This is a genomic window from Metallosphaera tengchongensis, from assembly GCF_013343295.1.
Taxonomy (GTDB): Archaea; Thermoproteota; Thermoprotei_A; order Sulfolobales; family Sulfolobaceae; genus Metallosphaera; species Metallosphaera tengchongensis.
In genome coordinates this window covers 645889-757641 of record NZ_CP049074.1, presented here as the reverse complement: position 1 = coordinate 757641, position 111753 = coordinate 645889, and the positions used below count along the sequence as shown (strand labels likewise).

132 protein-coding genes and 2 tRNA genes (2 of these 134 cut by a window edge) are annotated in these 111753 nt (G+C 44.8%); 61 read left to right on the top strand and 73 right to left on the bottom strand.

Going from position 1 to position 111753, the window contains the following annotated elements:
* The 3 genes in view from GWK48_RS04030 to GWK48_RS04020 are tightly spaced (at most 14 nt apart) and all read right to left on the bottom strand, a layout consistent with a single transcriptional unit that may run on beyond the window.
* Positions 1-372, bottom strand: partial view of a sulfite exporter TauE/SafE family protein gene (locus GWK48_RS04030; protein ID WP_174629851.1) — the 5' portion only. Its footprint begins 501 nt before the window's first position; 372 of the gene's 873 nt are visible here — the first part of the coding sequence; the start codon lies at positions 370-372; its stop codon lies off the left edge, out of view.
* A gap of 14 nt (positions 373-386) precedes the next feature.
* Positions 387-962, bottom strand: a complete 576-nt coding sequence (locus GWK48_RS04025; protein WP_174629849.1) for a DedA family protein — start codon at positions 960-962, stop codon at positions 387-389.
* Positions 959-1351 (bottom strand): metal-dependent transcriptional regulator, encoded by a 393-nt coding sequence (locus GWK48_RS04020; protein ID WP_174629847.1) that lies wholly within the window; start codon positions 1349-1351, stop codon positions 959-961. The genes GWK48_RS04025 and GWK48_RS04020 overlap by 4 nt, the downstream gene beginning before the upstream one ends.
* Before the next feature lie 40 nt (positions 1352-1391).
* On the opposite strand from GWK48_RS04020, the gene GWK48_RS04015 reads away from it, so the two are divergent.
* Positions 1392-2915 (top strand): cation:proton antiporter domain-containing protein, encoded by a 1524-nt coding sequence (locus GWK48_RS04015; protein WP_174632527.1) that lies wholly within the window; start codon positions 1392-1394, stop codon positions 2913-2915.
* A gap of 89 nt (positions 2916-3004) precedes the next feature.
* On the opposite strand, the gene GWK48_RS04010 is transcribed toward GWK48_RS04015, so the two are convergent.
* Positions 3005-3101: transfer RNA gene (locus GWK48_RS04010), tRNA-Ser, on the bottom strand.
* A 269-nt stretch (positions 3102-3370) separates the two neighbouring features.
* Between GWK48_RS04010 and GWK48_RS04005 the strand changes: the two genes are divergently transcribed.
* On the top strand, positions 3371-3883 hold the full coding sequence (locus GWK48_RS04005) for an NADH-quinone oxidoreductase subunit B (RefSeq protein ID WP_174629846.1): 513 nt from the start codon (positions 3371-3373) through the stop codon (positions 3881-3883).
* Here the strand turns inward: GWK48_RS04005 and GWK48_RS04000 are convergent.
* From GWK48_RS04000 to GWK48_RS03980, 5 genes are read right to left on the bottom strand one after another with little or no spacing between them, the layout of a single operon-like run.
* A complete protein-coding gene (locus tag GWK48_RS04000) occupies positions 3862-5049 on the bottom strand; it encodes a glycerate 2-kinase (protein ID WP_174629845.1) in 1188 nt (395 codons plus the stop codon). The two genes, GWK48_RS04005 and GWK48_RS04000, sit on opposite strands and share 22 nt — an antisense overlap.
* Positions 4967-6142: an MFS transporter gene (locus GWK48_RS03995; protein WP_174629843.1), complete on the bottom strand. Its 1176-nt coding sequence runs from the start codon at positions 6140-6142 to the stop codon at positions 4967-4969. Before GWK48_RS03995 ends, GWK48_RS04000 begins: the two co-directional genes overlap by 83 nt.
* A complete protein-coding gene (locus GWK48_RS03990) occupies positions 6111-6470 on the bottom strand; it encodes a hypothetical protein (protein WP_174629841.1) in 360 nt (119 codons plus the stop codon). Before GWK48_RS03990 ends, GWK48_RS03995 begins: the two co-directional genes overlap by 32 nt.
* Before the next feature lies 1 nt (position 6471).
* Positions 6472-7101: a metal-dependent transcriptional regulator gene (locus GWK48_RS03985; protein WP_174629839.1), complete on the bottom strand. Its 630-nt coding sequence runs from the start codon at positions 7099-7101 to the stop codon at positions 6472-6474.
* A gap of 11 nt (positions 7102-7112) precedes the next feature.
* Positions 7113-7361 (bottom strand): hypothetical protein, encoded by a 249-nt coding sequence (locus tag GWK48_RS03980; RefSeq protein WP_174632525.1) that lies wholly within the window; start codon positions 7359-7361, stop codon positions 7113-7115.
* A gap of 101 nt (positions 7362-7462) precedes the next feature.
* On the opposite strand from GWK48_RS03980, the gene GWK48_RS03975 reads away from it, so the two are divergent.
* Entirely contained in the window at positions 7463-7888 is a 426-nt protein-coding gene (locus GWK48_RS03975) for a hypothetical protein (RefSeq protein WP_174629837.1), read from the top strand.
* Positions 7864-8265 carry a hypothetical protein gene (locus tag GWK48_RS03970; RefSeq protein ID WP_174629835.1) on the top strand — a complete coding sequence of 134 codons (402 nt, stop codon included), beginning with the start codon at positions 7864-7866 and terminating at the stop codon, positions 8263-8265. Before GWK48_RS03975 ends, GWK48_RS03970 begins: the two co-directional genes overlap by 25 nt.
* A 223-nt stretch (positions 8266-8488) precedes the next feature.
* Here GWK48_RS03970 and GWK48_RS03965 read toward each other — a convergent pair whose 3' ends face one another.
* Genes GWK48_RS03965 through mobB form a run of 3 tightly spaced genes read right to left on the bottom strand, consistent with a single transcriptional unit; the run spans position 8489 to position 10374 of the window.
* Complete coding sequence (locus GWK48_RS03965) at positions 8489-9181, bottom strand: class I SAM-dependent methyltransferase (RefSeq protein WP_174629833.1); 693 nt, start codon at positions 9179-9181, stop codon at positions 8489-8491.
* A 1-nt stretch (position 9182) separates the two neighbouring features.
* Entirely contained in the window at positions 9183-9893 is a 711-nt protein-coding gene (locus GWK48_RS03960; protein WP_174629832.1) for a CBS domain-containing protein, read from the bottom strand.
* A complete protein-coding gene (gene mobB, locus GWK48_RS03955; RefSeq protein ID WP_174629822.1) occupies positions 9886-10374 on the bottom strand; it encodes a molybdopterin-guanine dinucleotide biosynthesis protein B in 489 nt (162 codons plus the stop codon). Before mobB ends, GWK48_RS03960 begins: the two co-directional genes overlap by 8 nt.
* 28 nt (positions 10375-10402) lie before the next feature.
* Here mobB and GWK48_RS03950 point away from each other — a divergent pair, with 28 nt between their 5' ends.
* The 4 genes from GWK48_RS03950 (at position 10403) to GWK48_RS03935 (ending at position 14417) form a co-directional block, all read left to right on the top strand.
* The gene (locus GWK48_RS03950) at positions 10403-11560 is read left to right on the top strand and encodes a molybdopterin molybdotransferase MoeA (RefSeq protein ID WP_174629821.1); all 1158 of its coding nucleotides are present in this window, start codon (positions 10403-10405) and stop codon (positions 11558-11560) included.
* Positions 11541-12143, top strand: a complete 603-nt coding sequence (mobA, locus tag GWK48_RS03945) for a molybdenum cofactor guanylyltransferase (RefSeq protein ID WP_174629819.1) — start codon at positions 11541-11543, stop codon at positions 12141-12143. Before GWK48_RS03950 ends, mobA begins: the two co-directional genes overlap by 20 nt.
* Positions 12144-12546: 403 nt before the next feature.
* The gene (locus tag GWK48_RS03940) at positions 12547-13221 is read left to right on the top strand and encodes a diphthine--ammonia ligase (protein ID WP_174629817.1); all 675 of its coding nucleotides are present in this window, start codon (positions 12547-12549) and stop codon (positions 13219-13221) included.
* Positions 13191-14417, top strand: a complete 1227-nt coding sequence (locus GWK48_RS03935; RefSeq protein WP_174629815.1) for an amidohydrolase — start codon at positions 13191-13193, stop codon at positions 14415-14417. The genes GWK48_RS03940 and GWK48_RS03935 overlap by 31 nt, the downstream gene beginning before the upstream one ends.
* Here the strand turns inward: GWK48_RS03935 and lrs14 are convergent.
* Positions 14400-14798 carry an Lrs14 family HTH-type transcriptional regulator gene (gene lrs14 / locus GWK48_RS03930; protein ID WP_174629813.1) on the bottom strand — a complete coding sequence of 133 codons (399 nt, stop codon included), beginning with the start codon at positions 14796-14798 and terminating at the stop codon, positions 14400-14402. The two genes, GWK48_RS03935 and lrs14, sit on opposite strands and share 18 nt — an antisense overlap.
* Before the next feature lie 246 nt (positions 14799-15044).
* Between lrs14 and GWK48_RS03925 the strand changes: the two genes are divergently transcribed.
* Together GWK48_RS03925 and GWK48_RS03920 are read left to right on the top strand one after the other, a co-directional pair.
* Complete coding sequence (locus GWK48_RS03925; RefSeq protein WP_174629811.1) at positions 15045-15209, top strand: AbrB/MazE/SpoVT family DNA-binding domain-containing protein; 165 nt, start codon at positions 15045-15047, stop codon at positions 15207-15209.
* A gap of 33 nt (positions 15210-15242) precedes the next feature.
* Complete coding sequence (locus tag GWK48_RS03920; protein WP_174629810.1) at positions 15243-16001, top strand: TatD family hydrolase; 759 nt, start codon at positions 15243-15245, stop codon at positions 15999-16001.
* Here GWK48_RS03920 and GWK48_RS03915 read toward each other — a convergent pair.
* Genes GWK48_RS03915 through GWK48_RS03905 form a run of 3 tightly spaced genes read right to left on the bottom strand, consistent with a single transcriptional unit; the run spans position 15965 to position 18997 of the window.
* Positions 15965-16150 (bottom strand): hypothetical protein, encoded by a 186-nt coding sequence (locus tag GWK48_RS03915; protein ID WP_174629808.1) that lies wholly within the window; start codon positions 16148-16150, stop codon positions 15965-15967. The genes GWK48_RS03920 and GWK48_RS03915 overlap by 37 nt on opposite strands.
* A gap of 6 nt (positions 16151-16156) precedes the next feature.
* Entirely contained in the window at positions 16157-17176 is a 1020-nt protein-coding gene (locus GWK48_RS03910) for a cytochrome c oxidase subunit II (RefSeq protein ID WP_174629806.1), read from the bottom strand.
* Between the two features lie 45 nt (positions 17177-17221).
* Entirely contained in the window at positions 17222-18997 is a 1776-nt protein-coding gene (locus GWK48_RS03905; RefSeq protein ID WP_174632523.1) for a cbb3-type cytochrome c oxidase subunit I, read from the bottom strand.
* Between the two features lie 371 nt (positions 18998-19368).
* Between GWK48_RS03905 and GWK48_RS03900 the strand changes: the two genes are divergently transcribed.
* Together GWK48_RS03900 and GWK48_RS03895 are read left to right on the top strand one after the other, a co-directional pair.
* Positions 19369-20427, top strand: coding sequence for an L-threonylcarbamoyladenylate synthase (locus GWK48_RS03900; RefSeq protein WP_174629804.1), 1059 nt, complete (start codon positions 19369-19371; stop codon positions 20425-20427).
* Positions 20408-21091 carry a biotin--[acetyl-CoA-carboxylase] ligase gene (locus GWK48_RS03895; RefSeq protein WP_174629802.1) on the top strand — a complete coding sequence of 228 codons (684 nt, stop codon included), beginning with the start codon at positions 20408-20410 and terminating at the stop codon, positions 21089-21091. The genes GWK48_RS03900 and GWK48_RS03895 overlap by 20 nt, the downstream gene beginning before the upstream one ends.
* Here the strand turns inward: GWK48_RS03895 and GWK48_RS03890 are convergent.
* The 4 genes from GWK48_RS03890 to tldD all read right to left on the bottom strand — a co-directional run bounded on the left by GWK48_RS03890 (position 21071) and on the right by tldD (position 25431).
* Positions 21071-22306: an FAD-dependent oxidoreductase gene (locus GWK48_RS03890; RefSeq protein WP_174629800.1), complete on the bottom strand. Its 1236-nt coding sequence runs from the start codon at positions 22304-22306 to the stop codon at positions 21071-21073. The two genes, GWK48_RS03895 and GWK48_RS03890, sit on opposite strands and share 21 nt — an antisense overlap.
* A 36-nt stretch (positions 22307-22342) precedes the next feature.
* Positions 22343-22768: a universal stress protein gene (locus tag GWK48_RS03885; RefSeq protein ID WP_174632521.1), complete on the bottom strand. Its 426-nt coding sequence runs from the start codon at positions 22766-22768 to the stop codon at positions 22343-22345.
* Positions 22769-22850: 82 nt separating this feature from the next.
* Complete coding sequence (locus tag GWK48_RS03880) at positions 22851-24104, bottom strand: TldD/PmbA family protein (RefSeq protein WP_174629798.1); 1254 nt, start codon at positions 24102-24104, stop codon at positions 22851-22853.
* Positions 24097-25431, bottom strand: coding sequence for a zinc metalloprotease TldD (gene tldD, locus GWK48_RS03875; RefSeq protein ID WP_174632520.1), 1335 nt, complete (start codon positions 25429-25431; stop codon positions 24097-24099). Before tldD ends, GWK48_RS03880 begins: the two co-directional genes overlap by 8 nt.
* A 40-nt stretch (positions 25432-25471) precedes the next feature.
* Here tldD and GWK48_RS03870 point away from each other — a divergent pair, with 40 nt between their 5' ends.
* The 4 genes from GWK48_RS03870 (at position 25472) to cyoE (ending at position 28381) form a co-directional block, all read left to right on the top strand.
* The gene (locus tag GWK48_RS03870; protein ID WP_174629796.1) at positions 25472-25861 is read left to right on the top strand and encodes a CopG family ribbon-helix-helix protein; all 390 of its coding nucleotides are present in this window, start codon (positions 25472-25474) and stop codon (positions 25859-25861) included.
* Positions 25862-26521: a B3/B4 domain-containing protein gene (locus GWK48_RS03865; RefSeq protein WP_174629794.1), complete on the top strand. Its 660-nt coding sequence runs from the start codon at positions 25862-25864 to the stop codon at positions 26519-26521.
* Entirely contained in the window at positions 26518-27456 is a 939-nt protein-coding gene (locus GWK48_RS03860) for a homoserine dehydrogenase (protein ID WP_174629792.1), read from the top strand. The genes GWK48_RS03865 and GWK48_RS03860 overlap by 4 nt, the downstream gene beginning before the upstream one ends.
* Positions 27457-27520: 64 nt before the next feature.
* Complete coding sequence (gene cyoE / locus GWK48_RS03855; protein WP_174629790.1) at positions 27521-28381, top strand: heme o synthase; 861 nt, start codon at positions 27521-27523, stop codon at positions 28379-28381.
* Between the two features lie 220 nt (positions 28382-28601).
* Here cyoE and GWK48_RS03850 read toward each other — a convergent pair whose 3' ends face one another.
* Complete coding sequence (locus GWK48_RS03850; RefSeq protein WP_174629788.1) at positions 28602-29381, bottom strand: enoyl-CoA hydratase/isomerase family protein; 780 nt, start codon at positions 29379-29381, stop codon at positions 28602-28604.
* Positions 29382-29451: 70 nt separating this feature from the next.
* Between GWK48_RS03850 and GWK48_RS03845 the strand changes: the two genes are divergently transcribed.
* Positions 29452-30015, top strand: a complete 564-nt coding sequence (locus GWK48_RS03845) for a hypothetical protein (RefSeq protein WP_174629786.1) — start codon at positions 29452-29454, stop codon at positions 30013-30015.
* 120 nt (positions 30016-30135) lie between these two features.
* Here GWK48_RS03845 and amrS read toward each other — a convergent pair whose 3' ends face one another.
* On the bottom strand, positions 30136-31191 hold the full coding sequence (gene amrS, locus GWK48_RS03840; protein WP_174632518.1) for an AmmeMemoRadiSam system radical SAM enzyme: 1056 nt from the start codon (positions 31189-31191) through the stop codon (positions 30136-30138).
* A 36-nt stretch (positions 31192-31227) separates the two neighbouring features.
* Between amrS and GWK48_RS03835 the strand changes: the two genes are divergently transcribed.
* Entirely contained in the window at positions 31228-31665 is a 438-nt protein-coding gene (locus tag GWK48_RS03835) for a DUF309 domain-containing protein (protein WP_174629784.1), read from the top strand.
* On the opposite strand, the gene GWK48_RS03830 is transcribed toward GWK48_RS03835, so the two are convergent.
* Together GWK48_RS03830 and GWK48_RS03825 are read right to left on the bottom strand one after the other, a co-directional pair.
* A complete protein-coding gene (locus GWK48_RS03830) occupies positions 31594-32091 on the bottom strand; it encodes an adenosine-specific kinase (protein WP_174629782.1) in 498 nt (165 codons plus the stop codon). The genes GWK48_RS03835 and GWK48_RS03830 overlap by 72 nt on opposite strands.
* Before the next feature lie 134 nt (positions 32092-32225).
* On the bottom strand, positions 32226-32609 hold the full coding sequence (locus GWK48_RS03825) for a hypothetical protein (RefSeq protein WP_174629780.1): 384 nt from the start codon (positions 32607-32609) through the stop codon (positions 32226-32228).
* 50 nt (positions 32610-32659) lie between these two features.
* On the opposite strand from GWK48_RS03825, the gene GWK48_RS03820 reads away from it, so the two are divergent.
* Entirely contained in the window at positions 32660-33208 is a 549-nt protein-coding gene (locus GWK48_RS03820) for a VIT1/CCC1 transporter family protein (RefSeq protein WP_246263894.1), read from the top strand.
* Positions 33209-33335: 127 nt separating this feature from the next.
* Here GWK48_RS03820 and GWK48_RS03815 read toward each other — a convergent pair whose 3' ends face one another.
* Positions 33336-33527 (bottom strand): hypothetical protein, encoded by a 192-nt coding sequence (locus GWK48_RS03815; protein WP_174629778.1) that lies wholly within the window; start codon positions 33525-33527, stop codon positions 33336-33338.
* A 41-nt stretch (positions 33528-33568) separates the two neighbouring features.
* Here GWK48_RS03815 and GWK48_RS03810 point away from each other — a divergent pair, with 41 nt between their 5' ends.
* Positions 33569-34114, top strand: coding sequence for a cupin domain-containing protein (locus tag GWK48_RS03810; RefSeq protein ID WP_174629776.1), 546 nt, complete (start codon positions 33569-33571; stop codon positions 34112-34114).
* A gap of 8 nt (positions 34115-34122) precedes the next feature.
* Here GWK48_RS03810 and GWK48_RS03805 read toward each other — a convergent pair whose 3' ends face one another.
* Entirely contained in the window at positions 34123-35067 is a 945-nt protein-coding gene (locus GWK48_RS03805) for a 3-hydroxyacyl-CoA dehydrogenase family protein (RefSeq protein ID WP_174629774.1), read from the bottom strand.
* A 205-nt stretch (positions 35068-35272) separates the two neighbouring features.
* Between GWK48_RS03805 and GWK48_RS03800 the strand changes: the two genes are divergently transcribed.
* Entirely contained in the window at positions 35273-35878 is a 606-nt protein-coding gene (locus tag GWK48_RS03800) for a translin family protein (protein ID WP_174629772.1), read from the top strand.
* An 11-nt stretch (positions 35879-35889) separates the two neighbouring features.
* Here the strand turns inward: GWK48_RS03800 and lysX are convergent, their stop codons facing one another.
* The 15 genes from lysX to GWK48_RS03725 all read right to left on the bottom strand — a co-directional run bounded on the left by lysX (position 35890) and on the right by GWK48_RS03725 (position 53145).
* Positions 35890-36735, bottom strand: coding sequence for a lysine biosynthesis protein LysX (gene lysX, locus GWK48_RS03795; protein WP_174629770.1), 846 nt, complete (start codon positions 36733-36735; stop codon positions 35890-35892).
* The gene (gene carB / locus GWK48_RS03790; protein WP_174629769.1) at positions 36735-39881 is read right to left on the bottom strand and encodes a carbamoyl-phosphate synthase (glutamine-hydrolyzing) large subunit; all 3147 of its coding nucleotides are present in this window, start codon (positions 39879-39881) and stop codon (positions 36735-36737) included. Before carB ends, lysX begins: the two co-directional genes overlap by 1 nt.
* The gene (gene carA / locus GWK48_RS03785; protein WP_174629767.1) at positions 39878-40990 is read right to left on the bottom strand and encodes a glutamine-hydrolyzing carbamoyl-phosphate synthase small subunit; all 1113 of its coding nucleotides are present in this window, start codon (positions 40988-40990) and stop codon (positions 39878-39880) included. The genes carB and carA overlap by 4 nt, the downstream gene beginning before the upstream one ends.
* On the bottom strand, positions 40965-42311 hold the full coding sequence (gene argH, locus GWK48_RS03780) for an argininosuccinate lyase (protein ID WP_174629756.1): 1347 nt from the start codon (positions 42309-42311) through the stop codon (positions 40965-40967). The genes carA and argH overlap by 26 nt, the downstream gene beginning before the upstream one ends.
* Entirely contained in the window at positions 42311-43486 is a 1176-nt protein-coding gene (locus tag GWK48_RS03775; protein WP_174629754.1) for an argininosuccinate synthase, read from the bottom strand. Before GWK48_RS03775 ends, argH begins: the two co-directional genes overlap by 1 nt.
* 99 nt (positions 43487-43585) lie before the next feature.
* Positions 43586-43771: a ribbon-helix-helix domain-containing protein gene (locus tag GWK48_RS03770; RefSeq protein ID WP_174629752.1), complete on the bottom strand. Its 186-nt coding sequence runs from the start codon at positions 43769-43771 to the stop codon at positions 43586-43588.
* Between the two features lie 212 nt (positions 43772-43983).
* Positions 43984-44430 carry a hypothetical protein gene (locus GWK48_RS03765; RefSeq protein ID WP_174632514.1) on the bottom strand — a complete coding sequence of 149 codons (447 nt, stop codon included), beginning with the start codon at positions 44428-44430 and terminating at the stop codon, positions 43984-43986.
* A 54-nt stretch (positions 44431-44484) separates the two neighbouring features.
* On the bottom strand, positions 44485-45456 hold the full coding sequence (purM, locus tag GWK48_RS03760; RefSeq protein ID WP_174632512.1) for a phosphoribosylformylglycinamidine cyclo-ligase: 972 nt from the start codon (positions 45454-45456) through the stop codon (positions 44485-44487).
* Complete coding sequence (gene purD / locus GWK48_RS03755) at positions 45450-46883, bottom strand: phosphoribosylamine--glycine ligase (RefSeq protein WP_174629750.1); 1434 nt, start codon at positions 46881-46883, stop codon at positions 45450-45452. Before purD ends, purM begins: the two co-directional genes overlap by 7 nt.
* Position 46884: 1 nt before the next feature.
* Positions 46885-48087, bottom strand: coding sequence for an amidophosphoribosyltransferase (locus tag GWK48_RS03750; protein ID WP_174629748.1), 1203 nt, complete (start codon positions 48085-48087; stop codon positions 46885-46887).
* Positions 48088-48091: 4 nt separating this feature from the next.
* Complete coding sequence (purF, locus tag GWK48_RS03745; RefSeq protein WP_174629747.1) at positions 48092-49423, bottom strand: amidophosphoribosyltransferase; 1332 nt, start codon at positions 49421-49423, stop codon at positions 48092-48094.
* On the bottom strand, positions 49420-51525 hold the full coding sequence (gene purL / locus GWK48_RS03740; RefSeq protein ID WP_174629745.1) for a phosphoribosylformylglycinamidine synthase subunit PurL: 2106 nt from the start codon (positions 51523-51525) through the stop codon (positions 49420-49422). Before purL ends, purF begins: the two co-directional genes overlap by 4 nt.
* A complete protein-coding gene (gene purQ / locus GWK48_RS03735) occupies positions 51522-52190 on the bottom strand; it encodes a phosphoribosylformylglycinamidine synthase I (protein WP_174629743.1) in 669 nt (222 codons plus the stop codon). The genes purL and purQ overlap by 4 nt, the downstream gene beginning before the upstream one ends.
* On the bottom strand, positions 52171-52440 hold the full coding sequence (locus GWK48_RS03730; RefSeq protein ID WP_174629736.1) for a phosphoribosylformylglycinamidine synthase subunit PurS: 270 nt from the start codon (positions 52438-52440) through the stop codon (positions 52171-52173). The genes purQ and GWK48_RS03730 overlap by 20 nt, the downstream gene beginning before the upstream one ends.
* Positions 52441-53145, bottom strand: a complete 705-nt coding sequence (locus tag GWK48_RS03725; protein WP_174629728.1) for a phosphoribosylaminoimidazolesuccinocarboxamide synthase — start codon at positions 53143-53145, stop codon at positions 52441-52443.
* A gap of 106 nt (positions 53146-53251) precedes the next feature.
* Here GWK48_RS03725 and metG point away from each other — a divergent pair, with 106 nt between their 5' ends.
* The 3 genes from metG to GWK48_RS03710 are packed head-to-tail and all read left to right on the top strand — an operon-like array spanning position 53252 to position 55186.
* Positions 53252-53590: a methionine--tRNA ligase subunit beta gene (gene metG / locus GWK48_RS03720; protein ID WP_174629727.1), complete on the top strand. Its 339-nt coding sequence runs from the start codon at positions 53252-53254 to the stop codon at positions 53588-53590.
* Positions 53584-54573, top strand: coding sequence for an NOG1 family protein (locus tag GWK48_RS03715; protein ID WP_174629723.1), 990 nt, complete (start codon positions 53584-53586; stop codon positions 54571-54573). Before metG ends, GWK48_RS03715 begins: the two co-directional genes overlap by 7 nt.
* Positions 54554-55186, top strand: a complete 633-nt coding sequence (locus GWK48_RS03710; RefSeq protein WP_174629712.1) for a 7-carboxy-7-deazaguanine synthase QueE — start codon at positions 54554-54556, stop codon at positions 55184-55186. Before GWK48_RS03715 ends, GWK48_RS03710 begins: the two co-directional genes overlap by 20 nt.
* Here GWK48_RS03710 and GWK48_RS03705 read toward each other — a convergent pair.
* Complete coding sequence (locus GWK48_RS03705) at positions 55112-55741, bottom strand: tRNA(Phe) 7-((3-amino-3-carboxypropyl)-4-demethylwyosine(37)-N(4))-methyltransferase (RefSeq protein WP_174629709.1); 630 nt, start codon at positions 55739-55741, stop codon at positions 55112-55114. The two genes, GWK48_RS03710 and GWK48_RS03705, sit on opposite strands and share 75 nt — an antisense overlap.
* A 104-nt stretch (positions 55742-55845) precedes the next feature.
* Between GWK48_RS03705 and GWK48_RS03700 the strand changes: the two genes are divergently transcribed.
* From GWK48_RS03700 to GWK48_RS03680, 5 genes are read left to right on the top strand one after another with little or no spacing between them, the layout of a single operon-like run.
* Positions 55846-56229 (top strand): hypothetical protein, encoded by a 384-nt coding sequence (locus GWK48_RS03700; protein ID WP_174629706.1) that lies wholly within the window; start codon positions 55846-55848, stop codon positions 56227-56229.
* The gene (locus GWK48_RS03695) at positions 56219-57568 is read left to right on the top strand and encodes a dihydrolipoyl dehydrogenase family protein (RefSeq protein ID WP_174629704.1); all 1350 of its coding nucleotides are present in this window, start codon (positions 56219-56221) and stop codon (positions 57566-57568) included. The genes GWK48_RS03700 and GWK48_RS03695 overlap by 11 nt, the downstream gene beginning before the upstream one ends.
* A 28-nt stretch (positions 57569-57596) precedes the next feature.
* On the top strand, positions 57597-57926 hold the full coding sequence (locus tag GWK48_RS03690; protein WP_174629702.1) for a winged helix-turn-helix domain-containing protein: 330 nt from the start codon (positions 57597-57599) through the stop codon (positions 57924-57926).
* A 34-nt stretch (positions 57927-57960) separates the two neighbouring features.
* Entirely contained in the window at positions 57961-58452 is a 492-nt protein-coding gene (gene cdvB3 / locus GWK48_RS03685; RefSeq protein WP_174629700.1) for a cell division protein CdvB3, read from the top strand.
* A gap of 30 nt (positions 58453-58482) precedes the next feature.
* Entirely contained in the window at positions 58483-59493 is a 1011-nt protein-coding gene (locus tag GWK48_RS03680; RefSeq protein ID WP_174629698.1) for a phosphate uptake regulator PhoU, read from the top strand.
* A 61-nt stretch (positions 59494-59554) separates the two neighbouring features.
* Here GWK48_RS03680 and GWK48_RS03675 read toward each other — a convergent pair whose 3' ends face one another.
* Positions 59555-60007, bottom strand: coding sequence for a YbhB/YbcL family Raf kinase inhibitor-like protein (locus GWK48_RS03675; RefSeq protein WP_174629696.1), 453 nt, complete (start codon positions 60005-60007; stop codon positions 59555-59557).
* Positions 60008-60183: 176 nt separating this feature from the next.
* Positions 60184-60831, bottom strand: coding sequence for an archaeal proteasome endopeptidase complex subunit beta (gene psmB / locus GWK48_RS03670; RefSeq protein WP_174629694.1), 648 nt, complete (start codon positions 60829-60831; stop codon positions 60184-60186).
* Positions 60832-60967: 136 nt separating this feature from the next.
* On the opposite strand from psmB, the gene GWK48_RS03665 reads away from it, so the two are divergent.
* On the top strand, positions 60968-61369 hold the full coding sequence (locus GWK48_RS03665; RefSeq protein WP_174629692.1) for a winged helix-turn-helix domain-containing protein: 402 nt from the start codon (positions 60968-60970) through the stop codon (positions 61367-61369).
* A 75-nt stretch (positions 61370-61444) separates the two neighbouring features.
* Here GWK48_RS03665 and GWK48_RS03660 read toward each other — a convergent pair whose 3' ends face one another.
* Positions 61445-61756, bottom strand: a complete 312-nt coding sequence (locus GWK48_RS03660; protein ID WP_246263893.1) for a hypothetical protein — start codon at positions 61754-61756, stop codon at positions 61445-61447.
* Between the two features lie 199 nt (positions 61757-61955).
* On the opposite strand from GWK48_RS03660, the gene GWK48_RS03655 reads away from it, so the two are divergent.
* Positions 61956-62375 carry a cobalamin B12-binding domain-containing protein gene (locus GWK48_RS03655; RefSeq protein ID WP_174629690.1) on the top strand — a complete coding sequence of 140 codons (420 nt, stop codon included), beginning with the start codon at positions 61956-61958 and terminating at the stop codon, positions 62373-62375.
* Entirely contained in the window at positions 62365-63309 is a 945-nt protein-coding gene (gene meaB / locus GWK48_RS03650) for a methylmalonyl Co-A mutase-associated GTPase MeaB (protein WP_174629688.1), read from the top strand. The genes GWK48_RS03655 and meaB overlap by 11 nt, the downstream gene beginning before the upstream one ends.
* Here meaB and GWK48_RS03645 read toward each other — a convergent pair whose 3' ends face one another.
* Positions 63310-63951 (bottom strand): DUF2250 domain-containing protein, encoded by a 642-nt coding sequence (locus GWK48_RS03645; protein ID WP_174632508.1) that lies wholly within the window; start codon positions 63949-63951, stop codon positions 63310-63312.
* A 277-nt stretch (positions 63952-64228) separates the two neighbouring features.
* Positions 64229-64810 carry an alpha/beta fold hydrolase gene (locus GWK48_RS03640; protein WP_174629686.1) on the bottom strand — a complete coding sequence of 194 codons (582 nt, stop codon included), beginning with the start codon at positions 64808-64810 and terminating at the stop codon, positions 64229-64231.
* A 147-nt stretch (positions 64811-64957) separates the two neighbouring features.
* Here GWK48_RS03640 and GWK48_RS03635 point away from each other — a divergent pair, with 147 nt between their 5' ends.
* Together GWK48_RS03635 and GWK48_RS03630 are read left to right on the top strand one after the other, a co-directional pair.
* Positions 64958-66187: an NAD(P)/FAD-dependent oxidoreductase gene (locus tag GWK48_RS03635; RefSeq protein ID WP_174629684.1), complete on the top strand. Its 1230-nt coding sequence runs from the start codon at positions 64958-64960 to the stop codon at positions 66185-66187.
* Positions 66188-66192: 5 nt separating this feature from the next.
* Entirely contained in the window at positions 66193-66834 is a 642-nt protein-coding gene (locus GWK48_RS03630; protein ID WP_246263892.1) for a helical membrane plugin domain-containing protein, read from the top strand.
* A gap of 231 nt (positions 66835-67065) precedes the next feature.
* On the opposite strand, the gene GWK48_RS03625 is transcribed toward GWK48_RS03630, so the two are convergent.
* Positions 67066-67875 carry an ATPase gene (locus tag GWK48_RS03625; protein WP_174629682.1) on the bottom strand — a complete coding sequence of 270 codons (810 nt, stop codon included), beginning with the start codon at positions 67873-67875 and terminating at the stop codon, positions 67066-67068.
* 360 nt (positions 67876-68235) lie between these two features.
* On the opposite strand from GWK48_RS03625, the gene GWK48_RS03620 reads away from it, so the two are divergent.
* Positions 68236-68988, top strand: coding sequence for a hypothetical protein (locus GWK48_RS03620; RefSeq protein WP_425487491.1), 753 nt, complete (start codon positions 68236-68238; stop codon positions 68986-68988).
* On the opposite strand, the gene GWK48_RS03615 is transcribed toward GWK48_RS03620, so the two are convergent.
* Both GWK48_RS03615 and GWK48_RS03610 read right to left on the bottom strand, forming a co-directional pair.
* Positions 68970-69054: transfer RNA gene (locus GWK48_RS03615), tRNA-Leu, on the bottom strand. The two genes, GWK48_RS03620 and GWK48_RS03615, sit on opposite strands and share 19 nt — an antisense overlap.
* 33 nt (positions 69055-69087) lie before the next feature.
* The gene (locus GWK48_RS03610; protein WP_174632502.1) at positions 69088-69357 is read right to left on the bottom strand and encodes a stationary phase-response protein; all 270 of its coding nucleotides are present in this window, start codon (positions 69355-69357) and stop codon (positions 69088-69090) included.
* Between the two features lie 56 nt (positions 69358-69413).
* Between GWK48_RS03610 and GWK48_RS03605 the strand changes: the two genes are divergently transcribed.
* The gene (locus tag GWK48_RS03605; RefSeq protein ID WP_174629680.1) at positions 69414-69770 is read left to right on the top strand and encodes an Sjogren's syndrome/scleroderma autoantigen 1 family protein; all 357 of its coding nucleotides are present in this window, start codon (positions 69414-69416) and stop codon (positions 69768-69770) included.
* Here the strand turns inward: GWK48_RS03605 and tmk are convergent.
* Positions 69706-70293, bottom strand: a complete 588-nt coding sequence (tmk, locus tag GWK48_RS03600; RefSeq protein ID WP_174632500.1) for a dTMP kinase — start codon at positions 70291-70293, stop codon at positions 69706-69708. The two genes, GWK48_RS03605 and tmk, sit on opposite strands and share 65 nt — an antisense overlap.
* A 115-nt stretch (positions 70294-70408) precedes the next feature.
* Here tmk and GWK48_RS03595 point away from each other — a divergent pair, with 115 nt between their 5' ends.
* A complete protein-coding gene (locus GWK48_RS03595) occupies positions 70409-71272 on the top strand; it encodes a dihydrodipicolinate synthase family protein (RefSeq protein ID WP_174629678.1) in 864 nt (287 codons plus the stop codon).
* Positions 71273-71365: 93 nt separating this feature from the next.
* Here GWK48_RS03595 and GWK48_RS03590 read toward each other — a convergent pair whose 3' ends face one another.
* From GWK48_RS03590 to GWK48_RS03580, 3 genes are all read right to left on the bottom strand, one after another.
* A complete protein-coding gene (locus GWK48_RS03590) occupies positions 71366-71890 on the bottom strand; it encodes a hypothetical protein (protein ID WP_246263890.1) in 525 nt (174 codons plus the stop codon).
* A gap of 345 nt (positions 71891-72235) precedes the next feature.
* On the bottom strand, positions 72236-73219 hold the full coding sequence (locus GWK48_RS03585) for a Clp1/GlmU family protein (protein WP_174629676.1): 984 nt from the start codon (positions 73217-73219) through the stop codon (positions 72236-72238).
* Complete coding sequence (locus GWK48_RS03580) at positions 73216-73764, bottom strand: hypothetical protein (RefSeq protein ID WP_174629674.1); 549 nt, start codon at positions 73762-73764, stop codon at positions 73216-73218. The genes GWK48_RS03585 and GWK48_RS03580 overlap by 4 nt, the downstream gene beginning before the upstream one ends.
* An 18-nt stretch (positions 73765-73782) precedes the next feature.
* On the opposite strand from GWK48_RS03580, the gene GWK48_RS03575 reads away from it, so the two are divergent.
* From GWK48_RS03575 to GWK48_RS03565, 3 genes are read left to right on the top strand one after another with little or no spacing between them, the layout of a single operon-like run.
* Positions 73783-74313 carry a P-loop NTPase family protein gene (locus GWK48_RS03575; RefSeq protein ID WP_174629672.1) on the top strand — a complete coding sequence of 177 codons (531 nt, stop codon included), beginning with the start codon at positions 73783-73785 and terminating at the stop codon, positions 74311-74313.
* The gene (locus tag GWK48_RS03570; protein WP_174629671.1) at positions 74298-74801 is read left to right on the top strand and encodes a CDP-2,3-bis-(O-geranylgeranyl)-sn-glycerol synthase; all 504 of its coding nucleotides are present in this window, start codon (positions 74298-74300) and stop codon (positions 74799-74801) included. Before GWK48_RS03575 ends, GWK48_RS03570 begins: the two co-directional genes overlap by 16 nt.
* Positions 74802-74808: 7 nt before the next feature.
* A complete protein-coding gene (locus tag GWK48_RS03565; protein ID WP_174629669.1) occupies positions 74809-75141 on the top strand; it encodes a hypothetical protein in 333 nt (110 codons plus the stop codon).
* A gap of 24 nt (positions 75142-75165) precedes the next feature.
* On the opposite strand, the gene GWK48_RS03560 is transcribed toward GWK48_RS03565, so the two are convergent.
* The gene (locus tag GWK48_RS03560; protein ID WP_174629667.1) at positions 75166-75402 is read right to left on the bottom strand and encodes a DUF504 domain-containing protein; all 237 of its coding nucleotides are present in this window, start codon (positions 75400-75402) and stop codon (positions 75166-75168) included.
* Between the two features lie 340 nt (positions 75403-75742).
* Here GWK48_RS03560 and GWK48_RS03555 point away from each other — a divergent pair, with 340 nt between their 5' ends.
* A complete protein-coding gene (locus GWK48_RS03555) occupies positions 75743-75958 on the top strand; it encodes a hypothetical protein (RefSeq protein WP_174629665.1) in 216 nt (71 codons plus the stop codon).
* Here the strand turns inward: GWK48_RS03555 and mcm are convergent.
* The 7 genes from mcm to GWK48_RS03520 form a co-directional block, all read right to left on the bottom strand.
* Positions 75955-78021 carry a minichromosome maintenance protein MCM gene (gene mcm / locus GWK48_RS03550; RefSeq protein WP_174632497.1) on the bottom strand — a complete coding sequence of 689 codons (2067 nt, stop codon included), beginning with the start codon at positions 78019-78021 and terminating at the stop codon, positions 75955-75957. The two genes, GWK48_RS03555 and mcm, sit on opposite strands and share 4 nt — an antisense overlap.
* Positions 77996-78538 carry a DNA replication protein Gins23 gene (gene gins23 / locus GWK48_RS03545; protein ID WP_174629663.1) on the bottom strand — a complete coding sequence of 181 codons (543 nt, stop codon included), beginning with the start codon at positions 78536-78538 and terminating at the stop codon, positions 77996-77998. Before gins23 ends, mcm begins: the two co-directional genes overlap by 26 nt.
* A gap of 215 nt (positions 78539-78753) precedes the next feature.
* Positions 78754-79863 (bottom strand): FAD-dependent oxidoreductase, encoded by a 1110-nt coding sequence (locus GWK48_RS03540; protein WP_174629661.1) that lies wholly within the window; start codon positions 79861-79863, stop codon positions 78754-78756.
* Positions 79854-80489, bottom strand: a complete 636-nt coding sequence (locus tag GWK48_RS03535) for a hypothetical protein (protein ID WP_174629660.1) — start codon at positions 80487-80489, stop codon at positions 79854-79856. The genes GWK48_RS03540 and GWK48_RS03535 overlap by 10 nt, the downstream gene beginning before the upstream one ends.
* Positions 80482-80688 (bottom strand): MoaD/ThiS family protein, encoded by a 207-nt coding sequence (locus GWK48_RS03530; protein WP_174629658.1) that lies wholly within the window; start codon positions 80686-80688, stop codon positions 80482-80484. The genes GWK48_RS03535 and GWK48_RS03530 overlap by 8 nt, the downstream gene beginning before the upstream one ends.
* Positions 80689-80697: 9 nt before the next feature.
* On the bottom strand, positions 80698-82392 hold the full coding sequence (locus GWK48_RS03525) for a glycosyltransferase (protein ID WP_246263889.1): 1695 nt from the start codon (positions 82390-82392) through the stop codon (positions 80698-80700).
* Entirely contained in the window at positions 82379-83725 is a 1347-nt protein-coding gene (locus GWK48_RS03520) for a glycoside hydrolase family 57 protein (RefSeq protein WP_174629656.1), read from the bottom strand. Before GWK48_RS03520 ends, GWK48_RS03525 begins: the two co-directional genes overlap by 14 nt.
* A 34-nt stretch (positions 83726-83759) precedes the next feature.
* Here GWK48_RS03520 and GWK48_RS03515 point away from each other — a divergent pair, with 34 nt between their 5' ends.
* The 3 genes from GWK48_RS03515 (at position 83760) to GWK48_RS03505 (ending at position 89039) form a co-directional block, all read left to right on the top strand.
* On the top strand, positions 83760-85004 hold the full coding sequence (locus GWK48_RS03515; protein ID WP_174629654.1) for a nucleotidyltransferase family protein: 1245 nt from the start codon (positions 83760-83762) through the stop codon (positions 85002-85004).
* Between the two features lie 350 nt (positions 85005-85354).
* Positions 85355-87202: a glycoside hydrolase family 15 protein gene (locus tag GWK48_RS03510; RefSeq protein ID WP_174629653.1), complete on the top strand. Its 1848-nt coding sequence runs from the start codon at positions 85355-85357 to the stop codon at positions 87200-87202.
* 4 nt (positions 87203-87206) lie between these two features.
* On the top strand, positions 87207-89039 hold the full coding sequence (locus GWK48_RS03505) for an amylo-alpha-1,6-glucosidase (RefSeq protein WP_174629651.1): 1833 nt from the start codon (positions 87207-87209) through the stop codon (positions 89037-89039).
* Between the two features lie 109 nt (positions 89040-89148).
* On the opposite strand, the gene GWK48_RS03500 is transcribed toward GWK48_RS03505, so the two are convergent.
* Complete coding sequence (locus GWK48_RS03500) at positions 89149-90567, bottom strand: acyl-CoA synthetase family protein (RefSeq protein ID WP_174629649.1); 1419 nt, start codon at positions 90565-90567, stop codon at positions 89149-89151.
* A 31-nt stretch (positions 90568-90598) separates the two neighbouring features.
* Positions 90599-91771, bottom strand: coding sequence for a 3-hydroxyacyl-CoA dehydrogenase (locus tag GWK48_RS03495; RefSeq protein ID WP_174629648.1), 1173 nt, complete (start codon positions 91769-91771; stop codon positions 90599-90601).
* A gap of 100 nt (positions 91772-91871) precedes the next feature.
* On the opposite strand from GWK48_RS03495, the gene GWK48_RS03490 reads away from it, so the two are divergent.
* The gene (locus GWK48_RS03490) at positions 91872-92954 is read left to right on the top strand and encodes a succinate-semialdehyde dehydrogenase (RefSeq protein ID WP_174629646.1); all 1083 of its coding nucleotides are present in this window, start codon (positions 91872-91874) and stop codon (positions 92952-92954) included.
* A gap of 21 nt (positions 92955-92975) precedes the next feature.
* Here the strand turns inward: GWK48_RS03490 and GWK48_RS03485 are convergent, their stop codons facing one another.
* Entirely contained in the window at positions 92976-93365 is a 390-nt protein-coding gene (locus tag GWK48_RS03485) for a CBS domain-containing protein (protein ID WP_174629644.1), read from the bottom strand.
* A gap of 100 nt (positions 93366-93465) precedes the next feature.
* Here GWK48_RS03485 and GWK48_RS03480 point away from each other — a divergent pair, with 100 nt between their 5' ends.
* The 4 genes from GWK48_RS03480 (at position 93466) to GWK48_RS03465 (ending at position 96990) form a co-directional block, all read left to right on the top strand.
* Positions 93466-94464, top strand: a complete 999-nt coding sequence (locus GWK48_RS03480) for an acryloyl-coenzyme A reductase (protein ID WP_174629642.1) — start codon at positions 93466-93468, stop codon at positions 94462-94464.
* 176 nt (positions 94465-94640) lie between these two features.
* The gene (locus GWK48_RS03475) at positions 94641-95150 is read left to right on the top strand and encodes a DUF1955 domain-containing protein (RefSeq protein ID WP_174629640.1); all 510 of its coding nucleotides are present in this window, start codon (positions 94641-94643) and stop codon (positions 95148-95150) included.
* Positions 95147-96484: a pyruvate kinase gene (gene pyk, locus GWK48_RS03470; protein ID WP_174629638.1), complete on the top strand. Its 1338-nt coding sequence runs from the start codon at positions 95147-95149 to the stop codon at positions 96482-96484. The genes GWK48_RS03475 and pyk overlap by 4 nt, the downstream gene beginning before the upstream one ends.
* A gap of 53 nt (positions 96485-96537) precedes the next feature.
* The gene (locus tag GWK48_RS03465; protein WP_425487485.1) at positions 96538-96990 is read left to right on the top strand and encodes a GNAT family N-acetyltransferase; all 453 of its coding nucleotides are present in this window, start codon (positions 96538-96540) and stop codon (positions 96988-96990) included.
* A gap of 5 nt (positions 96991-96995) precedes the next feature.
* On the opposite strand, the gene GWK48_RS03460 is transcribed toward GWK48_RS03465, so the two are convergent.
* Complete coding sequence (locus GWK48_RS03460; RefSeq protein ID WP_174629636.1) at positions 96996-97346, bottom strand: transcriptional regulator; 351 nt, start codon at positions 97344-97346, stop codon at positions 96996-96998.
* Positions 97347-97671: 325 nt separating this feature from the next.
* On the opposite strand from GWK48_RS03460, the gene GWK48_RS03455 reads away from it, so the two are divergent.
* Genes GWK48_RS03455 through GWK48_RS03445 form a run of 3 tightly spaced genes read left to right on the top strand, consistent with a single transcriptional unit; the run spans position 97672 to position 98755 of the window.
* On the top strand, positions 97672-98139 hold the full coding sequence (locus tag GWK48_RS03455) for a hypothetical protein (RefSeq protein ID WP_174629634.1): 468 nt from the start codon (positions 97672-97674) through the stop codon (positions 98137-98139).
* Positions 98136-98450, top strand: a complete 315-nt coding sequence (locus tag GWK48_RS03450) for a hypothetical protein (protein WP_174629632.1) — start codon at positions 98136-98138, stop codon at positions 98448-98450. Before GWK48_RS03455 ends, GWK48_RS03450 begins: the two co-directional genes overlap by 4 nt.
* 2 nt (positions 98451-98452) lie before the next feature.
* Positions 98453-98755 (top strand): hypothetical protein, encoded by a 303-nt coding sequence (locus GWK48_RS03445; protein WP_174629630.1) that lies wholly within the window; start codon positions 98453-98455, stop codon positions 98753-98755.
* Here the strand turns inward: GWK48_RS03445 and GWK48_RS03440 are convergent.
* Positions 98752-99435 carry a creatininase family protein gene (locus GWK48_RS03440; RefSeq protein ID WP_174629628.1) on the bottom strand — a complete coding sequence of 228 codons (684 nt, stop codon included), beginning with the start codon at positions 99433-99435 and terminating at the stop codon, positions 98752-98754. The genes GWK48_RS03445 and GWK48_RS03440 overlap by 4 nt on opposite strands.
* A 240-nt stretch (positions 99436-99675) precedes the next feature.
* Here GWK48_RS03440 and GWK48_RS03435 point away from each other — a divergent pair, with 240 nt between their 5' ends.
* The gene (locus GWK48_RS03435) at positions 99676-99855 is read left to right on the top strand and encodes a hypothetical protein (RefSeq protein WP_174629626.1); all 180 of its coding nucleotides are present in this window, start codon (positions 99676-99678) and stop codon (positions 99853-99855) included.
* A 3-nt stretch (positions 99856-99858) separates the two neighbouring features.
* Here the strand turns inward: GWK48_RS03435 and GWK48_RS03430 are convergent, their stop codons facing one another.
* The gene (locus GWK48_RS03430; protein WP_174629624.1) at positions 99859-100236 is read right to left on the bottom strand and encodes a RidA family protein; all 378 of its coding nucleotides are present in this window, start codon (positions 100234-100236) and stop codon (positions 99859-99861) included.
* A gap of 105 nt (positions 100237-100341) precedes the next feature.
* On the opposite strand from GWK48_RS03430, the gene GWK48_RS03425 reads away from it, so the two are divergent.
* From GWK48_RS03425 to moaC, 8 genes are all read left to right on the top strand, one after another.
* Positions 100342-100944, top strand: a complete 603-nt coding sequence (locus GWK48_RS03425; protein ID WP_174629622.1) for a hypothetical protein — start codon at positions 100342-100344, stop codon at positions 100942-100944.
* Positions 100941-101408 carry a hypothetical protein gene (locus GWK48_RS03420; RefSeq protein ID WP_174629620.1) on the top strand — a complete coding sequence of 156 codons (468 nt, stop codon included), beginning with the start codon at positions 100941-100943 and terminating at the stop codon, positions 101406-101408. Before GWK48_RS03425 ends, GWK48_RS03420 begins: the two co-directional genes overlap by 4 nt.
* Positions 101409-101537: 129 nt before the next feature.
* Complete coding sequence (locus GWK48_RS03415; RefSeq protein WP_174629618.1) at positions 101538-103523, top strand: acetate--CoA ligase family protein; 1986 nt, start codon at positions 101538-101540, stop codon at positions 103521-103523.
* 496 nt (positions 103524-104019) lie between these two features.
* Positions 104020-105027 (top strand): pyridoxal-phosphate dependent enzyme, encoded by a 1008-nt coding sequence (locus GWK48_RS03410; protein WP_174632491.1) that lies wholly within the window; start codon positions 104020-104022, stop codon positions 105025-105027.
* A gap of 135 nt (positions 105028-105162) precedes the next feature.
* Positions 105163-105672 carry a THUMP domain-containing protein gene (locus tag GWK48_RS03405; protein WP_174629616.1) on the top strand — a complete coding sequence of 170 codons (510 nt, stop codon included), beginning with the start codon at positions 105163-105165 and terminating at the stop codon, positions 105670-105672.
* 31 nt (positions 105673-105703) lie between these two features.
* Positions 105704-106948, top strand: coding sequence for an ORC1-type DNA replication protein (locus GWK48_RS03400; protein WP_174629614.1), 1245 nt, complete (start codon positions 105704-105706; stop codon positions 106946-106948).
* A complete protein-coding gene (locus GWK48_RS03395; protein ID WP_174629612.1) occupies positions 106923-107177 on the top strand; it encodes a helix-turn-helix domain-containing protein in 255 nt (84 codons plus the stop codon). Before GWK48_RS03400 ends, GWK48_RS03395 begins: the two co-directional genes overlap by 26 nt.
* A gap of 11 nt (positions 107178-107188) precedes the next feature.
* The gene (gene moaC, locus GWK48_RS03390) at positions 107189-107614 is read left to right on the top strand and encodes a cyclic pyranopterin monophosphate synthase MoaC (RefSeq protein ID WP_174632489.1); all 426 of its coding nucleotides are present in this window, start codon (positions 107189-107191) and stop codon (positions 107612-107614) included.
* Here moaC and GWK48_RS03385 read toward each other — a convergent pair.
* From GWK48_RS03385 to pyrE, 5 genes are all read right to left on the bottom strand, one after another.
* Positions 107604-108929, bottom strand: coding sequence for a replication factor C large subunit (locus GWK48_RS03385; RefSeq protein WP_174629609.1), 1326 nt, complete (start codon positions 108927-108929; stop codon positions 107604-107606). The two genes, moaC and GWK48_RS03385, sit on opposite strands and share 11 nt — an antisense overlap.
* Positions 108926-109903 (bottom strand): replication factor C small subunit, encoded by a 978-nt coding sequence (locus tag GWK48_RS03380; RefSeq protein WP_174629607.1) that lies wholly within the window; start codon positions 109901-109903, stop codon positions 108926-108928. The genes GWK48_RS03385 and GWK48_RS03380 overlap by 4 nt, the downstream gene beginning before the upstream one ends.
* Before the next feature lie 270 nt (positions 109904-110173).
* Positions 110174-110821 (bottom strand): DUF4329 domain-containing protein, encoded by a 648-nt coding sequence (locus tag GWK48_RS11420; RefSeq protein WP_246263888.1) that lies wholly within the window; start codon positions 110819-110821, stop codon positions 110174-110176.
* A complete protein-coding gene (locus GWK48_RS03370) occupies positions 110787-111437 on the bottom strand; it encodes an orotidine 5'-phosphate decarboxylase / HUMPS family protein (RefSeq protein ID WP_174629604.1) in 651 nt (216 codons plus the stop codon). The genes GWK48_RS11420 and GWK48_RS03370 overlap by 35 nt, the downstream gene beginning before the upstream one ends.
* Positions 111434-111753: the 3' portion of an orotate phosphoribosyltransferase gene (gene pyrE / locus GWK48_RS03365; protein WP_174629602.1), read on the bottom strand. It continues 256 nt past the right edge of the window; the window shows 320 of its 576 coding nt (coding positions 257-576); the start codon falls outside the window, past its right edge; its stop codon occupies positions 111434-111436. The genes GWK48_RS03370 and pyrE overlap by 4 nt, the downstream gene beginning before the upstream one ends.

Sequence of the window (111753 nt, the reverse complement as noted above, 5' to 3'; positions counted from 1 at the left end):
TCCTGGGGTTATGTGACTTAGGTAACTCCCGAAGGTAGCTCCAGCAACGCCAGGTATTGCGAACGTAATTCCTTCCTTCACCTTTACGTTTCCCTTTCTAAAGTGTATATAGCTGTTTATGTAAGCGTTCAGACCGACTGCTAAGGCAGTAGTTCCTAGAGCTACGTGGTCTACGAAATTCACGTACTCCTTGGCTAAGACAGGCGATGACGCGTATTGCGCAGGAATAGTGGCTAAGCCTACAAAATACAGAAGTAAAGGTACAGCTAGGATTGAACCGCCTCCTCCTATTAGACCCAGGCTAAAACCAACAAGAACTCCTGCAACGACAGCCAGAAGGTACTGTAATGGAGAAAGTATTATTTCAATCATATTAGTTCTTCTAGTTAAAACTTTAAAAAGTTTCCTTTAATCAAAATATAGGCTATTACAATTACCGCTATAACAATGGCTAAACCGTACATGTATTTGTCTATGAGATTAATAATGGACTGCCACGTGGGGGCGAAAGCTATTCCAATGTAGACCAGAACGGAATCCCACATGAGATGGCCTAGAAAAGTAAAGACTATAAAGAGTGGTAGTCTCATCTTTGCAAGACCGGCTGGGAAGGATATCAGGGCCCTAAACAGTGGCACGAATCTGAAAAGGAAAACAGACTGGGCTCCATATTTGGAGAACCAGTTGGTTAAGGCGTCCAGCTTCTCATGGGTCAATTTAAAGACGTAACCATACTTTAAGATAAATGCCCTCCCCAATTTAAGGGCAATGTAATAGTCTATTAGAGATCCGATCAAGCTTCCAACAGTACCGACCATGAGACCTAGGTAAGGATCTAGAACCCCTTTAGTGGAATAGTAACCCACTAAAGGCATTATTATTTCGCTGGGGATAGGTAGCGACATCCCCTCCAGGATCATGAGAGCGAAAATGTAAAGGTATGAAGGAGGTACTGAGATCATGGGATATCGAAACCATGTGGACACTTATTAGGTTTTCCCAAATAATCGTACAACCTCTCTATTATTTCGTCAGGCACGTTAAGGTCGAATTGGCTGGAGTAGTCGCACGCTGTAATAGGGTCAATCCCCACTTTAACTAGAAGGGACTCTATAACCCTGTGGGCTCTAACCGCCTTGGAGAGGCTTCTTTTTCCCTCATCTGTGATAAACACGTTATTGTTCTGCTTCAGGATAAGGCCCTTCTTCTCAAGGTGCTTGAGTTCTTCAAAAGCACTTGCAGGGGATACTTCTATCTCTTTCGCAATCTGTGTCAGTTTTCCTGGCTCTCCCTTATCGTTTAGCTTCTTGATGGCATTAAGGTACTCAACTTCCCTCCTGCTTATCTCCATCACTTTTAAAGTGAGATGTTAAAGTAAAAAGTCTTTGTATATGAATCCAGTTATTCAGTCCCTCTTCTACATTGGCATTATGTTGGCTCTAGCGAAGCTCATGGAAGAGGGGTTCTCTAGAATAGGTTTGATACCTTTTGTCGGCGCCATAGTGGTGGGAATAGTGTTAGGAAGAGGGGTTCTGGACTTTATTGGGATTAACAACGTTATCTCGTTCGTAACTTCCCTGGGTATAATTTTCCTCCTATTTCTAGCAGGGACGGAGGAGTTCTCCGACGAATTTAATTTAGATAGAAGAATATTAATATCATCCATTATTCAACTTGTAATACCATTTATAGCAATTTATTTCTATCTGGTTCGAATTGGTCTATCTGAACCGTTTGCAATAGTTTTCCCTTTAATAACCACCAGCGTAGGCCCAATGACCAGGCTTCTTATGGATACGGGGACGTTAACGAGTAGGTTGGGGCGGTTGATGTTCTATCAAGGGACTCTCGTTGAAATAATGTCAGTCATACTGTTTGCTATGATGTTAAAGGTTAGTTCGCCGGTAGAAATTATTAAGCAAAGCCTTGAAATTTTAGTTTTATTTATTGCCATTATATTTATAGGACCTAAATTATCCAGGATGCTGGAGACAATTGAGGGCTTCGTAAAGGTCAGGGAGGTAGAGCTCGCGTTTCTCGTATCACTGATATTGATTATAGGTTACGTAGCGGACTTATTCGGTTTCAACTCAGCAATTGCCGCCCTTTTCCTTGGCTTCCTGCTTAAGGACTACCTAAAGGACAGACCGGACCTAAAAGAAAAGGTCCGCGGATTGACTTATGGATTCTTTGAGCCTCTATTTTTTGTGAGTATAGGTCTGTATTTCGCTCCTATCAATCTATATATCGGTTCTATTGGCTTGATACTGGCTGGACTCATTTTTATGTCAAAATTTTTATCTGGATTAATCTCTTCTTTTATCATTAAAACTGACAGCCTCGCCAACGCTATTGGTATGTCCTCAAAGGGAGGAGTGGATTCGTCTCTCCTAATTTCAGCGTTGGTAGGCGGAGGGATCTCCAGTTTGCAGTACTCTTACTCAGCTTTATCCATCACTCTAGTAGCAATAATAGTGCCTATTTTATTTAAATTGAAGACGAGAGGCATTACAACTATTTATAGTAAACCTAAGTTTAACGAGAGATTAGACAAATTGTCCCAACTACCCAATCCTCTTTTTGCAGAGACCCGTAATACTCTCAGAGACATCATTAAAATGATGACGGAGAGGGGTGCTAGGGCCATAGTTATAGTGGACGAGTTCAAACGGCCAGTAGGAAACATTACAGTTCAGCAGTTATTGGAGATAGATCCTTCACTTTATGATAAGCTTAGAGCCTCAGATGTGGATCTAAATGAGACCGTAATAATGGAAAGCGATAAGAGAGTTGTTGACGCCTTAAGGCGATTCAGGGCCACAGAGACTCCAGTAATAGCCGTGGTTGATAGAGATGGCAAGCTGCTGCAGACCCTATATGAGAGGGAGCTGCTGAGGATACTGAGTAACCTTTAGCCTTTGAGCTTGGCAGAACCCAGGCTGTCTAAATATGTCTTGGTTTAGAGTCAAACAGCTAGCAATTACCATGTTGACAATGAAAGGTACGCCGAGGGCGGGATTTGAACCCGCGCGGGGTTTCCCCCAACGGCTGCCTGCAAATATTAGCAGGCCGCCGCCCTAACCTGGCTAGGCGACCTCGGCAATAGATTAATGGACGCTATTATATATAAAATTTTCATGGAAATCTCCCCGCCTCATGTATCAGGGTAAGCCGTTCTGGATCTACTCAAAGAGTTGAAAATCCAATGTTTATATTCAGTACCCTATAATCAACTTACCGTCCTTGATTGACATTGATAACGAACAATTATTATCAAATAAAATTAGTAAATAAGAAAGTTATTAATGCATTTAAAGAATCCTTGTATAATGCTTATTAATATGTTAAATCGAGTATAGGTTGATCAAAGATGACTGAACAATTGCTTCTAACCGGAAATTTAGACGAAGCGGCAAGAAAGGCAGCTCAGTGGTTGCTGAACAGGAAGCCAATAAGATCTCTGAGGGACTGGGGAGTATCCTTCTCCCTGTGGCCACCCCACTTTACCACCAGCTGTTGCGGCACCGAGTTTGGGGCCTTCGCCGCATCTAGGTTTGACGCCGAAAGGTTCGGCATGTTACCTTTCGCCTCCTCCAGGCAGTCTAACATATTAACAATCGAGGGCACGCTAACTAGGAAGATGGCCAGGGCAGCTAGGATAGTATACGACCAAATGCCTGAACCTAAGTACGTCATAGCTATGGGAGCTTGTATACTGGAGGGAGGAATTTTCTGGAACTCCTACAATACTGTTCTCCCTTCAGATGTGGGGATTCCAGTAGATCTCTACATTCCAGGATGTCCCATCAGGCCAGAGGCCATAGCTAGGGGCCTGTTGATGTTACAAAAGAAGATAAGGAGTCAGGGTGCCATAAGGACATAAACGTTGTTCACGTTAGTCCCTGTAGGTCCAGTTTTGATTATTGCCTCGAATCTCTCCAATAACTCGTAGGAGGAGTGTTCCCTGAGGGCTGTCCTAATCTCCTTCCTTGGGATCGTTATTGATTCGTCCAATACGCAACCTGCGTACTCGCTGTTTCCATCAATCCCGTCCGTAGCCAACGCAATCAACTTGAACCTTTGTTTTTTCACCCATTCTAGAAAAGATAAGCAAACTTCTCCGTTTCTCCCCCCTTTTCTAGGCTTTCCCTCAATTCTCACTTCTGGTTCCCCACCCATTAATATCGTAAATGGCCTCGAGAACGGAATGTCCCTCGTGTTCAGGATTGAAGCCATAAAGGCACCTAAGGACCTTGCGTCTCCCCTCACTTCAGACGAGAGTATGACAGGGTTGGGTACAAAACTGCTTATACCATTTAGTACTTCAGCAACGTCAAGAACTACCAAAGCATAAGAGTTGTTTAATGACTTGGGCGTCTCGCTGAGATACCTTGTTTTTATCCCTATTTCTTGAAGTATTTGATTAGCCTCTTCCATTGACGAGTTATCTGGTACAGTAGGTCCGCTACCTATGGTGGAGAGATCGTCTCCTGGCACGTCACTAACTACAAAAGTAACTATCGGTGCCTTTGACAATTGGGCTAGTCTACCTCCTTTAACCCTAGAGAGATGCTTTCTCACTATATTTATCTCTTGGATGCTAAGGCCGGATTTTACTAGTCTGTCGTTTATCTCCATATACTCCTCTAACGGCGGAATGGGATCCTCCATCAATGCAGACGCCCCACCACTAAGAAGGAAAAACACCACATCATAACTTTCCTCCGTAAGCAGTTCTACCACCCTCTTCCCTGCCCTAATGCTGTCCCTATCAGGGTTTGGATGACCAGCTTCTATTATTTCGCAGTTCCCATGCACAGGCTCTTGATTTCCCTTCGGTCTAACAACTATAGCCTGATAGTCGTTTAGCCTCTTTAGGAAAAAATTAGCCATTTTCACCGATGCTTTTCCCACAGATACGACCAACGGTTTTTTAAAGGAGTGCTGAAATCCCTGGACCTCTACCTTATCCTCCTTTAATCTTACCTTCCTCTCTAGAGCTCTCTCTGGGTCCGCCAGTTCTAGGATTTTTTCTACCAACTCCTCCATTACCGATCATAAGAAAACTCAAGGATAAAAGAAGCAAGCCGAAAATCTCTAAGGGTAGCCTGGTACCGAAGATTTCCACTATGCCCGAGTAGATGAGGGTTATGAGCGCTGAGGACAGAGAAGATACTGTAGTTACGCTACCCCAGACCCTGCCCATTATCTCATTGGGAACCCTTATCCTTAAGTCTGACCTTATTGACACTGTTTCCATGGTGCTCAGGAAACCCCTAACGAAGAGTAGTGGATATATCATTAATAATTGTAGAACGCTTATTCCTATCAGAGTGACGGAAAGGCCCAATAGGGATCCGTAAACAAACAGTCTGATTTTGTCCTCTTTAACCAGTTCCCCCGCAGCTATTGCTCCGAAAATATTACCCAAAGTGGTTAGAAAGCTAATCGTGGACAAGGAGATCTCCTGTGGGGACTGAACGAACACTACGGTATTTAACATGATAGGGGTAACTCCGAGAATGGAAAGTACTAGAGACGGAAGGAGTACGAATGATATCGGGGTCTTGGTTAACTTACTGGGTGATCTTTTCCTGACGGTAATATTTCCAATAAATAGCGACGTGGTTCCCCGCATTAAAGCTACTATGATAAGGTAAGGTACAATCCCTAGGACAGGAAAGAGGGCGCTTAGTGACGCTCCTATTAAGGATGAGACCGAGATAGCCAATGAGTTAAGTGACGTGCCTCCAACCATTTGCCGTTTTTCCAGGATGGACTGCACCAATCCGGCTGAAAGCGGTACGTTTAGAGACGATAGGGCGTTAAACACTAGAAACGATATCACCATCCATTGCGTTCCAAGGATAGGGAACAAGATTACTATGGACTGTAAAAGTCTTATCAAGACAATTGTTTTTCGTCTATCAAGTCTGTCGCTAACGTATCCTGATGGGAACCTAATTAGCGCAGAAACCAGCAAAGTTATGCCAACCACTGCAGAGTAAAAGGAAGCGGAGTTCTGTAGAAAGATATAAGCAGAAACTACACTGAACATAACACCTGAAATGTGAGAGAGTGACGTCGAGACCCAATACAACCTTAGGTTTCTATTCTCCGTGAGGATCTTTATGATTCTCATTTTTCTTCAACTCTTTGTAAAGCTGGGACGCCACTTTCCTCCCTTCCTTTGTTAAATCGTAGTATATTCCCTTAGGCTTAGTACCCATTTCCTTGGCTTTCACCTTCAGCCAGGGCTTAACGGAAGACGTTACCGACCTTTTCAGTGAACCTTGAAATCTGACTAGATAACCTATCTCTTCTAACCTTTTGCACGCCGCCTCTATCTCATCTACGTCGTACTTGGGAGCCCAACCGCTCACACCCATTAGCCTCCTAGCCATATACCAAGGATTGTCAGGTCCGTACTTGTAGATATGGGCAAGGATGAGCTTCATGAGCTCATCCATCTTAACTCACCATAACCTGCTCGGCCAGCGCCCTAGGGATGGTGAATTCTTTGTTGGATATCTTTATTTTTACTAAATCTCCTTGATTCTCTAAAACTGAGATCTTAACCCCAGGCATCAGCCCTATGGTCTCCGCGGACCTTAGAATCCACTCAACCTCTCTAATTATCATGAGAACTACGTAATCCCCTTCCTTGGCGTTAGAGAGCGGCGTCCCCTTTACTCCCTCTCTTCCAGGGATGGGATGTCCATGGGGACACGTCTTTGGGCGACCAGTAATTTGATCTATCTTGTCTAGAACGTCCTCAGGCCATATATGCTCCAATCTATGTGCAAGCTCGTGGGCTCGGATCCAGTCCAAACCGAGGACGTCTGTTAGGAGTCTTTCAGATAACCTGTGTGCCCTAATCAGCCTCACGGCGAGCTTTTTCCCGTCCTCGGTAAGCTTAATTCTCCTGGAGCTCCTATCTATGAAACCTAAAGATTCGAGTCTGTCAAGTGCCTTACTTATGGTACCAGGAGAGATCGAGAATATTTCTATAAGATCAACAACCTTAGCGACTCCCTTACTCTCCTCCAGTTCATAAATTTCCTTAAGGTAATTTTCTAGAGGTTCAGATAACTCTGCCATAGTAACAATACTTAAGTTCTAATCTTAGTCTTTATACTTTCTATAAGCCTAGTCACGGACTCCTCCTTGGCGAAGACCTCAATGTAAGCGTTGAACTTCCCCATCATTCCCTGCTCCTTTAGAAAGGCCTTCACGTTAGATATAACCTCATCAACCGCGGCTGAAATGTGATCGTGAAGCCCTGTTTTGGACAACGAGTCAGGCACTTCTAAACTATCAACCTTTACAACAGCGTAGAACTTCCTACTCTCTCCCGCCATAGATATCGCCAAAATTATTGTTTAAGCTCGACGGTAAAAAGATTGAGGTACGAAAATCGAAATGACAAAAGTATTTAAGGATGATAATAAAAAATTACTCTATGTTTAAGGTTATTTTTAGGGTGGCTAGCGAAAGGAAGGACGCGTCTGGCCTAGGGGATCTACGAAGGGCAGGATTTATCCCCTACATGAGTAAAAGGATCAATAACGAGGAGATTTATGCCACCCTGTACAGATCCGACGATATTGAAGAGTTGAAAGAGTCCATAACTGAAGCTGCCTATTTCCTGAAGAAGAACGGTAGAAGTGGTAGCACCAACTTCGCCACTGTGTTTAAGGTAAATAACGGATATGTTGGTAAGGGTGTAGGCGGTGTGTTAGGAGCTTCCTTGGGTTTAAAATTGGCCGGTATTCCGGGTTTATTCCTAGGTGCCCTGGGAGGTCTCCTCCTAGGAGAGCTATTTGACATAGAGTTAAATGAGAGTTACGTAGGTGTATACTCATGGCCAATGTCGATACAACAGTGAAAAAAAGGTTAGTCAGCATTCTTATAGGTTCCTTAATGTTCTTTTCCTCTGTATATCTCATAGATAAGGTTCCTTTTAATTTATTTCAGATGATAGCCACCTTTAATCCATATATACTCTATTACGTGGGAGTAATTCTAGGAGCTGAGAGAATAATATTTGGGGTAACGAACAACAAGAGGCTCTACTACTTATTAATGGGAGAAGGAGATCTAGCTGCTTACGTAGTATTTAGTATGTTCTTTTTCGGAATATTTATGGGGCTTTACATAGGGATATACGCCCTATTTCTTCAGGGATTGTTGGTAAAGCTAGCTGAGGTGGCAAACGGAGTTTCTTACGTGCTGTTTGCTGTAGCTCTTTGGGCGTTGCCTTGAAAAAGTCTCACGTGGTAAAGCGAAGCTAAGTTGCGGTAAGGACCCTCAAATTTTCGGCCTCCTGAAGTGTCTTCTATGCCTTATATTTCGTTTCCAAGGCCAGCGGAGTTTTAGGGAAGGAAGATCTCCATTAAGAGCAGTAAAAGTCTAAGAGTAATGATTTCACTTATTGAAAAAGGAATGACAAAGCCCGCCTTAAGAGGTTGGATAAGGCCAGATAGTTCTACTGTTTCTGACACTTAAAAATAGTCCAAGGACCCATATGGCTTGAACCGTAAATCCTTAGGTTCAAATTCTCCAGGCTTCCGATATAAAATGATTCAGCCTTTAACTCTAACTTCCACCATTTCGATAGTAAATTCGCCACCGATCCCCTACTTGTTAAGACACCTATGCTACATTTTCCTCCTCTCCTAAGAACTCTAGAGATCTCAGAGAGGGCCTTTGAAGGCTCATCTAGCATATGGATAACGAAAATTGATGAGACACCTGAGAAGCTCTCGTCAGGAAAGGGTAGGGCCTTAGCGTCACCTCTAACAGAAATCACGTTAGGTCTTTTGGCCTTAAGTATTTTGAGGAATTTTCTAGATATGTCGAGGCCATAGCATTCCCGGCAATCTACATAGTCAAATATCTTCCCTGGTCCCGTCCCTACATCTAGGAATTCCCTGGCGTTAGCGTAGTGTGCCGCGTCTTTCAACATTTTTGAGTAGGATGACCTCCCAGTTATTAGAAATCCCAACGGGGCCCAAACACCTTCGTAAAGGGGGGCGACCTTTTCCAGCACATCATTGTTCTTAGGTTCATATCCCAGAAAATCGTACACTCCGTCATCGAACTTGAATTGATGGTTCCTCGGACATTTCAGATCCTTATCAAGGGGTAATCTGTCTAAAGGGCAAACGAAATTTACCATATCAGATTTTCATACTATACATATAAATATGTTTAATAAGATCTTTGAAAGTGATAATATATAAGCCCTCCTTATCGGGTACAACTAGGCTTCCGACCCCTCTTTTGAGCATTAAATCCACACCTTCCCTCAACGTCATTTCCTTGTCTCCCTTAACAATGAAGGGGATCATGACCTGTTTAGCCTCTTCCTGGAGGTTTAGTTTATCTGAAAACCTGTAAACTATGTCTCTAGATGAAAGCATTCCCACTGGTTCATCATCTACCACTGGTAAATGCCTTATTGAGTTCCTTACCATAATTTCAGCTGCGGTTGAAACTCTTGTGAAGCCTTCTATGGTCAAAGCTTTTACCCCTAAAGAGTAGATCTTCTCTTCATTGTTCCACTGATAATCCCTCACAACGTCCTTTTCGGTAATTATCTTCCCGTAGTGAATTACAGAGTCTACAGATCCAGTTATCATACTCCTGGATATCTCAAAGGGGTCGTTGCTCCGAACTGTTATTATCTTCTTCAGTTTAACGTCCCTAAGCCTCTCCTCAACGGATCTCTCTAGGATCTCCCTTAGGGCTTCGTCGACGGTAAAGATGCCGTAGAGCTTACTTTCACAGGTTACTACAATTCTCCTTACGTTATTTCTCTTCATAAAGAAAATGGTATCTAGAACTGTAGAGGAACAATCAAGGGAAATGATATCGGAACCGTTAATCATCGATAACTCTAACCTCTTTTAATCCCCACTTCTTCATAAGGTTATATAATAGCATCTTGGCAATTTTATTATTGTGTTCAGGGAAGGTCTTCAACTTAGGCTCATTACTACACAAGGAGGCCTCCTTAATTATATCGTTGGCTATCTTGACAGCTTCCGATGGGTTTGTGATTAGGTACCTCTTGCCTAAATTTATGTCCTCAAAACCCTCAATTAAAATGACATCCGCTGGCAAATAATTCACGTAACTTAAGTCGTCGCATCCCCAGAAAAGGGCGCAATCATTGCTGTGAAGAACCGTTACATCTGAACCTGAACTCATATATCTAGCTGTGTCCTTATTTTCTGGATTTATTATGTGGTGAGTATGTTTTACAGTAGCCACTACGAGTCCCCTTTCCTTTAGGGCGGAAATAACTTTCTCCAGGACAAGGGTTTTGCCACTGTCCTTCTTTCCAAGTATCTGAAAAGTGCAATTCATATAAACTACAGGGAAAGAAAAGTTATGAATGCTTGTTCCAATCGAGGAAGCCAGATCTCTCATAGAGAAGATGCCCTTTCAGGCAGCTAGGGTGACCGAGTTAACTCCATATCAAGCAATAGGTAAAGTCGTTGCTGAGGATGTGCGTGCCATTGTTGATACTCCTAGCCGTGATGTGTCAGCAATGGATGGGTATGCGTTTAGGTATGACGATTTGCTCAAGTACGGGGCATTGAGGATAGTAGGTGAGCTGTTCCCAAAGTCTGTCAGTCCGCCTAGCCTCAATGAGGGGGAGGCATACTATGTAACCACCGGTTCTCCCATCCCGCTTGGCGCAGATACCGTGGCCAGAGTGGAGTACACTAAGGTCGAGAACGGACTCCTCAGGGTTAACGGCCCTATCTCAAGAGGGAAGGATGTACGGAAAAGGGGAGAAGATGTGAAAAGCGGAGACCTACTGATAGCGAGGGGGACTTTCCTAACCCCGTACCATATCCCCATTCTGGAGCAGCAGAAAATTAAGAGTTTAAAGGTGTTTGACGTTAACTTCTGTGTATTTGGGAACGGAGATGAAATACTCCCTTGGGGTGAGACCGGGGAGGGCATCCCAGACTCAATATCTCCCTTCTTCCTCAAACTTTTAGAAAGGTTTGGTAAGGTCAAATATCAAGGTGTAGCAAGGGACAGCTTGGACGACGTGAAAAAACTTCTCTCAAAGTGCCTGGTTTACGATTATGTTATATCAATAGGTGGATCATCGGTAGGGGAGAAGGATTTCGTAAAGAGGGCCACGTCAGAAATGGGACATCTGATCTTCGAAGGCGTATCTACTAACGTGATAAAAAGGGGGGGATTGGGAGAGATCTTCGGGAAACCTGTGTTGATCCTACCGGGGCAGATCATATCAGCCATAACAGTTTTTCACGAGCATGGTCTTCACGTCCTCTCTAGGATGACTGGGGTAGAGCTCAGGGAGTACGTCCGTGCCAAATTGGGCTTTCGAATAGACGTGGACCATAAAATGGACAGCGTTTATCTGGTAAAACTAGACGGTGGTGACGCTTATCCTCTGCGATGGGGTGTGGGCTTATACAGTGAGCTCGGAAAAGCATCTGGGTTTACCATACTTAAGAGGGGATTAACTTACAAACAGGGTGATGAAGTGATTGTCCAGAGATTTATTTGATGTAATAGTGTTGGCAGGCGGCAGCTCCTCAAGGTTCGGTGCTGATAAGTGTGACTTCGAGATTGACGGTCAAACAATGCTAGACAGAGTGACCTCCAATTTCCTCAATCCTATCATAGTGACTAGTAAGGAGAGGCGCGTCAGTAAGGGTGTGCAGATCTTAGACCCGGATAGGAGAGGCCCACTGGCAGGTGTGGCAAAGGCGATCCAGTTCTTGGAAAAACCTAAAGTTTTCATTACAGGATGCGATTTTCCGTTTCTTAAGCGCTCGCTAGTTGAGCTAATCTGTTCCAAACCAGAGCTAGTTTCCACTACTATAACATGTGGGAAAATCCAACCCCTCTTATCATGCTACTCCACGCAATTTCTAGTCTCGCGTTTAAGGAGCTCCCCTAGCCTTACGGACGTGGTTTACTCTTCCCCGAGCGTTTACGTTGTGGGAACTAGGGAAATCGGTATGGTTGATCCTAGTCTCAAGTCTCTTATTAACGTGAACAGGATAACTGACCTTTATTCTCAACGTTCAAAGCTCTTCTGGCACTCTAGTATATTAAGTAATACTAAAAGTTTTTTTGTTCTCTAGCTAAAGAACAAGATTGCTTGATGAATTGATACCTTAAATTTTGTCAATCTATACCTAGAGAAAATTAAAATATAATCAGGTTGTAATGGTGAAGAATACTAGATTATTTCAGAAAAGAAGGTATCGATTTTAATCAGGATCTAAAATTTTCCAACCAAATTTACGATACTATTTAGCCTTGAGTATATGAATAATCTTTAAAATACTTTACTAGAGACTATTAAATTAGATCCCTAATGGCAAAGGGAAAGGGAAAGAAGGAGCAAGGTCAACAGGGACAGGCTGGAGCCGAACAGAAAAAGAAATGATACACTGAACATCTTAATAAACCTCAAAGTTAATCTTTTTTTATAAATGACTTTTATCAAAACAAAACCTGCCCTTAGAGCCGCGAGGAGGTCAGATGAGTCGTAAGCTATGTTCTCTCTTCTCAGGAGGGAAGGATAGTACGTATGCCATACATTGGGCCTTGTTGCACGGTTTCAAAATGGAGTGCCTTATAACCATTTTACCGGGACGTAGGGACTCATGGATGTTCCAGTACCAGAACGTGAGGTTTACAAAGTATCAGGCTCAGGTCCTTAACATACCTCAAATTTTCGTGGAGTCCTCGGGTGAAAGGGATAAGGAGCTCCAAGATTTAAGGATGGCGCTACGAGAAGGAAGAGACCTGGGAGCTGAGGGAATACTCACCGGTGCCCTACTCTCTGACTACCAAAGGATGAACATTAATCTCATAGCCCACGATCTGGGCCTCAAGACCTATTCCCCCCTTTGGAGAAAGGATCAGGAGAGGTACATGCGAGAGTTAATCCGTTACGGCTTTGAGTTCATCATCACGTCTGCTTCTGCCTACGGTTTTCCGTTTGAACTTGTCGGTAAAGTGGTCACTCAAACTGATGTCGAGAAGATCATCTCAAGGGCTAAGGCTTTTGGTTTCAACCCGGCGTTTGAAGGTGGTGAGGCAGAGACTTTCGTGGTATCTGCACCTCTATTCCAAAGAAGATTAAATGTAGAGGGTGAAATTCATAGGTTAGGTGAATTTGAGTGGGAGTACAGAATAACCCGTATACTTTAAAGCGTTGTGCGTTCGTTCTGGACTCAAGTGGTATAAAGGAGAACGTAAATGTTGTCGTGGAAAGGGGTCTGATAAGGGAAGTGGGAAATAACGAAGACGGCGATGAAGTGGACTGCAGAAATTACGTCCTATTACCTGGTTTAGTAAACTCGCACACTCACGCTTCAATGATTTTCCTTAGGGGCTTCTTCGATGACGGGGAGTTGATGCAATGGTTAGGGGAAATGTGGAGGGAGGAGGAAAAGGTATCTGGAGAGGTAATGAGGATAAGCTCAGAGCTAGCTGTCCTGGAAATGCTTTCCTCAGGTACAACAGCGTTCATCGATATGTACTTTAACCCAGAAGATATCAGGGAGCTGTCCACCAAATACGGAATAAGGAGCATGGCCGGTCCCATTCTCATGAACCATAAATCTGCAGATGAGGTCGTGAAGCAGATGAGGAGTCTAGGTTCAACTCCCCTCTTCTCGCCCTTATTAAATGTCCATAGCCTATACGCAACAGATCTAAAGACTATCAGAGAGCTGAGGGATGCCTTGCGAGGAGACGAGCATCTGCATATTCACCTATCGGAGACTAGAGATGAGGTCTTTCAGATAAAGAGAGAACACGGTTTATTTCCTGTAGAAGTGATCTGGAAAGAGGGACTTATACCCTATGTACACGGCGTGCATCTAGGTTGGGTTACCTCATGGGAATTGAATTATTTAGTCAATTCTAGAGGAGTTACGCATTGCCCTACTTCTAACATGAAACTAGCAACTGGTGGGGCATTTCCCATGCGAGAGGCACTAGATCTTGGGGTAAACGTTACTCTCGGGACTGATGGTGCGGCGAGCAACAATTCCCTCAACATGTTCATTGAAATGAAGAACGCGGTTCTATTGCAGAGGCATAACTACTGGACAACAAGAATATCAGCAAAGGACGTGTTCAAAGCCGCAACGGTTAACGGTTACAAGCTCTTGGGTAAAAAGGGGGGAATGATAGAACCCGGATATGTGGCAGATTTTATCCTAGTAAACAAGAATAGCTTGTATCCCCTAAAGGCTGATAGGGTACTATCACATCTCATTTATAATTCTGACAGGGTTGATGTGGAAAAAGTCATTATAGATGGAAAAATCGTTTTCGAAAAAGGGCTCTTCACAGAAACTGCCAGAAAGCTAGCTGAAAGGTTAAGCCTTTATCTCTAAGGGCTTAAACTCCTTATTCACTAGGTCAGCCATCTTATCAGTGCAGTCCTTAATATCGGTCAGCATCTTGCCCTTTAGCTCATTGTAATCCTTAGCCTTATATAGGTATCTGGGTCTTCCTGCCTTATTACCTGGCTCCTTAATTCTCATGACTAGATTCATTTCCAAAAGCTTGTTCAAGCTTCGGTTTATAGACGCTTTGGACAGCTTTAGCTCGGTTTCAAGCTCTTCCGTACCTCTGGCATCTCCTCTCATCAGTCCCATTAGAACCTGGACGTCGGTCTCCGAGAGCCCGTAACAAAAGGAAAGTATATCTACTAGCCCTGCATCTTTTCCTGATGGTAGTTTTATTCTAGTTCCACTTATCTGACTTTGAGACATTATAACCACAAATAAAGAATGTAATAACGAGCTATATATATTTTTTCCTTATAGCATAAGGATATCATTTCAACAACACGAAAACGGAAAAGGTTTATACAAAATCCCTTCTCTTAGAAGATAATATATTAATGTGAATTCTTCCATTAGACACCAATTTCTCACTTAAACCCTTCATATCATTTAATTACACACTTAGAAAAGATTTATATACTCCGCCTCTAATTAGGTAACTTAGTGACCTAAATGGAAGTAGAGGAGATAGTTAAAGTAAGTAGAAACTATCAAGTGACTATCCCGGCTAAGATAAGGCAGAAGTTCCAGATAAAGGAAGGAGACTTAGTTAAAGTGATTTACGACGAAAAAGAGAACGCTGTAAAGATATCCGTAATGAGCGAGCCCTGGAAGTAATTTTTATTTAGTGTGTCTTTTTTCCTTTGTTTCATGCTTATAGATTCACATGCCCATGTGGATGTAAAAGATTTTGATCCAGATAGAGACCTGGTACTCTCGAAATGTCAGATTACTGTAGTGAACGCTGGTGTCGATCTGAAATCAAATCTCCTCTCTATAGAGATGAGCAAGGTTTACAGAAACGTCATACCCGCTGTTGGCCTTCACCCAGAATATGTAGAGAGGGCAGACCAGGAACTCGAGGAAACTCTGAGGTTAATTGACTTAGTACCCTTAATAAGTGAAGTAGGCCTAGACTTCTTTTGGATTAAGGAAGAGCCCCTTAGGGCTAAACAGATTCAAGTCCTCAACAGATTTATGGAAGTTGGAGAAAAGCAGGGAAAAGCCCTCATAATACATTCGAGGGGTGGACTGAAAAAGATCATGGAAATGGTTTCTAGTTATAAAGTCAGGTTTGCAATTCACGCCTTTGAAGGTAGCGTAAAGGACGCCAAAAGAATTGAGGAGATGGGTGGCTTTATCTCTGTCCCACCAATTCTCGTTAGAGATAAGGGAAGGATGGAAGTGGTCAGGAACGTTAGTGAGGATTCCCTCCTTACGGAGACCGACTCACCTTTTATGGGTCCGGATAGAACTAGGAATGAACCTTGTAACGTTAAGATTACACTTCAACGAATTTCGGAAATAAAGGGAATCAATCTAATTGAATTAGAGGAAAAAATAGAGAATAACTTTAGGAGGCTCCTAGGGCCTTACTCCTTCTCTGGGGCAAACCTGACGAACAGGTAAAACGCGATGAATCCTATGAAGGCCATTATGGTAAAGAGCCCTGTATATGGGGCGGCGGCAGCATGAAGGGATATGTCCACCAGCTCCCAAACTAACAGAAGGATAGCTAAGACGTAACCTATTCCCAATAGTTTGAAGAAGCTCACCATATCTAATCACCCGTTAGTAACGAGGATAGTCCCCCAAGCACCCATGACTAGTCCTTTATCTTGGCCGATGAAATTGTTGGACATTCCATTGGGGTTGTAGTTATTGAAGACCGGAGTCACTATGCCGTAGACGTATGCGGGGGCTGTTGCGTTGAAAGTGAATGTAATAGGAGTACCGTAAGTTATTGGCTTCTGGATCACTGGGGTAATTGTTCCGTTCCACCAAACTGCATATATCCCAACGTTAACGTCAGTCACAGGTGAGGCTTGTCCGGACACTGAGTAGTTGTATAGATAATTGTGGTCGCTGTTAGGGGTAGAAAATATTAAGTTGAGGGTAACCTGATTGCCTGCTTTAACCACTAGTGTAGGACCAGGAACGCTATCGTTAAACAGTCCGTATTTATCTGTCACTAACGTAATGGGTCCGTTAACGTTCAGGATCGGTGGATTGTAAGGATCGCCAACTAAACCGCTAGTTTGTGCCTTAGAGTCTTGTTGAGATAGAGTCAGTATCGAGCTGGATGTGAAGTATCCAGACTGCGGGATTACAAGCAGTTCCCCAGTCTGATAGCTGAACCACGGACCGTTATATTCTCCGTTCAGGAACACGTAAGGACCAGTTAAGTTGGGGACCTTAAGTGCATCATAAGTGACCAGTCCTGGAACTATCTGGTCATCAATCACCTGTCCAGCGTAATCTGGGAAATAGAAATTCTCAGTGACGTCGCTAGAGGTCATTGTAAGGTTAAGCCAATCACCTGGATGAGCTATTATTAAGTTATAGAGGCTTGGAGAACCGTCCTCTAAAGCATTTATAGCACCTGATTCCCTTACTTGAAATACATATTGACTCGAAACGACCCTTGTGTAGATGACGTTTGCCGGATCGTTTTTAATGGGGGAGAGCGAGCTGGGGACTCCGCCAACCAGAAAATCCTGAGGTAGAGTTCCCACTATCACGACTGCAAATAGGACTATTACGAACAATGCCCACGCGAGCTCATATTTCTCTTTTTTATCCATTTATATCACCTCAACTAAAACGCATAAAAATTAAAAAAACTTGTTTCATAAACTTTTAGCACCCTTTAATACTGGATAAGACACAAGGACTATTCCTATCGTTAATAGGATTATCCATAGATACGGCATTTCATTGTAAGTGTTTCCAGACAGTGCTAAGGGGAACATACTAATCACAATAATAAGTGCCCCCAGAACTCCTAGGCTCCATTGGATTCCTAACCCTCTTTTGACCTTGATTTTACTGAAAGTCATGATTTTACTAAATAAAGTTGGGATATTAATATTTTCTTCAGGCCACTCCAGCGCAGCCCCAACAGTTCCAATTAATTGGCCTAATCCAACTCCTTCAAGGTTAGCTGTTCTGCCCTTAACTAAGGTTAGAACCAAATTAAGGAACCACGCCAATGTAGCCAATTGAGCTATTACCGCCCCAACGGTGGATATTAGTTCAGCCGAGACCAGAGTAGGGACTCGTGGGTAAATTTCAGCTCTCCTTACTATGCCCTCAAACCCCTGCAACTCGTAACCAATAACAAAGAGAATAGAACCCAGCACGTAACCTACCCAATGGAACCAAGCCATCTTCCTAGAGAACCATTGCCTCCCAGTCATCATAGGGATCATGAAATATAGAACGGCCATGGCTGCAGGAACTATTGACAACAATATCATAGCATGGAAGTGGGACACAACCCAGTCTGTGTTATGTATTATGGCATCGAAGGCTATGGTGGCGTTTGATATCCCGGTAACTCCAGCTGCTATGGCACCGGTGAAGGACGTTACTGTGAAAGCAGTTATGACATTGAATTTGACCTGGGCACCCTTTACAGTTGCCCAAAGGTTAAGGAAGGTCATCATTGATGGAACTACTACAGCATACGTTAGAACTTCTTGTAAGATTTTAATTGAAACTGGTAGGTTCACCATGTAAAGGTGGTGGATGGGTACGTTGTTCGAGAAGATAAGGTAAAGCAGTGCCGATATTCTTCCCATTCTATCGCTAAACAACGGTTTGTTAGCTAAGGTTGGGATCAGTAGATACAGAGCTCCTATGGCAGGTAACCATGCCATGTACACTACGGCATGTCCGAATATCCAGAAGGCGATTTGGTTAGCTATTGGATCCAGTTGCACTACATTGTAGAAAGCCAGGACGTCCCATACGTCAGCTGCTGTGACTCCTGAGTATCCTATCATGAACAGTAAAGTATTCATCAGGAAGAACACTAGAGGTACTGGAAGCTTTTCCTTAAGCTGTTTTGAAGCAACGTAGTAATGATAAACTATCCAAATACCCGCCAGATAGGTGAAGGCGTCTAACATGATCCAACCGTAGAAGAATAGAGGAGACACTACGTAGTTTGAGTAGTTGGGTAATCCCATGGGAGATATGTAGTACCAATCCGTGGCGCTGAAGTAATTATCATTAAAGGTAGGTGCCACGATTATTGGCCCCTCCATGAACATCATGGAGATGTTGATCAAGATAAAGGAGATGTTTAAGAGCCACTTGGCTCTAGGTTGAATATTAAGTAGTTTAATTGTAAAATAAATGAAAATAGCATAAATAACCTGTTGAGCAAAGCCAAATAAGTCTCTTTCGGCGTGAAGTGTTATACTAGCGAAGTATTCCTGTGGGGTGAACACCAACGTCCCGCTTAATCCCCACGCCGCTTCTTGTATTCTTACCATAAGGGAGTCAATCACACCTAACAAACCCCAGATGACTCCCATAACGAGCATAGCCATAACGATTCTAGTGGTCCAATCTTTGTCTAATTGGAATAACGAGACTACAAATTCCTTTAGTCCCATATTGTTCACAAGGAGTTTTTGTCGTTTCATTCTATATCCTTAACTTTAGATAAATGCGCGATATTGACTTTAACAAAGTTTATACCGTAAAAATCAATTAAATAAATAAAGAAACACTTCTAATCTAATTGAGGGACGTAATGGTATTGTGGTGATAAGTTCCGTATGTCCAAAGAGTTCACTTGAGGTCATCGACTACAGTTTTCTAGGGCTATGTCTCTAGCTGAAAGTAATATCCATCATCATCGCTCAGAGATCACCTCATATATCACCGATCAAACCCTCAGCAAAGAGCGCCTATGCCATCAATTAGCCTCGGAGGTTCCTCATCACTACAAATATATAGCTTAGGTATCTTCATAAAAAGCTATATGATAAGACTCAAGGTTGACCCGCTGAACCCTGAGGCTGATAGTATAAGGAAAGCAGCAGAAGTCATTAAAGCGGGTGGACTGGTAGCCTTTCCTACAGAGACTGTATACGGTCTGGGGGCTGACGCGCTAAACCCAAGGGCTGTAGAGGGAATCTTTAGGGCTAAAAGAAGACCTATGGATAATCCTTTGATAGTCCATATAGCCGACTTTGAACAGTTGGAGGAGGTCGCCAAGGACATAAGCGAAAGTGTAATGGAGATCGCGCAGAAGGTTTGGCCAGGTCCCCTTACCCTCGTATTGAAGAAACGGGACGTAGTTCCCCCTGAGACGACAGGTGGTTTGGACACTGTTGCAGTAAGGATGCCAGCACACCCGATTGCCCTCCAATTAATTAGGGAGAGTGAACTGCCAATAGCCGCTCCTAGCGCTAATTTGGCTACTAGACCCAGTCCAACAACCGCAGATCATGTGGAGGAGGACCTAGATGGATCAGTGGACGTCATTCTGGATGGCGGGGAGACCTTCTTCGGTGTTGAGTCCACAGTAATAAACGTAACGACGACCCCACCTGTCCTGCTACGGCCAGGTCCTTTTACTGTAGAGGAGCTCAGAAACCTTTTTGGAGATGTAATTTTACCTAAGGAGGTCGTGGAGGCTAAAGAGTCAGCTATGGCCTTGGCCCCCGGAATGAAGTACAAGCATTACGCTCCAACCAAGCCACTTTACATCGTGGAGAAGAACTCTATCTTTAGTGATGTAGTTAACCTATTCAGGCAGAGGAGGAAAGCTGTTGCCCTCTGCTCAGCAGAGACTTGTGCTGACCTAGCTCCACCTAAGATCGTGATGGGAACGAAGGAGAACCTCTACACGGTTGCTAAAAATCTCTTCAAATCTTTCAGGGAGCTAGACTCCATGGACGGGGATATAGGTGTGATGGAATCCTTCCCTGAGAGGGGAATAGGCCTCGCAATTATGAATAGAGCTAAAAAGGCGTCGGCGCACAGGGTAATTAGCTCTCTGGAGGATGTAGAAAGGTATGCAAACGATTTATCTTGAAAAAGTAACCTCGACTCAGGACTTTGCTGAAGCTGTAAGCTCAATGTTGGAAGGGGATTTCGTAGTAGTAGCTAGTGAGCAGACAAGGGCTAGGGGAAGGTACGGGAGAAAGTGGTACTCGCCCAAAGGAGGTCTTTGGGTAACCTATGTGCTGAAAAATTTCAACGTGGAGCAGATTGGCGTCTCTACGTTGAGGGTAGCCCTAGCGATAAGGAGAATAGTTTCAAAATATGTGACGGCACAGATAAGATGGCCCAACGACATTGTTGTAAACGGGAAGAAGGTAGCTGGGATCCTTCTAGAGGCTATAAATGAAGGAGATGCTAACACTGGCTTCATAGGCTTTGGTATAAACACTAACGTGACCGAGTTTCCTCAAGACCTATCGGCTACATCATTAAAGCTGGAGTTGGGAAGAGATATCGATAACGATAAGATGTTAGGAGAAATCCTCCATGAAATCAATGAGTACATTATCAAGGGTTATGAAGAGACATTTACCGAATTAAACAAATACCTCTACGTGAAGGATAAACAGGTCAGGCTTATTGGAAAGGATTGGGAGAAAACTTGCAAAGCCTTATTCGTCGACAGATACGGAAGGCTCGTGACAGAATGTGGTATATTTGAGGTGGAGGAAGTTTTAAGGCTCGAGTCTCCTTAACGCTTCCCAGATGCCCTCAAGGTAAGATGGGTGGGGAAACATCAGATCTTTAGCCTGGCTTAACCTCACGTTCAATCTCATTAGTAAAGATACCACAGTAATCATATCTTCGGCCCTCTCACTAAGAGCTACCCCTCCATTGATATAGCCTTCATCGTTTTTGCATATCTTTACGAAGCCTTCGGTAGCTTTTTCCGCGACAGCCCTTACTACTTCAGCCATGGATAACTTTACGCATGTCCCTTCAGTGTTTCCAACGTAAGCTATCTCCGGATGGGTGTATAGTACCTTAGGAACGGCAGTTCCATTATACATACGCCTGTCGCCAGAAGCGTTAGCCCCAGCAGCTATCCCCTTATGTATCGCCTCGTGTGCAGTAAAACTTCCTGTAGCGTCGCCAGATGCGTATACGTTAGGCAGTCCAGTTCTCATGTACTGATCCACTTCAAGCCACTTTCCCTTCATTAGTGTCTCGAACCCTTTAGCCCTGACCTTTCTCCCGAATGTATACACCACCAGATCGTAGTCCACCCTTTCACCGTTAATCTTCAGGTCATTACTATCAATTTGAACGTTAGAGTTGGTAAGTACTTCTAATCCCATTCTCTTCAACATGGAGGTCACTCCACTCCTCAGGTCTTTATCATGACCTGGTAAGAGCAGGTTCTCCCTTTCTACAATAGTCACCTTTTTACCAGCCATGTGTAACAACCATCCGTACTCCACTCCACCCACTCCTCCTCCCACTAGGAGGACGCTCGTGAAGTCTTTGGTTATGTAATGCAGGTCGTCTGAGGAAATTGTTCCAGGTACCTCAGGCTTCTCCATTCCTGGGGCTATCACCGCTGTATCCTGCTCCAAGGTTTGACCGTTTACCTCAACTTTCCCCCCGTTTAGTCTAGCTTCCCCATGGACAACTTCAACTCCTGAGGATTCTAACATATACTCCACCCCTTTGCTTACTCTGTTTACTACTGTCCTCATTCCTTCCTGGAGTTCATGAAAGGATATGTCTACCTTTTTATCATATTTAGAGAGGAAGTAACTAGCCCCCAACGGTGCCATCATTGCCTTAGAAGGAATGCAACCGAAGAGAACGCACGTCCCTCCCAACTTGTCTGACTTCTCCACTAGCGTTACCTTACTCCCTCTCTGGGACGCTGTCAGAGCAGCGTAAAGCCCAGAGGGACCCGAACCTACAACCACAACTTTCATGAGATCATAAAAGCTAAACCTAAAATAAAAAAGGGACTACTTGACTACTAAGACAGGGATCTTAGACTCGTGGATAATTCTCGAAGATACGCTACCTAGGAGCATCCTTTTTATTGTGGATAGGCCTCTACTACCAGTCACTATGAGGTCAACCCCATTCTTAGACGCGTAGTCTAGCACAGCAGACGCAGGGTCTCCCTCCAGTATAATCCCCTCAGCTTTTATCGATCCTTGTTCAGCTACCTTTTTAGCGTACTCTATGTCTGCCCTGGCCTTGGCGTAGAGGGACTCAATTACGTCCGGAGGTACAGGACCTACACCAGCCCCAATAATCACTGAGGTATCTACTACCTCAATGACGTCAAGTTTAGCCTCGTACCTCTTGGCTAGATCCACTGCAACGTCCAAAGCTCTTTTCGAATTTTCCGATCCATCATATGCCAAAAGCATACGTTTAAACATTTTTCTCAAATTGAAATGTGTTAATGCTTCTTTTAAATCTTCCCACGGTTAAATTGTCATAGGAAAACGTTAACTTTGTTAATTAATATGTTACCCTCAATCCCTCAATGGAAAGGTCGGGAGACTCAGTGTTGTCCTCCCTCCTTCTCTTCCCAATTCCACCTTTAACTCCCTTCAATACTGACTTAAGGTCTCCTGATAATATGGCTTCCCTGACTCCCATCTCGTCTCCTCCCTTTATTATCCAAGCTATTGATGCTACAACGCCAAACTCTCCTGTATCCCAGTTGCTCGTGTGAACTCCTTGCACTTGATCCACGACTAGATCGCCCTCCTCTAGGTCGTCTTTTTCTGACGGATCAAACTTGATAGTTGTCACCCCTATGTGAGGAACTGAGGAGAACGATCTCACAGCTGACGCCGTGTTCTTAACGTTACCTCTTCTCGACCAGTACCAGTTGGTCAGAACGTTAGTAAACTTTCCTTTCTCAAAGAGGACAGTAGGTGAGGTTTCCTGCCCCTCCCCGTCAAAGGATCTACTGTAGGGCGATTTGACATCCCTAGGATCATCCACAATGGTTATGGAACCGTAAACTCCATGGAGTTTCAGCGATGTTTTACCCCTGAAAACGTTTTCTCCGTTCACGGAATAGGAAACAAGGGGAGCCACTAATTGTGCGACTGCCTTTACGTTCAGAACAACTTTTGTTGGGGGTTTGTCCAGTTTAACCCTTTGCTTTGTAATTTGGACTTTTCTCGCTATCCTTTCTTTCAACTCCTCAATATCGAGGTCTTTTATATCCCTCGCCTGGGACGATTCATATATCTCAGGGGTAACTAACGATTCATTCCTGAAATTAGCCATTATTCCAGCGTAAACTTCGCCTCTCTCTTCCTCAGCCTCTGTTCCTTCCGTGCTCGCGATGCTGACCTTTACCTTCTCTACGCCGGAATATATTCCAAGAACATTAATTCTTTCCTTGAGTTCCTCTAGGCTCTTCACTAATTCCTTTAAGGCGTTCTCATCCACTCGAGCTGGCTTTATACCGATCAGGGTCGGCTTGCTTCTAGGGGGAGGGGTGTTGTATTCGTCCCTGTCTGACACCCCTAACGCATCAATTGCCTTCTCTAGTAGAGCCTCGCTCACGTTGGATCCAAAGGAGAATCCAACCCTCCCTTCCTTGAAAACCCTCACGCCATATCCCCTATCTCTCAAACTACCTGAGTAATACTGCTTCTCCACCCTGACATTGTACTCCAACCTGTCTACGCCATACACTTCGCAGGTGTAGCCGAGGGCTTTACACCTTTCAATTATCTTGTATATATCACTCAACTCCTCCCACCTTTACCTTAACCTTAATGAAAGGGCCTCCAGTTCCTACAGGAACGCTTTGACCTCCTTTTCCACAGTACCCAGGCCACATGTCAAAGTCCTTTGACACGCCAGTGATTTTTGTGAGCGTCTCGAGCGTGTACCCGGATATTCCCGTGTTCCTCAGCGGTTCTGTGACCTCCCCGTCCTCTATTACGTAACCCTCTTGAATCCCGAACTGGAACGTCCCGTCAGGGCTTGTCTGTCCCCCTAGGGGTGAAACTAGCAGGTAACCATGCTTAACTTCTCTAATGAGCTCGTCCTTACCCCAGTCTCCAGGTAACATGAAAGTGTTTCTCATCCTGATGAGAACTGGGTGTCTGAAATCCTCAGCACGCCCGTTCCCAGTTGGTCTCTGACCCAGGTAGGCTGAATAGTATCTGTCCACAAGGAACTCTGAGACTACCCCAGAGTCAACTATCTTAACGTCTCTAGCCTCTATACCTTCGTCGTCAAACTCGGTGATCCCTTGAGCCATGGGCCCAACAGCTCTCCCAGAGTCAACAACTGTGACGTAATCCTGCGCTATTTTCTTGCCCCTCAGATTTCCTAATATCCCGTTGACAGCGAGGTCAGCTTCAGCCAAATGTCCTAAGGCTTCGTGAGAAAACACGCCTACAACATCTGGAGCTAAAATGACCTCATGCTCCCCTCCCTTGGGGGGTTTCCCTCTGAGCTGGTTTGAAATTCGCCTTTTCAAGGTGTTCAGTATCATCTCGTTTACGTTAAACACTTCCAAGGGATATCCAAGGAAAGTTGAAGTTGAAACCCGGGCTGACGCTATAATGTCGCCCTCCCTAGCGGTGACCCCAACTGAGACGCTCATCAAGCTATAATCCGTCACTATCTCTCGATCCTCGTTACTGTAATACTCCTTATGGAGTTTTAACATATTGAACCTGACGTTAACGTTCTTAGCCCGGGGCTCTGAGGACAGGATTTCTCCCTTTAGCTTCTCCATATCTTGAGCTACTTCCAAGGGGGATTTATTCAAGGGCTTCTCCTGCTTTATCTCTACGCTCTTCTTTACTGGAGGCAGCATGACTATGTTCACCTTCTCGTCACCAAAGGCTGACCTTACGGCTAGGTCTACATTGTCCATGGAGGGATCAGTAAAGTGAGAATACCCCCAGTTTCCGTTCAGCAAAACTCTCAGAGAACCACCCACTTCCCTGCCTAAGGACGACACTTGTCTTTGGCTCTCAGTGACAAGAATGCTTAAGGTTTCCACATCGTACAACCTGAGATCTGCGAAAGTCGCTCCTAAGGACTCGGCCCTCTTAACCATTTCGTGCAAGTTAAAAACCTCCTGTTCCAGTTATTGTTTAATGAACGTTGAAAAGATTAGCGTGGCCATAGACAAGAACCTTCTGAGAAGACTTGAAAATGAAGCAAACAGGATTGGAACTAACAGGTCTAGGATAGTTCAACAGGCCCTAACTGACTATCTAGGGGAGAACGCTCCTCATAACGCAGAAGTTATAGGGATACTGAACCTCGTATACGACGAAGATGCTGGTAACGAAATAATCTCAATACAACACAGATTCGAGTCTGAAGTCATTTCCTCCATGCATATACACGTAAACGATAAGATATGTATGGAGGCAGTAGCGGTTAAAGGTCGAAGGGCAGACCTAGAGCAGTTGGCCAAAGCCTTAAGCGGAGCTAAGGGAGTTAAAAAAGTGAAATTATCCGTGTCTTTGGAGGTGCAATAGTTGAGGATAGAGGTCTCAGAAGCCTGTTCTGGATTGGGCATCTTTGTAGCACATACCGAGGTAGTCGACTTGAAGAATGGAGTAAACAGGTTCGAGGAGGAGCTCAAGGAGTTGGAGATGAGGTATAAGGGCGAAGATGTGGAGAAGCTCAAGGATCTTCCCATCGTGAGAGCTTACAGGGACTTCTACTGGAAGATCGGAATTGACCCCACAAAGGTCAGACCTAGTGGTGAGGCTTTAAGGAGGAGAATAACCAGAGGTAATCCTTTGCCGAGGATAAATGACGTCGTCGATGCTGGTAATGTAGTGAGTGCAGACACTCTGATCTCCATAGGGCTCTACGACCTGAGCAAAGTGGTCGGGGAACCAAGAATAGTTATGAGTAAAGGGGGAGAGGCGTTTCGCGGTATAGGGAATAAGGACGAGGTTTTGAGACCTAACGTCCCCATTATGATGGACGAGAGTGGTCAGGTCATGCACATTTACCCCCATAGGGACTCAGTAGTCACCAGTGTCACCTTATCCACGGAAGAGGTCCTAATAGTTGGTGCCGGAGTCAGGGGGATAGGTGAGGAACTCGTCAAGGACGCTGTTGAAAGGACAACTAAATTATTAAAAAGTCTAGGAGGAAAGGTTGTTCATGAGGTTAGAGTAAATTGAAAGCCCTCATGTTGGGATACGGAAATGTGGGAAAAGCCTTAAACTCCTTGATCAGGGAGCGCTCACCTAAATTGGGGTTGGACATTAAGGTAGAAGGAGTGGTCACTAGGAGAGGTATAATGTTAAACCAAAGGGAGGACTTCCACCCTGATAAGGAGGGTACGGTTCTAGAGGCACTAGATCTAATTAACCCGGACTTAGTGATCGACGTGAGCTCAGCTAATTACGAAGATGGCGAACCGTCTCTCTCCCTCTACCTGGAGTCTTTATCCCGAGGGATTAACGTGGTGACAGCCAACAAAGCTCCCCTTGCGTTGAATTTTTCGAGAATAATGGCAGTTGCTGAGAAGAATGGAGCCAAGGTAGGCTTCCAAGCGACAGTTATGAGCGGTACTCCATCCATAAACCTACTGAGGGCCATGAGAGCTGCAGAGGTGAGAAAGATAAGGGGTATACTAAACGGTACAACTAATTACATCCTAACTAGGATGAACGAAGGGTTGGACTACTTGTCAGCCTTGAAGGAGGCTCAGAGAAGGGGGTACGCCGAGACTGACCCAGAACATGATGTTAATGGTTTCGATGCAGCTGCCAAACTTACAATTTTGGCGAATTTCGCCCTCAAGAAACCAGTGACACTGAAGGACGTCGAGTTCTCAGGAATAAAGGACGTGACCCAGGACAAGGTAAAGGAAGCAGCACGAAAGGGAAAGAAAATTAAGTTGATAGCAAATGCCGGTGAAGGATCATTGAGAGTCATGACTTCTGAAATCTCCCCTGAGGATCCACTTTATCACGTGGACGGAGTTACTAATGCCTTAGATGTACATACAGACGTACAGGAAGTAGTCATTATAGGGCCAGGAGCGGGCCCGCTGAACGCAGCCTTCGGCGTCTTCTCTGATATTGTACTTATGTATAAAGGAACATTTTGATGCCAAAATCTCGAAAACTTATATTTATAAGTCACTAACTTTACATTAAAAAGTGTGAAATAGGTTGGCTCTATCGGTCAGGGCTAGACTAATATATTACGCTAAGCTCAGTAAGCCCAGGATTATTTGGTTGCTCGATCTGGCTGCGCTCTCTGGAGCGTTCCTTTCAGGTAAGCTAATGCCTCTCAATATCCTGGCTGTCCTAGTGGGAGGTACTCTAGCGTCAGCAGGATCGATGATAGTGAACGAGGGAATAGAGATAGATAGGGACAAAGTTATGAGGAGAACTTCAAAGAGACCTACAGTTATGGGTTACGTTTCTAAGAAGGAAGCTATATACGTGGGAATCGCGCTTCTTGTGATGGGCACCTTGGTTGGTCTGCTTGATAACTTGTTAACTTCTTTCTTCATTTTCTTAGGGGGAGCAGTTTACATTCTTATTTACACCGTGTGGCTTAAACCCAGAAGCCCGTGGAACATTGTAATAGGAGGCTTAGCAGGAAGTGCGGCGGCATGGGCAGGTTTCGCATCCACGACATCTTCCTTTACCATATCTTCCCTTCTACTAGGTCTTCTGATATTCATGTGGACTCCAGGACACTTCTGGGCACTGGCCATGAGGTTCAAAGAGGACTATTCTAAGGCAGGAATTCCCATGTTACCGGTCATAATGCCTGAGAACTTTTCGGCGAAGATGATCGCTATTTCCAATGCCCTAATGATACCTTTCGCCTTAGCGCTCTCACTCTATACCGGAATAGTGTACGCTGTGGTAGCTTCTATTCTGTCAGCTTTACAGATGTATTTCAGCGTGAGACTAATAAGGAATCCAACTGGAGAGGAAGCTTGGAGGTCATTTAAGTTCTCTTCACCCTATTTAGCAATCCTTCTGATTCTCGTGATGATTTCAGCTTTCGTTAGGTAGATTACGAATATTTAGTGTTGTACTAGCCATTAACTCCCGTGCCATGTTGCTCGTCTTTTTCTGGCTTTTCAGTGCTTCATAGATTCCATCTTACAAAAGTGAGGAAAGCCTCACTCTTTAGGGCGGGGAGAAGATCCGCATTAATACGAAGAAGGGTTTGGACTAACCTACAGATCAAGTCTAATCTGTTCAGGTGAGAAAAACAGACCATATAAAGACCTCATATGCCTTTGAAGTTAGGTTTCCTCTTCTTTAGGAACGCGTCCACTCCCTCCTTTTTGTCCTCCGTGGAGAAGATTGTGCCCCAACCTAAGCTCTCCATGGAGAGCCCAGTTAGCAGGCTCGAGTCTATGCCCCTGTTCACAATCTCCTTAATTAAGGACAGGGCTACTGGTGATTTCTCTGATATTTTCTCAGCTAACTTTCTAGTCTCTTTCTCTAGGTCAGCGGAAGGATAGACCGAGTTTACTAAGCCATATCTCTCTGCGTCTCTTGCCGGAATCCTGTCCCCGGTCATCATCATTTCTAGGGCTTTTCCTTTCCCAACTATCCTAGTTAACCTTTGAGTACCTCCGTATCCAGGATATATGCCCAAGTTTATTTCAGGTAAACCTAATTGAGCCTCTTCAGATGCTACTCTTATGTCACAAGCTAAAGCTAGCTCAAGACCACCACCCAATGCGTAACCGTTGATCATGGCTATGGTGGGCTTACCGATTGACTCGATGAAGTCCATAACTTCTCTACCTCTCTTGGCGAATTTCCAAGCATTGACTGGTGTCAGCTCTGTAAACTGGGTTATGTCAGCTCCGGCACAGAACGCCTTCCCCTTCCCTGTGATTATGATCACTCTAACGTCATTATCAGAATCAAAATTTTTTACTGCTTGATAAAGCTCTTCAAGCAACTTTAAATTCAAAGCGTTAAGCTTATCTGGTCTATTTAAAATTAGCCACGCTAAAGTTCCTTCTTTTTTTACCTCTATCGTTTCAAATTCCATGGTTGATACGCGTAACTTATAAAAACATGTAGTATTAATGCTTTAATTCCCCAGTGCAGTAATAACTATCATGGTCAGTTTAGAGAGGGGTACAATTCTCCAGTCGCTTACGGTATTGATTCCATGGGCTGGTTCCCCCATATCTACTCTCTTGATAACAAGGAGAATGAGGGACTTTTGGAACTCAGCGCCGTATCTACTCTATGTTACCCCTCTCTCCTTTGCTTCGACAGTCCTTTTCACCTTTGAGTATATGAAACATTTCCTCCTGATAGCTACCGCTTACTCCTTAATTTCGCCAATACTGCTCACCCTTGCATACAGCAGGAAGTTCGACAACATGGAGATAAACGTTAACGAGTATTACATAGAAGTGAAGCTAAAGATTCCCCTTCTACAAGACCAGGTCATAGACCTGAACTCTCTTTTTGAAAAGGTTGTTAACAAGGCCATGAGAAGGGTAAGGAACCCATACTACAATTTCAAGCTGAAATCCCTTAACAACTGTTCCAACCTTAAGGTCTCCCTTACGGAAAATAAAATAATCATGAAAAGGAGGTGCGGCGATATCGTAGTGGAGGTAATAATATCCAACAATGACGTAGCTGATATGAAGCTTTCGATTTCATACTAGTTAAGCTATATGACCTCATTTTATTGAAGGGCTAGGTTTGTTCCACTCATTAATGTCTACTAAATTTTACGGAACTCTACCTTTATTTTTGGGTATAGTCGTTGTCACTTTGTTTCATCTTTAAATGTAAACTTCACGAAACCTCATGTCGAGGTAGTTCTTTGAAAGCTTCCCCTTTATTGGTAGTCGGTAACCGCAACTCTTACATCTCATGTCCTCAGTTAGGTTCCAGGTCGTTATTCTGAACCCTTCCCTCCCTATTGCTACACTTCTGCACTCAGGGCAATAAGTACTCTCAAGGGGGTGTCCTGGTACGTTACCAACGTATGAGTACCTAAACCCAGTCTCCTTAGCCAGTTTCTGATGCTTCTCCAAGGTTTCCACTGGAGTCAAAGGAAGACGATCTAGCTTATAGTCCGGGTGAAACCTCAGGAAATGAATTGGTACGTCTGGCCCCACTATGTCAAAAAGTCTGCCTAGAAACTTTTTAGCCCACTCTAAATTATCTCCTATTTCCGGAACGATTAGGTCAGTTATCTCCACGTGTATACCTCTCTTCATCAGTTCCCTGATGGTCTCAAAGATAGGTTCAGGGCCTGAAGCTCCTGTGTACCTCTTCATGAACTTCTCCTCTCCGTTACCCTTAAAGTCCACGGTTACGGCATCAAGGAAATCTTTTACGTAATCCACTAGCTCGGGTGTCCAATAACCGTTAGTAACCATGGTGTTCAACAGACCGTACTTTTTGGCTATCACACCGGTGTCGTGGGCGAACTCGGCGAAGATAGCCGGTTCGTTATAGGTATATGTTATTCCCTCAACTTCGTAAGCCCTAGCCATTTCTACAATCTCCTCTGGTGATAGGTCTACCCCTTCTGCCCTTCTCCTTTGGCTAATGTCGAAATTTTGACAGTAGGCGCACATCCAATTACATCCAAAGGTCGAGAAGGAGAAGACGCTGGAACCTGGGTAAAAATGTACTAAAGGTTTCTTCTCTATAGGATCAACGTGCGCTGCAGCGACCTTTCCATAAACGTTAAGGTAAAGCTTACCGTTATTTGCCGATCTAATTCCGCAGAACCCCACGTTGTTGTCTCCTAGTAAGCACCTCCTAGCACACGCAACACATCTGACCCTGTTACCTTCGACTCTATATAAAGTAGCTTCCTTCTGCATCAAAATATATACTCTCATCTAAGAAATAAAAGGATGATGGAAAGGTTTCTCCTATTTTATCCAATCAATCAGGAGATTGAAAAGAGACGGGGTAGTAATTATGAGGTCATTGAAATTAGGCAGTGCAAGTTCAAGGAGGTTGACGTCTTAGGAAACGTGGAGGAGGCCATTCATGATATGGGGAAACCGATATTCACAGTAAGGGTAGGTGGAGACGAACCCCCTATTTGGGATCTACTTAACGACTGCAGGTTTTGGGAAGCGCACGAAAAGCTGGAAGGTATATGGAGGCAATCAAAAGACCCTGAGAGAAAGTATCTTCAGGCATTAATCCTGTTGTGCGCCTCCATGATCAAGTATAGGAAAAACCCAAGAGTCTCAGATGAACTTATTGCAAAGGCTCTATCTCTTATATCCGAACTTCCTGAGGATCTCCTTCCTCTCCTTTACGTCAGACTCGGACTCAACGCCTAGGGGAGTCATCCCATCAATGATCCCGATAACTCCTCTACCTTGAGCTGTCTCCGCCACGATAACCTGTAGAGGATTTGCTGTTGCCGCGTGTATCCTAACAACTTCCTCTACCATTTTCACTCTGTTGAGGACGTTAATGGGGAACCCGTTCTTAATATAGATTACGAAAGTGTGGCCAGCACCTATTCTTTTACAATTTTCTATAGCTAACTTGACGAGTTCCTCATCGTTACCATCGTACCTTATCAATCTCTTCCCGCTGGCTTCACTGAAGGCAATACCGAACTTTAAAGAGGGGGACGAAGAGGCAAGGGTTTCATATAAGTCCTCTACCGTCTTTATGAAGTGGGAGTGACCAAGAATAACGTTTGTCCCCTCTGGTATATCTATTTTCACAACTTCCATTTTTAGCTGAGAACCTTCCATAATTAATTGTTAACCGGTCTACTTAAAAACTAAACTCGATCAAATCCCTTTCCCTTTACATGAAACAAAGCATCTTGTCATTAAATCCCACATCTAATGCGGTCTCTCTCTTTTACCTTTGTGGTATCATAAACTCAGCTAACTAGGTAGGCGTAACTTAAGGTAGCTTCAACGTTCTGGTTTAAATCCACGTTGAACGTGTAGTGTAGGCTAGCTACGTCAACCTTGTACTCTCCTGCAGGTAAAACGAAGGTGACAATTCCATTGGCATTGGTGAAGTTTCGGTAAAACTGTCCATTGGGTCCGTAGACCTGAACTATTCCGTCATTTAGGGGTTGCTCTCCACCGAAAGGTCCGTAGTTCATTAGAACTTTCACCTGCAGGGTGTATTCTGAATCACTGGAAGTTCCACTTTTACTTATAACTAGAGTGGTTCTATAGGATGACGCCAAGACCACCCCAGCCATTGTTAACACTAGCACTATCAAGGCTAGGACTAAGAGCAGTTGCTTTCTCATGAAGTGGCAATAAAGAAGACTAATATTTAAGTTGAATCAATATATGGGTCGTGTTGGAGAAGTTTCTTGATGGTTTCAAGTATTCTCTCAGGAACGAAAGGCCAATGCTCAGGAGGTACGTTATCCTTGGCGCTTTTGATGGAGTCCTCCTATCCCTAGGAGTGTTAGTCTCGTCTACACTAGCCGGGGCGCCCGTTAAAATTACGGAAATCTCAGTACTAACCGGACTAGTGGCAATAGGAATATCCTCTGCATGGAACTCGCTTATCGTAGAAGTAAAAGAGAGGAGAATTGAGTATGAAAGACTGGAGAGGCAGATGATGAAGAGATTAAAAGGATCGGTATACGACTATGGGATGAAAGCCACAATTATTCTATCAGTGTTGTCCCACGGTCTCTCACCTTTCCTAGGGTTACTTGCCTTGTTTCTATTGCTTGTCACCAATAGGCTAGTCTATGCCATGGCGGTGTCCTTCGCTGAGCTTTTCCTACTAGGGCTAGCATACGAGGGCTCTAAGTGGGATAAAATAAGGTCGGGGCTATTCATAGCTTTAGGGGGAGTGTTCACAGTAGTACTATCTCTCCTTTTAGGAAAGTAAACCCTAGAAGGTTAAGGTGCCCCTCCATTTTGCCCAGTTCTGCTTGACAAAAAAGGGCAAGGCTCGCCGATTAGACCAAGAGGGGCCAGTAGAGTCTACAGTTTTATAATTCTTATCGTTTGAAGGTTTACAGCCACCAGCCGGTGGAACTCCAACAACCATACCTCGAATACAGGTCTAAGCATGCCTTCTGATCCCCCTTGTTACACTTCTCGCAAAGCTCAGCGTATTCCTTTACTGTCTCCTCATCGCACACTAGCCTACCACATATTTCCACGCAAGTCTCATATCCAGATTTTATAATACATTTCTTATCCATAAAGCATCATCTTTTTATACTTTTTAAACTCTTTAAACTCAATGTCCAAACTTCTAGTAAGAAAGGATCTACAGGACCAGTTGAGGAGTAACGTAGGAGACATGATCAAGCAGATAGAGAGTACAGATTTAAAGGTAGTTGTTTATATGGAGCACACTGAGCAGTCCCCAAGGGTATTGCCAAAGGTCATAAAGTTCAAGCAAGTACTGCCCCTTTTGGCTAAGTTGGCTGACGAGGGACAAGTTGAGGAAGGAGTTGCTAAAGTAATGTTTTACTCCCCCAGCACTGGGAGATCTAGGGGATTAACGCCCAATATGATGGCAGGCTTTCAATACATTAAACCCGGAATGAGCACTAAGCCTCACTCCCACAATATGGCATCCATTTATATAGTGGTGAAAGGGGAGGGGTACTCCGTCATAGACGGTAGAGAGTTTCGATGGGAACAAGGAGACGTGTTCGTCGTCCCTGCAAATTCCGAGCATAGCCACACGAATACAGGTACTGAGGAGGTAATACTATTTGACGTCACAGATTCCGGGTTACTGGAAAATATGGGGATTTTAGAATTTAGAGAAAGTGAATAAATTTTTATCTACTTTTCCCAGACTAGTTTGTACACTTTCAACAGTTTTTCATCTCTCCATTTCGATATCTCTGCGAAGGTCTTACCCTTGATAAATGAGTACTCCTTCATTTGGTTCACCGCTTTTATAACTCCTGTGTAGGGGAACTTATCGTACTTAGCTAGAGTGTGCATCCATTCATTGGCGCCGAAACCGAAACCTCGACTAAAGAAGTATTCCAACCCGCCTTCTCCACCACCAAGGTGATATGTTAGGAAGGGACCCATGAACGCCCAGCGTAAGCCTATGGCGGCAGTCATCACTTTGTCTATATCTTCCACCGTAGCAACACCCTCATCCACAAGATATAGTGCCTCCCTGAAGAGGGCGAAGGCCAACCTGTTACCTATGAATCCCGGTATCTCCTTCTTGAGGGTAACCACTACTCTGTCCAATTTCTCCATAAGGGACTTAGTTCTTTCTACAACCTCTTGGGAGGTCTTCTCTCCTGGGACTACCTCAACCAGAGGGAGTAGATGTGGTGGATTCCAAGGATGAGCTATCACCCCTCTCTCAGGATGTTTCGACATGGCTTTCTGTATCTCCGTCATGAGAAGACCTGAGGTACTGCTGGCTAGAACGACGTCCTTTTCTAAAAGCTGGTCCAGAGTCGAAAAGAGCTTCTTCTTAGCGTCATAGTCCTCAATAATTGCCTCAATGACAAATGAGGAATTACTCACAGCCTGTTGAAGATCCGTTGTTGGTTCAACCCTATTGAGAACCTGAGATACGTCATCATTAATCTGGGAATTGTTTTTCATCACTTGTAAATAATTTCTCAACTTCTCGATTCCTTTGTTTAACGTCTCCTGCTTTTCCGTAAATAAAGAAACCTTATACCCCTTTGACGCAAAGAGTGTAGCCCAACCTACACCTATCACTCCTGCACCTATGATTGATATCTTTTCCGGCATGGAAGTTCATACAGTATAAGCAATATAAATTTATAGTGAGAGATCCAGTATAAGGGTAATAGGTAGTTATAGAACCATAGCTGCATCACGGTGAAGCCCTTAAAGATCTCTTAGCAAATCTTGCTCAAAAAACGAAATAAAGCAGTCAATCCGGTAGAACAGTAAGGATTATAGGACTTGGTAGTTATCTACCTCATGTTGCACCATGTTCTCGGACCAACTGAATGATTACGTAAACTCGATCGAGGATAGACTGAAGGCTAGATTTGAAAGCAGGGAAAAATTGATTCAAGTCTCAAGAGAGGCGATAAGGTACTCCGGAGAGACCATATCCCTTTCCCACAGGGGAAGAAAACAGGAAGCGTTGGAAAAGTACTCCAAGGCTAAGGAAAAGATACAAGAAATAAACTCTATCATACAGAGCTTCCCAGAACTCCTATTCGGTGACGTGGGTACAGCATACCAAGAGATAAGCGAGGCAGCAGTAGTTCTCTCCTTTTACTTTGGAGTTCCGCTAGATTTACCACTTGACCTAGGGATACCAGATATCTACTACGTTACTGGGATTGCTGACGCCATAGGGGAGATGAGGAGAGCGACCTTAGAGACGCTCAGAAAAGGGGATAGCTCTAAGGCGAAGGAAATACTGGATGAGATGGAGAACTTGTACGACATAATATGGAAATTGGAATACCCGAAGTCCCTAGTCCCTGGGCTCAGGCAAAAGATAGACGCCATGAGGAGAGTGTTGGAGGAAACCAGACATGACGTATTCCTGTCCGAAATAGTGGGGAAATTAAATAACACATGAAAGTATAAAAATTAAGAATAACGTGTGACGATATAATCCACCAGTCTGCTGGGGACGTCTATTCCTGTAGCTAGCATGAATCCCTTAAACTCAGGAACGTCATTTAACTCGTTGATAAGATATCCTCTGGATTGATGCTCTAGTACGTCTATGGAAATGAACTCTCCATTAACTATACCAGCAGCCTTCAATGTGATCTCCTTTAACCCCTGATCAATCTCCAGAGGGGAAGGGGTACCCCCTAAAGCCACATTTGCCCTCCACTCATTGGATGGAATGTTTCTGGCGTAACATCCCAAGAGCTCGTTGCCCATCACTATACATCTTATGTCCCTGTTCTTTCCAGTTACGTATTCCTGGACTATGTGAACCTTTAACGCCGAGTTTCCCATCATCTCCCTATGCTCTATTATAGTCTTTCCTTCAAGGATGTCCCTTATAAGGGAGACCATCCTTCCCCAACTCCCTATAGGTGGTTTGTCGATGAGTGGAAAGCTCATCTGTTCATACGCTTTCATTACGGCGTCTGGAGACATGGCAATTATTGACTCAGGTATCTGAATCCCAGCCTTGAATAACTTCGAGTAGGTCAAAATCTTGTCCCCTGCAGTACTTATTACATCGGTGGAATTGATTGTGTGTACACCAGCTCCCTCAAGAACCGCTGCTGCGTATAGAGACCTATACATACTTACCGCCCTTATGATGGCAACGTCATACCTTCCTAGAGCTCTATTGAAGGGAAGAGGCTCTTGCGCTACGTTTAGAACGTCATAGGGCACATTCCTTTCGTTTAATGCTTTGACAAGGAGTTTCTCCTCCTGTCTCACTATGTCCACAACCAGAGCTACCCTCATCATATTCCTCCTCCATACCTTTCAATTTCATAAAAAGTTAGTTCATTTGATACCATTGCTCCGGACACTTCCCTGCCTAACCTTCCGTTAAGGATAAGAGGCACGTTAAAATCAGCAGCTGCCCTTCTTACCTTATAGTCTATTGACTTCAAGTAACCGTTAGTGACTAATAACTCAATTTCCTTTTTGGCCATCATTTCCACCGCTTCATCCCTCGTTGACATCTCAAAGCCAGGTAGGGGCAAAACGTCCAGGGTTATTACGTTTAGTCCCAACTTTTGAAGGTTTCTAGCAGTTTCAGCTAAGTAGTCTTCATTGCCCCTACCGTAAACCAAGGCTGTCCTACCTGGATTAGGTAACCTGTTTGGAGAACTGGAAAGCCAGCTCTTGAGAAGGGCATCGTTGAAAGATACCCCCAGAGACGCTGCCTCACCAGTGCTTCTCATTTCTGGGCCTAGGAAAGGATAGGAGTCCTTGAGTTGAGCCCATGAGAACTGAGCCGACTTAACTGCCCATGATTTACTGGAGGGTTCCACGAACTCCTCCTTTTCAAGTCCTTCCATAATAGCCTTAACAGCCAGTTCCATCAAGTTTACCCCTTTTGCCTTGCTGGAGAAGGGCATGGATCTGCTAGCCCTTAGGTTCATCTCTATGACGTAGGGCAAGTTGTCCTTTATTACGAACTGTAAATTGAATGGCCCCTTCACCCCGATTTCCCTAGCCAAGGTAATGGCAATCTCCTTGAGGTCCTTCGCGACGTTGGTAACATGCCTAGTGGGTATACTCATGGTACTATCTCCGCTGTGCACCCCAGCCTCCTCCACATGCTCCATTGTTATCCCTACCACGCCCTTGCCATCACTTACCCCGTCTATTTCGGCCTCGAACGCGTTTTCAAGGAACTTACTTATGACGACTGGATACTTGGTGGAGACCTTTACCCTAGTTAAAATTTCCCTGAGCTCCTGTTCGCTGTTTACTATGTTCATGGAGGAGCCGCTGAGGACATAGCTTGGTCTTACTAGGATTGGAAAGCCTACCCTATCCAGAAATTTCCTTATTTCCTCCTGATTCTTGGCGGAAATCCAATCTGGCTGTCTTATACCAAGTCTGTCCAATAGGGATGAGAACTTTTCCCTGTCCTCAGCGTGATCGACTGACTTACCTGAAGTCCCGAATAGTTTAACCCCCATCTCCTCGATTGTTTTGGCTATATTGTTACCTATCTGTCCACCGGCGAAGGTAGCCACGTAGGAGTAGTTCTCCTTCTTTACGACGTCAAGGACTCTCTCAGCTGAGATTTCATCGAAGTAGAGCTTCCTTGTAACGTCCCAATCAGTTGATACGGTCTCAGGATTGAAGTTTAGCACAGCAACTTGATTAAAGTACTTTGTTGCCGCCTTCATGAGCTCCACTACTCCCCAGTCAAACTCAACTGACACACCTATTCTGAAACCTCCAGCACCTACAATTAGCAAGCTGTTCCCTGTGGTGTTGAGCTCTATATCGTCCTCGGAACCTACGTAGGTTAAGTAAAGGTAATTGGTTACTGCAGGCCACTCTCCTGCGAGGGTATCTATTAACTTAATCTTTGGAAGAATTCCAGAAGCGTGCCTGATCTTAATTACCTCGTCCTCTCCAACACCAATCTTTTCGGATATCTGCTCGTCACTAAATCCCAATCTCTTCAGGTGTTCTAAGGTTGAAGGATCAAGCGAAGTTGCGTTAAGTTTCTCGTAAGTCTCCACTAGGTTCTGCAGTTTCCTCAGGAAGAACTTGTCCACTCCAGTTGCCTTGTAGACCTCCTCGGTTGTTGCCCCTTCCTTAAACGCCTTAGCTGCCCAGATAGGCCAATAGGGCCTCCTCCTCGTCATTTCCTTAATCGCGTCATCCTTAGACATGGATGACCTATAGTACTTCCCTCCCACAACACCTGGCTCGCCTATATCCAGCATCCTAATGGCTTTCTGGAGGGCCTCTTCAAATGACCTACCTATACTCATCACTTCTCCGACGCTCTTCATCTCAGTACCAAGGCTTGTGTCGACCTCTTCAAATTTCGGAAGATCCCACCTCGGTACCTTAATAACGACATAATCTAGGCTCGGCTCAAAGCAGGCGCAGGTCGCCCCTGACACCTTATTTAAAATCTCCTCAAGGGTATACCCCAAGGAGAGCTTGGCAGATACGTAGGCCAAAGGATAGCCAGTAGCCTTACTGGCAAGTGCGCTGGACCTTGACATTCTAGGATTCGTCTCTATCACGAAATTGGTATAGCCGTTGGGGTCTAGGGCGAACTGGACGTTGCACTCCCCAACTAGGCTTATGGACTCGGCAACCCTCATCGAAAGAGTCCTCATCTCCTGAAACTCCCTATTGTCCAGGGTTTGACATGGGGTTATCACGATGGATTCCCCAGTATGGACTCCCATGGGGTCAAGGTTCTCCACGCATGCTATCACTGCTGAGTTACCCTTGGAGTCTCTCACCACTTCGTACTCTAACTCCTTCCAGTGATGAAGATATTTCTCTACTAGTACCTCTCCAATATAGCTTTGTGATAATGCCCTATCGATACTTTTCTTCAAGGACTCCTTATCCCAGGCCACTGTGGATCCTCTACCTCCCAAGTTAAAGCTTACCCTAACCATTACAGGGTACCCAATTTCCTCAGCCTTCTCCAAAGCTTCTTGGGAACTTTTAGCGGAAAAGCTGGGGGGGACAGGGATTTTTACGTCTATCATTGTCTCCCTGAACTTCTCCCTGCTCAGAGCCTTCTCTATCCCCTCTATGGGGGTGCCTAACACTTTCACCCCATACTTGTCAAGGATCCCCTTTTTGTAGAGATCCACACCCACGTTCAGAGCTGTTTGGCCACCGAAACCTATTGCTATTGCGTCAGGCCTTTCCTGCTCAATGACCTTTTCCACTGCCCACCAAGTTACTGGGATCATGTAGAGCTTGTCCGTCATCCTTTTGCTAGTCTGAACTGTAGCGACGTTGGAGTTTACCAAAACGGTCTCTATTCCTTCCTCCCTGTAAGCCTTCAGGGATTGGGAGCCACTGTAATCAAACTCTGCCGCCTCAGCTATCTTTATAGGTCCTGACCCAACTATCAATACTTTCTTTATTCCCTTGGGACTCATTCCTTAACCACCATCTTCTTGAACTTATCGAAAACCCACGTAATGTCGTTAGGGCCTGGTCTAGCTTCAGGGTGGAACTGAGTAGTTATCACAGGCAACCTCTTGTGAACCAGGCCCTCAACTGTACCGTCGTCTGGGTTAATGAACCAGACCTGGGTATCCGGAGGAATGTCCTCCTTGAATACGCCGTAACCGTGGTTATGGGTAGAGATGTAACACCTTCCACTAGTTACGTCTACCACTGGCTTATTAATTGCCCTGTGTCCAAACTTCATCTTCCTCACCTTTCCCCCTAAGGAGAGCGTAGCTACCTGGTGTCCTAGGCAAATGCCAAGGGTTGGAATCTTGTACTCCAAGACGTTGGAGAAGTTCTCTATGAGCCCCTTGAGAATATTTGGGTTACCTGGACCGTTGCCGAACACTACCCCTTTGGGAGAGTAATTCACGATCTCTTCTGCGGTCGACTTACAAGGTAACCTTACGATAGTGAAACCGCGTTTATAAAGTTCGTCTAGTATACCGTGTTTTATTCCGCAATCTACGACAACGACGAGTCCGCTACTAGTGGTATTAGTGTGGATGATAGGGGACTTGGGCGAGGTGAAAACCGTGAAATCTACTTCATCATATCTTTGCTTAAGGTACTCCTTAGGATTCTCCACTTGCACTCCAGAGGCAATTACCCCCATCATGGAGCCCTGTGATCTAACCTTCTTAACGATCATCCTAGTGTCCACGGAGGAAACTCCAGGGACGCCCTGCTCCTCCATCCATTTATGAAGGCTCTTGCCTGAGTTCCACTTCGACGGATCAGTCTCCTCTGTAACTACTAGCCCCTCGATCTGAATCTGCTCTGACTCAAAGTTCTGTAAGATCCCTCCCCTAAAGTCTGGGGTAGGGATACCGTAGTTCCCCACAAGTGGGTGAGTTATGACGAGGATCTGTCCCCTATAGGAAGGATCGGTCATGGACTCTGGGTACCCATTCATGGCTGTGGTGAACACTACTTCACCTGCCCTCACTCCCTTGGAGCCAAAACCACATCCCTTCAGGAGTGTCCCGTCCTCCATGTAAATTAGTCCTTCAGTTCCCCTCTTGCAGAATGTCATTTTCTATCAGCCTCAATTCCCCTTCTCCTTTGAGAATCTGGTTTTTATATTCTCTTAGAGTGTGAACGTCCCTGTTTATCCTTTCTTTTGCGAAGGAAATACCTTCAGCTATCCTAGAAGGACTAGGGCTCCCCTCAACAGCTTTCCTAGAAATGGACTCATCAATAGTAATTGATGGTTTAAAGCTTCCCTCCCTAACTGTCTTGGAAACTGTGAAATACGCTTCTCTGTATCTAACCCCATGCTCAGTTAGTTTCTCAGCCTCATCTGTTGCCAACATCTCTTTGTCTAGATTTATTGCCTTAAATTTCACTTTGGAGAGAAGATCCTGGAGGACTTTTACTACCCCCTCAATCTCCTCTAAGATGTCCCACATGAGGGGGTTAATCTCCTGCAAGTCCAAATTGTAGCCTGATGGGAGCGACTTATACGAACTAATTATTGACATCAGCTCACCAATCACCTTAGAGATCCTAGCCCTCGAAACCTCCATCGTAACGGCATTCCTCTTCTGTGGCATTAACGAGCTAGTGCTGACGTGAGTGTCTGGAAGTTCAAGCACATTCACGAATTTCGAAGAAAGTAATATCATATCCTCGATCACTCTGCTCATGGCCAATCCTAGGTTTGTCACCTCCATCAGCGCTGAAATCAAGTCTGACCTTGAGGAAGTGGCTGAGATTGTATTGAGTACAATTCCGTTAAATCCCAAGAGCGTGGCCTCTCTCCTCCTATTTAGGTTTACCGAAGTGCCGACTATGGCACCACTTCCTAAAGGTGATTTATTTATTAGGTCAAGAACTTTAAATATGGCCTCCCATCTTGAGGATATCTCCTCCTCTACATATAAGAGGTAATGCCCGAAGGTAGTAGGTTGCGCAGGTTGAAAGTGGGTGAACGCTGGAAAAGCAATTTTGGAGAAAACCTCTGCGTTCTTAACTAGCTGTTCCCTGAACTGGAGCAAGTCTTCAAGCAGGTTGAGAAGTTCAGCCCTCATTTTCAATCTTAAAGCGGTAGCTACGTGATCGTTCCTGCTTCTGCCCATCCCTATTGCCCCACCGGCATCACCTGCGACCTTTATAATGTGATCTTCCAAAGCCTCATGGACATCCTCATATGAAGGGTCAATGGAACTGAACGAGTTCACTCCCTGAAGTAGTTTTTTTGCATCCTCCTTAGAGATGTAGTTGGAGAGGAAAAGCTCAATTATGTGGGCTTTCATTACTTCTTTCACTTCGTTAAGGATCTTCTGGTCCTGAAGGGAGGAGGATGTATAGTAAACTACAGGATCTTCCTTTGATCCCCACTTCCTATAGAGCATTAATCTAACCTCGCTTTCTTTGTTAGGATCGAGTGTAGACCCCATATTTCAATGAACCCTCTCGCCTCCTCATCAGAGGGATACCATCCCTTATTGTACGAGGAGACCTTCTCTGAGTATGGAGAGTACTTAGCTTTTCTCCCCAGAATCGACATTGACTTTCTATCGATCTCCAGTTTTACCTCCCCTGATATCCACTTATTGAGCTCATTCCCTGCTACCTCCAAAGTATCCCTCAAGGGCTCGTACCAAAGACCCTGATATACGAGATCAGCCCAGAGCGAATCTATGTACCTTTTGAACCTAAGTTCCCTAGGTGTCAGGACGCTCTTTTCTAAGTCCCTATGGGCGCCAATTAGGGTGAGTGCAGCTGGAGCCTCGTAAACCTCCCTGGACTTAAACCCGACAACCCTATTTTCCAAGTGTTCAACTCTTCCAAAGCCCCTAGAGCCGACCTCTTGATTCAACCATCTAATTAGTTCTAATGGGTTCATCTTCTCACCGTTCACTCTCACTGGCTCACCCCCTTCAAACTCTATGTTTATCACGAGCTTGTCGTTCTTCCTCACCTTTGTTAGTTCAAAAGCGTCTTCAGGTACCTCTGAGTAAGGGTCAGAAATGATGTCCCCCTCAATGCTCCTACCCCAGAGGTTTTCATCTATACTATACTTGCTACTTTCAGTCTTTATTGGTATACCCCTTTCCTTAGCGTAAGCTATTTCGTCCTCCCTTGTCATTTTCCATATCCTTGCAGGTGCTATAATTTTCACGTCAGATAGCACAGTCTTCAAAGCTAGGTCGAACCTCACCTGGTCATTGCCTTTAGATGTCGATCCGTGGGCTACGTACTCTGTTCCTTCCTTTTTGGCAATCTCAGCTACTTTTTCAGCTATTAGTGGTCTAGCTAGTGCCGTGGCCAACGGATAAACGTCTTCGTACAACCCATTCATTTTGATGTCCTTAAAGGCGAAGTTTTTAGCAAAGTCCATCTTTGCGTCAATAGTGTAGTGTTTCTCGCTTCCAGCAAGATATGCTCTCTCTTGAATTTTCTTGAAGTCGTCTTCCTGACCTACATCAACGCTCACGCTCACAACTTCTGCGTGATACGTTTCCTTCAGCCATCTAATAGCAACGGTTGTGTCTAAACCTCCAGAATATGCGAGAACTATTTTCATCTTCACACTTACGAATCTCTCTCGGTTATAAGTTATGGGGATAATGAAAATTACGTAGTTCTTGATAGAGATAAAGTTAAAGGACTCCTTCAACAATTTTTAAGGTAATCTTTTTTCTCCAATAAAATCCTCAGTTTCCTTCCAGCACTGGTCGTTGTTAAGGCAGAATTTAATAGCGTTGATAATAAATTGGGATCTACTCTCAGCACCGATCAAGGGAAGTAGTTTATCAATCTCAGCTACCATTTCGTCCTTGAGCCTTATGCTTACAGTTTTAATAGTCATGGAAGGTAATACCGAAAACTTAGATATAAACATTACTAATCTGTAGGATTAATTCGAAAGACTGCTGATGTGGATAACGACTCCGAAATAAATGAGAAAGAACGGAGTGTACTTATTGGCGTTGATTTAGACGATTAAAATAAGTCTAAAGGTGTTCTCAATACCAAGGACTCACCCTTTTGGACGGGTGGAGGTGTGAAAACTGAAGTTTCTTAAGAGGCTGTGACCAGAACAGCCTTTTCCTTGTTAGCCCTATATTCTTCCAATCTCTCCATCATCTTCTTTATTGCAAGGGAGAGCTGATCCTTGTGGTACTTCCTCACGTGTTCCTCCGTATCCTCCCTAGCTACCATAGTATTGCAAACTTTGCACGTATAAACTCCGTTATCGTTCCTAACGACGATAGGTTTAATGTCCTTTGCGAGATACTGAAGAATTGGGATAATCTTCTTAGCTCTCATCTCGTTCCCGCTCTTCTCTATGATCCGTTGGGCGTAACCTCGGAGCTGGTGTTTTGAAATGTTGTATTTATGGGCCACAATGGCCGGTCCTTCTCCGTTCACTAGGTATTCCTCTAAGGCATCTAGCAGATAGTCGCCTCCTCCCAATATCTTCAAAGATACATAATTTACAAGAGACTTTATATCAACTGGCTTCATACTTGCCACAGAATCAGCTTTAACATTCAGAGTTTAAAAGGAATTGACAAAATTCTATATATAAAGAACCCTGGACTTATACGTCGTTATTTTGATGGGTCCAGGCTTCTCTCCGACTTTTCCGAGGATCCAGGAAGGACCAAACGGCTTTAAAACGTTCATAACTTCATCAACGTTAGAGTCTCTGGTGAACAGGACCATACCAACACCCATATTGAACACTTGGTGCATTTCCTCGTGAGTGACGCCAGCACTTTCGATTACCTTAAAAATCTCCGGCGGATCCGGTAAGGTCATTTCCATGGAGAGGTTGGTGAGCCTCCTTAACTTTGAAAACGAACCTCCAGTGATGTGCCCTGCACCTTTTATCTTATCCATTACAGATAGGACAGGCCTTACGTAAATCTTGGTTGGAGTGAGTAGTTGATCCTGCCACTCTTCAAAGGAAAGTTTACCTTGATCAATCAGCCTTCTAACCAAGGAATAACCGTTGGAGTGAACTCCGCTACTTCCCAGTCCAATTATTACGTCCCCTCCGGATATGTCGTTACCAACCTTAAGTTCTTCCACGATTCCCATTGCCGTGCAAGCCACGTCAAACCCGTTAACCACGTCCTTCATGATAGCTGTCTCTCCCCCAATTACTTCTGAGTCAGACTCCTTTGCTCCTTCTACGATACCCTCCAAGATCTCTCTTACCAGCTGCTCGTCAGGCGAATCCATGGCAATATAATCTAGAATAGCTAAAGGTCTGGCCCCCACACACAGCAAGTCGTTGACGTTCATGGCTACGCAGTCCTTCCCTATTCCGCGATACTTTCTGGCCTTTCTAGCTAGGAGAGTTTTGGTGCCTACCCCATCCACGTGGAGCGCTATCTTCTTGCCTAAGACGTCTATGACTCCCGAGTAGTGACCGGCCCCTAGGACAGTCCTCCTATAGGTTGACGAAATGAGGGAGGCAATGTCAGAGTGAACTTCCTTTACCTTGTTAAGGTCTACTCCAGACTTGCTATATTCGCTCACCAGAGACCACCGTTGGGTGCCCAGTCTGCGGAGACCCCCAGTGCGTCCCTTTTGATTCTGTTCCTGTATGAGTACCTCACTATCTCAGCCTTCTCTATCTGGTCACGCAAGGACTTCCCTATGTCCCTTCTAAATACCAGCTCCGTGTTTGCACTGATCATTTTTACGCATCCGTCCAACCTATTTGAGGCTTCTTGAAACTCCCCTAGAGATACCAGCTCCAGGGCCCTGGATCCTCTGGTGATCAGTTTCCCTCCCTCATAAGCGATTGAGCCGAAGTATACGTTACAGCCTCTCTCCCTCATTGCTTTGAGATCCAGCTGGATCTCCTTACCTGTGGCTAGATCTCTCCTTAAGGGATAACCTAGAGGAGCTACAGCCTTAACTACTGCTCCTTCTTCCTTGACTGAGAGGGTTGCCTTTGAGAGCTTCTCCTCAGCTGTTAACTGGAGTAAGTAACCGAAGTCAGAATCAATTCTAGGAATGATTGCTGTAGTTTCCGGATCCCCCATCCTCGAATAGAACTCGATCACCGTAGGCCCCCACAACTCGGTGAGCATCATCTGACCTGAGATAAAGCCCTTGTAGCTCTCTCCAGCTTCCGTCCTTATGGCATCTGCAGTCTTTTTTATAATATCCAAAGTTCCTTGGTATTCTTCCTGGTTAATGAAGGGGAGCAGGTGTCCCGGACCTGAGATGGATCCCATGCCTCCAGTTTCCGGACCTATCCCATCCTGATAAGCGTGTTTGTAGTCTTGCGCCAAGGGTAGAGGCAAGAAAGTCTGTCCATCAGTTAGGACGTGAAGAGTGTACTCCGGTCCGTCAACCCTCTCCTCAATAATGATCTTGATCTCGTTCTTTACAAGGGAGCCAATCTCGTTCACGCTTTTGCTCAGGGCCCTTCTTTTCTCCTTTGAGAGGTAGGCCTGTATGTCAGCGACTACCTTAACCCCTTTACCCCCAACCTGCTCGGAGGGTTTAACCGCTACTGAGCCTTGATACTCCAAAATGAACTTTGACGCTTCCTCTATGCTTGAGAAAGCTTTGTACCTTAACCTTCCTTCAATATTGTACTTCCACATGAGAGATCTCATCCAGACCTTTGACCTTTCTATTTCCGCAGCGGCTTTATTGGGCCCCACCACAGGAATACCGTTGGCTCTGAACTCGTCTGCAACCCCATAAAATAGAGGGTCCTCAGGACCTATTACCCCGAAATCCGGATTGAACCTAGATATTGCTCTCTTTACCTCGTCCCTGGAATTAATGTTTCCAGTGACGTAGTCCCCACCAGTCCTTAGGACTGCTTCCCTTATTCCAGGGTTCACATATGATGAGAGAGCGAATACCCTATACCCTTCAGCCGAATTGGCCAACGCCTCAGCCATGGCGTGCTCTCTTGCTCCGTCTCCAACTAGCAACACTTTCATCCTAGATCACCTTTGGATAACTCTTGGTCATACAACCTGTGCATAGGTTATAGTTGGTCACTTTCTTCAAACCGTCTAGCGTGAGCCAATGGATGGAGTCTGCACCCAAAACCCTGGCAATTTGTTCCTCCCCAAGGTTTGCAGCGATGAGCTCTCTTTCCTCTGGGACCTCAACGCCATACGGGCACTTGGACACTAGCTTAGGGCTACCAATCAGAACGTGAACCTCTTTTGCGCCCAGTTTCCTTAGGCTCATTATTGTGTTTTTGAGAGTAGTTCCAGTGACCATGGAGTCGTCTATTAAGACTACCCTTTTCCCGAACACCGCGTCCTTAATTGGATTAAGCTTGAGCTGAACTCCCACTATCTTTAGGAAACTATCTGACGCTAGCATTGTCCTTATGGGGCTTCCAGTCCTGGTGAAACCTAGGTCCATTGGTATCCCGAGCTTTCTAGAATATCCTAGAGCAAAAGGTAAAGCTGTATCCGGCACCCCAATGACCGTGTCTGCATCTATAGGTCTTTCCTCAGCTAACTGTTCCCCTATCTTTACCCTGGTCTCGTAAATGCTCCTCTCGTTGGCGAAGCTGTCGATCCTGGCTTGATAGACGTACTCTATGGAGCAGTAGGCTTTCTTGGGCTCTTTTATCCTTTCAGCCTTTATGTTAAGGCTGTTCACCGTTACCATTTCTCCTGGTTCTATCTCCCTTCTGAAGTCACCTCCTATGACAGACATGGCGACGGGTTCCGACGCTATTATTGCCATATCAAATCCGAAACCACCGAGGCTGAGCGGTCTTATCCCGGTTTCGTCCCTGTACCCTATCATATCTCCGTCCCTAGTTAAGGCAATCAGGGAATAAACTCCCTTCTCCTCCTCCAAAGCCTTTCTTGGATCCTTGGTGAACTTCTTCAAGAACTCCTCGGGATTCCTCAACACTCCGTCAACTGATATGGCCACATCTTCGTTAACTATGGGATATCCATTCCTTGAGCCGGTGTACCCTATCCCTGCCCATCCTTCCATATCAAGCTCCAAGTCCTCAGGTGCCACGTCCTTTGTAGCAAACACTATCTCGTTATTTAGCATTGCTACCCCACTGGACGCGTAACCCCTGTGCTGGAGCCCTACCATGGAGTACTTCAAAAACTTACCTACGTTCCAAACCCTATCGAAGGCTAATATTCCTACTATTCCTGCCATTTTGTCACCTCGAGAAAACCCTCTCCAATTTTGAGAGGTCATACTTACCCTTTAGTGGGTAGACACCAGAGAAGCAAGCTTCGCAGAGGTTCTTCCTCCCGATGGCTCTCTCCATTTCGTCAGTTTCAAGATACTCAACGCTGTCAGCTCCTACCTCACTAGCGATCCTCTTGATGTCCCCCAAGTTGGCCAAAAGCTCGGATCTCCTGGGGAAGTCAATACCCATATAACATGGATACCTTATCATGGGGGAACCAATCCTAACGTGAATTTCTGTAGCGCCTCCGTTTCTCAGGGACGCTATGAGTCTCTTCATGGTATTTCCCCTCACTATGGAGTCGTCAATAAGTACCACCCTTTTACCGCTGACTGCTCGTTCCACAACACCGAACTTCTCCTTGAGTACCTCATTCCTTTTCTCATTAGAGGGCATAATGAAAGACCTCTTTGAGGAGACTGTCCTCACCAAAGCCTCCTCCAGCGGTATACCGCTCTTCCTTGAGAAGCCTAAGGCTATGGGTCTTGACGAGTCTGGAACTGGAACTACAATGTCACCTTTTGCAGGATGCCTCTCTGCCAACAACTCCCCTAGTCTAACCCTGGAGGTATAGACGGAGATCCCGTCTATTACCGAGTCGCTCCTGGAGAAGTAAATGTACTCAAAGGCGCAAGTAGCCGAAGGAAGGTTGTATACGCTCTCCCTTGATATCCCTTTTTCCTTAATTACGACCAACTCTCCAGGATGTACAGACCCAATAACCTTACCTCCCAACTGTTTGATAGCAGAGTCCTCCGATGACACTACCTTGCTCCCGTCAATTTCGCCTACGACTAGGGGGCGAAATCCCCTTGGATCCCTCATGGCTATGAGCTCTTCATCAGATAGAATCAGGAGGGAATAAGCCCCGTCAGCTACGTCCATGAAGGACTTGGCAGCCCTGACCAAGTCACCTTCTCTCTCTAACTCCTTGGAGAGGAAGTTAAGGATAAACTCAGTGTCTGTCGCGAATTCACCAAAATGGAAGTGGTTGGTAATGGTTCCGTTGAAGGATACTGAAATCCTTTCGTTACTTAAGGGCTGAGCCTCCGTGATAGTTGTAGACCCAGTTGTAGAGTACCTTACGTGACCTATCGCCATCTGGGCGTTCCTAAGCTCTTTGGGATCAAGTGCCTCACCCACGAGACCAAGTCCCTTCTTCGTAACAACACTACCTCGCTCTATCCAAGATATCCCAGCGGACTCCTGTCCCCTATGCTGAAGAAGCTTCAATCCCTCGTAGGTAAGCCTCGTTGCGTCCTCCCCAACCACTCCAAAGACTCCGCAATGTTCTTTCATAGAACCTCCTCCAAGAACCTGAAATAGTTGCTAGTAATTTTCTCTGTATTGAATGATTTTTCATCTATAATTAGGTCAGAACCCTGGTATGCCTTTCCTATAACTGAGGCTTGAATTCCCAGCCTTCCCGCCTGATATAGGAACCACTGCGGATCGTCAGTTACCACAAGGAACCTTCCACTACCCTCGGAGAACATTTTGGCTAAAATATCTGAAGTCCCTTGGATAGCTCCGCTGGTTATGGCTACTGTCAAGCCGTTGACTATTAATGGCAAAACAGCGCCGGCAAGACCACCTTTAGACAGGTCCTTGCTCCACTTAACCTTGTCCTCATTGATCCCCTTTATGACGAGTTTGGAAGCCAGCTCGTCCTCCATCAACCTAACCTTCGGTATACTTCCTCTTCCGCCGAATAATCTGCTATAAAGAGTTCCTCGAAGTTCATTCCTTGTTAAACCCAACAAAACTAGTGAGCCCTCTTGAGGCTTTCCTTTTCCTAGCTTCCCTTCCACCAGCCCCGCCATGACCACTAGAGGTGTTGGCTTTATAGGATTCCCTTCCTTGTCCTCATTGTGGAACGATACCTTTCCGCCCACCACTGGAATAGAGAAGAACTTTGAAGCCTCCGAAATGCCCCTCACAGCCTCGATGAAGTCGTGGTAAACCTCTGGCTTTCTTGGATCTCCAAACTGCAAGTGGTCCACCAGGGCTATCCCCCTGGCGCCAACGGTAGCTAAGTTCCTATAAGTTTCGGCGACTATGGCCTTACCGCATTCGTAGCTGTCCTCGCTACATAGGTCTTGGTTCGCATCTCCCTTTAACGCCAGTAACCTCCCATTGGGTAACTCCACAACTGCGCTGTCCCCATCTCCAGGTTTCACAACTGTAGACGTCCCAACCTCATAGTCAAACTGGGAGTATGCCCACTCCTTGCTTACTAGGTCCGGGTGCGTCATTACCCTTACGATGGCTTCCTTTAGTTCCACTGGTCTAGAGTCAGAATTTGATCTTTCCTTCCTCTCTGCGGGCCAGACCACTAGAGGAGGGTTCAACAGTAGATCAGAGGGCAACTGAGCGACCGTCTCACCCTTATAGAGAAACCTTATGGTAGGCTCTGTTGAGATTTCTCCTATCTCGGCGCATGGGTAGTTGAGCTCTTGAAACTTCGAACACACTGCCTCAACTTTCTCTGGCTTAACTGCGAACAGCATCCTTTCCTGAGTCTCTGAGATAATAATCTCCTCAGGTAACAAATCCCTATATCTCAAAGGGACTTTTTCAAGGTTAACTACGGCTCCTAAGCCGTTAGCCATTTCTGTCACTGCCACGGCCAGTCCACCGCCCCCTAGATCTTTAATAGCGCTGACGTCCTTCGCGACCTCAAGCGTAAGGTCAATTATTACCTTCCCTGCAAAGGGGTCAGCGATCTGGACTGCGCCTATTTCATCTAATCCGCTTAGTTTACGGGACGCAAAGGACGCTCCACCCAGACCGTCCAACCCCGTGAAACCCACCAGCACGAGCTTTAGACCGGACTCCTTGACTACGCTAGGAACTATGGAGTCCTTCTTTACTACCCCTACACACGCCACATCCACCAGAGGATTGTCATTGTAAGTTTCGTCGAAGGAAAGCTCCCCACCAACAACTGGTACCCCCACGCTATTACCGTAGAATCCGATACCGGAGATGATGTTTTTGACCAGCCACTTCCCCTTCTGGTCTAACCTCCCGACCCTGATCATATCAAGGAGTGCAATGGGACGGGCACCTTTACTGATAATGTCCCTGAGTATTCCCCCCACTCCAGTTGCTGCGCCGTTGAAAGGGTCAATGGCTGACGGGTGATTATGGCTCTCCACCTTAAGTACTAGAGCCCAACCGTCCCCAACGTCCACAGCACCTGCATCTTGCCAATCTTCCACGCTCATCACTACGTTAGGTCCGGTGCTTGGAAGGCTTCTCAGAAACACCTTTGAGCTCTTATAGGAGCAGTGCTCAGACCAGAGCGCATCTACTAGTTTCCACTCAGCCTCATTGGGTTCCCTATTCAGAACCCTCCTAACCACTTCCATTTCCCTTTGAGAAAGGGTGAGCATCATTTCCCGAACACCTTTAGGATCTCCAGACCGTCTGTGGACCCATCTGGGGAAATTGTAGAGAACGATGCTCTCTCTGGGTGTGGCATAAGCCCAACTACGTTACCAGCGTCGTTGGATATTCCAGCAATGTTAAGTATGGATCCATTTGGGTTTGCCTCTGGTGTCGGTAGTCCGCTTTCATCAACATATTGGAAAAGGGACAGTCTAGACGCAAGTTCTTCGTCGTCCAGGAAATACCTGCCTTCCATGTGGGCTATTGGCATAAACAAAGTCTCCTTGGAGTCTTTTGTAAACTGTGTGTCTCTCCTTCTAACCTTGACCCTGACCCATCTAGTTATGAACCTCAAGTTTAGGTTTGGGAGAAGGGCGCCCTTTAGTATGTTGGACTCCACCAAGATTTGGAAGCCATTGCAGATGCCCAGAACCAACTTTCCCTCATCAGCCATATCCTTAACCCTCTTCATGGCTTCGCTGTTGGCAGCTATAGTTCCAGCTCTAATGTAATCCCCGAAACTGAAGCCTCCAGGGATGACTACCCCACCGTATCTGTCGGGATCAAATTTGTTAAACTGGACTACCTCTACTTCTGCCCCCACTTTCTTCAGGGCTTTGGCGACATCTATCTCGCACGTGGTTCCTGGAAACTTAAGAACTGCCGTCCTCAAGCCTTTCAGCCCTCACTCTGATCTTATGAACTATGGGGTTGTAGAGCCTCTTCTCCTCAGCCAACTTTGCCACAAGCCTTTCAGCTTCCTCCTTAGAGCTAGCATCTACTAAAAGCTCTATGAACTTCCCCACTCTGGCTGAGGATATCCTATTGGGAACTTCAGGATCAAGTACGTATCTCTTTAGAGTCTCCCCTTCTGGATCCCTCACGCCGTCCTTGTTTATCACTATGAGCTCCACCCTGTACACCTACACCACCTGAGTAAGCCTGTTGAAGAACTCAGAGTAGGACGCCTTTACAACCTCCAATGGCTGACCCCTCCTGTATAGATCCTTGTCCAATATCCTCCCGCTTTCAGGGTCCCTTACTCTCATGGAGTCCAAAGAGATCTCGTCCCCTATCATGAGCCTTCCGTTAAACCTTCCGAACTCCAGTTTGAAATCGTACAGGGAAAGCTTCATGTTGGTTACAACCCTTCTCAAAACTTCGTTCACCTTGAACATTATCTGCTCTATCTCCTTCGCCTCCCCTTCTTCCATTAGCTTGAGGTACCTCATGTGATGATAATTCAACAGTGGGTCATGCCTGGCGTCGTCCTTTAAGAAGAACTCTACGATGGGAGGGTCAAAAATTTCCCCCTCATTGATAGGCAACCTCTTTACGATGCTCCCTGTTGCAATATTCCTCAAAACCACCTCTACAGGGATCATCTTTAACTTCTTGGCTATCATAGTTCTGTCGTCCTTCATGCCCACGTAATGTGTAGAAATCCCCTCCCTTTCTAAGAGCCTGAAGATTATTGCTGAGGTCTGCGCGTTCAGAACCCCCTTACCTAAAATTACATCAGCCTTGGCACCGTCCCCGGCCGTCACAGTGTCCTTGAACTTAAGTAAAACGTGGTCCTCGTCTAGAAGGAAGACCTCCTTGGTCTTTCCTTCGCCAATCTTTTCCATAATGTCATTTACGTGATTAGCTTAAAAATTCACTCATTCACGGATTCCTCTTTTACTTGGACAAGTAAACACAGCTATTAAACGTGAAGGATAATGAAGGTAAGTCATGGAAATAACCATAGAGGACTTTCAAAAGCTAGAGATTAAGGTAGGTAAGGTCATTGAAGCTGAAAGGATAGAGGGAACTAGACTTCTCAAGTTGAAGGTGGACTTAGGCTCAGAGACCAGACAGATCGTGTCTGGGATAGCGGAGTACTACACCCCGGACCAAATTCTAAACAAGAACGTTATTGTACTCACCAACCTTAAGCCTAGGATAATAAGGGGTTTTGAAAGTCAAGGGATGATTTTAGCTGCGGGTTGCAAGGAGGACGAGCAAAGGGGAGTTAAGCCTGTTCTGCTTGTCCCTGATGGGGACGCCCCCCAGGGGACCAAAGTATGTTGAATCCCTTTGAGAGGCTATCTCCACTTCCACCGGTGGAGGTTTTGATTGATAGTGTTGCGAACAAGTTGGGGTCAATAAATGGGAAGACTGTGAAGGAGAGGGAGATAAGGAGACTCAAATACTTCCAGGATAGGGTCTCGCTCTACAACGAATTTGTGAAGCGTTTCCCCAGGATAGACCAACTTCACCCGTTTTACCAGACCTCCCTTGAGATAGCCTCCGGTTCTCTTGACAAGGTCAGGATTTGCCTGAGCAAAATAAGTAGAAGCTCCAGCGTAGCCAGGTCGATGTTGGAGAAGTACCAGAGGCTGATAAGGGTCAGTCCTGAGCATAGGGCAAACTCTTTGATGAGAGCGGGGTTTGGAAGGGCGGCCTCAATATTAAGGGAAGCTAAGCAATGCGTGGATTGGATATCCTCCGTGGTTGTTGAGGTTTCTAAGGGGAAAGCCATAGACCCAGATCTCCCCACAGTCATTGTCGCAGGACCTCCAAATGTTGGAAAATCGACTCTGGTCTCCCTAATCTCAAGCGCCAAGCCCGAGGTCGCGAACTACCCCTTCACCACTAAGGAGATCCACGTGGGTCACATGAATTGCGGAGCGAAGGTTCAGGTTATAGATACGCCTGGGATTTTAGATAGACCGGACGTTGAGAGGAACGTCATAGAGAGGAAGGCTATAAACGCCTTGAGGAATTTGAGGGGAGTGGTTGTTTTCCTGTTTGACGTGTCCGAATCTGCTAACTATACGGCTGAGGAGCAACTAAACATATACAGGTCGGTGAGCTCCCTCGATAAGCCTATAATCGTCGCTCTCAATAAGGTAGATAATCCAGATAAAGCATTGAAAGAGAAGATCCTAAATAGCGTGAACGCGTTGGAGATTAGTTGTACCATCGGGCAAGGAATTACCGAGCTGAAGAGGGAGATTTTTAAACTGCTCCGAACAGTTATTCAAGATCCTAGTGCAGTACTGGATTGTTGAAATATTTACTTCAATTCAAGGTGAGGGTTTAGTAATAGGTAGTCCATCCAATTTCGTGAGGTTAGCTGGGTGCAACTTACGCTGCGTCTGGTGCGATACCAAGAACTCTTGGATAAGGGAGGAGGGAAAGCCAATGAGGATGGAGGAGATCCTGAAGTCCCTTAATCCAGCTGTAAGATGGACAACGGTGACGGGAGGGGAACCTCTACTGCAGGACATACTTCCCCTATCCTTGGCTCTAAAGGAGATGGGATACAAGATAGTGGTTGAGACGAATGGGACTGTTAAGCCAAAGGGGGAGTTAAGGAAGGTAGTGGACGTTTTCTCCGTGTCTCCAAAGTTATCCAACTCAGGACATAAGCTCAGGTACGACTTCTCAGACGACTGGGCTACGTATTACAAGTTCGTTGTAGTCAACCCCGCCCGTGAGTTGAGGGAGGTCAAGGACTTCGTTGAGAGTCAGATGATAAACCCAGAGAAGGTCATACTCCAACCTGACGGTAACAGACCTGACTACATTCAGGCTTTAAAGGAATTATCAGACGCTGTCATGGACATGGGTCTCCCCTTCAGGGTTCTCCCCCAACTTCACAGAATCATCTCCTACAGATAGGAGTATAGCGTCCCTCAACTGGTTTTTCTTCTCCTTAGCCTTGGACAGGACTTCATTAGCGAGGTTTTCTAAGTACTCCAACCCCTCGTGACTCGTGTAGTCAATCGCGTGGGCTACTTTGATCCCTGTTCTCAGTTCTACTAGTATGCCTTTGTTGTTTTCGGTCAAGATGCCACTGTGCTTGAACCCTACACTCCTGGCTATCTCCAACACTGTCCACGCTTCCTCATAATCTTGAGTGTAGACGTGGAGAATGGGTCCCTGGACTACTAGCCAGAGCCTCCTTACCTTCCCTTTCTCAATTATCCTTTCTAGCTCACCCTTTGAAATCCCCAGGTGGTTCTTGTAGACAACAGATGAATCTCTCCTGCTCCAGGGATAAAAGGAATCTATGACTGTTATTCTCCCACTACAGCTACTGTAGGTGTAGGATTTATCCCTCCTGAAAAAAGCCATTAAGAGGTCGGATATATCAGGGTCCAGATATCCAATGTCTCTATCTCTGAGGAGCCTTCTGTACGCTTCTTCCTTATAATCTCTCCAAACGCCTCCCAAGAACGTCTCCTTCCATAAGATTAGGGTTGAGCTATAAAAAACAACCCATAACTTGGCAAGGCCAATCTAGAAATTTTTAAGGTAAGTCACAACACCATATGAAGATGAAGGCCTCTGAAGCCCTGGATCTTTACCTGCTAAGCGAGGAGTTTCAAATTGAAATTGATCAGATAGATCCGGAGAGCGTTGCGGATCTCCGTGAGGTTCCCCTGGAGGTAAGAATAGTCCTCAACAAGAACGGGAGGAGAAGGTTAGTAAACTTAGCCTTCCTTAAAATTGCAGGTGAATGTAACCAGGAGTTCGTGAGGGACTATCTAAATCTAGACTTAAGCTTGAGGGACATTTTTGAGAAACACGGAGTTTACACCGAGCTGGAATATGTAGCCTTAAATTGCCTTCAAATGGTAAAAGACGAGGACGCTCAACGTGCCCTCAAGAGGCTGAAAAACTTTATACTCTCTCGCAAGAGTAAACCCCATGGACTTTGATGTAATAGTAGTAGGCGGAGGAGTTGCAGGAGTTTCTGCAGCCTTGAGGGCATCTGAGCTAGGAAAGTCAGTTGCCCTAGTCGAAAAGGACCAAATAGGAGGGGAGTGCATAAATAGGGCGTGCATCCCATCTAAGACCTTAATAGACGCCGTAAAGATGGTCAGGAAGGTCTATTCATCCTCTTGGATTGCCTCCTCTGCTTCCCTCGATTACACGAAGTTAAACGAGAATAAAATGAGGATAATTTCAGCCATCAAGGAAAAGATGGAGAGGAACCTACATAGAAGGGGCGTCAAGGTAGTTAAGGGAGGAGCAAAGATCGTAGGACAAGGTGAGGTTAGGGTTGGGGAGGATATTATTACTGCAGACAGCCTTGTGATTTCCACTGGATCAGTACCGCTTTCTCTTCCCGACTTTCCGCTGAACGGTAAGAACGTCCTTGACCCGTGGACAGCCATGAACATGAAGGAAATTGGGAAAAGGATAATCATTGTAGGAGGAGGGGTTGCAGGCGTAGAGTTGGCTACCCTTTTCAGATCCTTAGGTAGAGAGGTCACAGTACTGGAGCTAATGCCTCAGCTTCTTCCAGGATTTGATAAGGATATAGCCTCAGCTACGAAGAGAAGGTTAGAGGAGAAAGGAATAAGGGTCTACCTTAACGCCAAGTCCAAGATAGTGAGCGCCGAGGGTGAGGTCAAGTTCTCCGTAAATCTTCCCAACTCATCAGAGGAAATTCATGGGGATCTAGCTGTTGTGACCATAGGTAGGAAGGCAAGTACTGAAAACCTCAACCTAAACGAGATGAAGGTGGAGGTGGACCAAAGAGGTTACATCAAAGTTGACGAGAGGGGGAGAACCAGCAACGGGAAGGTCTTCGCTGCAGGTGACGTTGCAGGAGTTCCATTGTCAGCCACAAAGGCGTGGAGACAGGGGACGGTAGTTGGAGACAACTTGGGAGGCAAGGATACTAAAATGCCGAGGTATATCCCCACCTCAATCTTTGCTGATGTGGAGATAGGGATAGTTGGGAGGACCTTAGACGATTTAAAGAAGATGGGTGTGGAGGGTAAGGAGATAACGGTGGAAATGAAGGATATACCCAGGGCCTGGACTCTCAATGAAACAGAAGGGTTCCTAAAACTTGTCATATCTGGGGACAAGATAGAAGGTGCCCATATGATAGGTGAGGGCGCGACAGAGGTGATAAATACTGTAGCCTTAGCGATGGAGTTAGGTGCCTCCCTAAGGCAACTCTACCCTGTGACCTTCTCCCACCCTACAGTGTCGGAGATAGTTAGCGAGGCTATTCAACGTTTAACTTACGGTGAACTATATTAACTATTTTTCCAATGTTATCAGCAAGACAATGGAAAATCAAAGGGAGAGAAAACAAGTAAAGAAACTGTTTACAGTCCTTTTCCTATCTAGCCGAGGAGGCTACACAAGGCTGAGGCTTATGAGCGCCCTGATGGATTCACCAATGAATGCCAACCAGCTAAGCAATATACTCTCCCTTGACTATAAAACAGTTATTCATCATCTTGAAGTTCTGATGGACAACCAGATAGTCGTGAGGGATGGGGACGGTTACGGTGCTCTTTTCAGACCCAGCAAGTTTTTCCTCACTCATAAGGATCTTTTCCGAGAGGTAACCTCTGATGTCAAGTTTACCAAATCGATGAAGAAAGAACCCTAAACACTCTTAAGTTCTATGCCCCAATACTAATCCCATGAAGAAGGACATTAGGAGAGTGCTGATGCAGACTAAGACCGCTAGGGCTAAACTTAGAGTTTGGCAGAACAGGCTAAACCAGAGATCGGAACAGTATAGAAGACTCTCGTTAGCTAACGCCACAAGGTTCTCTACCTTAGCTGAACAGTACGTAAAGGAGTCGGATCAACTTGATAAAATAGTTTCCTTTCTCAATACGTTGGACGTTCTTTTGGAGATGCTAGAAATTAAGTTGGAGACAGTTTCCTATATAGACTATATACCCAGAGACCTATTGAGTGTAGTCGAGGGACTAAAGGAGTTCTCTAGGTTAACTCCAACGTTAGGTACTGAGTTCTCCATTATCATAGATGAGCTTTACACTGGTTTCTACAACTCCGTGGAGGTTCCCAAAGATGTGAGGATCAAGGCAAAAGAAGAGGCTAAAGGCGTAATCGCTCAGGCGGAGAAAATAGCTAAGGGTAAGACTACTGAGGAACTCAGTACTTAAGCTTAAATAATATATAGCTCTATATATATCATGCAGACTAGGATTACTAGAAAAATACAGTTGACAGGGGGTTCCACCTACATCATTTCATTGCCTAAAGTTTGGGTGAAGGAACTATCCTTAAAGCCCGGAGACGAAGTAGAGTTGATACAAGACAACAACTTCAGACTTCTAATTGTCCCGAGGGGGATCCAACAGGAACCTAAGCAGAATAGGGCTATAGTCTCCTGCGAGAACCTTAGACCTACCTTCGCAGTAAGGGAGTTCATTGCGTACTATATGGCAGGATACAATACTGTTTCCTTGGTTTGCCCCAAGATGAAGGCTGAGGAAAGGGGATTAGTTAAGGACACCGTCAGAAAGAGGTTGCTGGGAGCAGAAGTTATAGAAGAAGACGCCGCTAACCTCACCGTTCAGTTCTTGGTGAACGAGAAGGATCTCCCTATCAGTAGGGCTATCAATAGGGCTGCCATCATAACACAAAACATGCTGAAGGATACGATAGACGCATTAAGGGATGGGGACGTGGAAATAGCCAGAGAAGTCCAGGAGAGAGACGACGAAGTGGACAGATTCTACTTCTACGTTGCAAGACAACTAACTTTGAGTATAACCTCGTTCGAAGTATTGGAGGAGGAAGGGTACAACGCGACTCAAATTGTGGACATTTATTCTGCCATAAAGTCCATAGAGAGAATAGCTGACCACGCAAGTAGGATTTCAAGTTTGATACCTGAGATAGGGAACGGGACTCCCCAAGAACTCCTTAACTTCGGTGACACTGTTTTGGAGGTGTATAGGGAATCAGTTAAGGCTTTCATCAACGGCAAGAGGGAGGTAGCAAACAAGATAATCGATAATGACTATGAGCTAGCTGAGAGGCACAGACAGACCATGAGTATCATATTTAAGTTAAACAGCGACCTGAAGCCGTCCCTTCTTCTAGTCACTGACTCCTTTAGAAGGATAAGCAGATATTCCCTTGACTTAGCTGAGACTACCATAAACCTCCTAGCTAAAACTAAGGTTGAGGACAAATAGGAACAAACACTGATTACTTGAAAAAGTCTTTCAATTAAGATATAAAATTGAAAAAACCATCCTAGTCTCTCTTGTACTTCCCCATCAGTCTTCCAACAGCTATTACGTGACCTTCCATCATATCTCTCAAGTCATCAGCAGTCACCTTCTTCCCAGATTTTATTGATAATTCAGTGTTTAGGGCATATACATTGAAGTAGTACCTATGAAAACCGTGTCCCTTTGGAGGGCAAGGTCCATTATAACCAACCCTGTTGAAGTCATTTACTCCCTGGTATCCATAGGAAGTCTTATCCTTCTTTTCTACTCCTTCAGGTATCTCGTTCATTTTTATGTTATACATTACCCAATGGATGAAAGTTCCACCGGGGGCATCTGGATCCTCAACTATTATGGCGTAGGTTATGGCGCTAGGTACTCTCTCCCACTTCAATGGAGGGGAAACGTCCTTTCCCTCGCACGTGTATTGAGCGGGAATAACTTCCTGATCCTTGAATGCAGATGTTACCAGCATAGAAAACTTTAGGATCCTTTCCTATAAAATCTTTCCAGGAGAAATAATATAGAAGGGCCCTCTCTTTCGTGCGCAACGTCCTCGTATATATGATGGCAGATCTTATCGTGATCAGCGCCGTATGTTGAATACAAGGAACTGAACTACATTTGAAATACCTTGTAAAGAAAACTGGTTCACTCTAGCTTATTGGGGTAGATCTCCTTCTCCACGTGCCCATCTTTGGTTATTTTAGTAACTATTACTCCGGTACCTGTGAACGAGTCCCTCTTGATTGCGGAGAGTACCGCCCTAGCAGCTAGATCCATTGCCTCATCTCCGCTCAAAGTTGGTTTGTAACCGTCTTCCAGTACGCCCATAGCTACTGGAGATCCAGACCCAGTCGCTACATACTTTTCTTCAGTCATGTCTCCAAGATAGTCCAAGTTAAACAGGTTTGGCTTGGTGTCGTATCCTCCCATTAAGATCTGAACCAAGTATGGGAAATACTTTGATTGGGACAAAATATTTGTGAGATACGTAGCCAAAGATTTCACCGTTACTGGTCTGGTACCGGAGATTAAGTTGTAGTGATAAACGTTTTTCATGTAATTATAGATGAACTGGAGGTCAGCTACACTCCCCGCCGTTGTGATTCCTATCCTGTCATCTATGTATAGGATCTTTCTAACCATTTTGTTGGCTACGAAGAACCCAGCGCTAGCCCTCCTATCAGCTGCCAGAACCACAGCGTCCTCTGTTACAAGACCAACAGTTGTGGTTCCTTTAAGTATCTTGATGTTGTCTTTTGAGGGTCTACTCTCGAATTTTGGAAAACCTTCCATTGTAATCCATCTATTAATGGAGGAAGGAATATTTGAAACTTTGTTCTGGTAGTTCTAACCATAAAGAGAACACAGAGGAGCTTGTATGTTAGGATAACAAAGAAAAGTTTAAGTAGATAGCTACAAAAAGAACTCAATGGAGAGCTTAACTGGAACTAGGCGTAAGATTTACTATTACCTGATGAAGCAAAATGGTCCAGTTCCTCTTAGAAGAATACAGAGGGAGTTGGACCTGAGCTCTCCATCACTTGTTCTATACCATCTCAAGAAATTGGAGGAAAACGGCCTAGTCAAGGAGACGACTGAAGGTTATGTAGTGACCAAAGTCATTCTAGCTGACTATATCAAAGTGTTCAACGTGTTAGTACCAAGATCAGCCTTCTTGGTGTCCTTCTTGATAGCGTCTCTTGCCCTCCTCTGGATAATCAACCTAATCAATCCTTATGTAGTTTCATTGTTCGCGTCGGTGGTCATTGCTATACCCACGGGGATTTTCATAGTTGATGTTGTAAAGAAATACAACGAAATTAGAGTTTAAGTTCAACAGAGCGATCTCCTTTCCCTTGATGCAAGGAAATGAAACTGGGCAATCTCCTCGTTTCGAATAATTGATCTAGTACTTTATCGTATAATAGAACAAAATTGAGATTATAATAGCATCAATGATAGCCATGGTCAATGAAGGGTAAACATAAATTGGGTTTCTATCATTGCTCCACATCATGAAAGAGAATGAATAGGTAACGTTCTGTGCAACCATGAGAATTGCCAGTGCAGTGAAAATCAGTAAGATTCTTCCACCGAACGTTGACCTTAGTCTAGCGAACTCGGCCAGTATTATGGCCGATAATAGTCCTGCAAAAATTGAAAGTCCTATGGAGATATACCAAATTTCAAACATTGATTCTATCGATATCTTGATCATAAGAGTAGAATAATAAGTGTTTACCCAAATTCCGAAAGTTTGATGAAAGTACGGCGAATCTCGTCCTTAGGGCGGAGAGGAGGTCAGTTCAAATAAGAGTTCGCAATGAAAGTTTTATCAACAAATCTCCTCTTCCCTCTACGTTTCAATCTCTGGGGAAAGTTTAAACTATTTAAACCTGAATACACTATGGACTGACATGGACAAGAGGATTAAGGTAATAGTAGCTAAGCTTGGATTAGACGGTCACGATAGGGGAGCTAAGGTAATCGCAAGAGCGTTAAAGGATGCCGGGATGGAGGTAGTATACACGGGCTTGCGTCAGACCCCCGACCAAATAGTAAGGACGGCAATACAGGAGGATGCTGATGTTATAGGGATAAGTATCCTCAGTGGGGCTCACCTTGAGCTTGTCCCTAGGATAGTTGAAGCCATGAATAGGGCAGGGCTGAAAGACGTAGGGTTAGTAGTAGGCGGTGTGATACCACCGGAGGACGTGCCAAAGCTGAAACAGATGGGCGTAGACGAAGTTTTCCTTCCCGGTTCTAGCCTGAAAGACGTGGTGAATAAGGTTACTTCAGTTGCCACGACTAAGAGAGGTTTAAAGGTTGAGCAGTGAGCTTCTAGAGAGAGCTCTAAAAGGGGATGAGATTTCCATCTCCAAGGTCTTAACTAACATTGAGTACACTACTAATGAGGGGATGGAATACTTAGGGGTGCTAACCCAGCTCTCGGGGAAAGCCCATACAATAGGAATAACGGGCATACCAGGAGCAGGTAAGAGCACTCTGATTTCGGCCCTTATAGAATCCTATGCGTCCTCGGGGCACAGGGTAGGGGTTATAATGATAGACCCTTCCAGCCCCATATCCATGGGCTCGTTTATGGGAAACAGAATAAGGATGCAGGACAAGAGCCTCTTGAGTAACGTGTTCATAAGGAGCATAGCCTCTAGAGGGCATCTGGGAGGTTTTTCCTCAGAGGCTGTGATGCTGATCGAGGCTATGGACGGGTTGGGCTTTGACAGGATAATAGTGGAGACCGTGGGTGCAGGTCAAACTGACACTGACGTAATGGAGAGCACTCATACTGTTGCCGTGCTCGTGATTCCGGGTACGGGAGACGAAATCCAGGCTCTCAAAGCGGGAATAATGGAAATAGGCGACATTTACGTTATTAACAAAGCCGACAAACCTGAAGCTGATGCCGTGTACGACGCGGTTAAGTTCGTAATAGATAGTTCTGAAATTATGTTTAGAGACTCGTGGAGGCCTCAGATCCTAAAGGTTAGCGCACTGAAGAAAACTGGTATTCAAGAGCTAGTCTCCTCATTCGAGAGTCACGCTGAATTCCTGAAGGAGAACGGTCTATTTATGAAAAGAGTTGAGAGGAGGAGGATGAAGATGGTTGAGCTCCTTCTGAGGAGGAAAGTGAACGAGACAATTTCTAAGGTGATAGAGGCTGAATCCAATAACATTACCCAAAAGCTATCTGAAGGTAAGGTGAAGGAACTTATATACCAACTCAGTCAGTCACTAAAGGGAAAGATCTAGTTATTTGGGAACTATCCCCTTTCTCTTCATCTCCCTCACTACAAGCTCTCCAATCCTCGTTGGTCCGTAGTACTTGTGGTGCGTTCTGGTCTCCTTTTTGGGCTTGGATTTTCTCTCTCCAAATTTTATTATCTTTGCATTCTTTTCTTCCAAAAGCCCCATCCTTACTAGAACTTCGAGCTTTTCACCTACCTCTTCCAAGGTACGTTTGGTCAGTTTAGCGTAGGTTAGGGCATGGTCTGCGTTGAGTTCGTCAGCAAGTCTGACTAGATCCCTCGCCAAATCATCCGTCCTGAGGTAATCTATGTAAGCCTCAATTATATCCTTCTCCGTGACGTATCTTAGGAGATGATCGCCATCTCTAGATAAAGTATAGTATGTATGGTGTTTGTGAACTTCGGAGCTTAACTTAAACTTCGCCTCAGTGTTTTTCAAGGTTGCTCCCTTAACCCTCTCTATCAGCCCCAGTTTCTCTAGCTTATCGAGCACTTCCACAACCTCTTGGATCGGGATCTTCGTGTTCAACATTATGGATTTCCCATAGTCAACGTTGGCTTTTTTTAGATGCTGAAGTACCATTAGATAACGTTTATCCTCCACTAGAACCTTAAGGTATCTCTCCAACTCAGGTTCCACAGCTATCACCCATAAATTTCCTCTTAGGTAAAAACCGGTAGATCTTTTCTGAAAATTTCAAGGTTTTCGACCCTAGATTCCCACAAGTGTTCAACTCCACTAGTTATATGTGCAAGGATGCGACGTTCAAGTTTTCGGTCAAGCAGAGTAGCTCTAGGTTCCTGTCCAGGCACAACTGAATTTAGATAGCGCAACCTTACCTCAGAGTAGTTTAACCCAGTTTCTCTCAATCTGGTTCGCCTTTTGTGTACTCCAGTTTTCAGGACGTGCAGTTATTGTCCAATCACCTTAAAGTCTTTAAGAACGATATAACTTCCCTGTTGAAGCCCTCAGGGTCGTCCAAGTAACAGGCATGTTGGTTACCAATTATCTTTAGTTCAGCAGACTTGACTAGCTTAGTAAACTTAACGGCGTTTTCCACAGGAGAAACCGAGTCTTCCTTCCCCCATATTAATAGTATCTTCTTTCCGTTTAGCTTTGACAGCTCCTTCTCTACCTCTGGAATTCCTACAGCTCCAATGAGTATTAAGGCCTTTACTTCCCTTTTCAGGGAATATCTCAGAGCGACCCTGCCAGCCATGGAGGGTCCTAACAGCACTGGATCCCTCACGCCAAGGACACTTATTAGGTCCTCAAGGAAATCGCCAAGGTCGTTCCAAGTTCCCTTTTCTGATTTTCCGTATCCAGGGAAGTCCACAGCCGTGGCTCCTATTCCCTCTTCCTCCAGTCTCCTAAGCGTCCCCACCTGTTCCCAGGTATCAGCTGTAAACCTCGCTCCATGAAGTAACATAACTTCTGAGCCCAATCCGTTGGTCAAAGTCCTTATTTTATGCCCACGGACATTCACGAAGGACTCGATTGCCATGTCCAAATGTGATATTTTGGAAGCTTTAAAGTTTTTGAACTTTTTTACAAATTAAAGTTATATTCATTTTATTAATGCGACAATTAGTTAAATTTTTTTGAAATAAAGTTTTTTAACTTTCATGGGATACACTTAGTTGGATCGACTATGAATAAGGTACTTGTATTAGGAGGAAGGTTCGGAGGTTTAACTGCAGCGTATACTGCAAAGAGGTTACTTGGAAGCAAGGCTGAAGTTAAGTTAATGAACCAGGACAGGCTTACCTACTTTAGACCAGCCCTGCCTCACGTAGCTATCGGGGTCAGGGATGTGGAGGAGCTAAAAATAGACCTGTCTACAGCTCTCCCCGAGAAGGGGATAAACTTTGCCCAGGGGAAGGTTGAGAAGATAGACGCGCAATCAAGGACAGTGTACTACAAAAAACCAGACGGTAGTTTAGGTGAGGAAGAGTACGACTACCTCATGGTTGGCATAGGAGCTCACCTAGGAACCGAGTTGATTAAGGGGTGGGATCAGTTCGGCTACAGCGTATGCGAGCCAGAGTTCGCTGTAAAACTGAGGGACAGGTTGAAGGACTTTAAGGGAGGGCACATTACCATAGGCTCAGGTCCCTTCTACCAGGGAAAGAACCCTAAGCCCAAGGTTCCTGAGAACTTCGTTCCTCAGGCTGACTCAGCATGTGAGGGACCGGTCTTTGAGATGTCACTAATGCTACACGGCTACTTTACTAGGAAAGGGATGTGGGACAAGGTCAAAATTACGGTATACTCCCCAGGAGAGTACTTGTCAGACCTCTCTTCAGCCTCCAGGAAGGCTGTGGCTGAGATTTACAAGGGGTTGGGGATAGAGCTAGTTCATAATTTCAGGTTAAAGGAGCTAAGGGAGAAGGAGATCGTGGACGAAAAGGGAAATAAACTGGAGTCTGACCTAAGCATTCTACTACCACCTTACACTGGAAACCCGGCTTTGAAGGCTTCAACCAAGGACCTTGTAGATGATGGCGGCTTCATTCCTACAGATTTAAACATGCAGTCTATAAAATATGATAACATTTACGCAGTGGGCGACTCCAATTCCCTTACGGTGCCTAAGCTAGGCTACTTAGCTGTTCAAACCGGAAGAGTGGCTGCCCAGCATCTAGCTACTAGGTTGGGGGTAAACACCAAGGTAGAATCTTACTATCCCACTATTGTCTGTGTGGCTGATAACCCGCTGGAAGGGTATGCAGTGTCCGTGAAAGACGATACATGGTATGGAGGTCAAGTCTCTGTAGCTCAGCCAGCTGCTGTCAACCACCTTAAGAAGGAACTCTTCACGAAGTACTTCATGTGGACAAAGGGAGACATGGTGCTGGAAAAATTCCTAGGTAGTTGGTGAACTCAATGGAGAGCATGGAAGGCCAGTTCATCGACAGATTGCTAGCTTCTGACAACTTAATCACTGTTAACAAGGTACTTAACTTGTTAAACACTTTGGATAAGATGGGCATAATAGACGTTCTTAATGGGGCTCTTCAGGACGAGGAGATGATCAGTAAGTTATTGGGCTCAGTTATAAACGACGATACTCTCTCCGTGATAGCCCAATGGGATAACCTGAAGGAGAGCATTAAGGGTTTAATGAGCCTATTAGACCCAGAGACAATCTCCTCACTGAAGGGAGTCCTAGAGATTGTGAAAGACTTGCAAAGTTCGGGGATACTGGATCCCATAAAGGGACTTTTAAAGGACGAGGAGACATTAGGCAAAATAATGTCAGCTTTGGTTAACGACTTCACATTGAACCTCATGGCCAACTGGAATAATATCACAAAGGACTTAAGCTCATTAAATCTAGAGAATTTAAAGTATTACACTGTCTTAGTTAATGAGATAGGTGAAGCCATAAAGTCTGAGACCGTCAAACCTGTGGGTCTAAGTGGCCTCCTGTCTGCCATGAGGGATCCTGAGGTACAGAAGGGGCTTGGCCTTGTTATATCGATTTTGAGGCACATTGGGAAGCACTACAAGAGCGAAAAAAGCTAACTACCTTTATGCTGTTCCTGAACATATCATTTGCAGCGTAACCCAAAAACCTTTAGCAACGTATCCATTTGTGGTAACAGGGATTAGAACTGAAGAGACAAGTTACTCATGAGATTTTCCCCTCATCGAGAAGGGATTCTAGTAATTAAACTAGTTTTTCTTCCAATTCCTTTCTAGACAAGACAGGGATTAAGTCTGCACAGTTCAAGAGGACATGTGAGGCTTTTTCCCTCACCGTCTTTCCATCTCCTTGAGGATATAATCCAAGACTTCATCATTTTTGGAAGTAATTGGCTCCAGAGGAAACCCCTTAGGCTTTATATACTTGAAAGCAGCCTCTGCCTTAATTATCCAAGGTGGGATGGAGTTCAGCTCCAGGAATCTCTTATATTCCGATCCACTGAATACATAGGCCTTTGAAGGTACTACAGTAACAACTACGTCTACCTGCGATGATGAAGGTGACGGTGACGCCGCGTTATTGTAGGACTCAATCATGACATGTTCGTTCTCGTTTAGAACCCTTTGGACGAGAGGGTCAACTAGGTAGCCCGAATCAAGTATTAGGTTCCAAGCTTCATTTTCGGATATTGCCACTGGTTTAAAAGTGGAGATGAGCCTGCCCAAAATTTCCTTTAGAGACTCAGGGACTAAGTTCACGGGTCCTAGAAAATAGGCCGTGGAGTCTTGAGTTCTTAGTCTAAAGAGAACGGGGTACCCTCTCTCCATCATGGAACTGTAAAGCGGGAAGTTCCATTCCAATAAATCTAGATTTATTGGAAAGAGTAGGGCTGAAAAGGGGTTTATCAAACTAATCTCCCTTTTGGTCACATCATAATAGGAAAGTGCATCGTTCCCTACCAAGACATTGAGATCAAGGCTCCTCAATAAGGTTGAGAAGCTATACCAGGCGTTGTGCCCCGCTACGGGTTTCATTGGGACAACGTTAACCCCAACCTCAATTAACCTAGAGAGCAGGGTCAACCCGAACCTGGTCTTCCCGGAGTCGTAGGGAAGTCCTCCATTGATTAGCACTTTCATGTTAAACCCCCTCAATTGAGATTAAGGCTATAGGATAAAATTGCTCTTGATTAACGGGACGTAAATGAACGCATAAAAGGTAGTTCAAAATCGATTGAGGAGCCTTTCCAGAAGTAAGGTTTTAGGTTTTAACCTTCGAGGGTTATAATTGCTGTACCGATTGCATCACGCTACGAGCACTCAACGGAAGTCTTTCTTCGGTTCCTGCTTTCGTCATATGCTCTGTTGGTCCATATACTACATCGTGACCTATACGTACAAATTCAGATTTCAGTTGACGTTCATGTTAGCAAAAAGTTACAAAGATAAAAGATAAAAACTCAAATATCTAAGAACGCTCGCTATTATAGGGTGTAACGCATTCCAGTTGACAGGTCCATTCTTTTAAAGAGAGCCCTCGAGGTAGTGGACTCAGGTAACCAAAGCAATGTCACCTTGAGGTTAATTGGCGGTGCTGCTGTAGCAGCCATAGCTCCTGAAGGTTCCAAGCTCTACCCTAGAACCTATAAGGATGCCGATTACTTTGGTTTGTCGTCTCAAAGGAAGATGATTATCGAACTATTAGAGAAGCTCGGCATGCAACCAGATAAGAGGTTTAACGCGTTGCACGGCTACAACAGGCTCTTGTTTTACGATCCGGTTTTGGGTACTAACGTTGATATATTTCTAGACGAGTTTGTAATGTGTCACAAGCTTGATTTGAGGGGGAGATTGAGTATATATTCTCCTTCAATTCCGCCATCAGATCTACTCCTAACAAAGATGCAGATAATTAATTTAACTGAGAACGATAAAAAAGACATTGCTGCACTGCTCTACGAGTTCAGGGTGACGAATAGAGATTACGATAAGGAGCTCAATGGAGACTATATTGCGGAGCTTCTCTCGGATGACTGGGGTTTCTACAAAACTTTCTCTATAAACTACGGGAGAATGAAAGAGTTTCTGTCCAATGATTTGGGGAAGGTTGCCTCAGATAAGCTTTCAGAATTAATACAGAGGATCGAATCTCACCCTAAGTCAATGAAATGGAAGCTTAGAGCTAAGGTTGGAGAAAAGGTGAAGTGGTACGAGGAGCCAGAGGAGGTTAAACCTGCGGGGGGCGGGATTTGAACCCGCGCAGGACTACTCCAGTAGGGCCTAAGCCTACCCCCTTTGGCCTAGCTCGGGCACCCCCGCACACTACTCACTTAGCAGATTTCTTTTAAAAAACTAGTCTCTTATGGTCTCGAGGATAGATACGACGTTCCATATCGATATTCTGGTTTGGGAAGGCATGTTGGGGTCCTGACTGATCTCGTCAAGAATCGAGGTAGCGTTGGCCGCTCTCACGGCCGGACTCAATGATGGATCTTGGAGATTTCTTATCGCATCGCTTGCAGCCCTACGAATGTTCCTGGGGACACTCGTATCATTTACTACCTTCTGCAGGAGAACTATTGCTTGCTTAATCTTGGCTTCGTTGTCATAAAGAGTCGCCAACATTTTCACCCACTATATTTTTTTAAGTTACCAATTTTAGGTTTATGTAGACTTGTATGTCGTCAGAACAGAGCGTGAAAAAGGCTGCCGAGCTCCTTAAACAAGGTGCGACAATGCTGAGCGAGGCATGCCCCCTATGTAATAGCCCACTCTACAAATTGAGAAACGGAGAGATCGTGTGTCCAGTTCACGGTAGAGTGATATTAGCCAAGGACGAAGAGGAGGAGAGGAAATTCCAACGGGAGTTGCTACTTGACTCCGCAGAGAAGATATTGGTCGAGTCCTTGAATGGCGTCGTAGAGAAGCTTAAAAATGATCCAATGGATTCGGAGGTTATCATGCAGGTAATCAGATACTTAGATTCCTTAGAGAGGTTGAAAAGGATCCGAGAATCAAGTCCAGAGAAGCAGTAACTAACTCCTCCAATGGTCTAGTCCCGTCCAAGACATGAAAGCCCTCCTTCTTAGCTAGCCTCAGATACCTCTCTCTCACTTCCCCGAGAGACCTCAATTTTTCCTCAAAGTTCATCGAATCTCTTTTCCTGCTTAACCTCTCCCATGCTACATCCAGAGGTACGTCCAAAAGGATAGTGAGGTTAGGTCTAGGAAAGACGGAGTTTAAGGAGATCAACCATTCCTCCTGAACGCGTACACCTTGATAGGCAATCGTAGAATAATAATATCTATCAGTGATTATTATCTCAGCGTCCTGTTCCATCATCCACCTTACGTGGATTTCCCTATCTGCTGAGAAGAGAAGAGCTAGGAGTACTTGATCTTTCCAGCCGTACTTTTCCAAAAGGTTCAGAATATCCTGCGTGAAGGGTTCGCTAGTGAGAACCACCTTGTATTTCCTTGAAAGCTTCTCATGGAGAGCCCTAGCTAAAGTAGTCTTCCCAGACCCATCTATTCCCTCTATGGCTATCAGTTTCACTATGTAATCATTGTTGACAAGGGCTTTAACTATATTGCCATATCAAGTTTAGCGTCCAGGTTCAGTGATGCAAACCTTCGCGGTTAGGCTTTAAAGTTCACATTGATCTTCAACCACTATGAAACAAATTATTGTAGCTAATGTGACTCCTTTCGGAGAGAAGGGAGAGGTAGATCTAGAAGCTCTCAAGACCTTATACAATTTTGATAGGACCAAAGGCATGAGAGAATTTTGGGTGATGGGAAGCACTGGGGAATGTAAACTGTTGTCGTATGACGAAAAAATCTCCATAGCCAGGACGTCCATTGAAGCGTTAGGATCAGGTGCCATTCTGGGAGTGAATGAGAACTCCATAGAGAGAACAGTGAAACTTGCTAAGGAATTCGTTGACATGGGAGCGTCTTCTCTTTTCTCTTTACCTCCACTATATCACAGACCGTCAGAATTGGGAGTACTGAAGTTCTACGAGGCGATTTCTAAATTGGGCGTTCCAGTCTACGTTTACAACATACCTGACTACGTTGGTTATACTGTTGGTATAAACGTTACCAAAAAATTAGCCGCTGAGGGCATCATCCAGGGAATGAAGTATACCACCAACAATATGGTATCCTTCTTGGAGTACCTCAAAGTAAAGGAGGATGTTAAGCATTTCAAACTATTTATGGGAACTGAGCATCTGATATTACCGTCCTTAATGTACGGTGGAGACGGGGTTGTCACTGCAGTCGCTAACTTTGCACCTGAGTTAGTAAAGGACATCGTAGATTCATTTGAAAGTGGGAACTGGTCACAGGCTATGGAGTCTCAAAGGAAAGTCTCTAAATTAGCCTTCGTCATCTCGGCCGGAGACTACCCAGCAGGCGTAAAAATTGCCTTGAGGTATAGGGGCGTTTATACTGGAAGGGTCAGGGAACCCCTGCAGGAAAACATTAATATCGAAGGGGACATATATGCGACCCTAAAGGAGTTTGGTCTTTAAGTGATGAAATCGATGTAGGATGAGCAGTGAAGAAATTATTCCCGTCTGACGTCGAGATCCTTTTTGACCCCAGATCAATTAACGTGGGCAAAGCTAGGACACAACAACCTCAACGTATACAGTTCTGCAAGAATCCCATACTGGTATCCAAAGTGTGCCAGGAGGGACGTTCCTCAAGGTCAGCGTCACGTTGAGGTAGACGTTTCCCTGAACTACATTCTCTTGGATCTGATCTACAGAATAGAAGCCGTTATCGCCCACTATATGAACAAACCCGCCTGGCCCTAAGCCTATGGTGAATGTTAAAGTGGAATTAGGTGAGGCGTAGATTTCCCTGGGAGACACATTTAGGGTACTTTCATGGCAGAATATCGTACTATAAAACCCCATGCCTTCCCTCATCGTATCATTCAGGGAAAAGTTATACGTGCCCTCAAATCCCATGGCTGGGTAGAACACTATTTTGTGTTGATTGTCCAATGATATGCCCGTTTCGAGGTCCTCTCTCTGAAACCTATCGTGGAAAGGATAAAATGACATACTCCCTATGAGGATGGAGACATAGGCGAGACTCAATGCCATAACTACACCAGCAACAATCAGTAAGCCCGTTCTCACAAGATACTTCCGCCCGCCAGAAGTTATATACTTATTCCGAATCCGCTCCTGCAAAACACGAAAATAAGTAAAATTTTTATAATGAAGAGCGAAACAAGGCGAGTTCATGACATACCTCCCATTCTAGGGTTAGTGTAGCACATGGGGGATGGGCACTATCGTGTCCCGGTCCCACAGACTTCAGATGTCCAGCCCATCTTTGTTGAGGATAAGTCACTTGTACAGCCAGAAGCTTCCTAGTCTGGGTTAAGGTATGAGTTTGATAAAAACCCTATTCTTTCAACGACAAAATATTACAATTGATGAAAGCCTCGCCTTTTAGGGCTGGGAGGAGTCAGAAGAAAGTCACAATCTAATCTCATTGCCCTCTTCTGTGATAGAGACAAAACCTAAAATGTAGTCATCAAAGCTCTCTAGGGGTGTCATTATCTTCGTGTCTTCAGCTATTCTCATCAGCCCTGCTCCAACTATCTTATCTTCCTTTAAGAGTCCAACTAGAAGTCCGTTGAGCAAATGTGCGGGGTAACAGAAGGGGGATCTCATACCTGTCCTCCTGCCGTCGAGAGAGACTGAAACAAGCGAACTCTTGGAGAAATACCTTTTGTAAAGGGCTTGTCTATTTTTAATCCTAGCTTCCCGTGTCTTCTGCAGATCCAGTGGTACCTTCCTTACCAGAACTATCCTGTCCTGGTATTCCTCAGGCATACGGTTCAACAACTCATTGTCCATTACCAGAATATATTCTGGTTCCAGGATCTCAATCAGCTTGACCTTGTGCTTGAACCCGGACTTGCTTATCCAGCCATCAGTGTCCACTATCAAGTTATTATCCCACGCTAACTTAACCGACAGGTCTAGATGTCTCTGTGGATACCTAGACGGAGAGATGTCTCCAAAAAACTCAGCCTGAGTGAAGTTCAATTCGTTATCAAGCCATAATTTACCTCCTCCAAATTTTGAGATAAATGCTGGGAGAAACAGGCTAGATTGTCCCACATCCAAATCTACAAATGAGAAACCTTCAGCGATGTTGTATATTAGTTTGGAGAGATAAGTTTTGCCTGAATCTGAGCCTCCAATCACTAAAACTCTTCCTCCAGTCTCGGCAACAACTTCAGCAAGACCATCCCAACCTAGCGACTTCACCTTTGCCACCACCTTACAGTCTCCCTCGACCTCTCCCCGATCCTCCGAATGGACTGTGAAGGTAGAGGGACCTTTAATTTCGTACTCTAAGCTCTTCAATCCCAGGATCTGGACGTCTCCCTTTAATACCCTTAACTTACAAGGTCCTCTGAGTATTAGATCTTGATCCCTGCTCACCATCATAAAGTAGACCTAAGAGCTATCTTATAGGCAGCCCTCAAATCCCTATCTCTGATGTCCACGTACGGGCTTCTGCCACTTGTCTTGCTCTCATCCACCATCTTTGCGTATGGAAAAATCTTCCTTAGATACTGGAAAGCCTTTTTTCCTGTCTCATTTCCTGCTCCAACGCCTAGATAGACCCTCTTGTGAGGATAATTCAAGAGCACATCTTCTATGTACTCAGCCACGGCCTCCAACCCGACCTCCCTACTCTCCATGAGCTTGCCATCAGCTATTACCGCAACTGTCAGTCTTTCCTTGTTTGTATCTATCCCGATCAGGAGTTCATCAAACCTCTCCTTCCCCAGACTTTTTAAGTAGATCCTACTGACCGCGTTGGATAGGTTAGACACCCGGTCAAGGACTACATCTCCCATACCGTGATCAGTCACCTTCACGGATTCTTCTCCCTGAGAGATCTCGAAGCCAAGTTCCTTAAGCTTAAGGTAAAGTTGTGAGAAAAGTTTGGGGTTCTCCACCTCAAGGAGTACCTTTTTATTTTTCACAATTTTTAATATTAGACAGTGGGATATAAACATTTATCAATAAGCAGTTTCCTCTTTCAGAGGGGCCGTTTCGTTTCGCTCTTTGGGATGGCAGGTTCAGGGAAAACTGCTTTATCTCTCCAGGTACTGAGAGAGGTTGGGAGAGGGATATATCTGTCCACATCTGGGGTTAGTTATGAAGGTAGAGTTAGAGGGAAATGGGACTCGCTCTTTGTGAACGTAAACAGTCCGTTTGAACTTTTCAGCGCAGTGGTCGAGTCTCCGGGCAAACTACCAAGAATTGTAGTTGTAGATTCCGTAAACAGGTTCTTCAGGATGGACAGAAAGCATAGACCCCTTCTCATGACCCTCAACCTTTTGAAGTCAACCCCAGGAAAAGTCCTGTTGACCTGGGACATGTCCATTAACAATAGGGTCAGTGGACACAAGATTATGCTCTACTACTCTGAAGACGTCTTCAGGACTACAGGGAGATATTTAATCGGAAACAACGTAAAATGCAAATTCAAGATAAAATCAGACGGTGTGGAAGGATGTATTACATCGTGAGTGAGTTACTGCTAGGACTGATCTATTACATACCAGCTTTCGTTGCCAATGGTTCAGGCCCACTGGTGAAGAACGGGACACCCATCGACTTCAGGAGAAATTTCGTGGATGGAAGAAGAATTTTAGGGGATGGCAAGACCTTCGAGGGCCTCTTAATGGCAATTACGTATGGCACTACCGTGGGAGTTGCATTATCCTTCTTCTTCGGATACCCCTGGATTTTAATATCCTTTGGGGAAGCATTGGGTGCAATGGTTGGGGACATGATAGGGGCTTTCATAAAGAGAAGATTAAACATACCAAGAGGTGGAAGGGCTCTCGGTTTGGATCAATTAGACTTTGTTTTAGGTTCTACACTATTTGGGATTCTCACAGGTCTGAGGGTTAGCCTGATTCAGTTTCTATTTGTAGCTCTAATAGCCTTTCTGGCCCACGTTGTAAGTAACGCAATTGCGTTTCGATTAAAAATAAAAAGCGTACCGTGGTAGATAGTTCATGGTAAATTCGCAGAGAACGTTGTCTCAAATTCTTTCTACATATATTACTATTATTCTAATGGTAATATTGCTGGTGGGGATAGCAGGGGTGTTGGCTATTCCTTACTACATATCGCCGATTACCTATTCGCAGGGTGGACCGAGCAATGGGGGTTACCTCGTACTTGGGCTCATTCTGCTTGGTATGATGCTGGCAGGAGTGTACTTTCTTGAGAGAAAACAGGTTGAAATAGGGGCGTTTACCATCATTTTTGCAGTCATGATTTTATCCATACTAATTTGGGAGCTATATGGAGTGTCCAACGTAAACAATATAATCCATAACATATGAGAATATCTCAACCTTTCCATGAGCTTAGGTGGTTTTCTTCGAATATCTATGCCATAAGGTTTCGTCGTTCCTTCTTATCTCCAGAACCCTGTGGAGCGGAATTACGTTCCCATCCTTTAGGTAAAGATAATGTCTATCGACAGCCTCTAGGTCTGTAAAGGGGATCTCGGCTACAACTTTAACCCTATCTCTCACCACTATGGTGAAACTTTTTAAGTCCTCACCAGACCAGATGACCCTATTTATGGCGTCTCTGATCATGAGTTAAGTTCCTATAACCAACTAAAAACTTTCTCGCCATGACTGGAAAGCTTCATGAGCCATGAACTCGCTGGATTAAAAAGTGTTTTTGGTCTGGAGTTCAGAAAAGCCCATAACGAGAAGGAAAAACCATCTCGCAAGAGCATCAGAAGAGATGGTATAGCGTCCTTCTAGATGAGCTAGGGAAAGCCTGCGGAAACGTTATTTGAGTCCTTGGGGAAAAAGAGTCTCTTAACTAATTTAATTCCAGATTCTGGAGATGTTTGAAATTTGTGAAAGGGAGGGAGGCAGTTCTTCTCATGCGTTAACTATATTTAGTCCAGAGAGATTTCGTAATCCCATGGAAACAATAAAGGTAAAGCTTTCCAGTGGAAAAGAAATTAGTATAGATGAAAACGCTGTAGCCATCCTAAACAAATACGCTAGGACGATGCTAACTCTAGAGGAGTTAGCAAGAGAACTTAACTTGGCGAGCTGGGAGGAAGCTTACGAGTTAATAAATTCTGTTCCATCATGGATATTGTGGACCCCCTTGGAGATTTACAAAAGGAGCTAAGTGACTTTCTTATAACACTCAGAACTAACTTCGTAAATTAGACCACTTTTCTTCATATCCCCTATGATCTTCTCAGCGCTCCCCCTTTCGACCCCTTCTCTCTCCGACTCTCTTATTACATCCTTCAACTTAGCGCATCCCTTCTCCGATGAAATCTGGTCTATTATCTCGATTATCTTCACCATTCTCTCTCTAGCGCTCTTGGGTTTCCCCGTCATTATGGTATCAATGTCTAGGGTTCCAGACTCAACGTCTATACCGACCCTCTCCAGGAATATCCTCATTATGTTTATCGCTCTCTCGGCATCGTCCTTCCCTGCTTCCTCCTTTAGGGCCATTCTAGCGTAGGCTTCAGTGATCCTAATAAGGGCCTCCAATTGTCTTGGAGTAATTAGTATGGGCGTGTTGGGATTTTCGCTACTTTTCTTCCTCATTTCGACATAGAAGTCCCCTAGAAGCTTCTTCGCCTCATTATTTAACTTAGGGCTTATGTATTTTCTAGCAAACGCTATATATTTTTTCAAATCTTCCGTAGATATGAAGTTTCTAAGCTGTTTACCTCCGTGCATGTCCAGTATGTGACTTGCGAGGTTCTGATCCTCTGTTCCAGGTTTGTCCACTAGGATGAAAATTAAATCAAATCTGGACAGTATAGTGGGTGGTAGGTCTATATTCTCAGCCACGCCCCTCTCTTGAATATACCTTCCAAACTTGGGATTTCCAGCAGCTATTATGGTCGCTCTGGCGTTGAGTTTGGCAAGTATCCCGGCCTTGGCTATGGATACGGTTTGTTGTTCCATTGCCTCGTGTATGGCTACCCTGTCTTCATCACGCATCTTGTCAATTTCGTCTATTACTGCCACTCCGCCGTCGGCTAGGACTAGGGCTCCAGCTTCTAGGTAATAGTCTCCGCTATTCTTTTCCCTAACTACCGCGGCAGTAAGTCCTGCTGCTGTTGCACCCTTTCCAGTAGTGTATACTGATCGTGGGGAGGTCCTCGCTGCGAACTGCAAAATTTGAGACTTTGCGGTACCTGGATCGCCAATAATAAGTACGTGAATGTCTCCCCTTGTTCTTGTGCCATCTTCCATAATCCTAGATACCCCTCCAAAGAGGGCCAGCGCTATCGCCTCCTTGATCTCCCAATGGTTGTAGATTGAAGGGGCTATGGAAGATATGATCTGCTCCCTCACCCAAGGGTGTTTAGCCATATCCTGGATTTTCTTTTTATCTTCATCAGTTATTTCCACTTCATCAAGGACTTTCTGGGATATTTCTACGCTCATTACTTTCAAGTAGATGTCGAAGATCGATCTGCTACCCTTTCTTAAGAAGGAGTCCTGCTTAATCGTCAAAATTCCGGTAAATCTTACCCTATCCCCTGGTCTAGCTGAGTCCACAAGATCGTCCTCAAATACTGCCTCGAGTTGTCTGGGAATTTGCCCTGGGGGAACCTCCTCCGGTCTCTCCTGTATTATGACCCTTTGCCAGTCAACCAATTCAGCCTTCTGCGGTACTACGTCGAATTGCCCAGGTTTTCCACACACCGGACAAAGGGCAGGCATCTTTATTGTATCTTCCATTTCTTCATTTTCTGGCCACTTGAATTCCTCATTGCACTCAGGGTGCACATGTTTTAACACTATTCTGAAAGCCCTCTCCTTTATTGGGGTCTGTTTGGTGAGAATTCCCTCAACTGCAACTATCTTGTTAATTTCACTGCTTCTAATTTTCCTTAGTTCCACTAACTTGGGAACGTTCACGAGGCGTAGGTGCACCTTCTGGACTTCAGATACGAAACTAGGGTCTGAGCCCTCTATTACTCGAATTATCCTCTCCTCAAGGGTTGGAAGCACGGTAAGGGGATTATTAATGAGCTCTGTAGCCAACTTCTCGTCAAATTGGTACAGGTCGTTAAAATCCACTACAAGGCTCTTCTTCCTAAAGGCTATCATTTCGTTAATCTGTTGGACATACTTCAGGTTTCCACTCTCGTCCCTCCTTGTCCTAAGGAACTCCTCGAATCTCTCAACTATTTCAACCGATTGTGTTTCCACCAATATCACCGTTGATAATTTCTAAGTTCTTCTTAAGCTCTAAAAATATCAAATTCTCCTCTGGGGTCAGCTTGCTTAAAATGGTTTGGTCCCCTACGTTTAGACTGGCTAGCTGTATAATTTTTCTCAGTCTAATCCTCACCACCTCGTTTATCATATAGGAGATTTTGTTGAGACGTTCCACCTCCTGAATACTTTTACCCTTTGTAAGCTCGCTCAAAGTAGCCTTAGCTCTCATGTAGAAGTCCCACGGTAATTGCACGAGTGAACCCGGTACTGTTGAGTTTTGCTTCTCTTGATACAGGTACTTGGATATCTCTTCAATGGAAATCGGGGAGGGAGAGACGTAACCCTCTTGTTCTAAGATTTCAGTGAGCCAGATCGGAATTTCAGCTTGACTACCCTTGATCAATTTGACCTCTTCATGCCCCAGATCAATGGTAATTCCGTCATCGATAACGTCCACCTTTTTTTTCTTAGCTCTCACTAGCCTCTTCAAAGCCTTATACTTAACAGTGAGCAATTTCTCCAGCCTTAACTGATATTCTACTATTCTACTAAATTAAAGGATAGCGGTTCATGCCAGGGAAGCAGATTCCCCTGCCGGTTCCATAACCGCTATCTATACCAGGCCCATAAAACGAGGGACGCTATATGCTGATCTCTCTCGGACTCAATCAAGATTCTCTTATATCCATTTCTTAATCCACATGTTAAGGATCTGAAAAGTGTAGGGCTTCAACTCGGAATTGTTATGTATCTTTCTACTAACCTAGAAAGATAGGGGTGATTCTTCGCTTTTCCTAAGGCCAGTTCAGTTGAATGAAGTCCCATTGCAGGTCCGTAACTCCAACCCAGTCTGCATGCTCCGGTAGCAATAACTATCTTCCCCTTTCTTCCAAGGATAGGAAACCCATCGGGAGAACACGGTCTAAACCCCATACTCTTCTCTATTATTTTATTTATTTTAACGAAATTTGAAACTTTTTCGAGAACAAAGTCTCCTCTCCAGTTGTCGCTGAAGTCGGCTGAGAATCCCCCAGTGACCTTCACGTGATCTGACAATGGGGAGACCGCAACTCCTTCATCTACCGTGACGAAGGCCTTATCGATCTTGGACTCCCCTTGAATCCAATAGCCATATCCCTTAAACGCAGTTAGGGGCATAGGGAAAATTTGGTTCATCCAGATCCCGTTGGATACCACGATCACGTCGCTTTCTTTCCCATCTACTTTGCCTTTTTGCAGATCCAGGGAAGCCCGCTTTTTAATTATCCTCACTTTCCTGAATTCCAACTCATGGAGAATCCTCCTCACGAATTTCTCTGTCTCAATCCTACTTAGTTCAGGGAAGAATATCCCCCCTGCAAACCCAGGGACGTCCACTATCTCGTGCTTGGGGCGAAAAGGGCTAGATCTCTCCTCCTTGGCTCCCTGCTCCAGCTGTTCTTTACTTGTATAGAGCTCCAGCAACCCATCTTCCCTGTAACCAAAGTCGTTTCTTTCACTGGCCATTTCCTTGTAAAACTTTAGAGAAAACTCAGCCATCTCCCTCATGATATTCCAAGCGTCTGGAGGAGGTTCTTTGTTCAGAGACAAGAGTAGCTCCCTTAGCCATAGTTTGTTCACCTGTCTAACCTCTGTGACCCCTCTCCTCATGTACTTTACCATTTTCGCGAGCATAGAAGTTGTGTTGATTTTGTCAAACCTGTAAGGCTCTATGAGCCCAGCGGCATGGACGGAGTAAGATCCAGGGTCAGGATCATATAGGGTTACGTCAGCCTCTTCAGACAAGAAGTAAGCTGACATTAGACCAACTATTCCGCCACCTACAACGCTTACGTCCAACCAAACTCACCCAGAATCTTTTTTGCTCTCCTAGAGGCCAACGAATCTTTCTCGGTCATCTCTACCAAATATTGAAAATTCTGCTTAACCTGTTCCTCGTCCAGTATACCTCTTTCCATCAGGATCCTTACCTTACTCCACGCCAATATTCTGACTCCAACTTTCTTGCTCCTCAAGAATTCTATCAGCCTGGATCCATCATTCCTCTCCACAATGCCCATCTCAATCAAAGTTGGGAGGAGGTTCCATGCCTTCTTTCTAACTGTTGGAAAGTAGCTTCTCAATAACCTCCAAAAGTGTGGAGTTAATTTAGATAATTGACCACTATCCACGAGACCAAGGGATAGAGCCTCCTTGGCGTGTTGCCACGCAGTGAGTTTAATCCTATCCGAGCTGGACGAAAATGCCTTCTCGATACCGGTTACCCCAACGGTTTTGTAGACCTGAAGGTGTTCCCAGGCGGATTCCCTCACCCCCTGTAACGGATACCACAGCAAAGATCTGAAATATAGCCTGTACTTACGCAAATCTTTTCCGCTTTCTATCAATTTCTGGAGTTCATGCCAAGCCTTCGCCCTCCTTTCAGTGTCTGGGCTCTTGAGGTCGCCAAGGTTCAAGCTATCCACCTGATGCAGTTTGAAATACCGTCAGCCTATCTCCGTCCTTTACTACTTCGTCTTCAAGCAATGGAACTCCGTCCCTAAGTACCACGCTGCCCTGAACTGTTAGCCCCAGTTTCTTTACCAACGCTCTCACTGTGAGCTCCTTGTCCAGCTCAATAGTCCTCTCCTTTTTGTCCCTAGGAAGATAAACCAGTACCTTCACTCTATCACCTCACATGTAGGCAGATGCCCTATACTTGGCCATAGTCATTGCCCTAGAGTAGCACTCCATAGCTTGATCTGATATGGCTGACCACCTGAATCTAGAGTCGACCTTCTTTACGGCATTTTCCCTTACTTTATCCCAGGACTTTTCCTTAACATTTGGCGAGATCAAGTTTAGTAACCCGTTCTCTCCTGTTTCACCCATCTTGGAGAGCGCTACAGCATCCACGAGGGCGTTCTTTATGGATTCTATGTTCTCTTTCTCTGCAAGAAGCCCGTTACCCATCTCGTTTGACCTGACGTCGTCCACTATTTCTGTAAGTCCTCCCACGGCAGAAGCGACCACTGGGGTTCCAACAGCCATGGCTTCAATTGCTGTTATTCCAAATGGTTCCCATCGAGAGGGCATGACCGCGACTGAAGCTGCGTAATGCCATAGTTTGAACAGGTTTGGCTCAATGGAGCTTAGGGCAAATATCCTCACGTTGTCCTTCAACTCTGAAGCTCGATCAATTAGATCCTGGAGAAGCCCGTAATCGTCAGACGGGATCCCCAAGATGACTAACCTTGCATCAGGGATCTTCTCAACCACTCCCCGGAACGCTCTTGTTAAAAGGTCCACCCCCTTTTGGTATACGAGCCTACCTGCAAAAAGGACAAGTTGCCCTCTCTCCAAAGGTTCGTAGCTCCAATCATCCCTTATCCCAAGTCTCTGTCTGTTGTTCCACAACATGTTCCCAGTGTTATAGTCGTTAGGGACGAATCTATTATTTCTTATTGAAGAGAATAACGTAGCCCTTAGTTGAGCTCTATTATCTGTACCCATGAATTTGTTAGCGTACTCTCTGACCTGGTTAATGTCCCAATCTGTTCCGTTATAGATAACGCAGGACTTATTTTCAGTGAAGTTACCTGCAAAAGGTATTAAGTCGTAAATGAGGTAACTCCTACTAACTGTGGTAATGAGATCAGCTTCGTAGAAGCCGAACCTCTCTATCTTTCCTTCACACATGTCCCAAAGGCTTGACGTCTGCCTCAACACGTGCTTTGAAATCATCCACACGTAGTGGTTACAGTTAACTAGTCCGGACCACTCCTCTGAAGCGTAATGCCAAGGGGCACCCACCTTGTTCAAGAGATGAACGGTATAAACTAAGGGAACTATTACCCTCCTCTCTTCCAGGCTCATCTTTGCCTTAACTCCAGGGACAACGGCATGCCAGTCGTGGGCATGGATCAGCGAGGGCACGTTTTCCAGTTTCAGGGTAGAGACCAAATGATCCATAGCCCTAGCCAGCAACGCCGACTTCTCCATTGAGTTCTCATACACGTTCCAGGAATCCATTATCCGTCCTGTCTGGTAATCCATACCCTTAACCATTATGATTTCTACACCGTCCATTTCTCCCAGTTCGAACCCTAAGTTGAAAGGGTACACATTACCGTCCATACCTCTCCTCGTCCCACTGACTGAAGTGGGCAGTTCTCTCAGCTTTAGCCTAGATCTGTACATTATGTCCATATGCCTACCGTGAGAGGGCATTATGACCGAGACCTTCACCCCTTTCTTCACCAACGAAGTACTAAGGGCGTAAACTGCCGCACCGAGACCGCCGGACGTCGTTATTCCTTTCATTTCGAAGGCGATCATCCACACGCTTTCCAGGGAGTCCGGTATCCATAACGATTCAATTCTTCTCACTGCCTAACCACTCCTTCAGATACTTGATGTGATCCTTAAGGGTTTCATCCCTCTTTATAATTTCCTTAAACTCGTTCTCGTTCCAGGCTACGTTAACTCTCCTCCCCTCCTTGTAGAAGAAGAATGGGTCGTTCTTAACTCCAAGGGTAGTTAATTCCTCATGAAGGAACGAGTTTACAGCATAAAACTCGTTGAGGAAGGCGTCAATGGGAGAATTATATGCGTTGAAGTACGAGTGAACCTCTCCTGGTCCTCCACCCTCAGTAAAAAGGTAGTAATAATTGTCGCTGGTCGTGAAGTACCTCCAGGTCTTTAGATAGTCTCTACCGAGTTCCTTAGATGGCATTTCGCACCTCCTTACAGCCTCATCATATGCCCACTGCATGATATTTCCAAGCCAACTGGAGTGGTCTTTCCTTATGTCAGCCCAAGAAGAGATCCCCTCAATATCTAAATCGTAATATGGGCTGTCCTCAACCTCCCTGGGTAGGTTCATATCTACTCCAGCTCTGTATAGCTCCCTGGGTAACCACCTCAAGAAGTCCAAGATCCCGGACTCCCTCCACTGATGCTCTCCGAAGGTTTCATAGTCCACGAAAAGGGTAACTAGCTGACCTGGAGACGACTTGACCCAGGATGAGAACTTCTCAGCAGTCAGGGGGTATTGATCCCACTTTACGTTTGAGAACCTAAATGCAATGTCATCACTAAGGACGTAATTTCTAGGGAGGACAGAGATTCTTCCCCCTTTCCTCCTATATACGTAGTTGGGACTCCTTCCCTTAAGCACTTGCTCCTTGCCCTCCATCATAATGCCTTTGAATCCCATTTTCTCGGCTTCCTCCGCAATGACCTGATTGATGAGAAGTTCTGTGTTCTCAAAGGTAACGGGAGAGTAGTGAAGTAGAGACCTTACAGTTTCCATTTGCGTCCTAACTTGCTCTCTCCACTCTGTTTTGTCCTCCCATAGCGAAGAAATGGAATGATAATAGGTTTGGGCTAGAAACTCGACCCTCTTGGTGGAAGACAGAAGCTGTAGAAGGTCTAGAAAGTCCTTTCCCCACCTCTCGGCCTGCTCCAAAAGTGTTCCAGACGTCGAGAAGAAGAACTTAACCTCCCTCCCCTCTTCCTCCCCTGCCTCTATTTCTTCAAGGATAATGTTCGTGGCAGGAATGTAGCACTTTTGTTTTACCCTCTCGAATATCTCTCTGTTCAGCCTGTTATCAAAGTACTTTTCCTCTGGCGTACCAGTAAACCTCGGGTTCCAAAAGGCGTCCTTTCTTATCCTAAAGGGCTGGTGAACTTCAAATCCCATAATGATCTTGGTCGTCATAATATACTTAAGAGAGAAAGGCTAAATATAAATCATGAAGTGGTCCCCAGAAGAAATTAAGGTGATTATCCCCATAGGGGGAGAAGCCACTAGAATGCGACCTCTGACGGTTGAGACATCGAAGGCGACTGTAAGGCTTCTAAATAGACCTCTGTTAGAGTTTCCTATCTTAGAATTAGCTAAACAGGGAGTGAAGGAGTTTATATTTGGAGTGAAAGGTTATGTGAATTACAAGTCAATCTTTGACACCTTTAAGGAGGGAATAGGATTCTCAGCTAGGTACCGGATAAAACCAAGGGTTCATTTCAAGTATCAACCGAGGGTTGACAGCATAGGAAATGCAGATTCCGTAAGGATTAACATGGACTATTACAGAATTGACGGTATTACTCTCGTCATCCAAGGGGACAACCTGATAAAGCTGAACCTTCAAGACCTTATCGATTACCATCTGTCTAGGGGTTCCCTAATGACGATTGTGTTGAAAAAGTGGAAGGATGTCAGGGAGTTTGGGGTGGCTGACCTGGGAGAAGACATGAGGATTAGGAGGTTTGTGGAGAAACCGAAGGAGGGAGAGGCTCCGTCCAATTTGATAAACACTGGAGTTTACGTTCTCTCTCCCAAGATCAGGGATATATTCAACAGTGAGGAAGTAAACTCAATGAGAGAGGAGGGGAGGATGGACTTCGGAAAGGATATAATCCCCTACTTGATATCCAAGGGCTACCCAGTTTACGGTTACGTTACTGAGTCTCTGTGGTTTGATGTGGGTACTCCGGATAGGTACCTTGACGCCATGAGGGTTCTTCTTGAAAACCTGGAGGAGAAAGAGATGGGTGGCAAAAGGATGGATCAGATAAAGAGAATCTTTGTGCAAGGAACTAGCCCTGATTCCATAAGGAGAAGGAACGTCATCGCTACGAAATACAGGAGGGGGAAGCTAAAGATAGAGGGTAGCGTATTGATAGGGAGGCATTGCCAAATAGGTAATAACGTTTACATTGAGAATTCCACCATTGACAACTTCTCCATTGTAAGGAACGACGTAAAAATTGTAGGAAGCGCGGTAATGGATAGATCGTACATTGGGGAGGGAGTAATAATTGAAAATTCTGTCATCTCCAGGCATGTTGAGATTAGAGGAGGAGCTAAAATAGTAGGAAGCGTTATAGGGGACAACGTACTTATAGATGCTAACACTGAGATCGTGAACTCCAAGATTTACCCACATAAGATCATAAACGCAAATAGCAAGATTCATGACACGGTATTAACCTAGATCTGAATTACACGGTTCTTTAGATTACATTATATATACCTGCCAGACCTAGCGTGAGAACTCACGACGCTACTCCGGACGTTCCGCGAAAGAATATGTTACAGTTGATGAAGGCCTTGCCCTTTAGGGAGGAAGTCAGTAACGTAAGTTCTCGAAGATATGAAACGAGTCCTTGGCAACCGGAGTTACCCCACAGGGAATTGAATGGTCAATTATTCCATAAACTTGAAATTAGTTTCCTTCGCTAAAGTGTAGTGGTATGAGTTCTAGCTTATTAACTGCTTTGAGTGAACTAATGATGAAGGATTCAATAGAACGTAATTCTAGAACTTTTGAAGGGCTGATGGATTATGAGGATGGCAGGGATAGGAAACGGCAGGATTCTAGTTAACTTCGATGAGAATGGAAGGATAACGGACTTTTATTACCCCTATATAGGGATGGAAAACCAGACCTCTGGATACCCTATTAGGGTGGCGATATGGGACGGTAAGTCGATCTCTTTAGATACATCGTGGAAAACTACCATGACGTACGAGGAGGGAGTAAACCTTGTTGAAATAAAATGGGACGTGCCCAACCCGGGATTGGAAATAACTTCCTACAATTTTGTCGATACCAATGAGCCCATATTTTACTCAATTCTTAAGATTCTCTCCAAGGGTATAGAAGGGAAAATTAAGCTCTTCTTTCTTCATGACTTCAACATATACTCCAACCCCTTCGGAGATACTGCCCTATTTGACCCAAATACTTGGTCGCTAATTCACTACAAGTCCAAAAGATATCTGTCAATAAGACTAATGTCTACTGCTATTAATTCCATGGAGTTTTCCACTACCAAAGGAAATCCCATGGATGACATTCAGGACGGAAGATTGGACGGAAACCCAATATCTCACGGTGACGTGAGGTCTGCTGCCGGAATAGAGCTGAATTTAAGGAAAAACAGCTTCGCCAAGGCATATTACGTAATTGGAGCATCGAGGGGCCTTGAGGAGGTGAGGAAGCTCATAGGAAATGTAAACCCAGCTCAGGTCGAGAGCACCTTCGTGTCTGTGTACCAGTTCTGGAAGAGTTGGCTTTCAAAGAGCGCTTGGCTCTCGGATCATGAAAATTGGCTCTACAACGTAAGCCTCATTACTATAAAAAATCACATGGACATAAATGGATCAATTATTGCCTCCTCTGACTTCTCCTTTGTAAACCTTTACGGGGATTCTTATCAGTACTTCTGGCCAAGGGACGGGGCAATAGCTGCACATGCCTTGGACATTGCAGGTTACGGTGAGCTTGCCATGAGGCATTTTAATTTCGTCAAGGATATAGTTAGCTCAGAAGGTTACCTTTATCACAAGTATAACCCCAACAGAACTTTAGCGAGTTCCTGGCATCCCTGGTTGTATAACAATAAAAAAATCCTACCTATTCAGGAGGATGAAACTGCACTAGAAGTCTGGGCAATGGGTAACCACTTTAGAAGATATAAGGATTTAGATGAGTTAACGGAGATATACCGACGATTCGTAAAACCTGCACTCCACTTTATGATGCGTTACATGGAGGACGGTTTACCCAAACCTAGCTTTGATCTGTGGGAGGAGAGGTATGGCATTCATTTGTACACAATATCCACTGTTTACGGGGGGCTAACTCAAGGGGCGGAACTTGCAAAGGGCATGGGGGACGAGAGTCTGGCTGAGGACGCCCTAGACGTAGCAAAGACCATGAAGGAACAGACGTTAGCTAAACTCACCAATGGAAGGAGGTTCATAAGGAGATTGGACGAGAGCTATCAACCGGACGACACAGTTGACGCAAGTATGTACGCACCGTACTTTTTCGGTATGTTGGAACCAGACCATCCTCTCATGGTTTCAACAGTGGAGGCCATAATTCAAAAGTTGTTGATTAATGGAGGAATTGCTAGATACGAGAACGACATGTATCAAAGGAGAAGTTCTAAACCTAACCCTTGGATAATAACAACCCTGTGGATAGCTCAATACATGATAGACCTGAAGAAGTCTGACAAGGGGAAGGAACTTATCAACTGGGTAGTTGAAAGGGCGTCTCCCTCTGGTCTTCTGCCTGAACAAGTAGATCCTGAAGGCTTTCAGTCCACGTCAGTTATGCCTCTGGTCTGGTCTCACGCCGAATTTATAATCACCTTAAATAAATTGAGAGGAAAGTATTAGCTACATGTTTGACCCTATTGAGTGTGAGGAGAGGGAGTGGATCATTCCTACAGGCACTGGGGGGTATTCTTCATCTTCTATCTGTGGTGTAAACTCTAGAACTTACCACGGCCTCCTCATCATACCTCAGGATCGTCCTCATAGGAGGTACTTAACACTCTCTAAGGTCGAGGACTTTCTGGTAACTGACGAGCACGAGTATCCACTGTCCACTAACCATTACGTAGATGACGTCTTCTACCCAGAGGGATTCAGGTTCCTACACAGGGTGGACTTGGGTAAGAACTTCGTGACCTGGAACTATACCTTTGGCAACTCAGTTGCGAGGAAGTCCTTGACGGTACACCGCGGATATGATGCCATTACCCTCTCGTATGAGACTGAGAGGGGGTTTTTTAGAATTTGCCCCCTCGTAACCTTCAGGAGTCATCACGTCGTAACAAAGGATAGACATCCACTGATCACCGTGGATACCAACAGTGAGATTACTCTAAAGGCTAACGGAATCCCTTTCATAAGGGTAAACGTTAGGGGCGATCATAAGGTGGAGACTACCAGTTATTGGTACTATAATTTCTTCTATCGTCTAGATTACGAGAGGGGGAGCAATCACTTGGAGGATCTCTTTAACCCATTTTGCGTGGTAAGTAAGGGAAACCGGATAGAGATCGATGCGTATTGGGGGAACTTCGTTAGGACCGTAGAAATCCCTAGATCTCGGGAAATCTTGGACGTCCTCTCCGATACCGCTCAAAGCTTTCTAGTTAAGGGAAAGACTGGCTACGCCATAATAGCAGGATATCACTGGTTTGACGAGTGGGGAAGAGATACCATGATAGCCATGGAGGGGATCCTACTGGTTAACGGGCTTTACGAACAGGCAAAGGGTATCCTTCAAAGGTATTTCAACGCGGTCAATGAGGGTCTAATGCCAAATAATTTCCTTGGGAACAACGAAGTAGTCTATAAGGGGGTTGACATAGCTCTCTGGGGAATCAACGCTCTTTATAAATATTTCAATTACACTGGAGATCTAGACTTCGTGAGCAGACTCTTCCCTAAGGCTTTGGAGATAGTGGATTGGTACTGGAAAGGCAACGGAATTATTTACAATAGGGGGAATCTACTTTACCATATTGGAGCTCCACGGACGTGGATGGACGCGCAATTTGACGGTGTGGTAGTAACCCCAAGGGAGGGGGCTACTGTAGAGGTCAACGCGCTATTTTACAATGCTCTAATGATCGTAGATGCTCTGGCTAAGAAGTTGGGAATGAAAGAGGAGGAGTTTGCTGAGAAGGCAGATAAAGTCAGATCAGCCTTCAATGAGAAGTTCCCCTCTGAGTTCGGACTGTACGACTACATTAAGTGGAATGGAACCCCAAGTGAGGAAGTTCGACCTAACCAGATTTTCGCTCTCTCTCTTCCGTTCCCCGTTGTAGAGGGCGAGACAGCTAAGAAGGTCATTAGTATAGTTGAGAGTGAGCTCCTTAGACCCTACGGTCTAAGTACACTGTCCAAGAGGGATCCAGGATACATCCCTTTCTACAGAGGCGATAGAACCTCCAGAGACCGCGCTTATCACAACGGACCTGTGTGGCCTTGGCTGATCGGTGCTTACGTTGATGCTAAGCTTAATTTTGATGACAATCCGTTAGAACTGAAAGGGCTAATAAACAAGTTTGATCCGTTGCTAAGAGTTGCCCTGAGAGAAAACGGGTTTCTCCCAGAGCTCTTTGAGGACATCCCCCCATATAGAATGGGGGGATGCATTGCCCAAGCGTGGAGCGTCGCTGAGGTCAATAGAGCTCTGAGAAGTATACTTAACAAATCCTGATTGGAGAGTCTCAGTCGTGAGGGAAAGATGTTCCTATCGATAGGACGTGCAAGCGGGAAGAATCTAGATTTAGTCTTGGTAAAAAATCACTGGGCTTGAAGTTTGCGATTTATTTCTTCCTCTGGTCCAGGAACACCTGCAACTTATAACCAGTCCACGTTGTTTTTCCTGGTTCTACCCACTCAATCTCCACATCGTCCTTATCCAGTCCTATTCTCCCTGCCAATATCTCCCTCGCCCTCGAGTCGTAGGCGGAGTCCACCATGTTTCTTCTGGTCTCAACTCTTATCTTTAGCTTGTCCATCTCGTTGTTATATATTATGACGTTAAACATCCCAGTGGTCTCAGGGATCTCGTTTACGGCATCTTCCACATATATGGGAAGGAGTAATTTACCCCTTACCTTAAACATCCATTCAACTCTACCAGGTATTGGCTCTACGAACCTTGAGTGGGTTATTCCATATGTGGGGTCAGGGTCGGTGGTGAACTCGTTCTTAACGTAATCACCTAGACTGTACCTTATCAGGGGCATCGTAAAGTGGTTAAGGAGAGTTGCTATAAGTTCTCCTCTCTCTCCTATTGAAGCAGGCTCATCGGTCTTAGGATCAACTATATCGAAGATCTCCATGTCATCCCAAACAACTAGCTGTCCATCAAGATTTGGAACCTCCACAGCCATGTGTCCGTCAGTTGTACCCCACACGCTAATCGCTAACTTAGCGTTCGGATGAACTTGGAAAAGCTTCCTCTTTGTATTCTGGGCCGCTGCGCCTCCATGGAGTAGCAGAACCTTGAAGGGCGATTCCCATCCCTCAGCCTTAGCCTCCTCTCCTATTAGCCTATGGAGCCAGGGCGTTGTAGCTAATACGTCGACCTTCCAGAGCCTGAAAATGAGGTTATGCCTAGACTTCCAGGAAAAATATGTCTCTCCCCCTCCTGCTATTGCAGTGGCTCCACACCTCCACATGGCTGTCTCCACTACAGGCGGTCCCCAGCTGTAAAATCCGCTCATGTTTAGGTAGTTTGCATATACTGTGGTGGGTTTCACTCCAGCAAAGGTCCAGAGATACCTGGCCTGGGCCTCCTCGAAGTAGTCCAGTTCCAATTTCCCCCAGCCTTGGAAAGTGGGGAGACCTGTGGAGCCTGAGGTTGCTCCCACGAACCTGATCCTTTTGGCCAGCTCTGGAACCATAATTGAACCAAACGGTGGGTTCGCTGAAAGGTCCTTCCTTAGCTCGTCCTTTCTTAGGATAGGGATTTTCACCACGTCCTTCCAGTCCTTAACTACTTCCGGATCGAATCCCTTGGACTTCCAGAAGTTCCTGTAAAACGGAACGTTTTCCCAGGCCCACTTTACTATTCGCCTTAGCCTAAGGGATTTTAACTTCTCCAGTTCCTCCCTCTTCATGGTTAACGTCTTCTTGTTCCACAACTTCTCAGATGGATTTGGTGGGTACTCTGTGGAGATGTACCCCTCACTTCTCAGCTCCCTGTGAATCGCCTCATATTCTTCAAGAACTGTCATGAGTAGAATGAGTTTAAACTATTTAAAAACTTTAAGTATTATGCACGTAGAAGCCTCGGCCTGTGGACTTCCCTAGTTGGTTTGACGATACCATTTTCAGGAGTAATGGGTTGGGCATATATGCGTCGTAACCCTTTGAGTAAATATCCTTCAGTTGACTTACAATTGAGTCTATTCCGAGCTCATCTGCTATTTCCATAAGTCCCTTTGGGAAATTAAAGCCTAGCTTCATAACAGTGTCTATTTCCTCGGCGTTCACTATTCCGTTCTCCATTAGCCAAGCACCTTCGTTGACAGCAAGGGATATTACCCTCTCCGGAGGGACCCTACTATCCTGGGGGAGGGGTACTTTGGAGTACTTACCTGGGGCCTGATAAGAGTAAAACCCCTTACCTGCCTTAACCCCAAGTTCCTTGCTCTCTACCTTCTTATTATAGGAGGAGCAAGAGACGTCTTTGGCCCCCCTGCCAACTATGACTTTCCAAAGATCCACTACCACGTCCAACCCGACGTAGTCCGCAAGTTCAAATATCCCCATCGGTAATTTCAACTTGTTCCTGGCTGCAGAGTCCACCTCTTCCACGGTAGCTTCTCCAGACTCCACTTCCCTACACGCCTCTTGTAACAACCTTAAGAAAATTCTGTTGCTTACAAAACCGGGTACTTCAACCTTAAGCCTAACTGGAACCTTTCCCATTTTCTTGGCAAGATCCACAGTGAAGTTAGTAACCTCCTCCGTAGTATACTTGCTCGGGATAACCTCGACCAACTTCATGAGGGGAGGGGGGTTGAAGAAGTGCATCCCTATGACCCTTTCCTTCCTCGAAGTAATTTCTCCTATGTCACTAATGGGGATCGAGCTAGTGTTGGTGGCTAGGACTGCATCCCGTGGTGTGATTTTATCTAATTGCTCGAATACTTTTCTCTTTAAATCTAAGATTTCAGGTACAGCTTCAATGGCGAAATCCACTTCTTTAGCAACCTCGTAGCTTGTGGACATTTCGATCCTTCTCATCACCTGCTCAGGTGATTCCTTGATTGTACCCCTGTCGTAAAGCCTTTTTAGGGACTCCTCCATTCTCTGCTTTGCCCTGTTGAGAATGTCCCAGGAGATGTCTATTAGCTTGACCTCCATACCTGAAATAGAGGCTACTTCTGCAATACCATGTCCCATGGTTCCTGATCCAACAACCGCAATTCGCATAAGAGTTTACAGAAGAACCAGTTAAAAAGAGTAAACAGGAGCTTAAGTAACGTTGTTTAAACACTTTAAACATTTTAAGTTGGAATTGGAGTAGATAGTTATGAAAGCTGCAGTACTTAATGCGTACAAGGAGCCCTTAGTGGTGGAGGAGGTAAACATCTCTCAACCCAAAGAAGGGGAAGTAAAGGTTAGGGTGAAAGCTACTGGGTTGTGCCACTCGGACGTAAACGTTTTCGAGGGAAAGACCCCTGTTCCCACACCTGTGGTCGCAGGTCACGAGATATCAGGGGTCGTTGAGGAAGTCGGATCTGGCGTAACTAGGGTCAAGAAAGGCGACAAAGTCATTTCTGCCTTCATTCACCCATGCGGTAAGTGCAGGAACTGTGTATCGGGAAAAGAGAACCTTTGTGAAACTTTTTCCCAGGTCAGACTTAAGGGTGTAATGCAGGACGGAACCAGCAGACTGAGTAAGGACGGGAAGGAGATAAGGACGTTCTTGGGAGGAGGATTTGCTGAGTACGCCATAGTGGGCGAGAACGGGCTAACCAAAGTCCCAGATGATATGGACCTAGAGAAGGTAGCTGTGCTAGGATGTGCAGGGTTAACAGGTTACGGAGCCGTTTCCCTCTCTAGGATAGAGCCCGGTGATACAGTGGCGGTAATAGGAGTAGGTGGGGTTGGCCTGTCCACAATACAACTGTTGAAAGCTTCAGGGGCAGGACGGATTATAGCTGTAGGTACAAAGAAGTGGAAGCTCAATAGGGCTCTGGAGTTAGGTGCTACGGACGTGGTGAACTCGAAGGAGGTTGACCCTGTTAAAGCTTTAAAGGAAGTTACTGGGGGAGGTCCTGAGGTAATTATAGAGGCTGGAGGTAACGAGGAGACTATACACATGGCCTTGGACTCTGTGAGAATAGGAGGTAAGGTGGTTCTAGTGGGATTGCCCCCAGCAAACGCCATGATACCAATTAAGGTTGCATCGGTTGTAAGGGGTGGCATAGAACTTGTGGGGAATTACGGTGGTAGACCTAGGGTAGACATGCCCAAACTCCTGGAACTCGTAAGATTGGGCAAGTATGACCCAAGCGCTTTGGTAACAGGAAGGTACAAACTAGAGGAAATAAATGAAGCTGTGGAACTCCTAGAAAAGGGGGAAGCGATCAGGAGTTTAATAGTGCCTTAAGGTTTTAAATAACTAGATTGTTCACCAAACACTTAAATCAGTGGTAAGTAAACCTAAACTCCTCGCTATATCTCTTATGGAAATTACACCTATTATTTTTCCGTTCTCCTTTATAACGAGGTGCCTAACGCCCTTATCAGCTAGCAATAGGGCTGCTTCACCCACATCCATACCTGAGTCTGCTGTGACTAGGTTGGTGCTCATCACTTCCTCAACTCTTGTGTTAAGAGGCAGATCGGATGCTATAGCGTATATGATATCTCTCTCGGAGAGTATGCCCTTAGCCTCCTCCCCTATCCTAACCAACAGAGATCCAACCCTCTCTCTTTTCATGATCTTAGCGGCCTCAACTATGGTGGCGTTGGGGCTTACACTAACAGGTTCTCTTGAGATTAAATCTTTCACAGTCATTGTATTTACTTTGGGCGTTTAGGTTAATAAAGCTCAAATTGAAACTAGTCTGTTAAACTGAACCGTCTAATTTTTAATTTATTTAAGTCTGTTAAAACCTATGAAGGCTGTAGTAGTCAAGGGAAAGAGGGAGGGATACGAGGTAAGAGATGTAGATGACCCCAAACCTGCACCTGGGGAGGTCACAATCAAGGTAAATAGAGCAGCGCTCTGCTACAGGGATCTTTTACAACTTCAAGGCTTCTACCCTAGAATGAAGTACCCAGTGATACTAGGCCATGAGGTAGTTGGCGAAATCGTTGAAGTTGGGGAGGGCGTGGTCGGGTTCTCCCCAGGAGATAGGGTTACTTCTCTGCTCTACGCTCCGGACGGAACTTGTAACTATTGTAGGAAGGGAGAGGAGGCTTACTGTCATTCAAGACAGGGCTATTCTGAAGAGCTTGACGGATTCTTTGCCGAGCTAGCTAAGGTGAAGGTTACGAGTTTAGTGAAGGTTCCAAAAGGTGTCTCAGATGAAGGAGCAGTTATAGTCCCTTGTGTGACAGGAATGATCTATAGGGGGCTAAGAAAGGCTAAGCTTGAGAGAGGGGAGACTGTGCTGGTCACGGGAGCGAGTGGCGGTGTAGGCATTCACGCCCTTCAAGTGGCCAAAGCTTTAGGGGCGAGAGTTATCGCTGTCACTACATCCGAGAGCAAGGCTACTCTACTGAAGAAGTACGCAGATACCGTAATAGTCGGGAAGCAATTCTCCGAAGAAGCTAAGAAGGAGGACGTAAACGTCGTTATAGACACCGTAGGAACTCCTACATTTGATGAGAGTCTGAAATCTCTGTGGATGGGTGGAAGGATAGTCCAAATTGGAAACGTAGATCCATCTCAGTCGTACACTCTTAAGCTGGGATATGTAATACTCAAGGACATAAGTGTGATAGGCCACGCGTCTGCGACTAGGAGGGATTTAGAGGAAACACTAAAAATTACTTCCGAAGGGAAAATAACTCCAGTGATAGCAGGTACGGTGTCGCTGGAGGAGATCGATAAGGGATATGAAATGCTGAGGGATAAAAACAAAGTTGGGAAAGTCCTTCTTAAACCTTGACCCTTTATTATAACGTGAATTTAGCCACTGTAGAGGTCTAAAGATCTCTTTAAGGACAGCCAAACGAAATCTCGAATCTAAGCTTTGATTAACCTGAGACGCCACACCACTGAAATGGAGACAAATTAAATCTTATTGGTATAACCTATTTAACTTCCTGAGTCACATATTACTTAATGGTGCCAGAAAACAGGGAGTTAATTAAATCCCTTATGCAAGCTAAGGAAAGTATAGTCTCGGGGGAAGTAAAACGTGGTGTAGAGATAATAGAAAAAGTTGTAAATTCATCAAACATTAAGCAATCAAACTGGGTAATCTGCAACGTAATCGACGCAGCGGAATGTGAAACAGTAGTGGAAACTTTGAATCTGATCGGGAAAATATTTGATATAACAGCTTGCGGAAACCTCAAGAGAGTGGTCACTTGCTTTATGAAGAAGGGAATAGACTCAGATTACGTAGATTTAGCTCTCTCTGCCCTAGTTGAAAGGAGGAGAGAAGATCAGCTAGACAAAATTCTGGCTGAGGTGAGCGAGGTTGACCCTAGATTTTTGGTTAAGCTTGCTCAGGCCTACGCTAAGTTGGGGAACAAACGCAAGGAAGAGGAGTTGTTGAGGCATGCCTGCGAGAAAGGTCTTAAAGAAGCTTGCAGAGATATTAACCAAGTTTACTCCAGAATAACATGAAACGGAAAACCAAAATTGTAGCTACCTTAGGCCCCTCATCGGAGAACTTGGTTGATAAACTCCAACATTTCGTGGACGTTTTTAGAGTGAACCTAGCCCATGGAGACGATGAATCTCAAGAGAGGTATTTTAGGCTCCTTAGAGAGAAGGCCCCTAATTCATCAATATTGGCAGATCTTCCAGGGCCTAAGCTCAGAATAGGTGATATACCCAAGATGGAACTCAGGCGAGGACAAAGGGTTACTTTCTCACCTTATCATGATATTATAGTAAATGAGCCGATATTTTTTTCCAGTGTTATTCCAGGTTCGATAATTCTCCTCTCTGACGGTATGATTAAGGTAAAGGTAGAGGAGGTAGAGAAGGACGAGGTAAGGGGAGTGGTTCTCACTGATGGCATCCTAACAGCTAGAAAGGGAATAAACATTCCTGACATGAAGCTTGCTTCTGGGCTCACTGATAATGATCTGAGACTAATGAGGAAAGCCTTAGAGATGGGAGCAGATTACCTGGGACTTTCCTTCGTTCTCAGCGAAAATGACGTAAGGAAGGTAAAGGAGTCGGTTGGCTCTAGGGTTTGGGTCATATCTAAGATAGAGAAGGGACAGGCGGTGGACAGACTCTTCAATATAGTGGAGGAAAGTGACGCCGTAATGGTTGCTAGGGGGGATCTAGGGGTGGAGATAGGCTTAGAAAACCTTCCTTACGTTCAGAGGAAAATCATAAGAACCTCCAAGCTTCTAGGAAAACCTGTAATCCTTGCAACACAAGTTCTTGAATCAATGGTCAATAGCCCACTTCCCTCTAGGGCAGAGGTGATAGACGTAGCCAACTCTGTTTACCAGGGGGTTGACGCCATAATGCTGAGTGACGAGACGGCAGCAGGGAAATATCCGTTGGAAGCGATTCAGTATCTGGACCAAATCATCTCGTCTTCGGAGGATAAGGTAAAACCACTAAGACCTTCTCCCATGAGAAGCCCCGATGATGCTATAGCCTACGCTTCGCTCTCACTATCAGAGCTCTCAAGATCAGAGGTCATTGCGGTTCATAGTAGAAGCGGCCTCTCCGTCATAAGAGTCTCGAGGCTAAGGCCAAAGGCTACGATTCTAGCCTTATCTCCTGACAACTCCATAACCAGGAAGCTGAAACTGTGTTGGGGTGTCCAACCTGTCTCTATTCAGGAAACCGCCGGGAACATCAACGATCTAATCTCAATTATCGAAGGGAAATGCAGGGAGATTGGGATAAAGGGTAACGTTGTGATAGTTGCGGGGGATCCGAAGATGGAGTCTGGGAGGACTAACCTTCTCAAGCTCCATTTCATCGACTAATGCCTTAACAGGGAGAGAAATAAGTTTAAATTATACAGTTTAAGTTTATACCTATGATGGAGAGTATAAGTTTGCCCATCACAATACGGGAGTCGAGAAAGAGCGACATAGAGGGGGTCTATAGACTTTACCAATCTCTCTCCCCTGAAGATCTTTACATGAGGTTCTTCACTTTTCACAGGGTCTCTCACGAGGAGATAGAGCAGTTGTTTAGTAGACAGGACCACGTTACGTTGCTGGCTGAGTCTGACGGAAAAATAATAGGAGAAGCAACCCTTTATGATGACGGGGAGTTTTCTGTGGTTGTTGACCCCCATGAAAGGAGGACGGGTCTAGGAACCTCTTTGGTTTCGGGACTTATCCGTAAGGCCAGAGAACTAGGGCTAAAAACTATATTCTTTTACACGTTGCCTGAAAACTACCCCATGATTAAGATAGGGAAAAAGTTGGGATTTAGTCTCGAATATGAGGAGGACCAGGTGAAAGGTACCCTTAATTTAAACTAAAAAGGTTACCAATCATATGGGCAAGTGTAATCCATGATACCTAGTTTCTTCCTAGCTAAACTGCACAGGGGGCATATATTTACTTGGTCTGCATCAACTAACTTTTGCGAATAGTGCCTCACCATTTCCATAAACTCCTCGTCCATCTCCAGGATCTTTTTATTCTCGCTGTCTGCTCTTTTCCCCTTAAGATAATAGCTTACTTCGGCAGGGGTAAGTCCTAGAAGCGATGCAGCCTTAAATTGGGAAATCCCATCTTTGACTAATTGTTGGACCAACAACGCCTTTATGCTTGGAATTATGTCCTTCATCGCGGTTTCGCAAGGGATCAATAACTTTCTTTCGTTAGTTTTCATTATTTATATCTCACGTTAACACCATTTAAACCTTTCTTACTCATAAAGGGTTTCGAATCAGTTTTTCTGTCTTCCTGTCGTGATAGAAGAAATGCAAGCTCGCCCGTTAGGGCGTGGAGAAGGTCAGATGATTAGACAGACCACTAAATAATTTGGAAAAAGAAAATTATTTTATTCTCAGTTCTTTTTAAGAATTCTATAAAATTGAGATTAAATGTTAAGAAAGCCCCGTACTTAAGCTTCACTATAATCACCTTATAAGGTATTTTTATTCACCATTTTTGAGAGGAGAAAGATTTATAACTACCTTCTTTTTAACTCTAATATGTCACAAAATTCCATTTTCAATTACCTTAGATATTCCACTATAATTTCATACTTCTTCTCATCTATTGCTGCTGTGGTTTTCATGGTATTGGCCATAATAAGGGCAACTTTCGACGCCGCCTACGCTTACGATATCTCAGGTACATATCAGGTTCCTAATATAGCTTTACTAGCTTTGGAGGTAGGAACCCCGATATTCTCCATAATGTTTGACGCGATTGTTATTTTAGGCATACAATTAATGTTAAACAAGATATATTTAATGAACATAATGAAATCCAGTTTAGTTATTATATTAATGTTAGTTATATTTGCCTCCGTATTAACGAGCAAGGTCGGAAGTCCATTTGATGAGTTGACGCAAACAATATTCATTGGGAGTGGCGTCTTTGCGATGGTTTTCAATGGAGTAGCAATGATAATTTCTATATGGATGAGAAATATTGAGAGGAAGATGTATGAATGATTTTGAAACCAGCCATAAGTTGGCAACAGGTATCTTCGCTTAAAGCCCCAATGATCTACTGGAGGAACGTCATTGTGATTCTAGAGAACCCTACCAAGGTATTTCTAGTCGACGCTTGGAGGGATCAGCTGGGGAAGTACGTCCCACCATCACAAGTTTCTATCTTTAAGTACTATTATAAGATTGGACAAGTTGACGAAGAGTCTGTTAAATACCTTGAGTGTGTTGCTGACGCTGTACAACGCAAGGTGAGACCACTTATCGTGAAACGGTTCAATTGTGAGAAGGATATAGTGGTGATGTTGCCATAGATGTGGAGTCATTCATCAACTGTTTAGGGAAAATAGTAGATCTAAGTAGGACCTCTGATCTTCAGTGGTCCTTTAAGTTAAGGGAAACCATATTGCTCACTGGGACAGTGGAGCTGAATCCTGGTATGGTTACTGAATTAATTATAAGGTTTAGAAACCCTGAAGGAATGGGAACTATCAGGGTAGCACAGGGTAGGATTTTAGAGGTCAGTTACGAGGGGATACTAGCTCTCGTCTTGAGACCTAAACTAAGGGAATGCTCACAAATTATAGCTGCTAGCAACAGGAAAGGAACGTATAGCTAAATGCTATTTCTTAGCTCTTGAACCTTAGAGATGACTAGATTTACCATTTCCTCAAAGATAACTTTACCCAATTCAGCCTTAGACTCTATTTTCCCTCTAGCTACAACTCCGTTGGTTCCTCCTTCCTCTGAGGAGAGCGTCTCAAATGTACCTTCAGCGAAGTGAACCTCCCTTGGTATAAGCTCATCCTTTACTAGATCTGGGAAGAGGAACTTCATTATGGAAGTCTCAATTGTGCCGGCATGAAGATCATTATATTCACGGAAGAACCTATGCTTGGTAAGATTTATGACCATAACTTTGAACGACCGTACTTCAAAGTTCAACCTTCGCGATACTGTTTCCAATAAGTGCGAGTTACCCCCATGACCGTTAATTATTATAGCTCCCTTTAACCCAAGGCGTTTGCACGAGGTCAAAATATCAGTAATGGCGGATATGAACGTAATCTGATCCAAACTGACATGTGGTAAGTTTCCGTGTTCGAAGGAACATCCAAAGTAAAAAGTGGGTAAAATAAGTACCTCCTTAACTCTCCTTTCAACCTCCTTTGCGACCATTTCAGAAATAATGGAATCGGTTCCCATGGGAAGATGCGGTCCGTGTTGCTCTACACTTCCCACAGGTAAAACCCCGATTAAGGGGAAGGTCTGATCCTTAGTGATATCCAAAAGTCTCATCTTTTACCAAAGTACTTTTAGTCGGATAAGTTAAAAGAAAATAAGATGATGAGCTTCCAGGCTCATTGAGCTGTGATGTCTGGTTGCAAGATCTGATTAACAGCTAACCTAGTTCTCTTCAAGTTTTCTACAGAAGGTTTAAAAAGTGGATAAAACACCTCCCTCTTCCTGACTACTTGCGGAAGGCGGAGAAAAGCTTATATCTTTGAAGTGAACATTTATACTTTTAAGTGAAGCCAAATGCAGTACAAGAAAGTCTTTGAAGGCATAGCCTACTCCATAGTGGAGGACGAGGAAGCATCCGTTGTTTTCCTTGAAGGAAAGCCCATAGTGGGCTCCTGCATAGAGCACGGAAATCACGACATGTTCGATATAAATTGTCCCCACGTGGAGAGACTACTAAAGAAAGTTTTTTCCTAAAAACTACCTCTGTGCAATTGCAGCTATTTCTATAAGAGAACCCTTGGGTAAGTCACTCACTTGTACAGTAACCCTGGCAGGGGGCTTGTCCTTAAAGTATTTAGAATAGACTTCATTAAACTTTGAAAAGTCCGATAAGTCCTTAAGGTAAACAAAAGTCATTACAACGTTTTCGAAACTAAGCCCGGCAGCTGACAGTACGCCCTTCATGTTTTCCATAACCCTTTCGGTCTGTTCCCTTATTTCTCCCTTCACAACCTCATTGCTTTTTGGATCCACCGGGATTTGTCCAGATATGAAAAGAAACCCGTCTGTTAGAATAGCCTGGGAATAAGGACCTATGGGTTGGGGAGCGTCCTTTGAGAAAACTACGTCTTTCATGTGTGGAATAAGGCGAAGCGAAATAAATTAGTGTCTGTCATAAATCTGTCAGTATAATCAAGGTCTGAATGACTGTTTTTAATTCCTACATATGTATTATAGATCATGAGATTGAAAATATCCTTAATTGAAATAAGTTCGGAGGTTATACCCCATCACCTCAATGAAAGTGATGATGATATCTCAACGGTCTCGCACCTCCTGGTAGAGGCTCTAACTAAGGGAATGCCCTCAGAGGTCGTGGACATCGATGAAGGGAAAGTATTTATGGCTTCCCTGCTCTCCAGTAGACTAATCGAGGGGATACCGTACAACCTAGATCCGAGCAGATGGGGAGGAAAGTATTACTCCGGTGACGTCTCTGCAACCATTGGGGAGACCCTTACCTATGCGTTCCTTGAGGAAAAGTTCGACGTAAAGTTCACTGATATAGTTCCGCTTAGGCAAGTCAAGTATCTCGGCTACTCACCTGATGCGTTAGTAGATGCTGGAAAAAGTCCAACCCTCCTTACTTACCTTGGGGGAAAAGGTTTTCTTTTCATTAATGCTAGGGGATCCTTTAGGTGGTCACAGAACTGGTTAACCAGAAATCTGGTGCGTGACCTGATTCAAGTGGAGAAAATTAGGTATCCAGATAATTACGGTCTCTTGAGCTATGTATACAGAGATGAGGGATGGAACTTGGCAGGTGTGGTGATTAGACCTTGAACTGCTCAGAGGAGATTTCAAGGGCTTACTACCTGTCATGGGTCGGGGATAAAGCCTACGTGGATAGGGTAGTAAGCCAATGTATCAAAGAATTTGAGGAGAGAGATCTCATTAAGGATATAAGAAAAGTCATGGAAAGGATAAATCAGGAATGGCTCGTTCCGGCATCATTGAGGGAAGAAGGTGTTGATTCCCACAGGCTCGTTAGAAGTACCCTCCATGAGTTTCTGAGGAGACTGTCAAGGAGCACTGAGTTAAGAGACGTCAAGGAACTTGATGGGATAAAGTATAGCGTGAGTGATCTAGGTTTTACCAAGATCTTGAGAGGATATTGCGAAAGGTGTTACGGATTTGAAGTGCAGAACTGGGATGACGGTTTCGGAATAAGATATGAGAAACTAATCTACGCCCAAATCACAAAGGATCCAATTTCAGCCTTAAGGAGGCTTACAACTAATTTCTGAATCTACCCTAAAGTACGAGGCTTTCCTCGTTTTGTAATTTTTACACGATGCGTTTCAATCTCCTTTACGGAAAGTGGCAAGAAATAAAGTGGAGGATAGATTTTTAATTAGGAAACAGTGTAATATTTTATGTCTTTGGATAAACTTTTCCACCCTAGATCCATCGCCGTGATAGGGGCCTCACGAAACAGGGAGAAAGTGGGCAACGTTATTTTCAGAAACATCTCCTCAAGCTTTAGAGGTAAAGTATACCCTGTAAATAATAAGGCAGAAAGAATCGAAAACGTCACGTCCTTTAGGTCAGTAAAGGATATTCAGGACGATGTTGACTTGGCCATTATATCAGTACCCAGGGAATTGGTTCCAGGGGTAATGGAGGATGTTGGGGAGAAGGGGATAGGTTCTGCAGTGGTCATAACTTCAGGATTTAGGGAAGTAGGAGAGGAGGGAGAGAAGTTAGAGCTAGAGATCTCCAAGATAGCTGAAAAGTACGGGGTGAGGTTTCTAGGACCTAACACTATGGGGATAATCACTCCCGATTTCAATGGAACCTTCGCCTTCGCTGACGTTAAGAAGGGAGAGATAGCATTAGTAGTTCAAAGTGGTGGGATAGGTGCTTACATGCTCAACTGGGCACAAAGAACTAGGACAGGTATAAGTTTCCTGGTCAGTTTAGGAAACCAGGCTGACGTAAAGGAGTATGAGGTTATTGACTACCTTTCTAAAGACCCAGAGACTAAGGCCATTTTCATTTATATTGAGGGGGTCTCAGATGGTCAGAAGTTCCTAGACCTTATGCCTGAGGCATCTGTCAGGAAGCCCTTGGTCTTCATAAAGGGAGGGTCAACTTCTCAGAGCGCTGAGGCTGTGAAAACTCACACGGGAAGCTTAGCGGGGTCATATGAGGTGTTTAAGGCAGCCATAAGGACAATAGGAGCAATCTTTGTGGAGGATTTGAGGGACTTTCTCAACTTATCGAGGTTGGTGAACTCCTCTGAACCTATTAGGGATGATATCCTGGTTATCACGAACTCTGGAGGGCACGGTGTTTTAACTTCAGATGCGATTTCTAGGGCTAGGTTAACGCAAGTTAGGCTACCTGAGAGGTTAAACCAGGAGTTAAAGAAAGTTTTACCTCCCCAAAGCCTTCCAAAGAACCCGCTAGACCTATCTGGGGACGCTGGGAGAGACAGATATCTTAATGCCCTCAAGGTAGTTCAGGATTTGGATTGCACTAAGTTGGTCATAGTGCAGTCCCTTCCTTTCATAAGCTGTACCGAGGTAGCCAAGGTCATCCTAGGGTTTAAGGGGAAAGGGATAATCGCAGTAACCATGGGCTACGACGAGGACTCTGCTTCTAGAATATTGGAGTCGGCATCCATACCTGTTTTCTCCTTTCCCGAGGAGGCAGTTAACGCGTTGGCTAAACTTGTTAGGAAACCTACTCCCAGAAAGAAAATGAGAGTAAGCCAACCTGTTAACTCAGCTATGGAATTGGTAAAGGGAAAGACAGTCTTGTCGGACTATGAAGGACTTAAGCTTATGGAGACCTACGGGATAAGAACTCCTAAGTGGGGTGTAGGCGAAACATATGAGGAAGTTCAAAGGGCGGCAGACTCCATAGGGTATCCAGTAGTTATGAAAATTTCATCAGATGTCCCAGTTCATAAGACGGAACTGAAAGGAGTTTTTATGAACGTGGAGAGAGACATGGTGAAGGATGTTTTCGCCAATCTCTCTAAGATATCTAAAAGGGTCATGGTGCAGGAGCAACTGGGTGGGATAGAGGCTTACGTGGGAGGAATAAGGGATCAGGTCTTTGGACACACTGTGGTAGCTGGAGTTGGAGGGATATACGTAGAGGCATTAAAGAGCGTAACCTACGGGATAGCCCCAGTCTATGAGGATGAGGCATTTGAGATGCTTAAGGATAGCAGGTTAATAGACATGATAAGGGCTAGAAAGAGAGGATACGACGAAGGATCCATTATTAGAACTATAGTTAATGTTTCTAGGCTAATAATAGACTTAAACGTTAATGAATTAGATATCAATCCACTCATTGTCAATGAAAGGGGAGCCTTTGCTGTTGATGTCAGGGTAGTTCTAGGTTAAGAGCTGTGTAGTTATTCTACTGACCTCCTCCCCGCCCTGAAGGGCGAGGCCTGTCGTTCTTTTGTCACTACTTTAAGATTCTGAAACCTAGTTTTGAGGGCTAGGATAAAGAGAGGAATGAAAAAAGGTAAAGCCATAACTGGTTTTACGGAAAACCGGTGAAGTGCAATGCGAGAAATAGATCAGACTAATCCTAACGTCGAGTTCCCCCAGTTCCAGCTGGACATGACGGGACGTCGTAGGAAATGATCGTTTTATTTTAGAATAGTCTATTTATTTTAGAATAGTCTAAATGAATGATGTATCTAACAAATCGCATGAGAGAGCTACACACTTATTTATGAGAGTTTAAAGATAGATTAGACGTCGCCTCAAGACTAGCTCAAGATCCATGTAATACAATCCAGTGTGCTCAGATGACCGATGAGCTTAAGACGTATCGCGTCTTCTCTTTAGTTTCAAAGCAACGGTTAAAAACCATAAGGGTACAGGATCTATCATGACTGTAAGATGCATCAACTGTGGTAGGGAAAGAGAAGGAAACGAAGTTAGGTGTAGATGCGGCGGTATCTATAAGGTTGATGTAGACTTTCCTTTTCAAAAAGATCTTAGATTGAATTTTCCCTATATAAAGAAATGGGTGTCCTTGGGCGAGTGGAACACCCCGTCCGTGAAGCTCGAGAACATTACGTTCAAGTTGGACTTCTTAAATCCGACAGGTTCCTATAAGGATAGGGGTTCTGTTACTCTGATTTCTTACCTTTCCCAGAAGGGGATTACAGACATAGCCGAGGACTCTTCGGGAAACGCAGGCGCCTCAATGTCTGCCTACGGAGCTGCTGCAGGAATGAAAGTCTCGATTTTTGTTCCGAGTAAGTCTGCCAGTGGTAAGCTGAAGCAGATACAGGCATACGGAGCTCATGTGATAAAAGTCCAAGGAGATAGAGAGTCTGTTTCCTCAGAGGCTGAACGTTCAGGAGCCTATTATGCATCCCACGTGTTGCAACCTGAATTCAGGGACGGTATAAGATCCTTAGCATATGAGATAGCAAGGGATGGGGGATGGAAGGCTCCAGAAGAGGTTTATTTGCCCACCTCAGCAGGCACCCTTCTCCTTGGAGTTTACGAAGGGTTCAAACACCTTATCAATCAAGGCGTGATTCAGGAAATGCCAAAGTTAGTTGCAGTTCAAACGGAGCAGGTAAGCCCTGTGTGCTCTAAATTTAATGGCGTTCCCTATTCCCCTCCCCGTGAAATAACTTCAGTCGCAGACGCCCTAGTATCCACAAAGCCTGTACTATTAGATGAAATGATAAAGGTACTAAGGGAAACGGGGGATTGCGTCGTAGTTTCTGAAAACGAGGTAATGGAGGCGTGGAAATACCTAGCTAGAAAGGGTCTTCTTGCGGAATACAGTTCTGCAGTCGGTCTCGCTGGGTTATGGAAACGTAAAGCGAACGATGCAGTGGTAGTACTTACAGGAAACGGGCTAAAGGTTATCTAGTATATCTATAACTTCATCAAAGTTGATGTATTACCAAAGGTTTTGAAGGTGTTTGAGCCTAGTCCTACCTATCCGAAGGAAACTTAAAACGTGGCTCAACGATCTTAAATCTTGTAAGGAAAGGATGAAATTTCCATGTCAAGCAAAAACCTTTGCCTACTCATAACGACAGCACCAAACAAGGGTAGAAAATGTAGAATTGAGGTCCTGAACAGGATATTACCCCACGATAGTGAGGCAAGCGTAGATGAGGTAGTAGCAAACGTCCTTCTGGTTAACTCCAAGCTACCAAGCCAACTCTGCTACGGATTAGTAATCTCTGCACCGCCTGCTTGCGCCAGAAAGGTCTATCCTATTGTTCTATTCTCTCCGTCTACTTACCAAGACGTGCTGGAAACCAGTAAACTACTCCTAGATAGGCTACGAGGGACGTCATATGTGGAATGTTTTGTCAGAGGGGGCTCCCTGGATTGCAGAGTTCTTCAGATGGCTATAGGTGGACTTCTAAAAGACACCAAGATAGATTCTAAAAATTACAGCATTAAGCTGACGCTTAATGTGTTAAAGGACGTTACTACTTTCTCGTTGCTCTCCAAGGGTCAAGAGAAAGTTTCAGTTAAGTCTCCGGGCCAAAATATAAGGTAGTACTGACCACTTTAAGGATGAGGTGAAAGTTATGCCAAATATTGAAGACATTATAGAGAGCGGACTTTCAGGGAGCAACATCTTCAAGAGACTGGAGGTTCTTGCGCCAGAACACGTGCCCTCTAGACTGCCTCACAGGGAGGAGAAGATAAAGGAACTCACGCTTGCCTTTAGGGACTTACTCTCCAACCTAGGTCTCACTTCCATAAGGGTAGTAGTGTCTGGACCCACAGGTACAGGGAAAACAGTTACCACCAAAACTTTCGGAAATACTTTCAAGAGTAGACTTAAGGACAGGGGGGTTAAAATGGAGTACATCCATCTAAACTGCCACAAGCAGAGAACTCTATATCTTCTGACGATGGAGATCGCCTCAAGCCTTAAGCTTCCAATACCAGTTAGAGGTCTGTCCACTCAGGAGGCTTTCAGAATTATCCACGATTATCTGGAAAAGAGGAACATTTACGCCATAATAACGTTGGACGAGTTCGATTACTTCGTCAACGCCTCGTCTCAAGAGGACGTCTACTTCCTCGTAAGACTATACGATGAGCTGTCTTCAGCAACTAGAAGGATAAGTTACATTTTCGTTATGAGGGACGAGCAGAACATCTCCACATTGGATAGGGGCATAAGGGATCACATAATGCGAAATTTAATCTATTTCAACCCTTACACCTCTTTGGAGCTGAGGGACATACTGGCAGATAGGGTTGAGGATGCCTTTCAACCCAACGTCGTTCCAGAGGAAACTTTAAATTTCATTGCAGAGCTTTACGGAAGCGATAAGGGTGGTAGCGGAAACGCTAGACTAGCCATAGAGACTCTTGAGATGGCAGGTAAATTAGCAGAGGTCAAGAATTCAGCTTTAGTCCTCCCAGAACACGTGAAAGAGGCGTTCTCCAAGATCAACAAAGAAGCAAGTGAAATTGTTGATGAGATTTCCTATCTCGAACTTCATCCCCTCATCATTCTGAAGGCGCTAATCAACCTCCACAACAGGTTAAAGACCGACTCCATCCCAATTGGAAGATTAGAAAAGGAATACTCGGATATATGCACCGAACTGGGAGAGGAGCCCCGCAGACATACGCAAATTTACGAGTACGTAAAGAGGATGAGGCTTATGGGGATACTGGAGACTAGACAAAGTGGTAGAGGAATGAGAGGTAGGACTACCCTAATTTCTTTGACCGTACCTGTTACCCCTGAATTTGAGACCTTAATAACTAAAAAGATGCGGATGAGGCTTGATAACAGAGAAGAGCCTGTATAAGCTTAGGATTTTATACATCCTGTTGAAGTACGGGGATCTCTCCATTTCCAACTTGGCTAGGAAGTCGGGAATTAGGTTTAATACCGTAAAGGAGGAGGTCGAGGAGCTGGAGAGAGACGGTTTGGTAGAGATTTTAGAATCCAAGAGAGTTAAAATAGTTAAAATCAATCTGACCAATAGGAAAGTTATAATATTAAGAAATCTCATAGAGGAACTGGAGGACATTTGACAGAAGCTAAAATGGTCGATATATCAGGTAAGGGGGTATCCCTGAGGGAGGCTGTCGCTGAGGGTTTCATAAGATTAAGGCCCAGTACAGTGGAGCTGATAAGGGACGGAAAAGTAGAGAAGGGGGACGTCATTACGGTAGCCAAAACCGCTGGAATTCTTGCGGCCAAAAGAACCCCAGACCTACTCCCTCTCTGCCACCCAATACCCTTGGAAAAGGTGGACGTGGACGTGTCTTTGGAGACAAACGGTATTAGGGTGACTAGCAGAGTAATGGCCCACTATAAGACTGGGGTGGAGATGGAGGCTCTTACAGCTGCCTCTGTAGCTCTCTTAACCGTATGGGATATGGTGAAGAAATATGAGAAGAATGACCAAGGTCAATACCCAGAGACCTCCATAGAAAACATTAGAGTAGTGAGCAAGATTAAGATCTAGATCTCCTTGACCTAGTACGCGTGTTTCTAGTTGTCGAGCTCTTGTTTTCGCCATCTTCGCGTCCACTTGGACGTTCGTGAGTTTCACCCTTATTTGATGACAAATAGTTAACCTCCTCTTGTGATAGCTCTAGGGATTTGGCGAAATCGCTCTGATCCGCTGAAGCCATTAAAGTAAAGAATGGATAAACGTCATTAAAGATCTTCTTTGTTGAAGAGTGGAGATGAAACCCTAGTTTCTGAATTAGACTGTCCCTAACTTGTCTAGAGCTCTTGGACTTGTACATTTGCTGTACCATGGTTGGGAATTGGTACTTTTTCCACTTTGCCTTCCACGTCTGACTTTTTTTGCCAACTTCCGCCAAAGCAACACCTGGTCCCATTAGGTCAAAGGTATAGCTCAGCATATCCCAGCTGGAGAGCTTCGCTCTGGTCAGGAAAATGGAGGCTCTGGACAGAGCATCGTAGGCTCTCCACACGTCGTTCAACTCTTCGTATTGTATTGGAATGTTCTCAGATATCCATCTCATTAAAAGTTCGTAATCCACTTGAGAATTGGATACAGCCAACTTTGCCTGCCACCCATATCTCGCCCAAAAGACGCTCCTAACGGTCTCAAAGGGATCCAGCTCCCTCTCCTTCCTTTTAACTAATTCCTCAACAAGGCTCTTACTTACCATGTTATATCCCTCTGCCACTGCCTCCAAGAAGTTTATGGCGTATCTGGCATCACCGTCAGAAGCTTCAACAATTTCATCTATAGCTGCGTCTTCACACTTTATTTTCTCCGAGTTACAAATCTTCTTGAGCAACCTCCTCATTGGAACCTTCCCTAACTTCTTAACCTCGATCATCCTCACGGCGCTCCTCAAATCCCTCAAATTTGGGCTCCAGGGGTCGTTAGCTGCCATAATTATGGGATACTTACTGCTTTTAAGTATCTCCAGTATGGCCGGAATCGCTCCGTAATCCTGCTTGGGCTGAACGCCATCAACCTCATCTAAAAATATTAACTTTCCCCTTGACCCAAACAGGGAACCTGTAATTGATGCCCGCTCCACTATGTTCCTGAGGGACGTCAGGTTTCTAGTGTCGCTGGCGTTGGTCTCTACTAACTCAAGGTTGTAAGAATTTGCCAAAGCTAAGGCAAGGGTTGTCTTTCCTGTGCCAGGGGGTCCATACAGCAGTACTCCCTTGGCTTCTGATGACCCCTTTAGCCAGTCCTCAATCCAGGATCTTAACTGATCCTTTACATCTTCCTGGTTTTCAACCTCGTCCAAGGTCTTGGGTCTATATTTGGCTACCCAAGGAATCATCTCTTTTCGCCCAAGTACTTCTGTCCTAAAAGCGAAAGCTTTGCCAACATGGCAGATAGCTGGATCTCGTCGTCAGCCCCCTCAATTATCCTGAATTCTACTTCCCCGATGTAATCGGTCATTAAGACCCTTAACTCCTCAGGGATCTGGTACTCGTTAGAGAAGATATCCCTATGTACTTGCTTCACGATATCTTCACCTGACAAACCGTAAGTAATTATTAGCGAGAGTAGCTTCGACCTTGCATCTGAGAATTTACCTTGAAGGGCTAACCTTATCATATCTCTAACTTCCTTTGGTTGGGCGAGACCTAGGACCTTGAACACTACCTCCTGCGTTACTTTTCCATAAGCTGAGGCCGCCTGCAATAGGTTTATTGACTTCCTCATGTCCCCCATGGTTACGTCATATATGGTCTCCAAACCCTTTACGTCATACTCAGTCTTTTCTGTCTTGGATATATACTCCAACCTAGAAACAACGTCTTCCTTCTTTAGAGGGTAAAACCTAAAGAGAGCTGTCCTAGACTGGATGGGATCAATGATCTTGCTCAGGTAGTTACAAGCCAGTATGAACCTGGTCGTTTCAGTGTAAAGTTCCATAGTTCTCCTTAGCGCTTGCTGAGCGTCTGCTGTCATGTTGTCAGCTTCATCCAAAAGAACTGTCTTGAAAGGTACATCAGCCGGTGTAGTCGTCCTCGCAAACTCCTTCACTTTGTTCCTGATAACGTCAATGCCCCTCTCGTCGCTCGCGTTAAGTTCAAGGAAATACTGCTCGTAGTTTTCCCCGTATAAGTCGTGAACTAGGGCCAATGCTGAGGTCGTTTTACCCGTTCCAGGGGGACCTGCGAAAAGGAGATGGGGCATGTTTCTCTCCTTGACAAAGCGCTTCAATCTTTCTACAATGTCCTTCTGATCTACAATGTCGTCTAAAGTCCTTGGCCTATACTTTTCAGCCCACAAAACTTCATCCATCACAATCACCTTATGAAAGATATCTGAGGATAAAAACAGTTTGTCCCCTCATCGCTTTGAAACATTCATTTGATGAAGTAGAACAGTATACAAAGCTCTACTCTGCTTCCATTTGTCGAGAGTTCTGTGGCACGTTCATTTGATCAAGATGCAGTAGTTAACAGTTTCCGTGAGTCCGTTAAGTTTATACGATCTTATGTAATATTACTAATACTATATATAACAAGACCTAATTGTAGAGACCTGTTCTAGGTGTGGTCAAACCTTTCCCTAGAACTTATGTTGCATTAACTTGAGGTTCTCCGTCTTAAACGAGAGATAGGCGTTCACAAGGTCATTTAACTTTTTGGAGCTCTTCACTCTCTTGGTGAGATTCAATAAGGCATCCCTATCCTCCAGTGTGTAGGGCCCATCTCTATAAATTAAAAGGGCGCACTCCGGGTTCATTACTCCTACACTTACGTACCCCTTAATAAACAGGAAGTCGGCCGTCTCTAGATCCTGTCCTGAGAACAAACACACCCCAGGATGGGTGTGGGCGGATGTGACGCCAGAGGGCATGGGCAGGGAAACCCTGTTTTCCTCGCCCTGGAATATCACGTACTCTCCTGTGTCCAAAGTGAAGGAGATGAACTCCACACCGTCGTTAATCGTCCTCATGGCGTAAGGCATGAAGACTTTACCTAGGAACTTCAGGTGCTCCCTAGCAATTTCAGCGTAGATCACCTGATATGGATGTTCGCCCCTTCCTACCTTGGTTCCATTCGCTCCGTCCTCAGTATATATCTCTTTAAAGTCCGTTGTGGGTATACTCTCAGTCTCCTCGTAAGTTTCCTCAGCTTTCATTAGAAGCTGGTAAAGATGAGCCAGTCTCCTCGATGTCTCATCTTGGTCTATCCTTTGCTCTTTTGCACTCATACAGCCTATCCTCCATTTTCTTAGTTATTTCACGCAACTTTTCAACTGGTCTTTCGGATAGATAAATTGCCCTTCCCATTATTTCATAGTCAGCTCCACTGCAGATAGCATCGCCGGGCTCTGCTCCCTGTGCACCTACTCCGGGAGATATGACCACCTTAGTGGGGAAGTCCTCCCTTACCTTCCGGATAACTGAAGGCCTAGTTGCGGGAGCTACTAACCCCTCCGGGTTCACCTCCATGGCTACCTCCCTAAGATATGGGTAGAAGCTCTCATTCCAACCAGGATGAGACATAGAGAGAACTAGATATAGCTCTCTCCCCTGGAGATTGAGGGAGCCCAACGATCCCCTTACTCCAATGAAGGAATGTGCAATAAAAGCGTCTGCCATTGGCTTCAATTTCTCTACTATTAAGTTCATTGTATTATCTATGTCGGCCAACTTTAAGTCAAAGATCTTCTTAAGACCTAACCCCGTCAAGAGTTTATTGACCCCATCCACTCCTATACTCAAGATCAGTGGCCAACCGACCTTAACTGCTGCTAGCCCATCCTCCATCTCAACTAGTTTTTCCTTCGATATTGGTTCATCGATGGAGAGTATTATCCTCCTCACTTGGTTCCACCAAGGTAGTCAAGGATTAAGGCTTTCTCCCCCTCACTTAGTTTATCTGAAATTGACCTTAGAATATCTGATATCCTATACACTGGCATCAACTTGACCCCTATCTTCTCAAGCCTCTCCGCCGATCCTTCCTCCCTATCAACTATGACCAGTGCGTGGACAGACTTGGCGCCACTCCGCTTCACTTCCATTATGGCTCTCTCCAGTGAACCTCCTGTGGTCGCCACGTCATCTACCAAAAGCACTTTTCTGTCTGCCACCTCTGCCTCAACCAGTTTATCAGTACCGTGTCCCTTCTTCTCCACCC

Bases quoted from the DNA above. Each gene is read 5' to 3' on its own strand.
- GWK48_RS11420 (WP_246263888.1), bottom strand. From the start codon at position 110,821: ATGAGTGCAAAAGAGCAAAGGATAGACCAAGATGAGACATCGAGGAGA.
- GWK48_RS03825 (WP_174629780.1), bottom strand. From the start codon at position 32,609: ATGAGAAAGCAACTGCTCTTAGTCCTAGCCTTGATAGTGCTAGTGTTA.
- GWK48_RS03975 (WP_174629837.1), top strand. From the start codon at position 7,463: ATGTTTAAGGTTATTTTTAGGGTGGCTAGCGAAAGGAAGGACGCGTCT.
- GWK48_RS03625 (WP_174629682.1), bottom strand. From the start codon at position 67,875: ATGAAAGTGCTAATCAATGGAGGACTTCCCTACGACTCCGGGAAGACC.
- GWK48_RS03800 (WP_174629772.1), top strand. From the start codon at position 35,273: ATGTTCTCGGACCAACTGAATGATTACGTAAACTCGATCGAGGATAGA.
- GWK48_RS03690 (WP_174629702.1), top strand. From the start codon at position 57,597: ATGGAAAATCAAAGGGAGAGAAAACAAGTAAAGAAACTGTTTACAGTC.
- purF (WP_174629747.1), bottom strand. From the start codon at position 49,423: ATGAAAGAACATTGCGGAGTCTTTGGAGTGGTTGGGGAGGACGCAACG.
- GWK48_RS03490 (WP_174629646.1), top strand. From the start codon at position 91,872: ATGAAAGCTGCAGTACTTAATGCGTACAAGGAGCCCTTAGTGGTGGAG.
- GWK48_RS04005 (WP_174629846.1), top strand. From the start codon at position 3,371: ATGACTGAACAATTGCTTCTAACCGGAAATTTAGACGAAGCGGCAAGA.
- lrs14 (WP_174629813.1), bottom strand. From the start codon at position 14,798: ATGTCTCAAAGTCAGATAAGTGGAACTAGAATAAAACTACCATCAGGA.
- metG (WP_174629727.1), top strand. From the start codon at position 53,252: ATGGAAATAACCATAGAGGACTTTCAAAAGCTAGAGATTAAGGTAGGT.
- GWK48_RS03520 (WP_174629656.1), bottom strand. From the start codon at position 83,725: ATGACGACCAAGATCATTATGGGATTTGAAGTTCACCAGCCCTTTAGG.
- GWK48_RS04000 (WP_174629845.1), bottom strand. From the start codon at position 5,049: ATGGAGGAGTTGGTAGAAAAAATCCTAGAACTGGCGGACCCAGAGAGA.
- GWK48_RS03400 (WP_174629614.1), top strand. From the start codon at position 105,704: ATGCCAAATATTGAAGACATTATAGAGAGCGGACTTTCAGGGAGCAAC.
- GWK48_RS03900 (WP_174629804.1), top strand. From the start codon at position 19,369: ATGATAAGACTCAAGGTTGACCCGCTGAACCCTGAGGCTGATAGTATA.
- GWK48_RS03635 (WP_174629684.1), top strand. From the start codon at position 64,958: ATGAATAAGGTACTTGTATTAGGAGGAAGGTTCGGAGGTTTAACTGCA.
- GWK48_RS03570 (WP_174629671.1), top strand. From the start codon at position 74,298: ATGTATTACATCGTGAGTGAGTTACTGCTAGGACTGATCTATTACATA.
- GWK48_RS03675 (WP_174629696.1), bottom strand. From the start codon at position 60,007: ATGCTGGTAACATCTGCATTCAAGGATCAGGAAGTTATTCCCGCTCAA.
- GWK48_RS03890 (WP_174629800.1), bottom strand. From the start codon at position 22,306: ATGAAAGTTGTGGTTGTAGGTTCGGGTCCCTCTGGGCTTTACGCTGCT.
- GWK48_RS03585 (WP_174629676.1), bottom strand. From the start codon at position 73,219: ATGATGGTGAGCAGGGATCAAGATCTAATACTCAGAGGACCTTGTAAG.
- carB (WP_174629769.1), bottom strand. From the start codon at position 39,881: ATGAGTCCCAAGGGAATAAAGAAAGTATTGATAGTTGGGTCAGGACCT.
- GWK48_RS03515 (WP_174629654.1), top strand. From the start codon at position 83,760: ATGAAGTGGTCCCCAGAAGAAATTAAGGTGATTATCCCCATAGGGGGA.
- carA (WP_174629767.1), bottom strand. From the start codon at position 40,990: ATGACATTCTGCAAGAGGGGAACTGAAGGACTAATTTACATGGAGGAC.
- GWK48_RS03905 (WP_174632523.1), bottom strand. From the start codon at position 18,997: ATGGGACTAAAGGAATTTGTAGTCTCGTTATTCCAATTAGACAAAGAT.
- GWK48_RS03680 (WP_174629698.1), top strand. From the start codon at position 58,483: ATGCAGACTAGGATTACTAGAAAAATACAGTTGACAGGGGGTTCCACC.
- GWK48_RS03850 (WP_174629788.1), bottom strand. From the start codon at position 29,381: ATGGAATTTGAAACGATAGAGGTAAAAAAAGAAGGAACTTTAGCGTGG.
- GWK48_RS04025 (WP_174629849.1), bottom strand. From the start codon at position 962: ATGATCTCAGTACCTCCTTCATACCTTTACATTTTCGCTCTCATGATC.
- GWK48_RS03770 (WP_174629752.1), bottom strand. From the start codon at position 43,771: ATGACTATTAAAACTGTAAGCATAAGGCTCAAGGACGAAATGGTAGCT.
- GWK48_RS03695 (WP_174629704.1), top strand. From the start codon at position 56,219: ATGGACTTTGATGTAATAGTAGTAGGCGGAGGAGTTGCAGGAGTTTCT.
- GWK48_RS03460 (WP_174629636.1), bottom strand. From the start codon at position 97,346: ATGAAAACTAACGAAAGAAAGTTATTGATCCCTTGCGAAACCGCGATG.
- tldD (WP_174632520.1), bottom strand. From the start codon at position 25,431: ATGGTTAAGAGGGCCGAGTCCTTAGGAGCGACTTTCGCAGATCTCAGG.
- moaC (WP_174632489.1), top strand. From the start codon at position 107,189: ATGGTCGATATATCAGGTAAGGGGGTATCCCTGAGGGAGGCTGTCGCT.
- GWK48_RS03660 (WP_246263893.1), bottom strand. From the start codon at position 61,756: ATGATCAAGATATCGATAGAATCAATGTTTGAAATTTGGTATATCTCC.
- GWK48_RS03440 (WP_174629628.1), bottom strand. From the start codon at position 99,435: ATGAGACTTTTGGATATCACTAAGGATCAGACCTTCCCCTTAATCGGG.
- GWK48_RS03960 (WP_174629832.1), bottom strand. From the start codon at position 9,893: ATGATTAACGGTTCCGATATCATTTCCCTTGATTGTTCCTCTACAGTT.
- GWK48_RS03465 (WP_425487485.1), top strand. From the start codon at position 96,538: ATGATGGAGAGTATAAGTTTGCCCATCACAATACGGGAGTCGAGAAAG.
- GWK48_RS03775 (WP_174629754.1), bottom strand. From the start codon at position 43,486: ATGAAAATAGTTCTCGCATATTCTGGAGGTTTAGACACAACCGTTGCT.
- GWK48_RS03655 (WP_174629690.1), top strand. From the start codon at position 61,956: ATGGACAAGAGGATTAAGGTAATAGTAGCTAAGCTTGGATTAGACGGT.
- GWK48_RS03565 (WP_174629669.1), top strand. From the start codon at position 74,809: ATGGTAAATTCGCAGAGAACGTTGTCTCAAATTCTTTCTACATATATT.
- GWK48_RS03885 (WP_174632521.1), bottom strand. From the start codon at position 22,768: ATGTTTAAACGTATGCTTTTGGCATATGATGGATCGGAAAATTCGAAA.
- GWK48_RS03815 (WP_174629778.1), bottom strand. From the start codon at position 33,527: ATGGATAAGAAATGTATTATAAAATCTGGATATGAGACTTGCGTGGAA.
- cdvB3 (WP_174629700.1), top strand. From the start codon at position 57,961: ATGAAGAAGGACATTAGGAGAGTGCTGATGCAGACTAAGACCGCTAGG.
- GWK48_RS03500 (WP_174629649.1), bottom strand. From the start codon at position 90,567: ATGACAGTTCTTGAAGAATATGAGGCGATTCACAGGGAGCTGAGAAGT.
- GWK48_RS03990 (WP_174629841.1), bottom strand. From the start codon at position 6,470: ATGGATGAGCTCATGAAGCTCATCCTTGCCCATATCTACAAGTACGGA.
- GWK48_RS03475 (WP_174629640.1), top strand. From the start codon at position 94,641: ATGGTGCCAGAAAACAGGGAGTTAATTAAATCCCTTATGCAAGCTAAG.
- purD (WP_174629750.1), bottom strand. From the start codon at position 46,883: ATGAAAGTGTTGCTAGTTGGAGACGGAGCAAGAGAGCACGCCATGGCT.
- mobB (WP_174629822.1), bottom strand. From the start codon at position 10,374: ATGAATTGCACTTTTCAGATACTTGGAAAGAAGGACAGTGGCAAAACC.
- GWK48_RS03665 (WP_174629692.1), top strand. From the start codon at position 60,968: ATGGAGAGCTTAACTGGAACTAGGCGTAAGATTTACTATTACCTGATG.
- GWK48_RS03925 (WP_174629811.1), top strand. From the start codon at position 15,045: ATGGAAGTAGAGGAGATAGTTAAAGTAAGTAGAAACTATCAAGTGACT.
- GWK48_RS03845 (WP_174629786.1), top strand. From the start codon at position 29,452: ATGGTCAGTTTAGAGAGGGGTACAATTCTCCAGTCGCTTACGGTATTG.
- GWK48_RS03430 (WP_174629624.1), bottom strand. From the start codon at position 100,236: ATGAAAGACGTAGTTTTCTCAAAGGACGCTCCCCAACCCATAGGTCCT.
- GWK48_RS03505 (WP_174629651.1), top strand. From the start codon at position 87,207: ATGTTTGACCCTATTGAGTGTGAGGAGAGGGAGTGGATCATTCCTACA.
- GWK48_RS03595 (WP_174629678.1), top strand. From the start codon at position 70,409: ATGAAACAAATTATTGTAGCTAATGTGACTCCTTTCGGAGAGAAGGGA.
- GWK48_RS03995 (WP_174629843.1), bottom strand. From the start codon at position 6,142: ATGAGAATCATAAAGATCCTCACGGAGAATAGAAACCTAAGGTTGTAT.
- argH (WP_174629756.1), bottom strand. From the start codon at position 42,311: ATGCTCTATAGGAAGTGGGGATCAAAGGAAGATCCTGTAGTTTACTAT.
- GWK48_RS03750 (WP_174629748.1), bottom strand. From the start codon at position 48,087: ATGGCAGGAATAGTAGGAATATTAGCCTTCGATAGGGTTTGGAACGTA.
- GWK48_RS03480 (WP_174629642.1), top strand. From the start codon at position 93,466: ATGAAGGCTGTAGTAGTCAAGGGAAAGAGGGAGGGATACGAGGTAAGA.
- GWK48_RS04015 (WP_174632527.1), top strand. From the start codon at position 1,392: ATGAATCCAGTTATTCAGTCCCTCTTCTACATTGGCATTATGTTGGCT.
- GWK48_RS03560 (WP_174629667.1), bottom strand. From the start codon at position 75,402: ATGATCAGAGACGCCATAAATAGGGTCATCTGGTCTGGTGAGGACTTA.
- GWK48_RS03605 (WP_174629680.1), top strand. From the start codon at position 69,414: ATGTCGTCAGAACAGAGCGTGAAAAAGGCTGCCGAGCTCCTTAAACAA.
- GWK48_RS03405 (WP_174629616.1), top strand. From the start codon at position 105,163: ATGTCAAGCAAAAACCTTTGCCTACTCATAACGACAGCACCAAACAAG.
- GWK48_RS03805 (WP_174629774.1), bottom strand. From the start codon at position 35,067: ATGCCGGAAAAGATATCAATCATAGGTGCAGGAGTGATAGGTGTAGGT.
- GWK48_RS03640 (WP_174629686.1), bottom strand. From the start codon at position 64,810: ATGGCAATCGAGTCCTTCGTGAATGTCCGTGGGCATAAAATAAGGACT.
- GWK48_RS03510 (WP_174629653.1), top strand. From the start codon at position 85,355: ATGAGGATGGCAGGGATAGGAAACGGCAGGATTCTAGTTAACTTCGAT.
- GWK48_RS03910 (WP_174629806.1), bottom strand. From the start codon at position 17,176: ATGGATAAAAAAGAGAAATATGAGCTCGCGTGGGCATTGTTCGTAATA.
- GWK48_RS03835 (WP_174629784.1), top strand. From the start codon at position 31,228: ATGGAAAGGTTTCTCCTATTTTATCCAATCAATCAGGAGATTGAAAAG.
- GWK48_RS03940 (WP_174629817.1), top strand. From the start codon at position 12,547: ATGAGTCGTAAGCTATGTTCTCTCTTCTCAGGAGGGAAGGATAGTACG.
- GWK48_RS03765 (WP_174632514.1), bottom strand. From the start codon at position 44,430: ATGAAGCCAGTTGATATAAAGTCTCTTGTAAATTATGTATCTTTGAAG.
- GWK48_RS03425 (WP_174629622.1), top strand. From the start codon at position 100,342: ATGAGATTGAAAATATCCTTAATTGAAATAAGTTCGGAGGTTATACCC.
- GWK48_RS03870 (WP_174629796.1), top strand. From the start codon at position 25,472: ATGAACGTTGAAAAGATTAGCGTGGCCATAGACAAGAACCTTCTGAGA.
- GWK48_RS03455 (WP_174629634.1), top strand. From the start codon at position 97,672: ATGTCACAAAATTCCATTTTCAATTACCTTAGATATTCCACTATAATT.
- GWK48_RS03985 (WP_174629839.1), bottom strand. From the start codon at position 7,101: ATGGCAGAGTTATCTGAACCTCTAGAAAATTACCTTAAGGAAATTTAT.
- GWK48_RS03700 (WP_174629706.1), top strand. From the start codon at position 55,846: ATGAAGGCCTCTGAAGCCCTGGATCTTTACCTGCTAAGCGAGGAGTTT.
- GWK48_RS04020 (WP_174629847.1), bottom strand. From the start codon at position 1,351: ATGGAGATAAGCAGGAGGGAAGTTGAGTACCTTAATGCCATCAAGAAG.
- GWK48_RS03915 (WP_174629808.1), bottom strand. From the start codon at position 16,150: ATGGTGAGCTTCTTCAAACTATTGGGAATAGGTTACGTCTTAGCTATC.
- purL (WP_174629745.1), bottom strand. From the start codon at position 51,525: ATGATGCTCACCCTTTCTCAAAGGGAAATGGAAGTGGTTAGGAGGGTT.
- GWK48_RS03970 (WP_174629835.1), top strand. From the start codon at position 7,864: ATGGCCAATGTCGATACAACAGTGAAAAAAAGGTTAGTCAGCATTCTT.
- psmB (WP_174629694.1), bottom strand. From the start codon at position 60,831: ATGGAAGGTTTTCCAAAATTCGAGAGTAGACCCTCAAAAGACAACATC.
- amrS (WP_174632518.1), bottom strand. From the start codon at position 31,191: ATGCAGAAGGAAGCTACTTTATATAGAGTCGAAGGTAACAGGGTCAGA.
- GWK48_RS03920 (WP_174629810.1), top strand. From the start codon at position 15,243: ATGCTTATAGATTCACATGCCCATGTGGATGTAAAAGATTTTGATCCA.
- GWK48_RS03830 (WP_174629782.1), bottom strand. From the start codon at position 32,091: ATGGAAGGTTCTCAGCTAAAAATGGAAGTTGTGAAAATAGATATACCA.
- GWK48_RS03495 (WP_174629648.1), bottom strand. From the start codon at position 91,771: ATGCGAATTGCGGTTGTTGGATCAGGAACCATGGGACATGGTATTGCA.
- GWK48_RS03485 (WP_174629644.1), bottom strand. From the start codon at position 93,365: ATGACTGTGAAAGATTTAATCTCAAGAGAACCTGTTAGTGTAAGCCCC.
- GWK48_RS03895 (WP_174629802.1), top strand. From the start codon at position 20,408: ATGCAAACGATTTATCTTGAAAAAGTAACCTCGACTCAGGACTTTGCT.
- GWK48_RS03450 (WP_174629632.1), top strand. From the start codon at position 98,136: ATGATTTTGAAACCAGCCATAAGTTGGCAACAGGTATCTTCGCTTAAA.
- GWK48_RS03715 (WP_174629723.1), top strand. From the start codon at position 53,584: ATGTTGAATCCCTTTGAGAGGCTATCTCCACTTCCACCGGTGGAGGTT.
- GWK48_RS03555 (WP_174629665.1), top strand. From the start codon at position 75,743: ATGGAAACAATAAAGGTAAAGCTTTCCAGTGGAAAAGAAATTAGTATA.
- GWK48_RS03630 (WP_246263892.1), top strand. From the start codon at position 66,193: ATGGAGAGCATGGAAGGCCAGTTCATCGACAGATTGCTAGCTTCTGAC.
- GWK48_RS03435 (WP_174629626.1), top strand. From the start codon at position 99,676: ATGCAGTACAAGAAAGTCTTTGAAGGCATAGCCTACTCCATAGTGGAG.
- GWK48_RS03385 (WP_174629609.1), bottom strand. From the start codon at position 108,929: ATGATTCCTTGGGTAGCCAAATATAGACCCAAGACCTTGGACGAGGTT.
- GWK48_RS03380 (WP_174629607.1), bottom strand. From the start codon at position 109,903: ATGGATGAAGTTTTGTGGGCTGAAAAGTATAGGCCAAGGACTTTAGAC.
- lysX (WP_174629770.1), bottom strand. From the start codon at position 36,735: ATGAGGGTAGCTCTGGTTGTGGACATAGTGAGACAGGAGGAGAAACTC.
- GWK48_RS03980 (WP_174632525.1), bottom strand. From the start codon at position 7,361: ATGGCGGGAGAGAGTAGGAAGTTCTACGCTGTTGTAAAGGTTGATAGT.
- GWK48_RS03810 (WP_174629776.1), top strand. From the start codon at position 33,569: ATGTCCAAACTTCTAGTAAGAAAGGATCTACAGGACCAGTTGAGGAGT.
- GWK48_RS03725 (WP_174629728.1), bottom strand. From the start codon at position 53,145: ATGGAAAAGATTGGCGAAGGAAAGACCAAGGAGGTCTTCCTTCTAGAC.
- GWK48_RS03415 (WP_174629618.1), top strand. From the start codon at position 101,538: ATGTCTTTGGATAAACTTTTCCACCCTAGATCCATCGCCGTGATAGGG.
- GWK48_RS03965 (WP_174629833.1), bottom strand. From the start codon at position 9,181: ATGGTAAATTTCGTTTGCCCTTTAGACAGATTACCCCTTGATAAGGAT.
- GWK48_RS03950 (WP_174629821.1), top strand. From the start codon at position 10,403: ATGCTTGTTCCAATCGAGGAAGCCAGATCTCTCATAGAGAAGATGCCC.
- pyk (WP_174629638.1), top strand. From the start codon at position 95,147: ATGAAACGGAAAACCAAAATTGTAGCTACCTTAGGCCCCTCATCGGAG.